Origin of the sequence: Gaetbulibacter sp. M240 (assembly GCF_043876815.1) — a bacterium.
In the GTDB taxonomy this organism is placed as follows: domain Bacteria; phylum Bacteroidota; class Bacteroidia; order Flavobacteriales; family Flavobacteriaceae; genus Gaetbulibacter_A.
In genome coordinates this window covers 230687-346029 of the sequence record NZ_JBAWKA010000002.1, presented here as the reverse complement: position 1 = coordinate 346029, position 115343 = coordinate 230687, and the positions used below count along the sequence as shown (strand labels likewise).

Sequence of the window (115343 nt, the reverse complement as noted above, 5' to 3'; positions counted from 1 at the left end):
TTTCTAGAAGAAAATTTAGAGAGCTTAAATGAGGTAACTGTTGTTGCCGAAGTTTCTACTATTCAACAAAAGGTAGACCGAAAAGTAATAACTGTAGGTAAAGATTTAGCAGCACTGGGAACAGCTTCTGATTTAATGACTGCTGTACCCTCAATTTCTGTAGACGCTCAAACCGGAGATATCACTTTGCGAGGTAACCAGAACGTTCGGGTGATGGTAGATGGTAAGTTTACCAATATACCAACAGCTCAACTGCTAAGACAATTACCTTCAACATCTATTAAATCGATCGAACTTATCACAAACCCCTCGGCTAAGTACAATCCTGAAGGCATGAGTGGTATCATCAATATTGTACTGCATAAAAATACCCAAATAGGCTTTAATGGTAATTTGAATGTTGGCCTGCGTTACATGCGCGAAGCAAAGTTTAACAGTGCTCTAAGCACAAATTATCGCAATGGCAAAGTCAATGTTTACGGTAATTATAGCAACAATATAGCCAAGAACAGAAATTTCGGAAACATTTCCCAGATTGAACAGAATTCCTTTCAAAACCTGAACATGCTAGACAATAATAAATCCTATGTTTATAAGTTTGGAGTTGATTATTATCTAAATGAAAAAAACACGATCTCTGCTTTCACCAACTACAACACCTTTAATGGAAATAGCTTGGTAAATTCGGATTATATTTTTACGAACAACATGAGTCTGAATCAATACCAGTTTAATGATGTTTATAATGAGAATAATTCCAGACAATATAATTTTGACTATAAATTAAAATTTGATAAAGAGGGTCATAATATCGAATTAGAGGTAGATCATAACAATTTTGATGAATTCATAGAAACAAGTAATGACGTGACCGGTGCTTCAACCCGCCCTGACTTCGATGAATTTACACGTACCGACAGAAACCGCACCACCATAAATCTGGATTATGTTAACCCACTATCTGAAAGTTCTAGACTAGAATTAGGATTACAGGCCAGACTTTTTGAAAATAATATTGATTATAACTCTGATGCCAGAATTCGAAATGAAAGCGGAGATTATATTCCAACTCAAAACGAATTTGATTATACCCGAGATATTTATTCTGCGTATTTAAGTTATTCTAAAAAATTTGAAAAATGGACCTATCAAGTAGGTTTACGTGCTGAAAATGTAATGGTAGATGTTAACGCATTTCAAATCGATCTTTCAACAGATGAAACTACGCCATTTCCTTTTGAAAATGACTATTTCCAAGTATACCCTTCCTTATTCCTAACCTATAATCCTTCTGAGAAAAACGGCTATCAATTAAGCTACAGTCGACGTGTTGATCGTCCCGGTATTGGGCAGGTAAATCCACTTCCACGCTGGAACACACCCTTGATTTCAGATTTAGGAAACCAGGAATTAGTGCCTCAGTTCACCAATTCATTAGAAGCCAATTACACCCGAAATTTAAAAAAAGGAAGTATTACTGGTGGTGTATTTTACAGAATTATAGAAGATGAGATCAATAGAGCAGTATTAGTGGACCGCTCAAATCTTGATTCGAACAGAATATTGTTAACCTTTGAAAACTTTGGAAATACCACAGCTTACGGGTTTGAATTATCAAGCAATTATCGCCCTACTAAATGGTGGAGTTTAAATGCCAGTTTCGATATGTACTCTAGAATCCAAAAAGGTATTTCTGAACGTCTCGATCCAAATATCGTTAACCCGACTGAAGCCGATATTGTTTTAGAAACTGTAAAAATTGATAATTTAATTTGGAACTTCAGAGTATTCAATAATTTTAAGGCAAGTCAAAAACTAACTTTTACTGCTTTTGCTATGTATCGCGGAAAGGATACCGGCTTAAACTTTACAATGGATCCGATGTATTTTGTAAACCTTGGAGCACGTTATTCTTTTCTTGAAAATAATAAAGCAACATTCAGCTTGAATTTTAATAATGTCTTCGAAACTCAAAAAATTTCTATTGTTAGTGAACGTCCATTTTTACAAACTGCCAACTTTTATCCAGAGTTTACAACAGTTTCAGGTACTTTATCCTATCGTTTCGGCGACAGTAAGTACCGAGCTAAGTCCAGAAAACGACGGGATGATTTTATTAAAGAAGCTCAAGGCGGACTATAATGAAAAATATATTTAGTAACCTACAACATATTAGTTGATGGTTAGTGCTATGCTAGGTTATTAAATAAAAAGCCCAAAGAGTTCATCTTTGGGCTTTTGGTTATTTATTTTTTTTAAAATCAGACAATAAAGTTTTATAAATTACGTTTAGTATTAAAGTTCAATCTAACCAAACACGAAAAATAATTATTTTAAAGAGTTAGTCGTCTTCAAAAAATTCGTAAATAACGATTGTTACTTTAAAAACTCGAAATAGTATTTCGAGTTTTTTTCTTACACAACTGTTAAAGTTCGTTAAATATTCATAATCAATGCAATAATATGATGTTTTGTACGTCTATATATATAGATTCTTCACATCAATAAGTGTTAGTTGAAGTTGATTAATAGCTGGAAAAACCCGATCCTTTTGGACTCGGGTTTTTTCTATAATAGGAAATTTAAGACGATTACCATCTGATTATGGCACTTGCCCATGTAAAACCGCTACCAAAAGCGGCTAGGACCACGATATCATCAGAATTAATTTTACCTTCTTCCCAAGCTTCAGTCAAGGCAATTATTACAGATGCAGCCGTTGTATTACCGTAACGCATGATGTTGTTATAGACCTTATCATCGGACATACCGAACTTTTTCTGTATGAACTGTGCAATCCTAAGGTTCGCTTGATGCGGAATAAGCATATCTATATCATCCTTTTCCAAATTATTAGCTTTTAGGCCTTCCATAATAACTTCACTAAATCGCACGACAGCATTTTTAAAAACAAATTGCCCATCCATATATGGAAAATATGATACATCACCTTCATTTTCCATAATTTCAGGAACCCAATGTGCAATACTTGGAGATTTTACAATGAGTTTATCAGCATATTTTCCCTCACTGTGAAGGTGAGTTGATAAGATGCCTTTTTCATTATCTTCGGATCTACTTAGCACACAAGCCCCTGCGCCATCTCCAAAAATTACAGTAACACCGCGTCCGCGTGTTGTTTTATCTAAACCATTACTGTGATATTCAGCACCAATAACCAATATGTTCTTGTACATACCGGTCTTAATAAATTGATCGGCCACCGAAATAGCGTAAACAAAACCAGAACATTGATTTCGAACATCCAGAGCTCCAACCGTTGGCATATCCAACATATCCTGAATTTGCACACCACAACCAGGAAAATAATAATCCGGACTTAAAGTGGCAAACACAATAAAATCGATATCATCATTAGTTAAGCCGGAACGTTCTATAGCAATTCGTGCGGCCTTGGCCCCCATAACGGCCGATGTGTCTTCGCTTCCTTCTTCAATCCACCGCCGCTCTTTAATACCCGTGCGTTCCTGGATCCATTCATCATTAGTATCCATGATTTTTGCTAAATCATCATTGGTAACAACATGGTCCGGAAGATATTTACCTAAACCAATTATTTTGGAATTATACATAGTTGGTGTTATTCTTTTTTTAAATCTTAGTACAATATAAACATAATTAGCAGTTAAATTGCTATTCATTTCAAAACTACCAAAGATTCCTAAATCAACTTTTAATGAAATCAATACATTACAAACTTTTAACTTTATTTTAATAATAGTAAGAAAATAGATTACCTAATTTTAACAGAAACTAAAAAAACCAACAAAATGAAAAAATTCTTTCTTATTTCTTTACTTTTAATAGGAACTTATCTTTATTCACAAGAAAACTCAACCTATCAAAAACCATCTAAAGAAATTTTAGATTTAGCTGATGTATCATTGGCTCCAGGTGTTCAAATTGACAGCAAAGGAGAAAACATGGTACTTGTTTACAGAGACCAATATAAATCTATTGCCGAATTATCTGAGGAAGAACTTCGTTTAGCAGGCTTGCGTATAAATCCTCTAACTAATATTGGAAGTCGAACAACATATTATACCAATTTAAAAGTTAAAAAAACTTCAGATAAGGACGCTAAACAAGTTACTGGTCTTCCACAAAATGCAAGACTATCGGGTTTTCGTTGGTCTCCAGACGAAAGCAAAATTGCTTGTTTAAATACAACTGATAATGGTGTTGAAGTTTGGATTCTAAATTTAGTAGAAGGCTCAGTTAATAAAATAACTGATGCTAATATTAATGCAAATATGGGTAGTGCTTTAAGTTGGTTTAATGACAATGAACATCTTTTAGTTAAAACATTAGCAAAAAATAGAAAACCTTTAATCAATACTAAAGTTGCTGTCCCAACTGGACCAACAGTATCTGTTAGTGATGGTTCAAAAGCACAAAATAGAACCTACCAAGATTTATTAAAAACACCTAATGACGAATTTAATTTTGAACAATTAGCCCTTTCAGAATTAAAAAAAGTATCTATTAATGGTAAAAGCGAATCATATTTACCAGCTGATATGTATGACGATATAGATTTTTCTCCAGATGGTAATTTTATAATGATAAGTAAAATAAAACGTCCGTTTTCATATTTAGTTACGTACTCACGTTTTCCAAGTGAAAGCAGTATTTATGATTTAAATGGAAAACTTGTACAAACAGTAAATGATGTACCTTTAGATGAAGTTCGTCCTAAAGGATTTATGGCAACGCGCATAGGAAAAAGAAATATGTCTTGGAGAGGCGATAAACCTGCTACGTTAGTTTGGGCTGAAGCTTTAGATAATGGTGATCCTGAGATTGAAGTTGAAAACAGAGATGCCGTCTACCAATTAGAAGCTCCTTTTGATGGTAAATCAAAATTAATATTAAAAACGAAACAGCGTTTTGCAGGTATTAGTTGGGGAGATGACAATACTGCCGTTGCTTATGACCGTTGGTGGAATACCAGAAATACCAAAACCTACATTTTCAACCCTTCAAATGGTAATAAATCACCAAAAATAATTTCAGATAGAAATTATCAGGATGTTTACAGTGACCCTGGAAACTTTGTAAGAAGTAAAAATGAATTTGGTCGCTATACCTTAACTATGAATGGAGATAAACTTTATTTAATGGGTGATGGTTACTCCAAAGAAGGTCAATTTCCTTTCATAGATGAATACGATATAAAAACAAATAAAACAAAACGTATTTATAAATCTGGATACAAGGATAAATTGGAAAGTCTTAACTCAGCTATTGATATGAAAAAGGGTGATATCTTAGTTAGGATAGAGTCTCAAACAGAATATCCGAATTATTATATTAGAAATATAAAAAAGAATACACTTAAACCAATAACTACTTTTGAAAACCCATTTAAAACGTTAGAGTCTATTAATAAAAGAGTAATTAGTTACAAACGTGATGATGGACTTGATTTGGAAGGTACTTTATATTTACCATTAAATTATAAAGACGGCAAAAAATATCCTATGATTTTATGGGCATATCCTAGAGAATTTAAAGATAAATCTAGTGCATCACAAAGTACTTCCAATCCAAATGAATTTGTTTATCCAAATTGGGGTTCGCCAATTTATTGGGTAACTAAAGGGTATGTAGTTTTAGATGATGCCGCTTTTCCAATTGTTGGAGAAGGTGATGAAGAACCAAATGATACATTCATAACCCAGTTAGTTGGTAATGGAAAAGCTGCAATTGATGCCGTTGACGATTTAGGTTATATAGATAGAGAAAAAGTTGCAGTTGGCGGTCATAGTTACGGTGCTTTTATGACGGCCAACTTATTATCGCATTCTAATTTATTTGCTGCTGGTATTGCAAGAAGTGGGGCATATAATAGAACGCTTACACCATTTGGTTTCCAAAGTGAAGAACGTAGCTATTGGGAAGCTCCTGAAATTTATTATAACATGTCGCCATTTATGCATGCTGATAAAATGAAAACACCTTTACTTTTAATTCATGGTGTTGCTGATAATAACTCAGGTACTTATCCGCTTCAAAGTGAACGTTATTTTAACGCACTTAAAGGTTTAGGAGCAACCGCTCGTTTAGTGATGCTTCCAAAAGAGAGCCATGGTTATAGGGCTAAAGAATCTATCATGCATATGCTTTGGGAGCAAGACCAATGGTTAAATAAATACTTAAAACCTTCTGAAGACATAGTAACACCTAAAGAAACTATTAAAGATTAATAATATATTTAAGGTATAATATTCAAAGGTCATTCTTGTTCAGAATGGCCTTTTTTAATGTCAGTTTGTCACCTAATAGCAATTGGCATTTTTGTTGCCTATTGTTTTAACGTAATTAAGCAATAACAAAACATTATATATTATGACAAAAGGAAACATTAATGTATCGGTAGAAAATATCTTCCCACTCATTAAAAAATTCTTATACAGTGATCACGAGATTTTTCTGCGTGAACTTATTAGTAATGCCACTGATGCCACCCTTAAACTAAAACATCTTACAAATGTAGGTGAAGCTAAAGTTGAATACGGAAACCCGCTTATAGAGGTGAAAGTTGATAAAAAAACTAAGAAACTACATATTATTGATCAGGGTATCGGTATGACCGCTGAAGAAGTTAAGAAATATATTAATGAAGTTGCTTTTTCCGGTGCGGAAGAATTTTTAGATAAGTATAAGGATGCTGCTAAAGATTCTGGAATCATAGGACATTTCGGATTAGGTTTTTACTCCGCTTTTATGGTCGCTGAAAAGGTAGAGATCATCACAAAATCATATAAAGATGAACCTGCTGCACACTGGACCTGCGACGGTTCTCCTGAGTTTTCATTAGAAGAGTCAGATAAAAAAGAACGTGGTACGGAGATCATTCTTCATATCGATAAAGATTCTTCGGAGTTTCTGGAAGAGTCACGTATTCGAGAGTTATTATTGAAGTACAACAAGTTCATGCCCATCCCAATTAAATTTGGAACAAAAGAAATAAATGATCCGGAGCATGAACCTAAAACCATCACGGATAAAGACGGTAAGGAAACTAAGGAACCTCAAAGAAAAATAACGGTAAATAACATTTTAAACAATCCTAATCCGGCCTGGACAAAACAACCAACGGATCTTAAAGATGAGGATTACAAGAATTTTTACCGGGAATTATATCCCATGCAATTTGAGGAACCCTTATTCCACATCCATCTCAATGTAGATTACCCTTTCAACCTCACCGGAATTTTGTATTTCCCAAGGTTATCGAACGATATGCAAATTCAAAAGGATAAAATTCAATTATATCAAAATCAGGTGTATGTAACCGATAATGTGGAAGGTATTGTACCTGAGTTTTTAACCATGTTACGCGGTGTAATTGATTCTCCAGATATCCCCTTAAACGTTTCACGATCTTATTTGCAAGCGGATGGTGCTGTTAAAAAGATCTCATCCTACATTACTAGAAAAGTAGCGGACAAACTAAAATCGTTATTCAAAGATGATCGTGAAGATTTTGAGAAAAAATGGGACGATATAAAAATTGTGATCGAATACGGTATGCTATCAGAGGAGAAATTCTTTGAAAAATCAGAGGCCTTCGCTTTATACCCAACAGTAGACGGCTCCTACTTCACCTACGAGGAGCTTTACAATAAAATTAAAGCAAAACAAACGGATAAGGATGATAAACTCGTCATTCTATACGCCTCTAACAAAGATGCGCAACACAGTTATATAGAAGCAGCTAAAGCCAAGAATTATGAAGTTTTGCTCCTGGACTCACCCATTGTTTCGCATTTGATCCAGAAATTAGAAACCTCAAAAGATAATATATCTTTTGTACGTGTAGACAGTGATCATATTGATAACTTGATCAAGAAAGATGACAATACGCTTTCTAAGTTGGATGACGATCAGAAAAAATCTTTAGACGAATTACTGAAAGAAGTTATACCATCTGAAAAATTCACAGTACAACTGGAGGCCATGGATAGCCATGCAGCGCCATTTATTATTACCCAACCAGAGTTCATGCGACGTATGAAAGAAATGCAACAAACCGGAGGTGGCGGAATGTTTGGAATGGGAAATATGCCTGAAATGTACAATCTGGTAGTGAATACAAATCACGAGTTGGTATCTCAGATTTTGAATGCCAAAACCAGAAAAAAACAAGAGCGCTTAATTAATCAAAGTTTAGATTTGGCGAGATTATCGCAAGGTTTATTGAAAGGTGAAGAACTTACAAATTTTGTAAAACGCAGTTACGATATGATCAAGTAAGCTCATCCGCCAAAACAAACTAATAAATAAGGAGCCACTATGTATCGCATAGTGGCTTTTTTTATGGCCTAATTGAGATATTTTTTAGATATTACAGCATCCATAAAAATAAATTTATTTTGAAAATTATTTCAACCAACATTGCAACACCAAAACAAATAATCTTCCGAGGGAAAACAGAAACAACGGGTATTTTTAAAAGCCCATCTGAAAGCGGTATTTTTTTAGGTTTAGAAGATGTAAAAAATGATGAAGTAACAGATAGAAAACACCATGGGGGTACTTATAAAGCGTGTTACTTATTTTCGGAGAATCATTACGTTTATTGGAAGAGCCTTTATCCTGACCTTGACTGGCAATATGGAATGTTTGGTGAAAATTTAACAGTGGTTGACATGGATGATTCCCAACTTTATATTGGTAGTATTTACGCGGTAGGCGACGCCCAAATACAAATAACCACACCTCGAGAACCTTGCTACAAACTAGGCGTGAAGTTTGGTAATCAAAATGTTATAGAACAATTTGTAACGCATGGTAATCCCGGAACTTATGCTCGCGTTTTACAAGAAGGAAAAATAGCACCTGGTGATGTATTCCATTTGATTGAACAGGCTGAAAATAGTATCACGACAACCCAATTTTTCAGCCTACTGTACGATAAATCTAAAAATATAGAACATTTAAAAAAAGCTATTAAAAACGAGGCCGTACCTCCGCAAAAAAGAATGAGCCTTAAGAAATTTTTAAAATGATTGATTTGGACGAGAAAAGCAGTTACTTTTATCTTATTGGGAAATCGAAGTAATCATTTGGAAAAGGTTCGTTTTTTAAGGTGAAATGCCACCACTCTTTGGGGTAATTCCGAAAGCCATGTTTCATCATTATTACTTGTAATAAGCGCCGATTAGCCTTTTGCTCATTTGAAATATTATTGTAGTTAACCCAAGACTTTTTTCCAAAAAAGTCATATTTACTACCCATATCCAGTGGAACCTTCGTTTTAGCATTTATTATTGTTAAGTCTACTGTACTACCACGGCTGTGGCCAGAGCGTGTAGCAATATACCCTTCTTTAAACAAATTTTTTTTCCGAACTTCGGGATAAAATATACCCTTATTAATTGTGTCATTAAAGTTATTTGCCCATCTAACAAAATGATTTACGGCACGTTGTGGACGATAACCATCATATACCTTAAGTAACAAGCCTTTATTTTGAAGTTCTTTTTGAACTGCTTTTAAGGCACGGGTAGCTTCTTCAGTTAATACCAATTTATTTTCGTAATACCCATCAACGTGCCTTCCTACGAAATTATAATTGCCATAATAACGCAGTTCAACCACCAGATCAGGAATCTGTTCTTTAACATAAACAAAACCAATTGGTAACTGTGCAAATGACCTGGAACCAAGTAAAAGAAATAAAAATATAATGTAGTACTTCATTATAAATGTTAATTGCACTAATTTAGAAAATAAAAAGTTATGAGCTTACCGGAATGGCAAGAATTAAAAATGCCTGATGCCGAGGTTATCTATTACCCACAGTTTTTTAGTCCCAGTCAGTCCGACCTTTTATTTCAAGATTTACTGAACATGACACCTTGGCAACAAGATACGATCACCGTTTTTGGTAAAACACATCTACAACCCAGATTAACTGCCTTTTTTGCAGATAACGATAAGGTTTATAAGTATAGCAATATTACGATGTCTCCACATCCCTTTAAAGGTAATTTAAAACAAATTAAAGAAAGACTTGAAAGTATTTTGGGCATAGAATTTACGAGCTGTTTAGCCAATTTATATCGGGATGGACAAGATAGTAACGGTTGGCATGCTGATGACGAAAAAAGTTTAGGTGAAAACCCTGTAATAGCTTCTGTAAGCTTCGGTGACGAAAGGAAATTTAATTTTAAACATCGAAATAATAGCAGTTTAAAAGAAACTCTGATCTTGGAACACGGTAGTTTGTTAGTTATGAAAGGAAAAACGCAACACTTCTGGTTACATCAGATTCCCAAGACAAGGAAACCTGTTGGAAAACGGATTAATTTAACCTTCAGAATTATACAATAAAAAAACCGGGTTCCCTCAAACCCGGTTTTCTTTCAATTTGCTTTTTATATTATGAAGCTAGATTTGGGGTTTCCATATCAACAACATAATGCAAATATTAATTAATTAATCCATTGAACTAAAAAGTATGTTATTTAGTACACATCAAATATATAATTATTACTAACACTAAAACGATTAAAAGCATTATAAATCGACGAAATACGCATAATTTTAACAATTTCCGACAAAAATATGCATTTCATCGATAAAAAGCATAACGGTTGAAGAGTAAAAATAAAAAAGCATCCGTTTTAGGGATGCTTTTTTCTAACTAACCAACCAAAATATGAATAACTATTTTAAACATTAATGTAAAACAGGTTTACTGAAATAAAATAGTACTAATTATAAAACAACTAACGTGCCAAATCTCAAAATAATATAATATTAAGTTTTATTTAACATCTATAAAATTATATGAATCCCATTAGTATTTATTTGATATTAATATGATATTTGTACCATTAATAAATATGATATGATAAATAAAACCCTAATAGTTTTATGTGCCCTTCTAATGATGGCATGTGGTAAAAAAGAACAGGATTTAATTGTTAAAGGCCACGTGGAAGGTTTGAGAAAGGGGACCATCTATTTAAAAAAAATGAACGATTCCGCCTTGGTTAGTGTGGATTCTGCTGCTATTAATGGGAACTCAAATTTCGAATTGGGTAGCGCTTTAGAGTCACCACAAATATTCTATCTATACTTAGACAAAAATAGTAAGGAAGATGATCGAATTGCTTTTTTTGCAGATAAGGGTATTACCGAGATACATACCTCCTTGAAGAATTTTGTATTTGGGGCTAAAATTAAAGGATCGGTACAGCAAGACACTTACGCCGAATATCAAGAGGTAATCTTGAAACTAAATAATGAAAATTTAACTTTGATCGAAGCGCAGCTAAACGCTCAAAGAGAAGGAAATTCACAGCTTTTGGATTCTTTGTCCGCTAGGCGCGACAATTTAATAAAGCGTCGTTATCTATATGCTGTAAACTTTGCCATAAACCATAACGATAGTGAGGTCGCGCCTTACATTGCTCTTGCCGATATTTATGATGCCCGCTATAAGTTATTGGATACCATAAATAAATCGTTAACCCCAAAGGTTAAAGCTTCTAAATATGGGAAAGCGCTAGACAAGTTTTTAGAAGATATTCGCAAAAACGAACAACCAAGCGATGGGGATTAAGTAAAATACTTAAAATAAAAAATCCCAAAACATAATTCTTAAAGGTATTTATTCGTTTTTAATATAAAATTCATTTATAATGAATAGCCAAAAACATATTAATTACCTTGTGAATTCATGAAAATTAAATCACGGATAAAAAAAAACTGGAAAACATACCTTTTAAAAGGGGCGGGATTATTTGCAGGGATTCTAATACTTTTTTACCTCAGTATTTATTTTGGTATATGGGGGAAAATTCCATCGCTGAATGCGTTAAAAGATCTTAAGCAAAGCCAAGCGACCAGCATTTTAGATGTTAATAATCAATTGATTGGAAAATATTATATTTATGATCGTCAATCGATATCTCACGAGAATTTTCCGAAACACCTTATTGATGCCTTAATAGCCACAGAAGACGTTCGATTTTATGAGCACAACGGCATCGATTATAAAAGTCTTTTTCGCGTATTTTTCAAAACTATTTTAACCGGTGATGAATCTTCAGGTGGTGGAAGCACCATAACCTTGCAGTTGGCTAAAAATTTATATGGCCGTCATAATTATGGTCCACTAACCTTGCCTGTAAATAAAATTAAAGAAAGTATTGTAGCTAGGAGGATTGAATCTCTTTACTCAAAAAAGGAGATCCTGACCTTTTATTTGAACACCGTCCCGTTTTCTGATAACACATTTGGTATCGAAAGTGCTGCGCTTAAATTTTTTAATGTAAATACAAAACAGTTAAGTATTCCTCAAGCTACAACTCTTATTGGAACTTTAAAAGCGAACCATAGCTTTAATCCCAGAATATACCCTGAAAAATCGAGGTCGAGAAGAAATGTTGTCATACAACAAATGGTAAAATACGGGTATTTGGAGCCTGACATGGCCTCAAGATCTATGGATGAACCCATCGTCCTGAACTATCAACATTTTGCTCCTAACCAGGGATTAGCCCCTTATTTCAGAGAAGAAGTAAAAAAACAACTCGATCGTATACTTCGTCAAAATAAATACAAAAAAGAGAATGGCGAGCACTATAATCTTTACCAAGACGGTTTAAAGGTATACACTACTCTAGACAATACCCTGCAACAATATGCGGAAAAAGCTATGAAAGACCGAATGGCCAAGTTGCAAAAAGAGTATGAAAATGCCTATGGTAAAAATAAACCATGGTTAAAAAATAAATCTGGTTTTCAATCGGTACTGAAACGATTAGAAATTTATAAACGACTAAAAGCACTAAAATTTTCCGAAGAAGAAATTCTAGATTCTTTAAGTAAACCTGTCGAACAAGAACTATTCTCCTGGAATGGAAGCATTAAAAAATCAATTTCTACACTTGATAGTTTATCCTATTATTTGAAATTTTTAAATACCGGCTTAATTTCTATAGAACCTTCTACCGGTGCTGTTAGGGCTTACGTTGGCGGTATTGATTATCGCTATTTTCAATATGATCACGTATCGCAAAGCAAGCGGCAGGTAGGTTCAACCTTCAAGCCCTTTGTGTATACCGCCGCTCTGGAATCAGGGATGAAGCCTTGTAGCTATTTCTCGCCAAAAGCAATAACTTATACAGATTACGAGAATTGGAAACCCACCAATGCTTCTGATGCCGATTCTTTGAACAATCTAAATTATTCTTTAAAATACGCTTTAAGCCATTCTATCAATACGGTAGCTGTGAAAGTATTACATGAAACAGGAATTAACAAGGTCATCGATCAAGCTCATGCCATGGGGGTTCAAAGTAATATAGAGGAAGTACCATCCATAGCTCTTGGGTCTTCTAATTTAAGGGTGATCGAGTTAGGTGAGGCTTATACCTCTTTCGTTAATGACAGTAAACCTTCACAGCCTATTTTCATTCGAAAAATTGAAACAAAAGACGGAAAACTTCTTGCGTCCTACGAGGACCTAAATCCGGAACGTACTGTCGAGAAAGTTTACAGCGATTACACCAGACAGGTTATGCTTGAGTTTTTAAAGGCTACGGTGAATGAGGGTACGGCCCAACGATTACGATCAACATATCAATTCAATAATGACATTGCAGGAAAAACAGGGACAACGCAAGATAACAAAGATGGTTGGTTTGTTGGTATTTTACCCCAATTAGTCACCGTAATTTGGGTGGGTAACGATCATCAACAAATTGGTTTTAGCAACACGGCTATTGGTCAGGGTGCCAATTCAGCCCTACCTATTTTCGCCAATTATTTAAGAGCCTTAAACAAAGATGCGAAATACGATAAGATCACAAAGAGCACATTTGAAACGCCATCAGATCAGGTAATTGCAGATTTAAGCTGTCCGCTAATAAAAAAAGAAAACTTTTTACAACGCCTTTTCGAACCTTCACCAGATAAGACTGAATTCAAAAAGAAAAAGAAAAAAGGTATTTTTTCATGGCTTTTTGGCAATGAGAAAAAAGAATAAGAATATTGATTTTCAGCTTTGAAATAAAAAGTATAAAAAAAGGTTTGCCACTGCAAACCTTCGAAAGGAGCCGATAGAGGGACTCGAACCCACGACCTGCTGATTACAAATCAGCTGCTCTAGCCAGCTGAGCTATATCGGCTTATTTAACGGATGCAAATATAATCGCAAAAATTAATTTCACAATAGTCCCGTTAAAAAATTTATCCTAATTTTTTGAGTTTATCCAAAAGTGCATTTCCCTTATCCTCCAGCTCTTTTTTAATCGCTTTATAATGAGCTTTCGGATTATCAGTTTTAGCATTAACTTTTGCTATCAGTTCATCAAAAGTGGTAATTGCTTCATCAATAATAGCTTCACTTTTTTTTGTGTCTTTATCTGTGTTCTCGTATTCCCATACATAAACTTCCTCAATAATATCGCCTAATACATAATTGATATCTTTTTTCAAGTCTCTTACGTTTGCCATGTGTGTGTTTTTAAATTTTAAACAAAATTAATGATATAGAATGATATATTTCACTTTTTTAAAGTGAATAAATTTTAGAAGAAGAAATTATATAATTTCGGAAAAACGTTAGATAAAACTTTAACTTCCTGAGTATTTTACAAAATTACGAGGGGTTTCGTAAAGTATTATTTCAAGATCTAAATCCGGATCTAATTTAACTTTCATCTTATTATAGATCACCACAGCAATATTTTCAGCGGTAGGGTTTAAATCCTTAAACTCTGGAACCTCAATATTCAAATTCTTGTGATCAAAAGCATCCTCAACTTCATTTTTAATAATGTCCTTTAATACTTTCATATCAATAACAAAACCAGTTTCTGGGTCAATAGAACCGGTTACACTCGCTACCAATTCATAATTATGACCGTGGAAATTAGGATTATTACATTTGCCAAAAACGGCATCATTTTTATCAGCATCCCAATCTTTACGATACAAGCGGTGTGCCGCATTAAAGTGGGCTTTTCTACTAACCGTTACTTTCATGAGCTTATATTAATATGTTCGTAAAATTTATCAAAAATAACTTTAAACCAGGCCGTGTATATTTCCGGGTGTCGTTCGATATCTTTTTTAACAACTTCCAATGGCATCCATTTCCAGCTGGCAACTTCCTCCCTATTAATTTCAGGAATACCATTGTATTTTCCAATTAGAATATGATCGTATTCATGCTCTGTTAAACCATTGTCGAAAGGGGCTTTATAAATAAATGAAATTGATTCTTCTAAAGGCACAGAAAAGCCCATTTCCTCTTGCAAACGTCGCATTCCGGCTTCAATATTCGTTTCACCTTCACGCTGATGACTGCAACACGTATTAGTCCAAAGCCCTGGAGAATGGTATTTACCCAAAGCGCGCTGTTGCAGCATTAATTCATTTTTATCATTAAATACAAAAACAGAAAAGGCCCGATGTAATAAGGCTTTTTCATGTGCTTCCATTTTTGGCATGAGCCCGATTGGCTCATCTTTTTCATTAACCAAAATAACTTTTTCTTCTTTCATAGTTTAACAAAAATACCAACTTAAAGTGGAACTTGAATTATTTTATGATAAAATTAAAAAGAGGATCAATCAATAATTTTTATTGTGCTCTGATATCGTATATTTGCATCCCATTTGGACAAATTTTATGAGTTTTTTAAAAGAAATACAACGCCGCAGAACCTTTGGAATTATTTCCCATCCGGATGCAGGTAAAACTACCTTAACCGAAAAATTATTACTATTTGGTGGTGCAATACAAGAAGCTGGTGCCGTTAAAAGTAATAAAATAAAAAAAGGAGCTACCAGTGACTTTATGGAAATTGAGCGTCAACGTGGCATTTCGGTAGCAACTTCAGTTCTGGCTTTTGAATACGAGGGAACCAAAATTAATATTTTAGATACGCCCGGGCATAAAGATTTTGCTGAAGATACTTTTAGAACCCTTACGGCTGTTGACAGCGTAATTGTTGTGATAGATGTCGCTAAAGGCGTTGAAGAGCAAACGGAAAAACTCGTTGAAGTATGCCGTATGCGTAACATCCCCATGATCGTTTTCATTAATAAAATGGACCGTGAAGGAAAAGATGCATTTGATTTATTGGATGAAATAGAACAAAAACTAGGACTAACGGTAACACCACTCAGTTTTCCTATTGGAATGGGTTACGATTTTAAAGGCATTTATAACCTCTGGGAAAACAATATCAATTTATTTACCGGAGATAGCCGTAAGGATATTGAAGACACCATCGAAATATCAGATCTTGCAGATAAAGAATTAGATACTTTAGTAGGTGAAAAAGCTGCAAACACACTAAGAGAAGAAGTCGAATTGGTAGAAGGAATTTATCCTGATTTTGATAAGCAATCTTATCTTGATGGTAAATTACAGCCCGTATTTTTTGGATCGGCGTTGAATAATTTTGGTGTCCGTGAACTTTTGGATTGTTTTGTGGAAATCGCGCCTAAACCTCGCCCAAAACAAAGTGAAGAGCGTGAGGTAAAACCTGACGAAAGAGCTTTTACGGGATTTGTGTTTAAAATTCATGCTAACATGGATCCAAATCACCGGGATCGTTTGGCCTTCATAAAAATAGTTTCAGGTACATTTGAAAGGAACAAACCCTATTTACATGTTCGACACAACAAAAAATTAAAATTTTCGAGTCCGAATGCTTTCTTTGCTGAGAAAAAAGAAATTGTAGATGTGTCCTATCCCGGCGATATTGTAGGCTTACATGATACAGGAAACTTTAAGATTGGTGATACACTCACGGAAGGAGAAGCGTTGAATTATCGTGGAATACCAAGCTTTTCACCAGAACATTTTAGATATATTAATAATTCGGACCCCTTGAAATCCAAACAACTTTTTAAAGGTATAGACCAGTTAATGGATGAAGGTGTTGCCCAATTATTTACTTTGGAACTAAACGGCCGAAAAGTGATTGGAACGGTTGGAGCACTTCAATACGAAGTAATACAATACCGGCTAGAACATGAGTACGGAGCAAAATGCAGTTATGAAAACTTGAATGTGCACAAGGCTTGTTGGGTGGAAGCAGCAGACGAGAAAAGCGACGAGTTTAAAGAATTTATTCGAGTGAAGCAGCGGTATTTGGCTAAAGATAAACAGGGGCAATTAGTGTTTTTGGCAGATTCGCCATTTTCGTTACAAATGACGCAACAAAAATATCCAAATATCAAATTCCATTTTACATCTGAATTTATTTAAATGTAATATTTATCCTTCAGTATAATTTTTTATCGTGTTTTTTATACATTTTATCGATTTTTTTATTATTTTAGTAATGCTAAACCCTCAAATTTATTTCACCTATGTCTACCTTAAAGAACGAATTCAGTAATAACGACTTAACTGTAAGTTATGATCCATCAACCTGCATGCAATCCGGCAGATGTGCCAAAGAATTATCCGATGTTTTCAGTAATAATATCATACCTTGGATAAATCTTGATAACGCCAATAAAGAGGCTGTTATTAAACAAATAAAACGCTGTCCTTCAGGAGCACTTCAATACCGATTAAATATTAAGACCCAAGCGAGTTAAAAATAAAAAAGCCCCGTTTTTCACGTGGCTTTTTTATTTTCTTAAGATTGTCCAGTTGGGCCAAAATTCAATGGAATCGGAGGTTGTTCGTAAAATTCATTTCGAAAACCTCTTTCCAAAATTCATAGAAAAATTTATTTCTTAGGCCTGTCCGGTTGGACCAAAATTCAATGGAATCGGAGGTTGTTCGTAATCCTTAATTTCACCATGGGAATTTTCAAAACGCGCCACATTATCACCTAATGCTTTTAGCAACCGCTTGGCATGTTGAGGCGTTAATATAATTCTTGATTTGACCTTGCTTTTTGGAACGCCCGGCATAATATTTACAAAATCTACTACAAACTCAGAAACCGAATGGTTAATGATCGCCAAGTTTGCATAGGTTCCTTCAGCCACATTTTCATCCAATTCAATATTGATCTGTCCTTGTTTTGGTTTGTTATTTTCGTCTGCCATAACACTAGCTTTTATAAATAAATAGTCCCACACGAGGCGGGACTATTTTTTTTATTAATTATAATTTAATTCTTGCTTCACCTGCATCATTTCGTCAAATTCTTCTTTAGAACCAACAATGATGTCTCTATAGCTTCGCATACCTGTACCTGCAGGAATTCTATGTCCAACAATTACATTTTCCTTCAAGCCTTCTAAAGTATCTACTTTACCAGCCACAGCTGCTTCGTTAAGTACTTTTGTAGTTTCCTGGAACGATGCCGCCGAGATAAACGATTTTGTTTGTAACGACGCTCTTGTAATACCTTGTAAGATTGGCGTCGCCGTTGCCGGTTTCGCTTCTCTCGCTACCACAAGCTCTTTATCTTCACGACGTAAAATCGAATTTTCATCTCGCAATTCACGAGCGGTGATAATCTGACCGTTTTTAAGATTCTCTGAATCCCCTGAATCTTCAACAACTTTCATTCCGTAGATTTCGTCATTTTCTTTAATAAAATCATCTTTGTGAGCTAATTGATCTTCCAAGAAAATGGTATCACCAGAATCAATAATTCTAACTTTACGCATCATTTGTCTTACAACAACTTCGAAATGCTTATCGTTTATTTTCACACCTTGCAAACGGTATACTTCCTGTACTTCATTTACTAAATATTGCTGTACCGCAGATGGGCCCTTAATATTCAGAATGTCGTTCGGTGTAATAGAACCATCAGAAAGAGGCATTCCCGCTTTTACAAAATCATTTTCCTGTACAAGGATTTGATTTGATAATTTAACAAGATATTTTTTAATTTCACCTAACTTGGACTCCACGATAATTTCGCGATTACCACGTTTAATTTTACCGAAAGAAACCACACCATCAATCTCACTAACTACAGCAGGATTCGATGGGTTACGTGCTTCGAACAACTCGGTTACACGCGGTAAACCACCTGTAATATCTCCGGCTTTTGCCGATTTCCGAGGAATCTTAACTAAAATCTTACCAACATTAATTTTCTCTCCGTCATTGATCATTAAGTGCGATCCTACCGGTAGATTATACGATCGAATCGTGTTTCCTTTTCCGTCTTCAATATGAAGTGTTGGAATTAATTTTTTGTTTCTAGATTCTGAAATAACTTTTTCTTGGAAACCGGTTTGTTCATCGATCTCTACCTGATAAGTTACGCCTTGCTCGATATTTTCATATTTGATCTTACCTGCAAACTCAGAAATAATCACACCGTTATATGGATCCCAGGTACATACAACATCACCTTTCTTAAGGTCATCACCACTTTTAATTAAAAGGGTTGAACCATAAGGAATGTTATTCGTACTTAAGGTTATTCCTGTTTTCTTATCCACTAATTTAAGTTCACTAGTTCTCGAGATAACAATATCCGCATCATTGCCTTCATTATCTTTACCTTTTACGGTTTTAAGATCTTCAATTTCAGCAATACCATCAAACTTCACAACCAATTTGTTATCCTCAGAAATGTTACCTGCAATACCACCAACGTGGAATGTACGCAAGGTTAACTGGGTACCAGGCTCACCAATAGACTGCGCTGCTACAACACCTACAGCCTCACCGCGCTGTACCATTTTACCGGTAGCAAGGTTTCGACCGTAACATTTTGAACAGATACCCTGTAAAGCCTCACATGTTAACGGAGACCTAACCTCTACACTATCAATTGGAGAATCTTCGATAGCTTTGGCGATGTCATCTTCAATTAATTGTCCTGAAGCTACTAACAATTCGTCTGTTTGTGGATCGTAAACATCATTTAAAGAAACACGTCCAACGATACGTTCTTCTAGTGTTTCAACCACTTCATCATTTTTCTTCAATGGTTCTACTTCAACACCACGTAACGTACCACAATCTACAGAATTAACAATAACATCCTGAGACACATCTACCAAACGACGTGTTAAGTAACCCGCATCGGCTGTTTTAAGAGCAGTATCCGCAAGACCCTTACGAGCACCGTGAGTTGAGATAAAGTATTCTAAAATTGAAAGTCCTTCTTTAAAGTTAGAAAGAATCGGGTTTTCAATAATCTCACCACCTCCAGCATTCGATTTTTTAGGTTTTGCCATCAAGCCACGCATACCGGTTAACTGTCGGATTTGTTCTTTTGAACCACGCGCTCCGGAATCAAGCATCATATATACAGAGTTAAATCCTTGCTGATCTTCACGGATACGTTTCATAGACAATTCTGTCAATTCAGCATTCGTAGAGGTCCAGATATCAATAACCTGATTATAACGCTCGTTGTTTGTGATAAGACCCATGTTATAGTTAGCGGTAATAACGTCTACCTGACCATTGGCTTTATCAATCATACTTTGTTTTTCCGGTGGAATAATAATATCACCTAAACTGAACGATAATCCACCCTGAAATGCAAACTGGAATCCTAGAGTTCTAATAGCATCTAAGAAGTCAGCGGTTTCAGGCACAGAAGTTACCTTCAATATATTTCCGATAATATCTCGAAGGGTTTTCTTAGTCAATACCTCATTGATGAAACCTGCAGCTTGTGGTACGTGTTGATTAAATAACACACGACCTACCGTTGTTTCAACAATCATTTTGTCTAATTTACCATCTTCGTTGATATCAATAGTTCTTACTTTAATTATAGCATTAAGTTCAACACGTCTTTCGTTGAAAGCAATTTCCACTTCTTCAGGAGAGTAGAATATTAAGCCTTCTCCTTTGATAGGGTTATCAGGTGTTGATTTACGCTCCTTGGTCATGTAATACAAACCAAGCACCATATCCTGTGAAGGTACAGTTACCGGTGAACCATTAGCTGGATTCAGGATATTATGAGATGCCAACATTAACAACTGACATTCCAAAATAGCCTCAGGACCCAATGGCAAGTGAACCGCCATTTGGTCACCATCGAAATCCGCGTTAAAAGCGGTACATACTAATGGGTGCAATTGTATCGCTTTACCTTCAATTAATTTAGGTTGGAAAGCTTGAATACCCAAACGGTGTAATGTAGGAGCACGGTTCAGTAATACCGGATGGCCTTTCAGCACATTTTCCAAAATATCCCAAACCACTGGTTCTCTTTTATCTATAATTTTCTTTGCAGACTTTACTGTTTTCACAATACCACGCTCGATCAATTTTCTGATCACGAAAGGCTTGTAAAGCTCAGCTGCCATGTTCTTAGGCAATCCGCATTCGAATAATTTTAATTCTGGTCCAACAACAATTACCGAACGTGCAGAATAATCAACACGTTTACCTAGTAAGTTTTGACGGAAACGTCCTTGCTTACCTTTTAAGGAATCAGATAACGATTTTAAAGGTCTATTAGAATCTGTTTTTACAGCAGAAGATTTACGTGTGTTATCAAATAACGAATCTACAGATTCTTGTAACATACGCTTTTCATTTCGTAAAATCACTTCTGGCGCTTTGATCTCAACCAAACGCTTCAAACGGTTATTTCTAATAATAACACGACGGTACAGATCATTTAAATCAGAAGTTGCAAAACGACCACCATCAAGAGGTACCAACGGACGTAATTCCGGCGGAATTACAGGAATCACTTTCATAATCATCCATTCTGGACGGTTTTCTCTGTTCTGATTTGCTTCTCTCAACGATTCTACAACCTGAAGACGCTTTAATGCTTCAGTTTTACGTTGTTTAGAGGTTTCAGTATTGGCTTTATGACGTAATTCATAAGACAATGATTCCAGATCGATACGTGCTAATAATTCAATTAAACACTCAGCTCCCATTTTAGCCAAGAACTTATTAGGATCTGAATCATCTAAATATTGATTTTCCTGCGGAAGTGAATCTAATACATTCAAATATTCTTCTTCCGTAAGGAAATCCATTTTTTCTAAAGGCTCACCTTCTTCATTTTTAGCATTACCCGGTTGAATGACCACGTAACGTTCGTAATAAATGATCATATCTAATTTCTTAGACGGTAACCCAAGTAAATAACCAATTTTATTTGGAAGTGAACGGAAATACCAGATATGTGCTACGGGTACCACAAGATTGATATGACCTACACGATCACGACGTACCTTCTTCTCAGTAACTTCAACACCACAACGGTCGCATACGATACCTTTATAACGAATTCTTTTGTATTTACCACAAGCACATTCGTAGTCTTTTACAGGACCAAAAATTCGCTCACAGAACAAGCCATCACGTTCCGGCTTGTGCGTTCGATAATTGATAGTTTCAGGTTTTAAAACCTCACCACGAGATTCCGCTAAAATAGATTCCGGCGACGCTAAACCAATGGAGATTTTGTTAAATCTCTTTACTGTATTCTTATCTTGTTTTCTTGCCATAATAAATGGTTGAAATAAATTTTATATTAATTACTCCTCTAATCTGATGTCTAATCCTAGACCTTTCAATTCATGCATTAATACATTGAATGATTCTGGTAATCCCGGATCTGGCATTGGTTCACCTTTTACAATACTTTCGTAAGTTTTGGCTCTACCAATTACGTCATCAGATTTTACAGTCAATATCTCTCTTAGGGTACTTGAAGCACCATATGCCTCAAGAGCCCAAACTTCCATCTCACCAAAACGCTGACCACCGAACTGGGCTTTACCACCAAGAGGTTGCTGTGTAATTAATGAGTAAGGTCCGATTGAACGGGCGTGCATTTTATCATCTACCATGTGTCCTAATTTCAACATGTAGATCACACCAACCGTTGCAGGCTGATCGAAACGCTGACCTGTTCCTCCGTCATATAAATAGGTGTGTCCGTAACGTGGAATACCGGCTTCATCAGTGAATTCATTAATCTGATCAATCGATGCGCCATCAAAAATAGGCGTCGCATAATTGCGTCCTAATTTTTGACCAGCCCAACCAAGAACAGTTTCATAAATCTGACCAATGTTCATACGAGAAGGTACCCCTAGTGGATTCAATACGATATCTACTGGTGTTCCGTCTTCCAAGAATGGCATATCCTCCTGACGAACGATACGCGCCACAATACCTTTGTTACCATGACGACCTGCCATCTTATCACCTACTTTAAGTTTACGTTTCTTAGCAATGTAAACTTTAGCTAGTTTGATAATTCCTGCAGGTAATTCGTCACCCACGGAAATGGTGAATTTCTCACGACGAAGTGACCCTTGTAAATCGTTTTCTTTAATTTTATAGTTGTGGATTAAGTCGGCTACCAATTGGTTGGTATAGTCGTCTGTTGTCCATTTTCCTGAAACTAAATGTGCGTAATCATCAACGGCATTTAACATTTTTAGAGTGAACTTCTTACCTTTTGGTAATACCTCTTCACCTAAATCATTATAAATACCCTGAGCTGTTTTTCCGTTAACTATAGCGAATAATTTTTCAACCAGAACAGCTTTCAACTCATCAAATTTTACATCGTATTCAGCTTCTAACTGTGCGATATCATCTTTATCTTGAGCACGCTTACGCTTATCTTTTACGGCTCTTGAGAATAGTTTTTTCTCAATTACAACACCGTTTAATGATGGTGATGCTTTCAAAGAGGCGTCTTTAACATCTCCAGCTTTATCACCGAAAATGGCACGTAATAATTTTTCTTCAGGTGTTGGATCAGATTCCCCTTTTGGTGTGATCTTACCAATAAGAATATCACCAGGTTTAACTTCGGCACCTACACGGATCATACCGTTTTCATCAAGGTCTTTAGTCGCCTCTTCAGAAACGTTAGGAATATCGTTTGTAAGCTCCTCGTTACCTAATTTTGTATCACGAACCTCTAACGAGTATTCATCGATATGTATTGAGGTAAATATATCTTCACGAACCACTTTCTCTGAGATCACGATCGCATCCTCAAAGTTGTAACCTTTCCAAGGCATGAAGGCCACTTTCATGTTTCTACCAAGTGCCAACTCTCCTTTTTGAGTCGCATAACCTTCGCATAACACCTGACCTTTAGTTACTTTATCACCTTTAACCACAATAGGTTTCAAGTTGATCGAAGTACCCTGATTCGTTTTTCTGAATTTTACTAATTCATAAGTTTTAATATCGCTATCAAAACTTACCTTAGCCTCATCCTCGGTACGCTCGTATCGGATTTGAATCTGTTTTGCATCCACATACAATACTTCTCCGTTTCCTTCAGCATTAATTAAAACACGAGAATCAGAAGCCACTTGGCGCTCTAATCCGGTTCCAACAATTGGTGCCTGAGGTAATAATAATGGTACTGCCTGACGCATCATGTTCGAGCCCATTAATGCACGGTTCGCATCATCATGCTCCAAGAATGGAATTAAGGATGCAGAAATAGATGAGATCTGGTTTGGAGCTACATCTGTATAATGTAAATCTCCTGGTTCAATAACCGGGAAATCACCTTCCATTCGAGCAATAACCTTATCATGTAAAATTTTGCCCTTATCATCGACTTTTACAGTAGCCTGGGCAATCATTTTCTCTTCTTCTTCTTCGGCACTCAAATAAACTGGCTCTCCTTTAATATCAACTACACCATCTTTAACAGTTCTGTAAGGTGTTTCAATGAATCCCATAGAATTCACTTTTGCAAATACAGAAAGCGATGATATCAATCCAATGTTCGGACCTTCAGGAGTTTCAATCGGACATAAACGACCGTAATGTGTATAGTGTACGTCACGCACCTCAAAACCTGCACGCTCACGAGATAAACCACCTGGTCCTAATGCAGATAAACGACGCTTATGCGTAATTTCCGCAAGAGGGTTAGTTTGATCCATGAATTGTGATAACTGGTTGGTACCAAAGAACGAGTTGATCACAGAGGATAAAGTTTTCGCGTTGATCAAATCGATTGGCGTAAACACCTCATTATCACGAACGTTCATACGCTCACGAATTGTTCGGGCCATACGGGCTAAACCAACACCAAACTGCTGTGATAATTGCTCACCAACTGTACGTACACGACGGTTAGATAAGTGGTCAATATCATCAATCTCAGCTTTGGAGTTAATAAGCTCGATTAAATATTTAATGATGGTAATGATATCTTCTTTGGTAAGCACCTGCTTATCCATGCCGATATCAAGACCTAATTTTTTGTTCATTCTGTAACGACCAACTTCACCTAAAGAGTAACGTTGATCTGAGAAGAATAATTTATCGATAATACCACGCGCTGTTTCTTCATCTGGCGGTTCAGCATTACGTAATTGACGGTAAATATGTTCTACCGCTTCTTTTTCAGAGTTGGTAGGGTCTTTTTGAAGGGTATTATGTATGATGGCATAATCTCCCTGCTCAGTAGATTCTTTGTGAAGTAGAATGGTTTTAACTTCGGCTTCAAGAATTTCTTCGATATTATCTTTATCTAATTCAGTATCTCGATCAAGCACAATTTCGTTACGCTCAATAGATACTACTTCTCCTGTATCCTCGTCAACAAAATCTTCATGCCATGTATTAAGTACACGAGCAGCTAATTTTCTACCTAAATATTTTTTCAATCCGGATTTAGACACTTTTACTTCTTCCGCAAGGTCGAAAATTTCAAGGATGTCTTTGTCACGTTCAAAACCGATAGCACGGAATAACGTCGTAACCGGTAATTTTTTCTTTCTATCAATGTAGGCATACATCACCTGATTGATATCTGTGGCAAATTCTATCCATGACCCTTTGAATGGGATGACACGGGCAGAATATAATTTTGTTCCGTTCGCATGGAATGATTGTCCGAAGAATACGCCCGGAGAACGGTGTAACTGCGATACCACAACACGCTCGGCACCATTGATAACAAACGTACCACTTGGTGTCATATAAGGAATTGTTCCTAAATACACATCTTGAACAATAGTCTCGAAATCCTCATGTTCAGGATCTGTACAGTACAATTTTAAACGCGCTTTTAGCGGCACACTGTATGTTAGTCCTCTTTCAATACACTCCTCAATAGTATATCTTGGTGGATCGACGAAGTAATCCAAAAATTCTAAAACGAATTGATTACGGGAGTCGGTAATAGGAAAGTTTTCCATGAAGGTATTATATAGCCCTTCATCTCCTCTTTCTTCTGATTTGGTCTCTAGTTGGAAAAAATCCTGGAAGGATTTAATTTGAATATCCAGGAAGTCGGGATATTCTGTTCTATTAACAATAGACGAGAAATTTAATCTTTCAGCTTGTGTTGACAACATCAATGGACGGAGTTTTGATTAAAAAAAATATAAAAAAGCGTATCTCAGTTCTATATACGCAAAATGGTCTAGGTCTCGGAGCCTCTGCTCCGGACCTAAACCTTTAAGTTCTTAGTAAGTTAAGCCTACTTAAGCTCAACCTCAGCTCCAGCTTCTTCTAATTGAGCTTTTAGAGCTTCAGCTTCATCTTTAGCAATACCTTCTTTGATTGGGCTTGGAGCCTCATCAACTAGACCTTTTGCTTCTTTAAGTCCTAAACCAGTTAATTCTTTAACTAATTTAACAACTGCTAACTTAGAAGCACCAGCGGCCTTAAGGATTACGTCAAACTCAGTTTGAGCTTCCTCAGCATCACCACCACCTGCAGCTGGACCAGCTACAGCAACTGCCGCAGCTGCAGCAGGTTCGATACCATATTCATCTTTTAATATAGTAGCTAATTCATTAACTTCTTTTACTGTTAAGTTAACTAATTGTTCTGCGAAATCTTTTAAATCTGCCATTTTTCTATCGTTTTAATAAATTTTAAATTTTAATATAATTGTAATAAAAGTGCGTACTTGCTTGATACTATCCTTCTCTTTCAGATAGTGTTTTAATAATTCCAGCTAATTTACCACCTCCAGATTGAAGCGCTGAAACAACATTTTTAGCAGGAGATTGTAATATTGTAATAATCTCTCCTATCAATTCTTCTTTAGATTTGATATCCACTAACATGTCTAACTGGTCGTCACCAATATAGATCGCTTCATCAATAAAAGCTCCTTTCAATAAAGGCTTCTCTGATTTTTTACGGAAGTTTTTAATTAATTTTGCCGGTGCATTACCTGCCTCGGCATACATCACAGATGTATTACCTTTAAGTACTGTAGGAAGGTCTCCGAATTCTTTATCAGAGGCTTCCATAGCTTTGCTAAGTAATGTGTTTTTAACAACAGCCATCTTTACGTTCGCTTTAAATGCAGCGCGACGTAAATCTGAGGTACTACCTGCGTTTAATCCAGAAATATCAGCTAAATAGATATTTACATTATTGGTTAATTCGGCAGTTAACTCCTCAATTACTCGTGATTTTTCTTCTCTTGTCATAATAAAAGTTTAACTTATTAACCAATCTTAGGATTAACTGCTACACTAGGACTCATGGTACTAGACATGTGAATACTTTTCACATATACCCCTTTTGCAGCCGTTGGTTTTAATTTAATTAATGTTTGTATTAATTCATTTGCGTTACCCGCAATTTTATCAGCACTAAAAGATGCTTTACCAATTGCCGCGTGAACGATACCGAATTTATCAACTTTAAAGTCGATTTTACCAGCTTTTACTTCACTTACAGCTTTAGCGACATCCATAGTTACAGTACCAGTTTTTGGGTTTGGCATTAAGCCACGAGGACCTAATACACGTCCTAAAGGACCTAATTTACCCATCACACTTGGCATGGTTATGATAACGTCTACGTCAGTCCAACCACCTTTAATTTTATCAAGGTATTCGTCTAACCCAACGTAATCTGCTCCGGCTTCTTTAGCCTCGGCTTCTTTATCAGGTGTTACTAATGCTAATACTTTCATGTCTTTACCAGTACCGTGAGGAAGCGATACAACGCCTCGTACCATTTGATTAGCTTTACGTGGATCTACACCCAAACGCACTGCTAAATCAACTGATGCATCAAACTTGGTATTGGTAATTTCTTTGATTAATGCAGATGCTTCATCAATAGAATATAATTTACCTTTTTCTATTTTCGCTAAAGCCTCTTTTTGCTTTTTTGTTAATCTTGCCATTTTATAATGTCTTTAATCGATTAAGATGGGAATTTCCCAGTTACGGTTATACCCATGGATCTTGCTGTTCCAGCAACCATTCGCATTGCAGATTCCACAGTAAATGCATTTAAATCTACCATTTTGTCTTCAGCGATGGCTTTAATCTGGTCCCAAGACACTTTAGCTACTTTTTTTCGGTTTGGTTCTCCTGAACCCTTCTTCAACTTGGCCGCTTCTAATAATTGTACTGCAGCTGGAGGCGTTTTAATAACGAAGTCGAAAGACTTGTCCTTGTAAACAGAGATAACCACCGGTAATACTTTACCAGGTTTATCCTGAGTTCTAGCATTAAATTGCTTACAGAACTCCATGATGTTTACTCCAGCAGCACCTAAAGCGGGTCCAACCGGTGGCGACGGATTCGCAGCACCTCCCCGAACTTGTAACTTAACTACTTTACCTAATTCTTTTGCCATGTTTAAAAATTTACTTCGATACAATACTTTAATTGGAAGCTAAAGATCGTATCTATCTATTTAGTGTAACAATTATTATACTTTTTCAACCTGCATATAACTGAGCTCTAATGGTGTTTTTCTTCCGAAAATCTTCACCATCACTTCCAGCTTACGCTTTTCTTCATTAATTTTTTCAATCGTACCATCAAATCCGTTGAATGGTCCATCTATAACTTTTACCGTTTCTCCTTTTGTAAAAGGAATCGCCACATTAACACTTTCATCAACAGCTAACTCATCTACTTTACCCAACATCCTATTAACTTCAGACTGTCTTAATGGCACTGGGTCACCGCCTTTTGTTTCACCTAAAAAACCAATCACATTAGTAACCGATCTTATAATATGAGGCACCTCACCTGTTAAATTGGCCTGGATCATGATATAACCCGGAAAATAAACTTTTTCTTTGTTGATTTTTTTTCCGTTACGTATTTGGATCACTTTTTCTGTTGGAACTAATACCTGATCAACATAATCTTGAAGACCTAAACGAGCAATTTCGTTTTCGATATAGGTCTTAATTTTGTTTTCCTGACCACTTACAGCTCTAACAACATACCATTTTTTTTCACTTACTTCAGACATAAATCTTCGTTTTAACCATTAATCCATTGAAAGTAATAGGCAATAACTTCGCTAAACACTGAATCTATACCCCAGATTAGTAACGAGAAAATAATAGAAAATAAAGCAACAAGAATTGTTAAATTCTGAGCTTCAGGCCATGTGGGCCATGATACATTATTTTTTAGTTCGCCAAATGATTCCTTTACGTAATTTACAACTCCAGCCATTTTATGTCGTTTTTGCATCAACTACTGTTCAAATCCTCTTCAGATTCGATGTGTCAATAAATTTTAAAAGACGCTACTATAATTATAGGGCATCTTAGTTATTTTTTGTGTGGTTTGGGAGACTTCTAACCTGATTTTCGTTAAACTTGTTCTCACCATCCTCAACTTAGCACGGGTTGAGAGACTCGAACTCCCGACACCTGGTTTTGGAGACCAGTGCTCTACCAACTGAGCTAAACCCGTAAATACAAGTGAAGGTATTCCGTATTCGGAATACCTTAACTTATACTATGTTTAACTGTTTAGTCTAAAATCTCAGTTACCTGACCAGCACCTACAGTTCTACCACCTTCACGGATTGCGAAACGTAAACCTACGTTCATTGCAATTGGTTGAATTAATTCAACAGTGATAGTTAAGTTATCTCCAGGCATAACCATTTCTACGCCATCAGGAAGTGCAATGTTTCCTGTTACGTCAGTTGTACGTACGTAGAACTGAGGACGATAGTTATTGTGGAAAGGTGTGTGACGCCCACCTTCTTCTTTTTTCAAGATATAAACCTCTGCCTTAAATTTAGCGTGAGGTGTTACAGAACCTGGTTTAGTGATTACCATACCTCTTGAGATTTGGCTTTTCTCGATACCTCTTAATAAGATACCGGCGTTATCACCAGCTTCACCTCTATCTAATATTTGACGGAACATTTCGATTCCTGTAATAGTTGAAGTTAATTTCTCTGCTCCCATTCCAATGATCTCTACAGGGTCACCAGTTTTAGCAATACCAGTTTCAATACGACCAGTTGCTACAGTACCACGACCAGTAATCGAGAATACATCTTCGATAGGCATTAAGAATGGCTTATCCATATCACGAACAGGCTCTTCAATCCAAGTGTCACAAGCTTCCATTAATTCCATTACTGTATCAACCCACTTTTGCTCACCGTTTAAGGCACCTAAAGCGGAACCTGCAATTACAGGACCATTATCACCATCATATTCATAGAATGATAATAGATCTCTGATTTCCATTTCTACCAATTCTAATAATTCTTCATCATCAACCATATCCACTTTGTTCATGAATACAACGATACGAGGAATACCTACCTGACGTCCTAAAAGGATGTGCTCACGAGTTTGTGGCATTGGCCCATCAGTTGCAGCTACCACTAAGATAGCACCATCCATTTGAGCAGCACCAGTAACCATGTTCTTTACGTAATCCGCGTGACCTGGACAGTCAACGTGTGCGTAGTGACGATTTGCTGTTGCATATTCTACGTGAGAAGTATTAATTGTGATACCTCTTTCTTTTTCTTCTGGTGCGTTATCAATTTGATCAAATGATCTCGCTTCTGATAAACCTGCATCAGCTAATACTTTAGTAATAGCAGCAGTTAAAGTTGTTTTACCGTGATCTACGTGTCCAATAGTACCAATGTTTAAGTGTGGTTTTGAACGATCGAAAGTTGCCTTTGCCATGTTTTTTAAAAAATTTAATCTTAGTTATATAATATATTAGTGTACTTTATGTCATTCTTTAAAAATATAGAGCCAATGACGGGATTTGAACCCGTGACCTCTTCCTTACCAAGGAAACGCTCTACCCCTGAGCTACACCGGCTTAAATATTAGAGCGGGAGACCGGGTTCGAACCGGCGACATTCAGCTTGGAAGGCTGACGCTCTACCAACTGAGCTACTCCCGCAATTATTTAATGCCCAAAATTAAAGCCTTTAAAACACAATCATTATTATGATTATGTTAAAAAAGTGGGGAGAGCAGGATTCGAACCTGCGAAGTTAAAAAACAACAGATTTACAGTCTGTCCTCGTTGGCCGCTTGAGTATCTCCCCAATCTTAATTTTATGCACTCTTTTTAAAGAACTTGAGCCGATGGAGGGACTCGAACCCACGACCTGCTGATTACAAATCAGCTGCTCTAGCCAGCTGAGCTACATCGGCTTTTTTTCATGCTTTTTCACACAAAAAAAGCCCGTTATTTCTAACGGACTGCAAATGTATATATTTTTATTTTGATTCAAAACATTTTTTAAGAATTTTTATTCAGGAATGAGCTCTTAATTTTTCTTTACGCTTTTTTATTTGGCGTTCTAGTGATGAAGCCGCCATATCGGCTCCTTCCTCAAAAGTTTTACACTGTTTTTTTACTATAAAACTATCTCCGGGAACACTTAATTTAGCCTCAAAAATTTTATTTTCTTTCGAGCTGGTATTCTCAACCTTCAGAAAAACATCAGATTTGATAATCTTGTCGTAGAATAATTCTAACTTGTCCATACGTTTTTGAATGAAATCGATAAGTTTTTGATCGGCATTGAAATTCACCGATTGCGTGTTTACTTTCATACTACATCTCTGTTTTAGGTTAGACAATTTTAAATGCTTTATTTTTTACTCCTCGGATGAGCTTTAACATGCACTTGTTTTAATTTGTCTATACTATTATGAGTATAAACCTGAGTGGCCGCTAAGCTGGAATGTCCAAGCAATTCCTTTACCGCATTTAAATCTGCACCCTGATTAAGCATATGTGTTGCAAAAGAATGACGCAGGATATGCGGACTCTTTTTTACTTTCGAGGATGCCTTACTAAAGTAATCATTTATAATTCTGTAGACAAGCGTTTCATAAATTTTAACGCCCTTTTTAGTTAAAAAAAACGCGTCTTTATCGCTTAAATGATCTAGAGCAGATCGCTGTTCTAAATAGTCGGAAATACTTTTTTTAATGGATGGTAGTAATGGAATGATGCGTTCCTTATTGCGCTTCCCTAAAACCTTAAGCGTTTTAAAATCGGAATCAAAACTATTCAGTTCCAGATTGATCAATTCTATACGTCGCATGCCGGTGGTATAAAACAATTCAATCATGAGCTTATTCCTAGTACCTTCGAAATCAGGTTTAAAATGAAGTGCGCCTAGTGCTTGACTAACTTCTTTTTCTGAAAATGGCACTTGTACTTTTTTTTTGGTTTTTAAAGCGCGATGCTTCTGCAAGGGGTTGATTTGAATAGCCCCCGATTTCTGTAGAAATTTGTAGTAACTGTTTAAGGCTGATATCTTTCGGTTGATACTTCTGTTGGTTAGCCCCTCTTCTACCAAAGAAACGATCCACTGCCTAACATGCGAATATTGAACGGATTCCAGTCCTACTTCATCATCTTCTATTTTTAAGAATTCTGAAAAGGCTTCTAGGTCCGTTCTGTACGCATTGGCTGTTAAGGTCGCGTAATTTTTTTCCAGAAGAAGGTAATCAATGAAAGATTGTATTGCCATAACAATTTAAAAGTACAAAGATTTCTAAACATTAGAACAAAAAAAATCCCGCAAATTGCGGGATCCTTAATTATATATGATATTAAATATCTTCTGCGTCTCGTAATGACTGAATATATTGCGCTTTTTGAACTTGCGCTCTACGCTTTACGGAAGGTTTTGTAAACTGCTTTCGCGTTTGTAATTGACGTTTTGTTCCCGTTCTATCGAACTTTCTTTTGAAACGCTTCAACGCTCTGTCTATATTTTCTCCTTCTTTTATAGGTATAATTAACATAGGCCCTAACCTCCTCTCTTTTAGAATTTGTGGGTGCAAAGATAGAAACTATTTTGAATATTAAAACAGTTAATTTTATTTATTTTTTGTTGCGGGTTTATACTCTTTCTTATCAATGATGATTTTAGCCAAAATCTCTCTCAAGATTTCTGAAGTTCCCCCTCCAATAGGCCCTAACCTACTGTCACGAAGTAATCTAGCCATCGGATAATCTTCCATATAACCGTAACCACCTAAAAACTGTAGACACTCATAAATCACTTCATCAGCTACTTTAGTCGTTTTTAATTTCGACATCGTGGCCTCCTTCACAACGTATTCTCCTCTATTCAAACGATGCGTTACCGAGTAATTGAATTCCTTACATATCTCTACATCCGTATACAAATCTGCTATTTTATGACGCAAGGCCTGAAACTGGTCAATAGATTTTCCGAAAGCCTGTCGTTCGCTCATGTATTGTAAGGCGTACTCTAAAGCATACTCTGCACGAGCATGGGCGTTCACACCCATAATTAAACGCTCCAAAGCAAAATGCTGCATAATGTAACTAAAACCTTTGTTCTCATCACCCAACAAATTCTTTACAGGAACTTTTACATTATCAAAGGCGATTTCTCCGGTATCAGATGCACGCCAACCTAATTTATTGAGTTTTGTTGCTGAAACACCTGTAGTTTCCCGGTCCACTACAAAAATACTAACCCCTTTATTTCCAAGTTCGGGAGTTGTTTTGGCAGCTACAATTAAATAGTCGCTATACACCCCATTGGTAATAAATGTTTTTGAACCATTCAAAACGTAGTGATCATCTTTTTTCACTGCTGTGGAACGCATGCCTGCCACATCACTCCCACCAAAAGGCTCAGTGATACACAAACAACCTATTTTTTCTCCGGTGATACTTGGTGCTAAATAACGTTCTTTTATATCATCGTTCCCTTCGGCATTTAAATGGGTCATCGCTAAATAGGCATGAGCCCAAATTGCTGCTGCGAAACCTCCAGAATTAATTTTTTGAAGTTCCTCCAACAAAATAATGGTATAAAATAAATCTAAATTTAAACCACCATAGGCTTCAGGATAGGCAATTCCAAAAAAGCCCATTTCTCCAAATTTAGTCCAGATATCACGATCGATCGTTCCTGTGTTTTCCCAAGTCTCAATATGCGGAACCACTTCTTTTTTTAAAAAATCCTGCAGACTTTTTCTAAAAAGATGATGTTCTTCAGTGAAGTACATACTATTCATTAATTTTCTTTTTCTAGTGTTCTTTTTTTATTCGATTTGCAAATATAATTGAATTATCTCGATTTTATCTGCAGGAAATCCTTTAACTTTTTTTATCTCTTCCCAGGTTTTGAATCCTTCCCTAAGTATACGTTGCTCAATAATACGGTGAGCCAAATCATAATCAATATGTTGTGCGGTTACCAACTGTTCGAGACTTGCCGTATTGATATTCAGTTTTGTAACAGCCCTTGGCGTTTTTACGGTAAACATTTTATTGATATTACTAATGGATTCCGGCGTAAGTCCGTAAACATCTGTAAGCTGAATATCAGCTATAAAACCACCTACAAAACTATTTCTATATTTTATGATGCGCTCTGAGAATACGGGTCCAATACCATTGACACGTTGTAAGGCTTCAGCCGTAGCCGTATTAAGATCGGCCTTTTGAGCATAGGTTTTATTTTTTTCTGGTGAAGAGAATACCGTTTTTTTATTCTTGGTCCACTCTGGAAATTTTAAATAAGGTTTTATGGTTTCTAAAAGTGAATCTGAGACTTTTGTAACGACCTGAAACTCGGCCACTGAATTGATCCATTTTCCTGTTTTCCTGAATGCTAAAAGGCGGTCAATTTCTTCGTTGCTCATACCAAATAACGCGCCTCGATAATCGTCTATATAATTGGGGTTTACAGGATAACGTTTAGGAATTCGGCTGGCCATTTCAATCTGTTTTAAAGAATCCATCTCCCTTTCAAGAGCTACCAAAACTTCAGAATCAACAGGAATTTCCGGTTCAGAAAAACGCAGATAAAAATACACCGCCTGCAATACCACTATAATTGTTATTAATAAAAAAATCCCATGCCGTTGTTGTTTTGAGAACGTAACATGAGATTTCATTTTTATTATCGTGTATTAATTACATATGTTTTGTTAGGTCTTCTGCACCTTCATCAAGGGCTTCTTCCTTAACATTAATGGCTTTCATGTATTTATTTAATTCCTTTTTAATAACTGGTGAAAGTAAAATAACACCAATAATATTAGGAACTACCATGGCGAAAATCATCGCATCTGAAAAATTAATTACAGCACCCAAACTGATAGAAGCTCCAACTACTACAAAGAATAGGAATAAAATTTTATAAGCCAGATCAGATATTTTGCCTTTACCAAAAAGGAATACCCATCCTTGCATACCATAGTACGACCAAGAAATCATTGTTGAGAATGCAAACAAGATTACTGCTATTGTTAAAATCACGGAGAAGTGTGGAATCACAGTATCAAATGCTTGAGCAGTAATTTCTACACCTTCTTTTATTTCAACACCATATTGCATAAAAGACCCATCAAAATTGGTTATTACGATTACAAGCGCCGTCATGGTACAAATGACTACCGTATCTACAAAAGGTTCTAAAAGTGCTACAATTCCTTCACTAGCAGGATATTTTGTTCTTACAGCAGAGTGAGCGATAGCGGCACTACCTACACCAGCCTCATTAGAGAAAGCTCCTCTTCGGATACCTTGGATCATAACACCAACGAGACCTCCGGCAATTCCTAAGCCCGAAAATGCACCCTCATAAATCAATGCGAAAGCATCATCAATCAGCGTGAAATTTGCACCCAAAATAATAAGTGCTGCTAACACGTAAATACCAGCCATGAAAGGAACTACCTTTTCAGTAACCTTGGCAATTCTTTTAATTCCACCAATAATAACAATGGCCACAAGAAACGCCATTACTATACCAAAATAAAGTCCGGCGTTACCACCTTCTAATCCAAATAGTTTTACAAATTGCGCTGCTGCCTGATTGGCCTGGAACATATTTCCGCCACCAAAAGAACCTCCAATAACGAATATGGAAAAAAGGATAGCAAGTACCTTACCAAAACCTTTCAAACCTTTTTCTTTTAAACCCTTTGTTAAATAGTACATTGGACCACCATAAATGGTTCCATCTTCTCCTACATCTCTATATTTTACACCAAGGGTACATTCAGCAAATTTTGAGGCCATACCTAAAAGTCCGGCTAAGATCATCCAGAATGTTGCACCTGGACCCCCAATGGATAAAGCTACAGCTACACCTGCAATATTTCCCAGACCTACTGTTGCTGACAAGGCTGCTGTTAAAGCCTGAAAATGCGATACCTCACCATGAGCGCTATCGTCTCTTAAAGTTTCAATAACATTCTCATCTTCATTTGGGGTAACATCACCATACAATGTATTGGCGCCGTGCTTCTCAATATCCTCATACTTTCCTTGAACAACGCGGATAGCCGTTCTAAAGCCTGTTATATTAATAAATCTAAAATAAATAGTAAAGAATAAAGCACCTCCTATAAGGACAATTAATACCCAAGGAATTTGATAATACTCCGAAAATGGTATTTCATAAAAAATACCATCCACAAACCACCCTGTATAATCTTTAAAGGTCTCGTCGATCTTTTCAGAGGTTGTTTTTTGAGCAAAAATTAGAAATGGTGTTATTAAGGTTATCAGTGAAAGATAATACTTCTTCATACTAGTTTTTTTAGTTGTTTTTCTTAGGTTTTAAAATTAAAAGCAGCAAGATGATAAAAAAAAATGGTTAAATAAAAAAATGCCTGTTAAAATGAATTGCAGTTAATTGATATCGAACTCGGAGTTCAGAGCCTCGATTTGTTCCGGACGTCCTAAAACAATAATTTTTGATTTAGGGTGTAATTTTTGGTCGGCTTCAGGGTTTACAATGTATTCTCCGTTTTCATTCTTATAACCAATAACATTACAACCTGTTCTGCGTCTAAGATCTAAATCCTTGATCGTTCGAACAACTTCCGAATCATATAATTTTACAACATCAACCTCTTCAATGTTGATATTAGATTTCCCAACAATGGATAAATTATCAACAAATTCCATGAGGCCGGGTATAACCACCAATGAGGCCATGTGATCGCCTCCTATTTTATCTGGTAAGATCACATTATTAGCTCCGGCAAATTTTAACTTGTCATATGAGGATTCGTTGGAAGCCCGACTGATAATATTAATCCGACTATTAATCTGCCGGGTTGAAAGAACCACAAACAAATTATCTGCATCATTTGGCAAGGCTGAAATAAAATTAGATGCACGGTCGATTCCTGCCTGCAGTAAAATTTCATCTTCATTCGCATTTCCAATAACATAGGGAACATTATCCGCTTGCAACCGCGATTCCATTTCCTTGTTTTTTTCAATAACCACAAAAGCTTTTTTATAGGCCAACAGTTTTTTTACTGCTTGTTTACCATTTCGACCGTAACCACAGATTACAACGTGATTTTTTAATTTATCAATCTGTTTTTGCATCTTTTTATATTTTAAATCTTCTATGTTGTTCTTACTCAAAATATACTCTGTAATTATCGATAAGGCATAACCAACAATTACGACACTTCCAATAATTAAAAATACGGTGAAAATTTTAGAGGCTGGATCTAAAGGCTTTACTTCTCCAAAACCAACGGTGGTCATCGTAATAACCGTCATATACAAGGCATCGACCCAATTGTAATCAGAAATCATTTTGTATCCTAAAACACCTACACATAAAATAAACCCTAATAAAAATAAGGCTACATATATTTTAGTTCTGAAGAAACGAATAATCTGGTTTGTCATAGTTATAAATCAAATACCGAGGAGCGTTTGGTATAAACTAAATCTTTAATACGCATCCAAAAGGCTAAAAATAAGTAAAGTGCAAATCCAAACCCCAAAGTTACAAATGTAAGATACATAAACGAAGTTCGCACTACCTTGGCCCTTATCCCAAGTCTGTCGGCAATCCGCTGACAAACATAGTAGCCATGCTTTTGGAAAAAAAGTAGTAATTTATAAAATAGATTCATAGCCGCAAGTTACTATTAAGTTTTAAATTTTTAAAAATTTAGCGACTTAAAAGTGAATTCCCAATAGCACAATGTAAACAGCGATTTTTGTTACAATATTGGGTGTTTAATTGTATAAGTGCTTGTGACTCTAATGCCGATTGCGCTTTGTAATTAAGATGTTTATAGCCCGATATAATGCTGTTCGATTCAGACCCTATAGTTTTTGCAAGCTCCAAAATAAAAGCTTCACCTTGTCGGCCTTGTTTTTGTTGAAAACAAAACACCATAGGAATGATAGTGTTTATAAGTAATAAATCGATAAAAGGCTTAGAAGTGGTTTTCTTTGAATGCCTGGAACTGGCATCAAAAGTATAATGTGTATCCCAAAATTCTGAGGCTGAAACATGAAACAAATCGTAAAAGTCTTCTTTGGATTTTAAATCTAAGATTTTTGAGAATAGATTCGAGTGCTGATGGTATAATGACGCTAATTGTACTAAACGAATCGAGGGAAAATTTAAAGGTCGTAATCTGAAAAACTGAATCGGAAGGACCTGATCTCGATTTAAATTAAATTTTTGCTTTAAAAAATGATACCCTTGTTTTAATCCTTGATGGTAGGCCGTTTGAGAATCGTTTTCTAAAAGTCCGGCCTGTCCCATAAATAAAGCCTCTAATTCCAGTAAATTAGATTGTGTTTTTCGAATGACAGAAAAATTGATGCTGTTTGCTAAACTAAAAAAAGCATCCCCATTAATTTTCGAACCAAAACTCCTGCACAGCATTTTAAATAATACGGCTTCCCAATCATTTTTACTTTGATCCAATAACAATAAAATAGGTTTTGCCTTGTCCTCCAGGCGCTCAAAATAAAGCCGTTCCATCCAGTGGCTCATTTTAAAATTATCGACATAAGGAAAATCATTCTCACAATTGATCCAGGTATTTCTACCTTGAAATAGATTATGGAAGTTCAATAACAGCTCATTTTTCACATAATTTTTAAGTACCAATGTTGGAATTGCTGTATTGCTTTTTCGAAACACAAGCGTGTCGTGCTCCCAAACCACATGTAAAATGACATTATCATAAGCTTTATCTGTTTCATGTCCATGTAAAAACCAATCAGAGGATTTTATATGAAGCTCAACGTTTCCTGCCCAAAGCTGATCCCCAATTTTAATTCGGGCATTAAAAAAATCGGGACCGGCGTTGTGGTTGTGTTCCCCAAGTGCCAAAATTTGAATATTATCCCCGCTATCTGTTCTTATGTTGGTGGCTTGAAATTTTTTAAATTTCCATAAATAATGTAAAAAATCTTCTCGCATAAATTAAAGATAGCCGGCACAAAAGCTAGCACCAAACAATGGAATGATATTCTGCAATAAATCAATACCTTTGAATAAATTTAATCGTTAAATGGAACAATTAACTTTAACAACACCCGCCCTCTTATTTTCTGCTATCTCTTTAATAATGCTAGCTTATACCAATCGCTTTCTTGCCTATGCCAATGTGATTCGGGATTTGCACGATAAATATATGAAGCAAAAAGATTCTGTTTTAATTGCGCAAATAAAAAATATAAAGCAGCGACTTTACCTTACGCGAGCCATGCAAATATTTGGAATTTCCAGCTTACTACTTTGTGTTTTAACAATGTTTTTAATTTATATTCAGCAGCAAACTGTAGCCGTTTGGATTTTTGGTCTGGCCCTACTCCTTTTGATCATATCTCTTGGCCTTTTGATCGTTGAAATACAGATTTCTGTTAAAGCTTTAGAACATCACATTAGCGATATCGAAAAAAATTGAATTTGTATTGTTTTTCTGGTATATTACGCCTTAACTAACATTAAACCTACCTACAAACTAGAATTTTCGGCTATCTAAAAAACCAAATAGCTCCTTGTGAACGTATCTTAATGAAAAAAGCCCCATGATCATTTTACCAACTATGAACCTATATCAATTTAAATCTGAAAATTCGCTAAATGACTGGCTAGTAGTTGACGACATCGTAATGGGTGGATCGTCCTGCGGTAACTTGAAATTAAGCGAAGCTGAAATCGCTGTTTTTGAAGGTGATATCTCACTGGAGAATAATGGTGGATTTTCTATGATCCAACACTTTTTCCCAAAGATCGAAGTCAAGGATTACTCCAAAGTTCTAATCCGACTAAAGGGTGATGGTAAAAGCTATCAATTTCGTGTCAAATCAAGTAGTAAGGATTACTTCTCTTATGTTAAACCATTTGAAACCAATGGAAGCTGGCAAACTATTGAAATTCTTTTTGAAGAAATGTATCCGGTATTTCGCGGGCGAAAATTGAGAAAACCGAATTTTGCCGGTTTGAGTATGGAAATGATCGCCTTTCTTATTGGAAATAAAAAAGCAGAGTCATTCCGGTTAGAAATTTCGAGTATCGATCTCGAGTAAAATTCTAAAGCGAGCTGATGATGTCAGATTTCGTTACGATCTGATGTTTTCCATTGCCTAAGGCTACTAGAACCGCATTATTTTCTCTGGTAAATAGTTTTGAAATCGCATCGATGGTTGTATGCTTCGGCACTACAGGGAAGGGTTTGTTCATGACCTCCTTTATAGGTAGGTCTGAAATATTTTTATCCTCCAGAAATTTTCGTAACAGATCGGCCTCATCAATAGCCCCCACAAAACCCGTGTTATCTTCCACCGGAATTTGTGAAATGTTATAAGTTTTCATGCGTTCAATCGCATGCCAAACTAATTCTTCAGTTTTTACCGTTACTAAAGGTCTGTCTTCGGACGGACGCACAAGATCGGCTGCAGATTTCATAGAATCTTCAATAAAGCCTCTTTCGCGCATCCATTCGTCATTATACATTTTACCCACATAACGACTACCATGATCATGAAACAGCACCACCACAACATCGTTTTCAGTGAATTTATCTTTTAATTGCAATAAGCCTTTTATGGCCGCTCCTGCGGAATTACCCAAGAACATACCTTCTTCTTTTGCTAATTTTTGAGTGTAAATCGCAGCATCTTTATCTGTTACTTTGGTAAAGCCATCGATGATATCAAAATTTACGTTTTTCGGTAAAATATCTTCTCCAATACCTTCGGTGATATAGGGATAAATCTCATTCTCATCGAAAACACCTGTTTCGTGATATTTTTTAAATACCGAACCATAGGTATCAATACCCCAAACCTTTACATTCGGGTTTTGTTCTTTTAGGTATTTCCCTACGCCTGAAATGGTACCACCGGTGCCAACTCCTACTACAAAATGGGTAACCTTACCATCGGTTTGTTTCCAGATCTCGGGACCAGTACTTTCGTAGTGTGCCACAGTATTACTCAAATTATCGTACTGATTGACATACCAGGAATTCGGTGTTTCTTCAGCCAAACGCTTTGAGGTAGAATAATAGGATCTGGGATCATCAGGTTCTACGTTGGTGGGACACACAACGACTTTACTTCCCACGGCTCGCAGAATATCCATTTTTTCCTTGGATTGTTTATCACTGATCACGCAGATCATTTTATAGCCTTTTACAATTGCTGCTAAAGCGAGTCCCATTCCGGTATTTCCTGAAGTACCCTCAATAATAGTTCCTCCGGGCTTTAAACGACCATCGGCCTCCGCATCTTCGATCATTTTAACAGCCATACGATCTTTCACTGAGTTTCCCGGATTAAAAGTTTCGTATTTGGCAAGGACCAAACAGGGTAAGTCTTTAGTTAAAACATTAAGCTTTACCAAAGGGGTGTTTCCTATTGTTCCTAATATATTTTCTGCGTATTCCATGATTTTATTTTCATTACAAATTTAGCATAATTATAGCAGATTAAAGGTTAAATATTGGTGAAGCTTTCGCGTTAAGGATTGAGGCATTTGTTGAAGCGCCTCGCAGAGCGCGACTGCCGAAAGCCTGCCCTTTTGCCCTTTATGGGGAAAAGGAACGCCCAAAAAAATTAATCGAAACGGATGGCCTTGACCGGAGAGATCTTGGTAATGAGATATGATGGAATAAGAAGCATGAGCAAACAGAGGATTAGGGTACCAATGTTTAATGCGGCAATATAGCCAAAGCTGATATAAACCGGGGCTTTACTAACATAGTACACGCTGGGATCGAGCGGGAATAATTCGAATATTTTCTGTGCGTAAAGCAGCGCGAGACCTATGATATTACCCCAAAACAGCCCACGTATAATGAGGTAGGACGCGTTGTACAAAAAGAGTTTCCGGATACTCCAGTTGGTACTTCCCAAGGCTTTAAGGATCCCGATCATTTGGGTGCGTTCCAGGATTAGTACCAGCAGTGCAGTGATCATATTGATGCCTGCAACGAGTATCATGATGCCGATAATTCCGTAAATATTGGTATCGAAAATACCGATCCACTCAAAAATAGAAGCGTACTTTTCGGTCACTGTTTGTGTGTTAAAAGTGCTTGGCGTATTTCTATAAACCTCTACTCCCAGGCGATCGAGTTCAGAATAATCGTTTACAAACACTTCAAAATGCCCAATTTCGTAATCTTCCCAACGATTGATCCGCTGGATATGCCGGATGTTACCCAAAAGGAATTGTTTATCGAGATCTTGGAAGCCGGAATTATAAATACCAACCACCTGAAATTTTATGATATTTGGTAATTTCTCAGGATCGTTCTTGGCGAAAATCATTTGAAAATCATCGCCTACCTTGAATTGCAATCTGTCAGCCAGATACTGTGAGATCAGTGCTTCGGTACTCCATTTTTTATCGAAATTTGGTGTGCGACCATCAACCAGAAAACTTTTAAAGTAGGACCAGTTGTAGTCTTGACCAACACCCTTGAGAATGGCACCCTCAAAATCGGTTTCGGTGCGAATGACTCCAAATTTATTGGCTACCGCCTGAATATGACTTACCTCGGGAACAGCTTTGAATTCCGGGTAAAAATCCTGTTCGGTTGAAATGGGAAATAAGCTTTCTTCGGAATTATTACTATTAAAATTGGAAATTGAAATATCGCCGTTAAAAGCCACTACCTTATCACGAATTTTTTGCTGCAATCCGACTCCTGTAGCAATAGTAATCATCATGACCACAATACCGATAGCGATGGCTGCGATGCCTATTTTTATTATTGGTGCCGATATACTACTTTTATACCCTTTACTACCAATAATGCGTTTTGCTAAAAAATACTCGTAATTCAATTTATTTAATGGGCTTTAAGATTTTCAAAAATACTGTTTTATTATGTCTTTTAGTATTAATTTCCTGTGCAAACTCGAAGCACTCTAAAACTGATGATGTTTTAGAACCCCAGCCTAAAGAGGAACCTGTGGTGGTTGGCGCCAACAGGCTGGACCTTTATCTCCCCTTACTGCAAGGAAAGCGGGTTGCTGTGGTGGCTAATCAAGGTACGGTGATTTTTAAGGATGAAAACGTAACCACCTACACCCATTTAATAGATTCACTTCGGGACTTAAACATTGCGATAAAAAAAGTGTTTGCGCCGGAACACGGTTTTAGGGGAATTGGTGATGCCGGAGAACTCATCGATAACAGTACCGATAAAAAAACGGGCTTACCAATTATATCACTTCATGGTAAACATCGAAAGCCAACTCAGGAAGACCTGAGAGATATTGATATAGTGATTTTTGATATTCAGGATGTTGGGGTACGTTTCTACACCTATCTTTCCACCATGCATTATGTGATGGAAGCCTGTGCAGAAGCGGGTATTCCAACCATTGTTTTAGACCGTCCTAACCCTAACGGGCATTATATTGACGGACCAGTTTTAGAACTGGAACACAAAAGTTTTTTGGGATTGCATCCTGTGCCCTTAGTTTACGGTATGACCATAGGTGAATATGCGAAAATGATTAACGGCGAGCGTTGGTTGGCGGATTCTTTGGTTTGTGATCTCATCGTAATTCCTCTGAAAAATTACACCCATCAAACGCCCTATAGTTTAACTGTAAAACCCTCACCTAATTTACCGAATGGCAAAGCGATAAATCTGTATCCAAGTCTGGATATTTTTCGCGGTACCGTTATTAATGTTGGGCGAGGTACGGATTTACAGATGCAGATCTATGGTGCGCCCTTCTTCCCGAAAAGTGATTTTAGTTTTACACCCGTTTCAAACGAAGGCGCAAAATATCCTCGCTTTGAAAATCAATTGTGTTATGGGGTCGATCTTCGGAATGAACCACGCTTGCATAAATTCAATCTCAAATATTTAATGGATGCCTATTCTAAAACGCCTAAAGAGGTGACCTTTTTTGGGCCCACTTTTACGGCTCACGCCGGAAATACTAAACTGCAAGAACAAATTGAATCAGGAATTCCAGAAGATTCTATTCGAGCCAGCTGGCAAAAGGATATCGAGGCATTTAAAGTAATTCGGGAAAAATATTTGCTTTACGATTGATCTGTCATCGTAGGTCGTTTATATTTTTGAAAGGGTTGTTTTAATAGCTCGCCAATATTACTATTTGCCTTCTCATCAGGAAATACATCCACACCGTAAATAATCTTTTCGGTATCTAAATACTTATAGGTTCCGAGCAATCGATCCCAAACCGAAAAAATATTCCCATAATTAGAATCGGTATAAGGCAAACGGTAGTGATGATGTACCTTATGCATATCTGGAGATACGATCACATAGCTCAGGGCCTTATCCAGTTTTTTAGGTAATTTAATATTAGCGTGGTTGAACTGAGTGAAAACGACTGATAAGGATTGATATAGGATGACCAAAGCAATTGGAGTTCCGATAATAAAAATCCCCATAAGCGTAAATATATAGCGTATAATACTTTCTAAAGGGTGATGTCGATTCGCGGTGGTTGTATCCACCTTATGATCAGAATGATGCACCAAATGGATCATCCATAAGGGCTTTACTTTATGTTCTATTAAATGCGGTAAATAAGCACCGATAAAATCAATCAGAAAAACTCCTATTAAGGTATACAACCAAAGTGGCATAGTTGGTAACCAATTTAAAATTCCGAAATTATTGGCCATTACCCAATCCGAAGATTTTAAAAATAAAAAGGCTAGAGGCAGATTAACCAAGATAGTGGTCAGGGTAAAAAATATATTGGGAACAGCGTGTTTCCATTTATGGTATTTAAAGCCGAATAAAGGAACGATCCCCTCAATGATCCAAAATATTGTTAAACCACCAACAATAATAAGCGCACGATGCAGTGATGGAATGTGTTCGAAATAGTTTAGTATAGCTTCCACAGTTTTTTTGCTTAAATATAATTATTTTATGGCTTGTTTCATAGTCTCAACAATATTGAAAGCTGCCGGGCAAATGGCTACATTTTTCATAGTTAAATTTGAGATCTGCTGAAATTTTTTCCTGTCGGTGTGCGGAAACTCCCGACATGCTTTAGGGCGAACCTCATAGATCGAACAATAATTATCGGCTCCTAAAAACGTACATGGAACGGATTGAAGAACATAATCATTATCCTCATCAATACGTAAATAGGTGTCAACAAATTGCTGGGGTTTCATTTTGAAGTGTTTCGAAATCCGTTCAATATCCTTATCCGTAAACAAGGGGCCGGTCGTTTTACAGCAATTAGCGCATTCCAGGCAATCCGTTCGTTCAAATTCCTGATCATGAAGCTCTTGCATGATGTAGTCCAAATTTTTAGGCGGCTTCTTTTTTAATTTGGAAAAGAATTTTTTGTTTTCGTTATGCTTATCTTTGGCCAGTTCAGGCAGCTTATCTATGAATTCCTGCATGCTGTAAAAATACTATATTTGACTGTAAAAAGCATGATGTTAAGAGCTAGCATAAAAACCTGATTTAGAAGGTACCTAAAATATATAATACAATGAAAGACCTTTTTGGAAAAGCTTTGTTAGATTATCAGAACGGAAATTACACGGAGGACATTATAACCTCAACGAGTATTTCTGATGACGATGTTTTACCATTACCTTATTTATTTCGTGACTATTCAGACATGCCTAAAATTGAGCAAACCGCTTTACAACGAAGTCGTGGCAGTGTTTTGGACGTTGGGTGCGGTGCCGGAAGTCATAGTTTGTATTTACAAAAAAAAGTTTTAAAGGTGAAAGCTATTGACATTTCAGAAGGATCCGTTACAGTTGCCAAACAACGGGGTGTTATCCATGTTGAAAAACGTTCTGTTCTGGACGAAACCGACACTTTTGATACTATTTTGCTATTGATGAATGGAACCGGAATTTTTCAGGAAATCATTCAGGTCTCCAAATACCTGAAGCATTTAAAAAGTTTATTGAAACCCAATGGTCAAATTCTTATTGATTCTACAGATATAAAATACATGTACGAAGATGATGATGGAGGCATTTGGATTGACACGAATGCTGGTTATTACGGTGAACTCGATTATTACGTGAGCTATAAAGGTGAATCAGAAGAACCTATGACCTGGTTGTATCTGGACTTCGACACCTTGAACATGGCCTGCGAAACCCTGGGACTGCAATGCGATTTATTACAAACCGGAGAGGCGTTTGATTATCTGGCTCGCATCACAGTGAGACAACCTTAACGTTTGTCTCTGATAAAAATATGTTCCGATTTACCGGTACCATACACCAGGCTATTTTCGGTTAATACCCTGATTCGTTCGGTCACACTTCCAAAAGTATAAACTAACTCGATATAATAACCATCCTTTTTAGCACTGATATTCACAATGGATTCGGAGATATCATAGGCATCTTCTACAGCGGTGTGTTCCGCCTTTGGCGGTAAATTTAATTCTTCCAGAACTTCAATTTTTCCTGCACTGTCCTGAAAATGAATACGATACACTCTATTTCTGGAGTCTTTTTTTAAAAGCCAATCCCCTTCTAATACTTTTTTTACTTCCGAGATACTATGACAGCACTCTAAATTTTGAGCACCACAAAGAAGTGTAATTACTGAGGCAATAACTGTTGAAATTAAGGTTTTCATTGGTTTTTAATTCGAATTGAATTATCGTGCAATGCCATCAATAAAAGTTTGGAGAACTTTGATGTTTGGAACTTCATCAATATCAACGGTCATAATATCCTGGTCCAGAACAATAAAATCAGCAAGTTTACCAGGCTCAATACTGCCTTTTTCGTTCTCCTCAAAATTTGAATAGGCCGCCCAAATGGTCATACCTTTTAAGGTTTCTTCACGGGTTAATGCATTTTCCGTTTGAAAGCCTCCTTCAGGATAACCCATTGTATCCTGACGTGCTACTGCGGCGTAGAAGGTTAAAAACGGACTCACCTGCTCCACAGGAAAATCAGTACCTAAAGCAACCTGGCCGTAGGTATTTAATAGTTCTTTATAAGCGTAAGCATTTTTGATTCGTTCTGTTCCAACACGGTCACCTGCCCAATACATATCACTGGTCGCATGTGTAGGTTGTACAGACGGTATAATATCATCGAACAATTTAAAATCTTCAGGAGATAGAATTTGGGCATGTTCCACCCGCCAGCGTCTACCCTTTTCTCCATTTAAAACACGTTTATAGGTATTCAATACGATGTGATTCGCCGAATCGCCTATGGCATGAGAATTCATCTGAAATTCCGATGCAGCAATACGCTTAGCTACTTTTTGTAAACGCGCATAACTATCTTTCAAAATACCATAATGCCCCTCACGATCACTATACGGTTCACGCAGGGTAGCACCACGCGATCCCAGGGCACCATCAGCTACATATTTAAATCCTTTAATATGCAAACGATCTGTTTTTGTAGGTCCTTGTTTTAAATAAAAATCTAAATTTTCATCGGTGGTATAAGGCATGGCATAAATACGGATATGCATTTCTCCAGCTTGTTGTAAACTATCAATTATCTCGATATCCGGAATATACAATCCGGCTTCATCTACTGTAGTTAATCCGTAATCTAAACAAATACGTTCCGCATCTTTTAAGGCTTGCGCCGAAGTGGCTTTAGATGGTTTAGGGATAATCGCCTTGATCAAGTCCATGGCTCTATCTAATAAAACACCTGTTAAGTTTCCATTTTCTTTGATGATCTCTCCTCCTTCAACCTTTGTGGTATGATCAACAGAACCTAGATCAAGAGCTACCTGATTTACCAACATGGCATGATTGTCAATACGCGTTATGGCTACTGGAATATCCGGGAATACCGAATCTAATTTATCTTTTGTAGGGAATTCTTTTTCCGGCCAGTCGTTTTGGTCCCAGCCTCTACCCGTAATAAAATCAGGATGTTTCTCATTGTTGAAAGCAACGATCCTTGCAATCACCTCATCATAACTTTTCGTCCCTTCCAGTTTTACTTGCTGTTCTCCAAGTCCCATACGATAAAAATGGCAATGCGCATCGATAAACCCGGGCACAATGGTTTTTCCGTTAACGTCAATCATAGAATCAGTCTCATAAGTATTGCTGATTTCTTCGGTTGTCCCAATACCAATAAATTTTCCATCTTTAACAGCAAAGGCCTCGGCTTTTTCAAATTGTGAGTTTACGGTATAAATATTTGCATTGACAACAATTAGGTCTGCAGGTTTTTTAGTGCTACAGGATACTATTAAAAATAATATAGATAATTGGAATATGGTCTTCATAAAGATGCTTTTAGTTCTTGTAAAAATAAAAAAAGTGCCTCTAAAAGACACTTTTTTGAATGAGTATATGATAACTATTTAAAAATCAAACTTAAAGGTTGCTCCCGCCAGTAATTGCAGACCCTGAACCGGATAATTTACCCAACGTTGGTAGGCGTTATTCGCTAAATTATTGCCTTTTGCAAAAACAGATATCTTTTCATTAATGTGATACCCAACATGAGCATTAGCATCAAAATAACTATCTAAAAGTACCGTTTCAGGCGGTGTTGCCGTAAATCCGTCGTTATAGACTATTTGATCCTTGCGCTGACCGGTATAATACAAATTAGCTCCGGCAAACCAGTGTTCATCGATCTGATAATCTAAAAATAAGTTTCCTGTAATATCAGGTAAATTCCAGGGTTCCTCCTGATTGGTCATGTCGTAGGTATAATAATTCGCCTGAATGCTCAACGTAAAATTCCGATTCACATCTACATCTATTTCGCCACCTAAAATCACGGTATCCATGTCGTCGTAAACGATTCCGAAGGAATTTCCATAAGTATAGGATGCCCCGGATCGGCTAATTTCATTGCTTTTAAATAAGGCTTTATTATTATCAGCCAAATAACTTCCTTTGATATTGTAGCTCATATTACTGGATAATTTACCCTTTAAACCAACGTGGGCATTATATTGTTGATCCGTAGGAAGTATAAAAAGTGTTGGAGAAACGAACGGATTATCAGAAGCAAAATCGAAATACGTATTTTGTATCAAACTACCTTTGATACTACCGTAAGCGATTAAAACATCGTTCACCAAACGATACGTGGCAGACACATTTGGGTAAATATGAATATCACCATCGCCAGTCTCTATATCACTAATGTACGCTATTGAGGCTCCTAAACTAACCGTAAGATCGTCTTGTCTTAATTCAAACGACGGCGAAGCGGAAACTATAAAATTTCCATAGTTAATTTCTGAACCGGTATTTTGATAATCATTTTTAAAGCTTCCTTTCAAATAATCAAAATTTATTTCTGTTGAGACCAATTCGCTATTCACCGGAATATCTATGAGTGTTCCGGCAGAAAAATGATTTTCTCCCGAGCTTTGGTTATCACCGAAACGTCTGAATTTAAATTTAGCCGAATTAATATAAGTGTCCTCAAAGGCAATGTCGGCTCCAAATTCACCACTATAAAAAGAATGATCAATGGCTATATTATCAGTTAGCGCCAAGGCCACCTGAGATTCAGGAAAACCATACCAATTATAGGTTTGATGTTGAAAAGCAGCTTCCAGATTCCATGCCAGATCTTTTAATCGGCTTGAGTAATTGGCACTTAATTTCGAGTCTGAAAAATTGTTATCGAAGAGCACATCCTCAATACCTCCGGCTGAAGAATGATGACTAAAATAACCTCCAACACTCTCATTCCTACTCAAAGCATGATTCAGATAAACTTCACCTAAAAATGTTGTATACGAACCCACGCCAACAGTCGCATAATTGTCGAATAGTTTTAATGGCTCCGCCTTTTCAACAACGGCTGCTTTTCCTTTAGCCGGTGTAAAAGTTGACGCTACCGGAAACGAAAAAATATTGTATTTGATCGTTTTCTTTGCGTTAGTAGTTGTATCATTTATGGTAGGGTTCTCCTTGACTTTAAAAGCATCTGATATTGATGGTGTATAGGGTTTTATAATATCAATAACACCCGTATTAATGGTATCGCTTTTCTTTTCCTGAGCAAAACTGTTAAGCGTTAACAGGGTAAATAAAAATATGCTAGTGTGATTAATGTGCTTCCGCATAGGGTGATTTTTAAACGCGATTATTAAGATTGATGTATTTTTTATGAGAACGAATTTTTCCATGAACAGCTTTTTAATTTTCGGTTTGTATAGAAGCATTCGTCTTCGCTTCTTCGGTTTTTATTTTGGCTAACTCGGTTTTAGCTTCTTTAAGAACATCTTCAAAATTTTTGAAATTCTCAATGACACTTTCCAAAATATAAGTCGCCTGAAAAGCATCTTTAAGGGCATAATAATTCTTAGCCATCAATACCAAGCCTTTCGCACTATAATATTTATAGCCTGAAAAATCCTTAGCCAATTTTTGAACCGAGGCGTTAGATGTTTTATAGTTCCCTTCTTTATTTTCAAAATAAGCTCTGTAATAAAGAGCCTCAGCAGCTGTTTCTCCGGTGGCTACTTTTTCCACTTCGGCATAGGCTGCTTTCGCTTTGCCTTCATTATTTGTTTGTATCGCCGAGCGGGCAATGATCACCTGAGCATCACTTTTAATTTTGTTATCAATTTTTGAACTTCTCAACACCTTGTCAGCATAGGCTTCAGCCTGAACAAAATCCTCTAATTGATAATACGCCTTCATCAAATTCGATTGAGCAAAAATCACGTGATTCGGGAAGTTTGCCTCCGCCTCTAATCGTTTTAGCATCGGAATCGCAAGATCCCAGTTTTTAACTCCTAAATAATATTCCGACAGTTGCGTTAAGGCTTCTTCAGTGAACTCGCTTTGAGGCTTTTCTGTAACGTATTTATAGTGCGGTGCAGCATTTTCCATCAGACCCTTTTTATCATACATCTGAGCCAGATAGAAATGCGCATTTAAAGCATGAATACCATTTGGAAAACTATTTAAATATCCATTAAACTGGGTGATTGCTTTATCTGTGTTATTATCCAGATATTGCTTTTCTGCAGATTCGTAAGTTGTATTATCCAGATCGGCATCAGTAACTTCAACATAATCCAATTGCCTTACCCATCGTGCATATTCGTCCACCTGACCAAGGTCAATGTAAATCAATCGTGCTGTGGCTACCGCTTGAACGGCTTCCGGTGTTCCTGGATAATTCCTCGCTACTTCCTTAAATTTATTTAAAGCTTTAATGTTATCACTGCTATTATAATAAACCAAACCTTCACGAAGCATGGCTTTAGGAACAAAGGAACTCATGCTATATTCCTGAGAAAGTTGCTTGTAGGTTCTTACTGCTTTATTATTCTCTCCTGCTTTTACATAAGAATTACCTAATTCATAAAGCGCATCATCCCTTAATTTAGATTTTGGATATTTGGTTATAAACTGCTCCAAATCTTTGATCTTGGCGGATATCTGGGAAACATAACCGGTACTTATAGCCTTTTGGAAAAAAGCATAATCCGATTCGATCTCATTTATCGCAATGGCTTTATCGTAAGCCTTAATTGCATCGGTATATTGACTCAATACAAAATAGCCATCTCCCAAACGTAAATAGGCATCGTTAAGACGTAATCGATCATTTGAACCCTTAGCTATAAAAGATTTGAAAAAATCAGTCGCCTGAGCATAATTCTTTTGTTTGAAATACGCATAGGCGATATTGTAATCGATATTGTTCATTTCGGGCGTCACATTCGCTCCGGGGAGTTGTTTAAATTGCTTAAATCCAATCAAGGCAGCTTCAAAATTAGACAAGCTATAATCGGTCTCTGCTTTCCAAAATGTTGCTCTGGCCGTAAAACTTGGGTCAAGCCCTTCACTTAGGGAGGCGTCAAAAAGTGTTTTAGCTTCATTAAAAACGTTTTCATTATAAAGTTCTATACCCCTGTAAAAAGCTACTTTTTGATAGGCCTCTTTGTTATCGTAACGTTTTCGATTACCCTGCAACAACTCCAAAGCATCCTTATAATTTTTTGAAGTAATATATGAATCGATCAATAACGATTCTATTTCCTCCTGATAGGCACTTTTCGGGTAAGCTTCCAAATACCCCAACAACACTTGCGGTGTCGATTGATACGGATTTCCAATATCATAACTTATTTTGGCATAATTCAACCAGGCATCTTCCTGAATTTTCAGATCGAAGGTCATTTGGGAAGCATTTCGAAAGGCATTTAAAGCCTCCTGTTTTTTATCCAGCTTGATATAACTCTCTCCAAGGTGGTAATAGGCATTTTGCGCTACCGTATTTTTACCACCCACAATTTTATTGAACTCTGAAATAGCATTTTCATAATCGCCTTGTTTATAGTAAGCATAGCCTAATTGATAATAATCGGTGTTGTTCCATTTCGCCTGCCGATCGCGATCTCCTTTTTTACCCTTATAATCTTTAAGGTAAGGAATGGCTGCCTTGTATTGTTCTAAATTAAAATAGCTTTCCCCAATAATCTTCGATAATTCTGAAATTTCATTTGGGTCTTCTGTTTGAGCTAACCGCTCTTGAGCCAAGGCAATAGCCTTTTCAAATTTCCCAAGTTTAAAATGAAGATCAGCTTGATAATATGCTAATTTTTCCTTGTAACGATCCTGATCATTTACTTGTTCAAAATAGGTGTTGGCCTCATCATAATCGTCTCCTTCATAAGCCATAAAACCAATGTAATATTTGGCTTGAGAACCGTATTCTTTAGAGTTTTCAACTTTTGTTAAATATTTTTTTGCATCGCGGAATTTCTTGGCCGAGAAGGCTGTGTAACCATAATGAAAATAGTAGGCCTCCTTTTCATTTCTGCTTAAAGCATCCTCATCCACCTTATTGTACCATTTAAGAGCATGAGAATATTTAGAATTTTCAAAATAATAATCGGCTACATCTAAAAAAGCTGTGTTGCGCTTGGTGCTTGTTGGGTAGTCTTCCACAAAATCTTCAATTAATCCATCTGCATTTTGCTGATTCAAACGCACCGCACAATTAGCAATGTAATAGGCACAATCCGAATTTAAAACAGGTTCATCTGTTTCTTCCTTAACATGCCTGAACATGGATTGAGCAGCTAAATATTGTTGATTATTATATAGCGCCAAAGCCTTTTGATAATCAACTAAATCACTGGTGTAGGCCGCAGTTTCCTGAGCGGTAATGTGAAGTGTAAATAAGAGACCCAGGACAAATAAAAACGTGTGGTTTTTAATCATTAATTGTTTTTTTGAAGTTTAAAATCAAAGATAATTAAAGCAATTGGCATATTTAAAAACCTTAAGCTTAATTAAAAATATAACGCAAGAATCGGACCTTAATTATGCCGGGCGATTTAAAATGTTTAATTTTTAAAAAATAAAGTATAAACTGAGACGTTATTTTTTCGATATCACATTTTAATAATACATTTACACATACAAAACCGATGCCTAGTTTATGTCGAAACCCATACTAAAACTTAAAGACGCTTCTATATTTCAAGGTGAAAGCCTGATCCTTAAGAATATTAATATCGAAATCAACAAAGGTGAATTTGTTTACCTTATTGGAAAAACGGGAACCGGTAAGAGTAGTTTTATGAAAACACTTTATGCCGATCTTCCCTTGAAGGAAGGCGAGGGTCATATTGTGGATTTTGATCTTAAAACCCTTAAAGAAAAAGACATCCCTTTTCTGAGACGGAAACTTGGTGTGGTTTTTCAGGATTTTAAACTACTGATAGATAGAACCATTAATGATAATTTATTATTCGTTCTAAAAGCAACAGGCTGGAAAGACAGATCCGAAATGGACCAACGTATTGAAGCGGTTTTAGCCAAGGTCGATATGAAAACCAAGGGTTTTAAATTTCCACATGAGCTTTCGGGAGGCGAACAACAACGAGTCGCCATTGCCAGAGCCTTGTTAAATAACCCTGAACTTATTTTAGCTGATGAGCCTACCGGTAATTTAGATCCGCAAACCAGTATCGAGGTTATGGAAGTGCTTCAGGATATTAATAAAAATGGAAATACCATTTTGATGGCCACACATGATTATGCCTTACTTCTTAAATACCCCAGTAAAACGCTGAAGTGCGACGACAATGAGGTTTATGAAGTGGTACAACGGAAAGGGTAAGCATGTATCAGCATCTTAAAACCATATTAAGATCAGTAATTCCTAAGCATTTATTGTTTAAAAACGAACTGTTCTTCAGACGATTTTATGCCTTGTTATATTCGGGAAACAACCACCAGTGTAATATTTGCAATAAAAACCTAAAAAGGTTTGTTTCTTTAAATAAAAATGATCTATTGTGTCCGGCTTGCGGTAGTGTTTCGCGACATAGAAGACTTTGGGAATTTTTAAATAAAAAGGACGCGCTTACAGGTCGAATTCTGCATTTCTCACCCTCAAGAAGTTTGTATAGAAAACTATCAAAAATGTCGTCAATTGTGTATTATAGTTCCGATTTTGCTGATGAATTTATCGCGGATTACACCTTCGATATCACCAATATAAACCAAGACGACAACACTTTTGACACCATTATAGCCTACCATATTTTAGAACATATATCTGATGATAAAAAAGCCATGACAGAGTTATTCCGAGTTTTAAAACCTAATGGAAGAGTCTTTATTCAGACACCATTTAAACCTGGTGAGATCTATGAGGACTCTGCCATAAAAACGTCTTTGGAAAGGCTTAAACACTTTGGTCAAGAGGATCACGTGAGAATATATTCTATTAGCGGATTAAAAAAGCGCCTGGAAGCGGTTGGATTTAAAGTAGATGTAACTATATTTAAGTATGATGAATCCGATGATTACAAAGGCTTTTTATCACCTGAAACCATCTTAATAGGAATTAAATCATGAGGTTAATAACATTAGACGACATAATTGATATCTACGTTAAATTAAATCAGAGAGGCCTTAATTTCATCAAGTCAAAATTTCATTTTAATCCTATAAAAAGATCAAAATCTGCCTTTGAGTCAAAAAATATACAGCTAGGAAATTGGTGGAATATACCAACGATTAAAGAGCGATGGAATCTTAAAGTTACCGGAGAAAAGACTCTGGATTTTGTTGCCTTTACAATGAATAACTATCTGAAAAATCGTAAAAATTTAAAAATGTTATCACTAGGGAGTGGAAATTGTGCCACGGAGTTAAAATACGCGGAATATGACAATTTTCAAGATATCTTATGTTGCGATATTTCTGATATTTCATTAGAGAAGGCTAAAGCTCGTGCCCAAGAAAAAAATTTAAATAATATTAACTTCAAAGTCCAAGATGTAAATAAATATTCCTTTGCCCCAAACACTTATGACATTATTTTTTTCAGAGCTTCACTGCATCACTTTAAAAACATTGAACAACTCATCGGTGAATCGATAAAAAAAGCACTTAAAGAGAATGGCATCTTAATTATTGATGAGTACATAGGTCCGAACAGACTTCAATTCCCAAATCATCAAATAAAGGCGATCAATAAATCATTAAAAATAGTTCCTAAAAAATTCAGAAAACGTTATAAAGTGAACCTTTACAAGAATAAAGTTTACGGTTCGGGAATAATTAGGATGATAATTGCAGATCCTTCCGAATGCATTGAATCTCAGAAAATACTACCCACCATTAATAAATATTTTAAAACCATTTACCAGGCCACTTATGGAGGAAATATTCTGGCTATTACCCTTAAAGATATTTCTCATCATTTTATTGATTTAGATGAGGAAAAGAAAAAAATATTGAATACACTATTTGAATTTGAAGACGACTATTTAAAAAATAATCCGAGTGATTTTATTTATGGTATTTATCAAAAATAAAAGGCTACATTAGCCTTTACTCAAAAATATTGCAGTGCTCTCTATTTTAATACCAACATATAATTTTGACGCCTTTCCTCTTGCAAGCGAGCTGCATCAACAAGCGCTTAATACTAAGGTACCGTTTGAAATTTTAGTTTATAACGATGCATCTACCGTGAACTTTAAAACGAATAGCGATATTAACGACCTTAAGTTCGCAAAATACAAAGTACTTAAAAAAAATATTGGCCGCAGTGCCATTAGAAATTTATTAGGAATAGAAGCCAAATACAATAGCTTACTTTTTGTGGACACCGGGACCTTTCCATCTACTTCATCGTTCATCAAGAACTATGTCGATCAATTATCAGCAGAAGTTGTTTCAGGAGGTATGATAGCCTCATTAAAAAAGCCTGAAAAGCCATTTAAATTGCGCTGGCTGTATACAAAAAAAAGAGAATCAAACAAGCTATGTTCTTCCAACTTTCTAATTCATAAAAAACTATTCTTGGCGAACCCTTTTGAAGAATCAATCACGACTTATGGCTATGAAGACGTTCTGTTTTTTTCAAATCTAAAAAGAAAAAACATTTCTGTAACTTGTACCGATAACCCGGTAATCCATGCATCTGATGATGATACAGACACGTTTCTGAATAAAACAGAATCAGCTTTACAAAATTTGAAGGCATTAGCTACGCGCCATATTCTTGACGCAAAAGATTCTCAAATACTCAAATATTTTAAATGGTTGAATACATTTGGATTAAAACCAATCATAGCATTTAAATTTAAGCTTTTTAAAAATATTTTATTGAAGAACCTCCAATCTAACAGCCCTTTCCTATTTGCCTACGACCTTTACAGAATAGGTTATTTTTGTACATTAAAATAATTTGACTCATGCCCTATTTTTCAGTCGTCATCCCACTTTTCAATAAAGAAAAATATATTACTGAAACCCTAAATTCCGTTTTGAATCAGAGTTTTCAGGATTTTGAAGTCATTATTGTTAATGACGGTAGTACTGATAATAGTCTGGTAATGATAAAAAAATTTTCAGATAAACGACTGCGGATAATTAATCAAAAAAAACAAGGCGTTTCCGTTGCAAGGAACCGTGGTATTACAGAGGCTAAATCAGACTTTATTGCCCTATTGGATGCTGACGATTTATGGTATTTAAATCATTTAAAAGAATTCAGGAAACAAATCGAACTTTTTCCACAAGCAGGGTTGTATTGCAATAATTATGAAATATTTTATAATGAAAATGTAAAACGCCCCGCCCATTTGAATTTTTCCTTTGGTAAGGATTGTTTATTAATACCAGATTTTTTTAAAGCTAGCATTGCTAACCCTGTTGCATGGACGTCTGGTGTGGCCTTTCCGAAAACCGTATTCAATACCATTGGAAAATTTAATACTGAATTAATAACCGCACAGGATTTAGATCTTTGGATCAGGATCGCTTTAGAATACAAAGTTTCTTTTAATCCGGAAATTACAATGTCATACAGACTCCATGTAGATGACAGTCTCTCTAAACGTGAACTAAATACAATCAGACACCAATTTATTTCAAAATTTAAGAATGAAGAACTTCAAAACGATTCTTTGAAATTATACCTAGACATCAATCGTTATGCAGTGGCACTTCGAAGTAAATTAAATGGAGAAAAAGAAATATACAGGATTTTAAAATCAGAAATCGATAGCCAAAACCTAAATTTAAAGCAACGTTTCCTTCTTAACTCACCTCCTTTTTTAATTAGGAAATTGAAAACATTACAAAAATTTCTTATCACGAAAAATATTTATATCACAGCCTTTAAGTAAGCTATAAACCCTGACTGTCTAAATAATTTTTCCATGAATTTCGAACCGTTTCCAATGAGAATTGGGAGACGCTTTGTTTTGCCTTTTGGCTGCAAACCCTTCTAAAATTTTTATTTAATGTCATTTTATTCATCGCCTCAGCCAAGGCCTTAACACTATAATTATCAACTAAAATACCATTGATGTTGGGTGTAATTAACTCCTTAGGACCAGCTTCACAATCCACCGAAACTACCGGTACGCCCAAACTTAAAGATTCTGGAATTACCAAACCAAAACCTTCCGAGCGACTTGTTAATACCGTAAAAAGAGCCTTTTTAAGATAAGGAAATGGATTGGTTTTAAATCCTGTAAATAGAACATTATTTGAAATTTTAAGTTCTTCACAATACGCTTTCAATTGAGCTAAATCTTCGCCATCTCCAATAACAATTAATTTAATTTGATGCTCTATTAATTTTGACGCCATATAGGCCTCCAACAATAATGTTAGATTTTTTGACGAATTTTGTATTCTCCCATAAAACATGATATAGGAGCCTTCAAACGGAAGATCTAAAGGCATTTCAGACTGCTCCTTAATAGCTTCAAAATCTAAAGCATTATATATGGTGTTTACATTTTGCAAATCAAATAATTTCTTGAACTTTTTAGCCCCCAATTTTGAAACAGCTACCATCATTTTATTCTTGTAAAGCCAAGTATTTAGCCAGGAATACTTTGTAAAGGCTAATGAAACTTCATAGGAATGAAGCATATAAATTACCGGAACCTTGTAGATAAACTTAGTAATAATAAATTCTCGATATGCCTGATTCCTAGGTCTATTGTCTATAATAAGATCAAAATTTTGTGCTTTTAGAAAAGAACGGAATTTTAAGAGTCTTGACAATCTGTCTAAATGAGAATCCGAAGTTGATTTAAATTGGCCAAGATCATAAACCTGACCCTTACAGTGGTAAGAAATTCCAGAAGATACTGTAACAATGTGCACCTCATATCCTAAATCAAAAAATATCAACGATTGATTTGCAGCAGCTTTTTCAGCCCCACCATGCGTTAACGAACTGGCCACTATGCATACCTTTTTCATCAATATTGAAGTGTATTAATTATTGAGTCGTATTCAATGTTATCATTGATCAGGCGCTTTTTTTCATTGAAACCCTTGTTGAAAATACTTCGTGTTGTATCAACTTCATCACTTTCTACCAGACATAAATCAGCAATGCTGTGAAATAGATCATCAATCACATATTTATAAGGCAAACTTTGAGGTAAAGGTTTTAGAGCTTTGTGCTGTTTTGATTGCCAGAGAAGCATGGGAATTTCGAATAAACTTTTAGTAATCATACCATCAACATGACCAAAAAACTTTGAGTCATCAAAAACCTCCTCACCATGATCGGATGTATAAAGCACAAAGCTTTCAAGATTTTCATCATTTACTGTATCAATAATTTGACGAATGATAAAATCATTGTAGCGAATGGCATCATCGTATTGATTAATAATGTGTTCATTGTTTTTTTCAACAAACCTTCCTTGGGGTCTGTCCTTAAAATATTTGAATTCTTTAGGAAACCTGTTCTTGTATTTAATATGTGTTCCTATCATATGTAAGAACACCACTTTACTATTTCCGTCCGAAGCAACAATTTCTTTTAAAGCCTTCACCAATACCTGATCATATGGCGTAATTTCATCGGTATGCTTTGTATTTAAAAATGATGTTTTTGAAGCCCCCAGAGCTATTTTAGTGACTTGTGTTTCAGAAATGCCCAAAGGCCTTTGATTAGACACCCAATACGTATCAAAACCAGCTTGATTTAAAAGCTGAATAATAGATCCTGATGAAATTTTTTCAGGTTTCTCTGTATTTCCCAAAGTAAGCGCCTTGGTTAAAGTTGCAATGGTATATGAATGGGGACTTATAACATCCTCACAAATAGTTAGCTGATCTGAAATAGCTCTTAATTGAGGTGACGTTTCCCGATAATAATCATACAAACCAAAATGTGTTTTGGAGGTGGATTCACCAATAACAATAACGTATAGCTTTTTATTGGGATTCGGATTTTTAAGGGAAACATTAGAAAAATTCCCTACAGCGTGGGTCTTACCATAGTATTCAAAGGATTTCATATCCTGAAAATAGTTTATTGGCGCCTTCACCAATAAATAAGGAACATTGTAAATGATGAGGGTGGAGAATTTCAAAAAAGCAAATATAAGTAGAAGGCTAAGGAGCACGTAAAGTTTTTGTATCCGATAAGTTTCAATTAAATTTTCAAACTTAGGCAAACGCTTTAAACCATAAAAAAGAGTAGTTGCTAAAAAAATTAAGGCCACGTACGTGGTTAAATTCATATGAGACGCCAAAAACTCTTCAATCTCCGGTAGATTTGTTTCAATAAATATATAAATAGCGGAAGAACTTAAAATAGTTCCAAAATATAAATAATACAATGTTTCTAGAAAAAGTGAAAATACAAGAATACAAAAGGCTACTTTGCAATATAAATATCTGAATTTTTGGGGCCATACAAACATCAGTATGGTAAGTGAAAACGCAAATAATAGGTTCTCAAAAAGATTAAGCAGCCTTGGCAATCCTCCGAACCTTATCAACGATTCAAAACAGAAATACACGCCCACAGGAACCAAAAACTCCATAAATAATTTGAGGTGACCTCTATTATGTTTGTATTTAATCATCAATGCTATTATCCACAGGTGTTAAAAATAAAGATTTATAGAACACAAAAAGTAATACAATGAAATAGGCTGCATAACTTATAAGATAGGCAAAACCACCGCCATCCAAACCATAGTACTTTATAAGTGCTATCGTTGAAAAATACATAATGGCCGCCAGAAACATATCCGTTAAAATATATCCTAAAATATTTCGTTTTGCAAAAAAATTAGCTGCCAAAACTACGCCAAGGATCCTAAAAATGTCACCCAATAAATACCATTTAAATAAGGTTAACATCGGTAAAAATTCATCCGAAAAAAATAATAAGACAATAAATTTTTTAAAACTAAAAATGATGATCAGGAATAAAATAAAAAATGGCAAAACAGACTTGTAGAAATCCCAAACCACCTTTTTTAATAAGGCATTCTTTTCTGAAAGTTTTGGCAAAACAGTAAGTAAAACCAGTGAGCTTGCAAAAAGAAGATAATTTTCCGAAATGCGCTTCATAGCCTCCCAATATCCGGCAGATTCTTGATCCAAAACGTTAATGATGGTTTCCCGAATTAAAATTGAAATAAAAGGAAATAGGATTAACGAAATCAAGGTCATGACAGAATATCCAAATATCTTTTTTGTATAAATTTTTGATATTTTAAAGGCTTTTAAAATATTCCAGTCAAAAGTCTTCGGCTTGAAGACAATAATAGAAATCAATTGAAATACGTACACTAATGAAATCCCAATCAAAGCGCCTTTGACTCCATACAAATAGGCCAAAATCACTAATGAAAACATATTTAAAATATAAACTAGAATATTCATTTTAATGACTTTCCTGTCATATCCTAATCCGGTTAATAAAGCCAATAAAAAAATACTTAAAACACTAAATGGCATTGCAAATCCCAGTATTTTGAATACCAATACAAAGGTATCTGAGCTAAATAAATAATAGTTTAATTCTTTTGCGAAAGCAAATATCAAAATACCGAATATCGAGCTAAAAATTAGACCCAATAACCCAAGGGTATTCGAAAAACTTGTAAAGGACTTTTTGTCATTTTTAAGAGCTGAAGCATATGAAATAATGCCTTTGGTAAATCCCATAGAACCTACATTAACGCTCATATTGAAAAACTCTTTGAAAATTCCTAACAGTCCCATTCCTGAAGGCCCAAGTAGATGCGCCAGAACTTTGGATGACAAAATACTTGCAACTATTTTCACCCCTACAGAGGCCGAATTAAAAAATCCGGTTTTAATTATGTGATTGGATAAAATATGCCTAATGGATATTTTCAAAATAGTTGGATGGTTAATTAAAAATTAAAAACCTATTTACTCTTCAACATCATAAACTTTAAAAAACGGACTGTAAAATACCATAACGACGATGGTAAAATATAATAGGTGACTCACAAAATGACCCACAACAGCGCCTTTAATGCCATGAAAATAATCAATAAAATAAATACTGGATAAATACAGGGTAATCGCCAAAAAAGCCTCTGTAATAATGAAATGCCAAAACATTTTTTTGGCTAAGAACTGATAGGCGATTACTATAGATAGTATTTTAACAAAGTCTCCTAAAAGCTGCCACCCAAATAGTTCCTCCACCGGTGCAAATTCATCGGAAAAAATAAAAGAAACAATATATTGTTTAAAAATAAATATGAGAATGAATCCAACCGTAAGCACTGGAATAAGGGTCTTATATATAGACAGGGCTTCCTTCCTTAAAAAATCCAATGAGGTGATTTTTGAAAAACGCGGCAAAATATAGAGGGCCAATAAGGAAGTGATATACATTAAATAATACTTTGATATCCTATTCATAGCCTCCCAGAAACCGGCATACTTATAGCCAATATTCTCGATAATATAGGAGCGAATAACCAATGCAATTAATGGCAGTATAATAGCTGTAGATAATGCCATTAATGAGTACGGTAACATTTGCTTTAAAAACCGAAAACTCACTGCTGAAGCTTGAATATGACTCATTAAACTTTTTCGGTTTGTAATACCAACAAGAGTGATCAAGAAAATAAGGGATTCTGCGATAACTACAGAGATTAACGCCCCATCAATTTTGTTTTGATAAATTAAAAGTAAAGCAATTGAGACGCTTAAGACCTGCCCAATAATATTAATAACAATAAGGATCTTATATTTTGAAAAGCCATTCATAATCCCAAATGAGAACATATTTAGGGCGTAAAACGGTAAGACAATGGCAAAAACACGAATTACATAAGCATAATCATTATACTCCGGAAATATAGATTTATTGATACTCTCGGCATTATAATAACAAAAAAGGGATGTGATAATAGTAGCGAAAAAACCAAAATAAAAAACGGTAGAAATGGTTTTGGTTAACCCCTTAACATCATTCTTAAATCGGGCCACGTATTTTACAAAACCGTCATAAAAACCTAAAATGGAAATACTTTGAAAAGCACTCACAAAATTTCTTAGGTTTCCTACTAATGCCAATCCCACAGGTCCAACAAAAATAGCAAGAGCTTTCGAGGTTAAAATACCGGCAATAATTTTAGTGAGTACTGAAGCTGTTTGCAGCGAAGTAATTTTAACTAATACCTGTTTATTTATATAATCTATTAATTTTTTCAAGTATAAATGGACTTGTATTTAGAGATATCTCAATACTTCGTTACGAGGGATTACTTTACCTTCATCACATTAAATGCAATGTAAAGCATCCAAAGATACAAAATCATTTAATCTATGCTACTTATTTACAAACGTCCTGACTAAAAAAATATTTTATTCCTCTTGAGTAGGTAATACACGTTTATGAGTAAAATTGCAACATTGGTAATGATGATAGGATTTGAAACCGGAGAAAGTAACGCCCCGTATGCCACGAAGAGCAGACACCCAAAAGCATTCACAAATCGCAATTTTTGTTCGGAAGGCATTAAGAATGAAATGAGTACTGTAGCCATTGCGGCATAGCCGAGCCAGTCTACTGGAGAAATACCCATCACATCCATTTCTAAATTGTTTTATTCCGTTTGCGCTCCACCTCAGTTAAGAATATTTTACGAATTCTCAAATGGTTCGGAGTAACCTCAACATATTCGTCCTTTTGAATATATTCCAAAGCCTCTTCCAAAGAAAACTTTATGGCCGGTACAATTTTGGCTTTATCATCGGCTCCTGAAGAACGCACGTTACTCAATTTTTTGGTTTTAGTCACGTTCACAGTCATATCATCTCCTCTCGAGTTTTCACCAATCACCTGACCTTCGTAAATATCTTCACCCGGATCGATAAAGAACTTACCTCGATCCTGTAATTTATCAATAGAATATGGAATCGCCTGACCTTTTTCCATAGATACCAAACTTCCATTCTGGCGTTCCGGTATGCCCCCTTTTAAGGGTTGATATTCCTTGTAACGGTGCGCCATAATAGCTTCACCAGCCGTGGCAGTAAGTAATTGATTTCGTAACCCTATAATCCCACGTGATGGAATAATGAATTCACATACCATACGATCCCCTTTGGCTTCCATACTGAGCATCTCCCCTTTTCGCATCGTCACCATTTCAATAGCTTTTCCGGAAACTGTTTCCGGCAAATCAATGGTCATTTCTTCAACCGGTTCGCATTTAACACCATCGATTTCTTTAATGATCACCTGTGGTTGGCCAATTTGTAATTCGTAACCTTCACGACGCATGGTTTCTATGAGGACAGATAAGTGTAATACACCACGACCAAATACCATAAATTTATCAGCACTATTGGTCTCTTCAACACGAAGGGCCAAGTTTTTCTCTAATTCTCTTGTAAGACGGTCTTTAATATGGCGCGAGGTTACATATTTACCATCTTTACCAAAGAAAGGTGAATCATTGATGGTAAACAACATACTCATCGTAGGCTCATCAATAGCTATGGTTTTTAAAGCTTCAGGATTTTCAAAATCCGCCACAGTATCACCAATTTCAAAGCCCTCCAAACCTACAATGGCACAAATATCACCTACCTGAACACCATCTACTTTTTTACGACCTAAACCTTCAAATACATGCAATTCTTTGATTCGCGATTTAACAATACTTCCGTCACGTTTTACTAATGAAATATTTTGATTTGCTTTTAACGAACCACGAGTTAAACGTCCAATAGCTATACGTCCCGTGAACGATGAAAAATCTAGAGAAGTGATGAGCATTTGTGTATTTCCCTCCGGAATTTTAGCTTCAGGAATGTGTTCTATAACCATATCAAGCAAGGGCTCAATATTATTTGTTTCATTTTGCCAATCGTCACTCATCCAATTGTTCTTGGCAGAACCATAAACCGTAGGGAAATCTAATTGCCATTCTTCGGCACCCAATTCAAACATCAGGTCGAATACCTTTTCATGTACCTCATCTGGTGTGCAATTTTCTTTATCAACCTTATTGATAACCACACAAGGTTTCAAACCAAGATCGATCGCTTTTTGAAGTACAAATCGGGTTTGCGGCATAGGTCCTTCAAAGGCATCAACCAACAATAAAACGCCATCGGCCATGTTTAAAACACGCTCAACTTCACCACCAAAATCGGCGTGACCCGGGGTATCAATGATATTAATTTTAGTGCCTTTATAAACTACTGAAACGTTTTTCGAAGTAATTGTAATACCGCGTTCACGTTCTAAATCATTATTATCCAAAATGAGATCACCAGTATTTTCATTATCACGAAACAACTGACAGTGGTACATAATTTTATCTACCAAAGTTGTTTTACCGTGGTCTACGTGGGCGATAATCGCAATGTTTTTTATTGAAGCCATAATTGCTGCCTTATTTTAAGCGTGCAAAGGTAGTTATAAATAACGGATAATTAATACAAATTATTTATTTCATTTTTTATTGAAAGCCAGGATTACTTAAGCCTTTAAGTTAATGATTAACAATGTGTTAATTAAAAATAAAATAAACATACTAACCTTGTTAAATCAGTACCACATTGATTATAATCATCCTAAGACTCAAGCAAAAAGTTGCTAATTACATTATTAGAAATAGTATCTTTGTGGTCTAAATTAACATAACACAGTAATGACGCTTAAAGACGTACCGAAGTTAAAACACACCGAAAGCAATAATTTCTTTTTATTATGTGGTCCCTGCGCCATCGAAGGCGAAGATATGGCCCTTCGTATTGCCGAAAAAGTAGTTTCAATTACAAATAACCTAAAAATCCCTTATGTATTTAAAGGAAGTTTTAAAAAGGCAAATCGCAGTCGGATCGATAGTTTTACGGGGATTGGTGATGAAAAAGCTTTGAAAATTTTAAACAAAGTTTCCGAAACTTTCGATATCCCAACGGTTACAGACATCCATGAAATTTCTGATGCTGCCATGGCCGCTGAATATGTTGATGTATTGCAAATCCCTGCCTTTCTTGTACGTCAAACAGATTTGGTAGTTGCAGCAGCTGAAACCGGAAAAGTGGTGAATCTCAAAAAAGGACAGTTTATGAGTCCGGAGGCGATGAAACACGCCGTTCAAAAAGTAAAAGATTCTGGTAACGATAAAGTTTGGATTACTGATCGCGGAACAATGTTTGGTTATCAGGATATGATTGTGGATTTCAGAGGTATCCCAACGATGAAACAATACGCCCCAGTAGTTCTGGACGTAACACACTCTTTACAACAACCTAATCAAAAAGCTGGCGTTACCGGTGGTCGCCCGGACATGATCGAGACAATAGCGCGTGCCGGAGTGGTAAATAATGTGGACGGTTTATTTATTGAAACCCATTTTGATCCTGCCAATGCCAAAAGTGATGGAGCCAATATGCTGCATTTGGATAATTTGGAAGCACTTTTAACCCACTTAACGGCTATTAGAAATACAATAAATACTTTCTAATACTGAAAAATATTTCAATAAAAAAAACCCATCAAATATTTGATGGGTTTTTTTATTTTTAGTGTTGAGTTTAGTTACTCAGGTACATCATTAAACCCGAAAAATCACCATAGCCCTGTTGGTAAATAATTTTACCATCTTCATTAAAATCATAGGACTCGTAAATTTTAAGAATTCCTGATTTGGCTTCGGTCGAGTCGGTAGCCGGTAAAGTTACCTTCCAGGCCCCATAGTAACGCACAGATCCATCCGGTTTTTTGGTATCCGGATTAACCCCTGGTAAAAAAGAAGGCGGGCTGTTTAATAGTTCAAAGTCATACATCTCCATCATCATCTTATCATTGCTTTTAGACTCCTCACTTAAAATCATGATCATATCCTCTTGAGCACCAAAGGAGGTATTAACCGCCATCGCCGAATCGGCATAAAGAGAATAGTCTGGTTTTTCATCCTGCCAGTTTTGAATTGATTTCATTACGGTCTCCGCATTTTTTTTAAACAAGTCGTCTGCAGAAGTGTCGGGTTTAGGCTGGCAGGCTATCAATAATAGCCCCAGCATAAGGGTGGAATAAAAAATTTTCATATTGGTTTAGTTTGATTTGTTAATAACACCCTAAGGTACTATATTTTATTGAAAATAAAACAGTTACAACCAATTATTATTAATTCAAAATACTTTTTTAATTCCTTGAATCTTACCTTATTCCGGTCTATTTTTTTCTTGAATATTCCGTACGATATTAGCAGCTGCACCACGAGTCACAAACCGATGAAGAGAGGCTAAAAACTTATTTAAAATTCCCGGAATCGCAACAGTTTTACCTTTTTTCATGGCATTGTAACCATAGGCGGCTACTTCTGCAGATGAAGCCATGTTAAATTCAATTTTATTTTTTGAATCATCATTTGAGGCTTGCTCTGACACAACTTGCTGAAATGAAGTTTTTGTTGGCCCCGGACAAAGCACAGTGACAGTAATACCGGTTCCTTTAAGTTCGTTGGAAATAGCCTCTGAAAATGATAATAAATAAGATTTTGAAGCGTAGTAAATGGCCATTAAAGGTCCTGGCTGAAACGCTGCTAAAGAAGATATATTTAAAATTTTTCCTGAATTACGACAAACCATATCGTCCAGGATCAATTTTGTAAGATGTGTTGAGGTGATAATATGTAAATGAAGCATATCGAGTTCACGTTTCCAATCAGTATTGTGGAACGATCCAAAGAGTCCAAAACCGGCGTTATTTATTAGAACATCAATAACCTCACCTTCCAATGCCTCCTTGACCTCAGCAGCAATGTTTGGCTGACTCAGATCTTTCACCAATAGCTTCACCAGAATATTAAAGGATTTTTCCAGGTCCGATTTAACCTTTTTCAGGTTAGCTTCATCAATATCGATCAAGATCAAATTATGCCCATCACTGGCAAGTAATTTTGAAAATTCATACCCCAAGCCTGAGGCTGCTCCGGTTATTAATGCGGTTTTTGTCATGAGGTGTTTTAGTAATATGCTACTAAACTATTCTTTTAAGGTTGGAATACCCAAAAATGTATGATTGTTTTTAAAAATTTCCCCTCTTTCGGTAACTTGGTCGTATCCTCGAATACTACTCCTTCCCATCTACATAATCCTGTAAATAGGTGAATCGTGGTGTGAGCATCCCGTTTTCAGTGACTTTGGCGCGCTGTAAAATACCATCCTTGTCATTATTGAAAAAAGCCGGTAACACATGTTCTAAAAACTGCTCACCGAAACCTTCGCTGGCATCTTGTGGTAATTCGCAGGGTAAATTATCAACCGCCATCACAGCTATCGCATTCTCATTGGTAAAATCGGTTTCAGATTCAGTTTGTGGGTCGTAACCGTAAATGGGATCGGCAATGGTTGACGGGCGTATGGTTGTGGCTACCGGACCGTCGATATCGCAACTGATATCAGCAACAACTTTAATATTAAAATCGGGTGATTTCACATCATCGCGGGTATATAAATAGGGCGCTCCATCGCCATAAAAATGACCGGCAATATAGAAATCAGCAACCTTGGCAAAGCGCATGAAATCGGATACATAGGCCTCTGGATGCACAAAGAAATCTTTATTATCCAGTTCCTGATGATCGATACGTTTGTTATAATCAAGAACATCGGCATTGCAATACACCGGCTCGTTAAAGGATTTATTAAGATACTCGTCTACACTTACTTTTTTAATGTTCATGGCGTCGAGCATTTCCATGGCACCCTTGGCTACTTTACCGCTTCCGGTGAGTAAGATCTTGATATTAGGAACATCGAGTTTGTGGAGTTGTGCCATAAGTTCTGCCTGATTTGCTAGTGTTCCTGCTTTTGGTAAATCCCAGGATTTGTAGCGTAAACCCCAGGCACGAAAACCATTATAAGCCCCAACGATTCCGGCATAGCGCCCAAAACCAATAAGGCGATAGCCTTTATAATCGGTGATGGTTTCGTGATCGTAAAGCACGATATTCTTGTTTAAAACAGCTCGAAGAAGATCGCGGTTATAGGGTTGTTTTTTTATGGTATGCGAAAAGAAAAAATACTGTTTATTTGGAATGAGCGCATCCATAGGAACTTCTTTCACTCCGAGCAACACATCGCAATCGGACATATCGGTGGTAACTTCAAAGCCTTGTTCGCGGTATTCGGAATCAGAAAACACACGGATATCAGAAGACTCTACTTTAAACCGGGCTTCAGGAAACTGCTTTTGGGCTTCGACCAGTTTTTCGGGTGAGAAAACCACACGGCGATCTGGTGGATTTTTGCGTTCTCTGATGATACCAAAAGTGATGCTCATTCTATATACCTTTAAATTTTTAAGATTGATTTTGGCAAAGATACGTACTTAAAGATATTCTAAAGTGATGAATTTTGGTTGATATGTGAAAGTATTTTAATTTCTTACTGACATACTGACAAGCGGTATGCTTTTTGCTCTTTAATAGCCGTTGGTGAAGATGAAAATCGAGATATTTTTGATACCTTTGCTGCCCGCGTTAGGGATAGTAGTGAAAAGCCCACAGCGCTTTGCGCGAGGACTTGTAGCGGATAGCCCGACGGCCGCGCCTAAAAGCGCGGACGTAACGCCCTTATCATAGAAATAATTTTGGGGTCGACTGGTTTTGACAGCGAGATTAATGAAATGGTAAGCACGCCGTGTAATGGTTTTGAGACACGTAAAAGGCTAGACCAAACTTTTAAACGGCGAGAATAACTACGCTTTAGCTGCCTAATCCGAATTATAGTAGGATTGGCCTAGTTCCGTAAGACGGAAAAGCTAAATGTCTCCGGAAAGCCCTGGTTAGTGGCGTTCCCTTTAGAGGCATCGTAAAAATTAACCAAGGTGTTGTGGCGCTTCGACGCAGCATCGAGATTTAGAAGCTACGTTGTAAGTAGGTTGTTTTCCGCCAGCTTGCAGCCGACAACCTAAGCGAAAACTAAGCGTGTAGAAAGCTCTTTTGTTACTTGTTTGGACGAGGGTTCGAATCCCTCCGACTCCACGAATGCATAGTTGAAGACAAAAAAATGCCAATCTTGATTGAGCATTTTTTTGTTGAGACTATGTTCAAAGCGGGACGCTTTGGGATGTGCGCTAGCAAATCCCTCCGACTCCACGAATGCATAGTGCAATAAGGAAAAGCGCCAAGTTTATTTGAGCGCTTTTTTGTTTGGTGGATGTTTGTCATGCTGAACTTGTTTCAGCATCTGGTATACAATAGCAAAAGACCCTGAAACCAGTTCAGGGTTACAATCATGAGATTCAGGGTGACAGGTTGGAGTTCAGGGTGACCAATCCCGTTTGTTTCTGTCATGCTGAACTTGTTTCAGCATCTAACCTCCTATTCCAGAGACCCTGAAATGAATTCAGGGTGACAAATCAAACTATCTGCTTTTATGTTAAGTTTGTTTCAGCATCACCAAAATTCACTATTTTTAATCTAAGATCTACCCTAAAAATGCCAAAAAGAGCCTATCATAACTATTGGGTTTATATATTGACAAACAAACCAAACGGAACCTTATATATCGGAGTCACAGGTGGTATAGACGATAGAATGGAAAGACATACTCAAGGCAAAGGCAGTTATTTTACATCTAAGTACAAGCTGAAAATTTTGGTTTATTTCGAGGAATTTCAATTTATAGAGGATGCCATAAAGCGGGAAAAGCAGTTAAAGAATTGGCATAGACAATGGAAAATTAATTTAATTGAAAGTTGTAATCCAAATTGGGAAAGTTTATGGAGGCCTTTGGGTTTAGACCCAGAAACGAGTTCAGGGTGACAAATCATTGTTGTTGTCATGTCGAACTTGTTTCAGCATCTCCTTGGTTCTCTTGTTAGACCCTGAAACACGTTCTGGATGACAACCATAAACTGAGAGTGAAAAACATCAAGTTTCCCTAAGCTCTTTTAATTTTCAACACTTCCCAATCCTATATTTTCGACTTTTATTCCAAACATTTACTATATTAGTCATTAGTATTATATCCCTAAGACCTGATAATTAGTTTACATATTTATTCAATCCCTGATTGTCTGAATAAGTAAAAAGCAAAAACTAACCAATCAACAACCACTATGACTCAGGTAGGAAATCCCTTTGCCCCTTTAAAAGCTTCAGACCGTATTCAATCCCTCGATGTAATGCGCGGCATTGTGCTTTTCGGTATTTTAATTATGAATATTAATGGTATGGGACTGGCAGGTGCCTACATGGACCCCACGGTTGCCGGCGGCGCAACTGGCTGGGACCTCACCACCTGGATCACCTCCAGCCTATTATTTGAGGGCACCATGCGCGCCTTGTTTTCCCTGCTTTTCGGCGTTGGCGTCTTTATACTTTTGGATCGTCTTGAAAAGAAAGGTGCTGGCATGGAAGGTGCTAATATTTATTTTAGGAGAATTATTTGGCTCTTAATATTTGGTCTTATTCATGGCTACCTCATATTGTGGAGTGGTGATATCCTTTTTGATTATGCGCTTTTCGGGTTTCTCGTTTTTCCGTTTCGATCGTTGTCACCTAAAAAACTCATAGGATTATTTATATTTTTAATAGCCGCAGGAGCCCTCTGGGATTACAGTGATTACCGTAAGGATGTGACCTTTATGGAGCAGATTGAGCTGGCACGAACAAACAAAAACGCTGGTAAAGATTTAACAAAAGAGCAAACAGCTGCCCTGAGAAAATGGGATGACATGCAAGAAGAAAGATCACCCGAAGCTATAAACGATTATAATGAAAATATGCGTCAGAGTTACTTTAAGGTAGTAGCCTTTAACGCCCCGCATTTCACCAGTGATAATGAACATTTCCCGTATCGCTACGATCTTTGGGACGTTCTTAGTATGATGCTATTGGGTATTGCATTATTTAAATTAAATATTCTTTCTGCGGAAAAATCATATAAGTTCTATGGTCTTATAGCTCTTATAGGTTATGCCATTGGAATTTCTATTAATTATTATGAGATAAAAACAATTTTAGACAGCCAGTTTTCATTTATGGGCTTCTCGCAATCGTTTGCCACCTATCAATTAGGACGTGTTCCAGTGGCCATAGGTCATATTGGATTAATCATGCTTTTCTGCAAATTACCACTTCTAAATTGGCTTAAAAAGAGTCTGGCTGCGGTAGGCAAGATGGCCCTAACCAATTACATCATGCATTCGGTAATTGCCTTATTTATTTTTACGGGAGCCGGTTTTGCCATGTTTGGAAAATTGCAGCGACATGAACTTATGTACGTGGTTTTCAGTATTTGGATCTTCCAATTGATCGTAAGTCCGATCTGGTTAAAATATTACCGTTTTGGACCTTTGGAATGGCTTTGGAGAAACTTGAGTTATTTAAAGGTGCATGCTTTAAAAAAGGACAACACAGATTCATAGAAATATTGTTTGAGTTGTTATATGGCAAGATTACTAGTCTAAAACACCAAACATTTGCTATATTGTTTGAGTTAACCAGACGAATCTCAACCATTAAAACCACCCATTAATGCATGCTTAAATTTTTTCGTAACATTCGTAAACGCTTACTTTCTGAAAGTAAATTCAGGAATTATTTCCTATACGCTATAGGCGAAATCATTCTGGTAGTGATCGGTATCTTGATCGCTTTAAGTATAAACAATTGGAATCAGAACAGGCAGAATGAAGCTTCTGAGTATGCTTATTTAAGTGATCTGTTAAAGGATTTTGAATTTAATTTAGAGCGATCTGATCGAAATATTACTAAAATCCAGCAAATTATACCAAATCTCACCAGTCTTTTGGAACAATCGGCTTTGGAGTCTCCAACCATGTCAGTCGATTCCTTAAATTCTTCATTTACATTGATTAATGATATGCCTTCGTACAATAGTACGGATAGAGTTTATAACAATTTGATTGGGTCGGGTGACTTCAAATTAATTTCCAATACCGGATTAAAAAATGAAATCGGGAATTATTACAAAGCTGTGGATCTCATAAAATTGGTTCAAAATACGCATGAATTAGAACTTGTAAATTCCTTTCAACCCTATATCATTGACAATTTAGATTTCCAGGCGGTTACCCTTTTGCGTGTTGATGATTATAATATACCACCTGCTATTGAAGAAGACAAGATATTGCAGGTTTTGAAAGATCGAAAATTCAGAAATATCATTACCCTAAAATTAACTATTTTAACCGATCTGTTGCAACAAAATAGAAACCTCGAAAAAATAAATTCAAGAATTATAAATCTCATCAATGAACAAATAAAGTCTTGAATTTTGTAAAATAAAAACAAGTGAGGTACATGATTTCAATAAAAAAATTTCTTAACAAGATCTTACCCAATAAACCGAATAGTCTTCTCTACTTCAAAACCAACCAATAAATTATGCTTAAATTTTTTCGTAATATTCGTAAACGCTTACTTTCTGAAAGTAAATTCAGAAATTATTTCCTGTACGCCATTGGCGAAATTATTCTAGTTGTGATCGGGATCTTGATCGCCTTACAAATAAACAACTGGAATGAGGCTCGAGCTGTTTCAAGAATTACGTGGTTTAATTTAAATGGAAATTAATTATGAAACGATTGCAACAAGGTTTTCTTTTACTTCTTCTATTCACGTTATTAACCCACTGCCAAGACCCTAAGAAAGTTTCCATTTTAGGTGACTCCTACTCCACTTTTGAAGGCCATGTGTTTCCTGAATCCAACGCGCTGTGGTATTTTAAGATTCCCAGATATGGCACCGATGTATCCTCGGTTAACCAATTATGGTGGCACCAATTAATGGAGGATAAGCGCTATCAATTGGAGGTGAATAATTCTTTTTCAGGATCTACAATTTGCAATACCGGGTACAATAATATGGATGCTTCGTGTTGCTCATTCCTAGCGCGCATGAATAACCTGGGCAACCCCGATATCATTTTTATTTTTGGTGCTACAAATGATGTTTGGGCTCAAGCACCTCTTGGCGATTTTCAATATTCTGATTGGACCAAAATCTCCTTATACCAATTTAGACCTGCCATGGCTTTTATGCTCGATTATATGCTTAAACAATACCCAAAAGCTAAACTGTATTTTATTCTGAACACTGATCTTAACGAGGCTATTAATGAGTCGGTAAAGACCATATGCAAATATTATCAAGTGGATTGCATTGTTTTAAAGGAAATCGATAAAATAGCAGGGCATCCTTCCATAAAAGGCATGAGACAAATTAAAGATCAAGTTAACAGTCACTTGAATAATGAATAACACCGCTTTATCAAGTCCGCTTCAAAATAATGATCCTTAGGGAGAAAAACATAATTTATATATTTACGCTTATCGATCCTGTTATTTTTTTTAAACTGAACCTTATTAAAAACTTTAAGTTGACCTATTTTGAAATGTGTAAAACAATCAGCAATTAATGAAACGCATTCAAGAAATTGATGCATTGCGAGGCTTCGCCTTATTTGGCATCATCCTGACGCACATGTATCAAGGCTATCTGGCCAGTCCCGTCCCTCCCGAATATTACGGTTATAACCTCGTCTATCCTATTGATGATACGACCAGATGGATAGTTCGTAATTTATTTTCTGGTAAATTTTATGCTATTTTTTCCATGTTGTTCGGTTTAAGCTTTTATTTGATCCTGGATCGAAAACAAAATTCCAGTCCAAGTAAATTCGCCTGGCGCTTGGTTCTCCTTTTTCTCATTGGTTGCATTAATCACATTTTTTATCGTGGTGACTTTTTAACCGTGTATGCTGTATTCGGGTTTGTATTACTTCTTGCCAGACACTTGCCTTCAAAGTATATTTTGGTTTTAGGTTTGTTCCTAACGATAAATGGTCCCACTATGATACTAAAATTATTGTCATTATTCGGATATACGCCACCATTCGATCCCTACATTCCTATGGGGCCTAGCCCGGCTGAGGCTACAAACACCTATGTTGATCTTATTCTTCACGGTGACCTTAAAAGTGTCCTGGATTCTAATAGTACCATTGGTTTCATTAATAAGTACAATTTCATGTTTCAAAGTGGACGCGTTTGGGTGCTTCCCGGATTATTTTTATTAGGCCTTTGGATTGGAAGACAACAATATCATGAACAGTTGGAACGATTACCCCTAAAAAAGCTTATGGCAATTTCCGCGTTAATTGGAGTGCCTTTGGTTTTAATTCATTATAATTTTTACACGGCAGATCATTCCCAATTTGTACAATTTATAGCCTTTGTTGCTAAGGAAACCTCTAATATTTTCATACCCCTCTTTTATATTGGTCTGGTCTTTTGGCTTTACAATAGGAAACCAACTCAGGGTCTTGTAAAAAAATTAGTGCCTGTAGGCAGAATGGGGCTTAGCACCTATGTGATGCAGTCAGGTTTTGGTATTATTATTTTTTACGGTTATGGTCTAGGAATGTTCTTAAAGCTATCTGCTACGCTTGCCATAGGTTTAGGCATCCTTATTTTCATCATACAAACAGCTTTTAGTGTTTGGTGGTTCAAACGGTTTAAATACGGGCCACTGGAATGGCTTTGGCGAAGCGGCACTCATTTGAAATGGCAACCTATGAGGCTTCATACATCTACAACACTAAAAAAGCCCACAGCATAAGTATAAATCACTACTGAAACTCGAACTTTGTCTCTGATTTCCATCAAGTTAGATGGTCTGAATATTTTTTCTTGAAAAAAACAAACCTATTTAAAAAATAACTACTTTCGCATGCCTTGTAATGATGTGATTTACAAAGGCCTAAGTTGTGTTCGAAACATACGAAACTTTGATTCATGGCCTTTTGGAAAAAGGCTTTGGCTCCGTAGACCATTGGCTGAGTTCTGAAGAGTTGGTAGGTCTCCGAAAATCGTTACTTCTGCGTTATAATGATGATCTTTTTCACTCTGCAGGTATTGGTAACAAGGATAATCTTCAGATGATCAAAAAAATAAGAAATGACCACATCTATTGGTTAGATGCTGCCATAGCAAATCCGTGTGAAAAAGAGTTTCTTCAAAAAGTTCAGGGTTTTGTGAATCATTTGAACCAAACTTGTTTTGCCGGTATTCACAACTTTGAATTTCAATATGCCGTTTATGAAAAAGGATCTTTTTACAAAAAGCATGTAGATCGATTTATGAATGATAATAAGCGACAGTTTTCATTAGTGTTTTATCTATCTGAAGCATGGAACCCCGGTGATGGCGGCGAATTATTGTTATATTCCGATGATATGACAACCACAATTCAACCCATTCCAGGACGTATGGTGTTTTTCCGGAGCGACCTTCCACATGAGGTAGTAACCAGTAATATCCAGCGCTTAAGTTTAACAGGATGGATGAAATCAATCTAATCGCCTGAAAGTCCATTTACAGTAATTCAAGCTCTACTTTTAATTCCCTTCCTTAAGGGCCTTTTTTGCTGACTCGAATTCGTCTTTGCCTATTTCCCCTCTGGCATAGCGCCGTTTTAAAATCTCCAATGGCGTTTCTTTATTTGGTTTCATAAAGTAAACAACTACAAAAAATATAATAAACCCAATAATTACAATCGCCCCAATGAGCCACCACCAAAAATGCATACCTCCGAAATGATGATTATACTGATACATTACAATGTGTTTTAAATGGTATTAATTATTTCGAATTTTTCATACTTCCCGAATGCATCATGTTCATCGTTGACTGCATACAATCCTGGCTTATCATATGATTATCATGCATCATTTGCATCATTCTGGACATCGTATTCTCATCGTTCAACATATTCATCATCACCGAATCCATCATATCCCTATTATTCATCATGTTTTGCATTTGCGTATTCATCATATGTCTCATCATCATAGGATGCCCTTGCATCATGTTCATAGCGTGATCATTGGTTTGCACACTTTCCATAAAATCCATCATATAATCATGATTGTTTCCTATGGTATTAAAGATTTCCTCCCTTGTTTTCTCATTTTCGAGAAGCCTGTTTGCATTAGTATTTTGATTGCAACTAACAAAAAGAAATAAGCCTATCATTGATAAAATTGTTAGAAATGTTTTCATAATATTCTAGTTTTATACATTAGACATCAATTTGTTGACCTTTGAAGCTAAGGGTTATCAAACTCATACAAAATGATATTGATCAGTTAGAGCCATGGCAATAAGCTTTTAAACGAAACTTTCTTACTGTTTTAATAATATGTATTTGTTTTATAGAAAATTTAAAGGCTTTTTTTACAAAATATATTGACTTTTAGTATCTTAGAGACATTAAGTTCAGATTGAAACTGCTATTTTTTCATTATCTACTTAGAAATTATATAGTGTTTTTTAACTGGACCCGGATTAAAAAATCATTTATGAACAAACTAAAGTCGGCTACAAAACACTTATATCTATTGGGTCTTTTACTTTTAATGGTATTCCTGCAATATTGTAAATCCAAACAAACAGCCTCTACGACGTTTGAGGCGAAAACCTTCGAAAATCCTGTAACCTATAACAAGGATATTTCTCCAATAATGGAACAAAAGTGTACACCCTGTCATTATCCCGAGCGCGGGAAAAAAAAGTTGCTAGACACTTACAGGGCAACAAAAAATAATATTGATGATATTATACATCGGGTACAACTTGCGGCAACTGAAGAAGATTTTATGCCATTTAAAAGTAAAAAAGAACCACTAACCGTAGCGGAAATTCAATTAATGAAAGATTGGGTATCGCAGGGTATGCCAGAATAATTTTTTTATGGAAAACAAAACTACCAATAACTGGCATTTACCAGAAGCCCTAAACACTTTTAAATCGTCTTGGCAACATCATAATTTGTTACTTGAAAATTTATTCTCATAATATATTTACTTGATTAATATTGAAATAAAAAACCAGAAATTATGTACCATAAAAATATCCCGTTTATAGCCCTTGTTCTAATTGTTTTATTTTCCTGTAAAGAAGAAAAACAAGACTATGTTTTTTCACTTAGTGGCCAATTATTAAATCCTTCACCGGATGGTGTTGTTCTATTACAAGCTACAAACCTATCACAAAAGCAGTTTGATGCCGTAGATACACTCAAATTAAACCCTGATGGAAGTTTTTACGAGACCTATAATCTACAACCGCATTATTATAATTTACGGATCAATGACTCAACAAATGTGGCTTTTTTAGCTGACTCACTCCAAGACATCAAAATTTTGCCTAGAGAGACGAAAGGCTATGATATCGCCGGTTCGCCTGACACAAGATTATTTGAAGAATATGAAGCATTTCGATCTCAGGTTCTTCAAACCAAAGTTTACCCTTTGCGTGGACAATTATATCAATTACTAGGGAAAAAGAACCCTGAAGATGCGGAAAAGATCGCCGAGATCGGCAAACGTGTTGAGCAGGCTGAAGCTGCCTATCGAGACACCTTAATTAATGCCGTGAAGCCTCTTGGAACTTCCTTAGCTATTTATCCTACCACCGTGCGTTGGAATGGTGATACCAACCTAAAATTCTACGATTCATTAGCTACACAGTTTTCTAAAGTGCATTCTGGATTGGAAATAACGCAGCGTATTCTGGAAAAAGTTAAAGTCATGAAACAAATAAGCCTTGGGGGCAAAGTGCCTAATATTGTGGCTCCGGATACTTCAGGTGTTGAAAATTCATTATATCAAAATCTGGGCAAGTATACCTTGATCGATTTCTGGGGAAGCTGGTGTGGTCCGTGTCGCTCTGAAGCCGGGCAATTGGTGTCTCTTTTTGACCAATACAAACCGGAGGGATTCAATATTTTTGCATTTGCTGTGGAACGTGATAAGACCCGTTGGGAAAATGCCATTAAACAAGATCAACGTACCTGGATAAATGTTTCTACTCAGGATTGGTATTCAAATGATATTTGTGCTAATTATGATATCACCGCCTTACCCAAAAACTTTTTAGTAGATGCCAATGGTATCATCATTGCCAAAGATCTTCATGGCAAGGAACTGGCTGAAAAACTTGCTGAGTTGTTTTCATCACCATAAAATTAACCTGTAGTTCTTTTTAAAAAGTACCTGAAATACTCTGGTAATTGCTCTGATTTTATTATCTTAGAGAGTGACTAACGCCATTTGACATACGCCTGTAATTTGATTAAATACAGCTGTAAATATGGGGCTTTACAATACATATATATTACCCAAGGTTATTGACTGGGCTTGTAAACAAAAACCCAATAAACGTCAAAGGGAAAAAGTAGTGCCTTTAGCCTTTGGAAATGTCTTGGAAATTGGTATTGGATCCGGTTTAAATTTACCCTTTTATGATACTGGCAAAGTCAAGCATCTTCTGGGGATAGACACATCCCAAGAAATCTGGGATATTCATAGAAGTGATACTAAGACTTTAAATTTCAGTTTCGATTTTATTAAGGCTTCCGCCGAAAATATTCCGGAAGATAATGATACTTTCGATTCTGTTGTCATTACTTACACTTTATGTTCTATTTCAGATCTTAGCAAAACGTTTGAGGAGATCCGGCGTGTTTTAAAACCCGGTGGCACTTTGATTTTTTGCGAACATGGTAAAGCACCCGACGCCAATATTGCTAAATGGCAAAATAGATTAGATCCTGTTTGGAGTCGCCTGGGAGGTGGGTGTCATTTGAATAGAGAAATACCAAAAATCATTAGCGAGAATGGTTTTAAACTTGATATTCTAAACGAAATGTACATTCCGGGTTGGAAGCCGGCAAGCTATAATTATTGGGGCACAGGCAAACAAATTTAAGAATTGAATAAATAATGACACACACCTATAAAATACAAGGAATGACCTGCTACGGTTGTCGAAATCATGTTGAAAATGTGCTTTCTAAAATTGACGGCGTAACCGAAGTAAACGTTGACTTGGTGCGGGCTGAGGCCGAGATAAGCATGGTAAATCATATTCCGCTGGAAACTTTTCAGGAAGAATTAAAAAAAGACGGCGGTACCTATGGTATCTATAGTCAGGAAGATATGCACGCCAAACATGAAACTAAAAAACCTAAAAAAGGAAAGGGCAAAGGTGTCTTTTATTGCCCCATGCATTGTGAGGGTGACAAAACATATGATCAGCCAGGAGAATGTCCGATTTGCGGCATGGCACTTGTCGAAGAACAAACTGTAAATTTACAGTCATCCCAAGAATGGACCTGCCCCATGCATCCTGAAATAATAAAAGATGCGCCCGGAGACTGTCCAATTTGTGGTATGGATCTGGTACCAAAAGAGGCAGATATTTCTGCCGAGGAGAAAAACTACAAAATACTGCTCAAAAAATTTGAAATTGCTGCCGCTTTCACCTTGCCGATTTTCCTTATAGCTATGAGCGATATGCTAGACCCAAATCCTTTGATGAACATAATGAAGCAAGGCCATTGGAATTGGGTTCAGTTTGGATTATCTCTGCCCGTAGTTTTTTATGCAACCTGGATGTTTTTCGAGAGAGCCTATAAAAGTATCGTAACCTGGAACCTCAATATGTTCACTCTTATTGGTATTGGTTCGGGAGTAGCCTGGCTTTTAAGTGTGTTTGGGTTGATTTTTCCCGATATTTTCCCTGTTCAATTCAAAACATCTTCAGGAGCAGTACATGTTTATTTTGAGGCAGCTACAGTTATATTAACTTTAGTATTGCTTGGGCAATTACTCGAAGCCAAAGCTCATAGCAAAACAAATTCAGCAGTAAAAGCCTTATTGCAATTAGCACCAAATAAGGCTATTAAGGTTGAAAATGGGGAAGATATCGAAGTTCCCATAAGTAGTATTGAAATTAATGACATTCTAAAAGTTAAACCCGGGGAAAGAATTCCTGTGGATGGTGTGGTAACCAATGGGAATACCTCTGTAGATGAATCTATGATTACCGGTGAACCAATGCCTGTGAGTAAATCTGAGGGTGATAAGGTCAGTAGCGGTACAATTAACGGCAATCAGACCTTTTTAATGAAAGCAAAAAAGGTTGGCCAGGACACCCTCCTCTCTCAAATTATCCAAATGGTTAACGCCGCCAGCCGAAGTCGCGCCCCGATTCAAAAATTAGCCGATAAAGTTTCCAGTTATTTTGTTCCGATAGTTGTCATCATTGCAGTCATTACATTCATCATTTGGGCGATCTGGGGTCCTGAACCTGTTTATGTTTTCGCTTTTGTTAATGCCATTGCTGTATTAATCATTGCTTGCCCTTGTGCCTTAGGTCTTGCGACCCCTATGTCTGTTATGGTTGGTGTTGGCAAGGGCGCACAAAACGGTGTATTAATCAAGAATGCTGATGCCCTTGAAAAAATGAAAAAGGTTGATACACTAATTATTGATAAAACAGGTACCATTACAGAGGGAAATCCAACGGTAGAAAAAATAGATAAATTTGACGTGAGTACAAACGATTCTGAGATTCTTCAATATATGGCCTCGGTAAGTAGTAGCAGTGAGCATTCTCTGGCCGAAGCGATTCTAAATCATACAAAAGAGAAGGGTGTAACCATTTTAAAATGTGAGGCTTTTAGTGCCATTGCCGGAAAAGGTGTTACCGCTATAATTCAAAATAAAAAAGTGGCTTTCGGAAATTCAAAAATGATGCAATATGCTGAGGCGAAAATCACACCCGACATGGAACAAATCACGCAAACCTATCAAAAGCAAGGTAAAACAATTTCTTATTTAGCGGTTGATAAAAAAGTTGTAGGATTCGCCGTTATTACCGATAAAATCAAACCCACCAGTGCTAAAGCCATTAAAGCACTTCAAGATCATGGAATTGCCGTGATCATGCTTACAGGTGATAATCAAGAAACTGCAAAAGCCGTCGCTTCAGAATTAAATCTCTCTGATTTTAAAGCACAAATGCTACCTGAAAATAAATTACACGAAGTTGAAAGCCTACAGAAGTTAGGAAAGGTAGTTGCCATGGCTGGTGATGGTATTAATGATGCTCCGGCATTAGCAAAAAGCGATGTGGGAATAGCAATGGGAACAGGTACTGATGTCGCTATCGAGAGTGCCATGATTACTTTGGTCAAGGGGGATTTACAGGGTATTGTAAAAGCGCGTAACCTAAGTGAAGCGGTGATGAGAAACATTAAACAGAATTTATTTTTCGCGCTTATTTATAATACCACCGGAGTTCCTATTGCTGCGGGACTTTTATTTCCATTTTTCGGTATTTTATTATCACCAATGATCGCTGCTTTAGCCATGAGCTTTAGTTCGGTATCGGTTATTGCCAATGCTTTACGACTGAAACGAATAAAGATTTAATTTTCATTTCAGGTTTGTTTTACCGCGACTGGGAATTTGCAGCTATCGTGAGTCAGGATAATATCAGCGGTGGCACTTCATCTATTGCCCTGGCAGAAGCCTTCAAGCAAAAGGACCACATGCTACCAACAATTCTGGTTAATAGTTTATGACACGCTGTAGGATCATATCCGGAATTTTTTGTAATTTATTGGCTATGAATGATTTTTTTCGTTGTCTAAATTTTAATTTTGATGAAATCCCTTTTAATAATTATAGTATTATTGCTCATGAGTAAAAACACGTTCTCCCAAATCCGTTGTAACCTCGAAATATTTGATTTAGAAAGCCTATCGCGTGACATTATTTTTTCAGATACCACTCATTTTGAAGCACCCAATTGGAGTCCTGATGGCAAATTTTTAATTTTTAATAGTGACGGCCGTTTATTTCGGTTCGACCTTATATCAAAAACAAAAGAGCATATTCCTACCGGACATTTGAAAACTTTAAATAACGATCACGGATTTTCACCCGATGGTACGCAAATCGCAATAAGTGCCTATGACCCTCCTGAAGACGCAGAGCTCCCTAAAGAAAACTGGCTTACCTCAAAAATATACACTATTCCCGTCACTGGGGGTGAACCTAAACTGATCACGAAAAAAGCCCCATCTTTTTGGCACGGTTGGTCACCTGATGGAAACACTTTAGTATTTACAGGGAGAAGGAATAATGATTTCAATATATACGCCATTGATGTTCAGGGTAATAAGGAAACCGAACTTACTAATGCTTCCGGTTTGGATGATGGCCCTGAATATTCTCCCAATGGAAAGTATATTTATTATAATTCTATGAAATCAGGTAAAATGGAATTATGGCGTATGAAAGCTGATGGTTCAACTAAAGAACAATTAACGAATGATACGTATTCGAATTGGTTTCCACATCCTTCTCCCGACGGGATATATTTGATTTATATTGCCTATCTCGAGGATCAGGGTGCTGATCATCCGGCAATGAAAAATGTCGCTTTAAGGCTTTTCAATTTAAATAATCAAACTGTAAAAACAATTTGTGAGTTTATAGGTGGGCAAGGTACAATCAATGTGTCCTCATGGTCTCCAGATGGCAAAAGGTTTGCATTTGTGTCTTATGAATATTTGTAAACCTAAAATATTAGACAAAAAAAAACTGCCTTTAAAAGGCAGTTTTAAATTATATTTTTGAGTTTAGTTAGCTACTTTTACGCTTTCTTGGCTCTTCATTTTTTCCAATAGTTCAAGCTCTTTTTGGATCTCAGCGCTGCGCTTACTATATCTATTAACTTTTTCATCAATAATACGTTGCCGTTCAGCACGTTGCTCCATGCGTAACGCTTCCTCTTTTTGACGCTTTTTACCTTCTTTTCGCTGATTTAACTTTTCTAATAGTACAGAGCCATAAGCATAACCATACATGCTTAAAAAAAGTAGCGCTATAATTCCTAAGATAACAAAACCATTTTCCATAGTTAAAGGGGGATTTAATTCGTTAATTTTTTCAGATTATAAATATTTAATCATTAAAATTTGGATAAAAATAATGAAAGTCTACTTTCATTAAGAATAAAAAAGGTGAATTACTTAAAAAAAAGTTATAACGTAAAAAGCTCCCATTTTTTTAACAAATGGAAGCTTTCAATTATAATTTAGGTCGTTATACTAAATCATTACTTGCCACTCAGGTATTTGTTGTACTCCCAAATTTCATCCCATGAGTTTTTCAACATATTTTGTTCTGTTCTCAGAAAACGTTGCCATTCATTTTCGCCAATGGTTTCGTTGAATGTTTTTCTAAATGTTCCTGGTTCATCCATTTCCGACCAATTTTTTAAAAAACCAACTGAAGCGATATGTCTCCCCAAATCTCCCTGACGAAATTCGTTATAATACAATCCCCAAGGATTATCACCTTCCATCGCTTTTATGGTCTTACTCACCATAGTAAAGAATGGTTTGATCAGAAAATCCATTTCATCATTTACCTCAGCATAACGAACCATTACTATAGGATAGACATTGATATCTACATCATCCATATTAGATAATTCAGCGTCTAATCGCCAATATTCTATCGTATGAAACTTTTTAATATACGGCATTACATTGTCGCGCCAGTCTTTATCATGGGCATCGCCGGAAGGTCTGGAATCTAAATCTTTAAAAGTAAGCGGTCCCATCATCCAGATCATATTTCCTGCATTTGGTCCTGTAGAAATAGTAAATACTGAGGCATTAAAAGCGCCTTCATTATGAAATTTAATATTGTGCTTACGCAAATTCTCACCAAGCAACGCAAGTTTTGTGTTATCCGGTGTAACCATCAGAGATTCATGCATGACATAACTCGTTGAATCGTCCTGAGCATTTAAATTAGTACTCAAAATAGCGAGTACAAAAAAAGCCTGAAAAAAAATTGAATTTTTGATCATAATTAAAAAGTTTGGTTAGTAATCGCGTTGTATAACCATTACACAACGTAACGCTAAAAGAAGTATAAAGGGAGTTTTTAATTACAAACCGACATCATGAGGACTGTGTCAGTTGAAAGATCAAAATTTGAAGCTATTAAATATACAAATTTCTTCCTAATAGCTTCTAATTCAGTAATTAAAATTTATAACTTTAGTAGTTTTAAGGCGAAGTAGTTTGTAGGTTTTTAGACTGCCAATTTAAAATACCACCTTCTAGATTGTAAATTTTGGTAAAACCTGCATTCTTAAAATCAGCTACACTTTTGCCACTACGGTTACCTGAGCGACAATAAATAAAAACAGGCTGTAGGGTGTCTAATATTTTTAAAGAAGTCTGAAAATTATCATTAAAATAATCGATGTTCTTTGCGTTAGGAATATGACCTGAATCGTATTCATCAGGCGTTCTGACATCAATCAGCTGAACGTTTTTTCCAGTTATGGCTTCAGAGAAGGCTTCAGGACTAAGATCTTTGACTTCCTCCTGCGCCGTTCCATTATTACAACTGAATAGGGTTACGGTTAGTAGTAATGAAAGAATAATGTTGAAAAAATGCCTCATTCTTAGTTTACTTGTAGCTTACAAGATCACCAGACCATTGCAAGATACCACCATCCAGATTATAGGTTTTTTTGAAACCTAATTCTTCCATAATGGAACAAGCTTGTCCACTTCTGTTTCCAGAACGGCAATACACGTAATAACTTTTACTTTTATCTAATTGTTCCAAAGCGCTGATAAATTCCTGACCCTTGTAAATGTCTAAATGAATAGCATTTTCAATAACGCCATCTTCTACTTCATCCATCGTTCTTACGTCCAAAACCACGGCGTTCTTATCTTTTTTTAACTGTTCAACCCACTCGTCTTGAGATAAATCTTTCATAACATTAAAATTTGTAACTAAACAAAATTAGTTAATATAACGGTGAAAAGCGAAAAAAAATTCTAAAGTTTTCAACCGACAATTGCGATATTAACTTTTAGATTTAATTGTACATCCTATGGCCTTGGTTTCAGTTAAAGTAACCGTTTTCTGATTTAAAAGCGCATCTACCGCATCTTCAGCATATTTGGTGGTCACTAGGTCGGCTGACTTGTAGTTGTCGTCGATTGCCCCAATATAACGTACAATATTTCCTTCAGAAGTTTTCTCTAGAATAAATACATGTGGTGTTTTTGTTGCACCATACTTTGGGTAAACCGTTTGGGATTTATCAATTAAATAAGGAAATGTAAAGCCTTTTTCTTTAGCGCGCTGTTTCATCGCCTCTAAATTGTCTCCCGGTTTTATATCCGTATCATTCGGTTGTATAGCAATTACAGGATATCCTTTTGAAGCGTATTTTTTATTTAGCGCTTCTATGCGGTCTTCATAAAGTTGCGCGTAAGGACACGTATTACAGGTAAAAATAACAATGAACCCTTTGGCAGATTTGAAATCGGCCAGAGAAACCATTTCTCCATCAATGTTTTTAAGGGAAAAATCGGCAGCTTTATCGCCGATGCTATACCCATCCGAGGGTGGAGTTATAAATGTAAAAGCACTAGCACATAAAAAAAGAAGCGTTAACAAACTCGTTTGCATAAAAGTTTTCATATCATTTATTTTTTAGTTTAAGAACAATTTTAATTGATTTTCCAAAGATTCATAGGTAAACGATTGCTCATAAAAAGCACGCTTATCATTATTGTAAATAAGGGTTGCCGGCAACGAACCGGACCATTCTGGACTCACTTCAGGAATCCATGAATTCATATCTGGATCATCCAAAGCGACTACTTCCGATTTTAAATTATGTTCAACAATAAATGGTTTCAGTTTTTTGTCGTACAAATGCGGGAAATCCAAGCTAACCAATAATACCTTCACCTTTTTATCCTTATAGTTACTGGTCAAGGTCTCAAAATGCGGTAATTCTTTCACACAAGGTGCACACCAAGTAGCCCAAAAATTCACAACATAAGTGGTATCATTCTGCTTTTTCAACAACGGCTTTAAGCCTTCAAAATTGAATACATTTAAAGCAATATCGACTGTTTCCGACTCAGCTGCAGTAATTTTAGTTTCTGAAACATTAGGATTCTTCGCTTCATTATTTTGGTCTTTACAACTCGATATGACCAAACTTAAAATAAATAGTAACTTTAACTTCATAGCTTTAAAAATAAGCATAGTGTTTCAGCTTTGTTAGAGGTTTAACAAAGTTTTAAATAAAAATTGAATTATTCTTTTGTGTAATTGTTATTTCATTTCTATATTTGGCTTCAGAAATTAAGAAAATGAAAAAATCTTTAAATACAGCCTGGTGGTGGTGCTTTACTAACTAAAGTTCGTGAAGGAAACCCTGGTATATTTAAAAAATGAAATATAGAAAAAGGCTTGTCATTCACGACAAGCCTTTTTTATTTATTTTGAATTGTGATCAATTAAAATATAAAATGAAAACATTTAAACTTTACACCCATCACAAAAAAATACTAACCGATACCATCACGCCGGTAACGGTATATTACAAAATTCGGGATAAATACCCTAACAGTATTCTTTTGGAAAGCGGTGATTATCATAGAAATCATAAAAACTACTCGTACATCTGTTGCAATCCTATTGCATCCATAAAAGTAGAAAATGAGGTGATTACTGAAACCTTTCCCGATGGAAGCTCCGCTTCTTTGAATATTACAGAAGATGTTAATGTTGTTGATGAGATCTATAAATTCACGCAACGCTTTGAAACGGCTACGGAAGATAATTTTAAGTTTATTCACAATGGCATTTTTGGGTATACGGCTTATGATGCTGTACGTTATTTCGAGGATATAGAAATTGGTTCAAAACCAAATTCCGTGAAAATTCCCGACATCTATTACGCCGTTTACAAGAATATTATTGCTATCAATCATTTTAAGAACGAAGCGTATATTTTCGCCCATTGCTACGAAGATCAGGAGAACAATATCGATGCGATAGACACCCTGATTAACGTTCAGAATTTTGCGGAATATCCATTCAATGCCAAGGATGATATTGAATCCAATCTTAGTGATGACGAATTTAAAGACCAAGTAGAACTAGCTCGTAAGCACTGTCACCGTGGTGATGTATTTCAGCTGGTATTATCCCGCCGTTTCTCCCAAAAGTTCACCGGTGATGATTTCAACGTGTATCGTGCTTTGCGAAGTATCAACCCCTCGCCTTACCTTTTTTATTTTGATTATGGCGACTTTAAAATTTTTGGTAGCTCGCCGGAGGCACAGCTTATCGTAAGCGATGGTATGGCAGAGATTCACCCCATTGCCGGAACCTTTAAACGTACCGGAGATGACCATCAGGATGCTATTTTAGCTGAAAAATTAATGAAGGATGATAAAGAAAATGCCGAACATGTGATGCTTGTTGATCTGGCGCGAAACGATCTGAGCAGGCACGGAAATGGCGTAAGTGTTGAAACATACCGAGAAGTTCAATTCTTCTCACACGTGATCCACTTGGTGAGCAAAGTAATTGGCAAAAAACACGAGAGCACCTCAACCATGCAAGTAGTTGCCGACACCTTCCCCGCCGGAACCTTAAGTGGCGCTCCAAAACACCGGGCTATGCAGCTCATCGAAGCCTATGAAAAAACGAGTCGCGGCTATTATGGTGGCGCTATTGGTTTTATGGATTTCGACGGTAATTTTAATCATGCTATTATGATCAGAACTTTTTTAAGTAAAGATCATAAGCTTAATTGGCAAGCAGGAGCCGGTATGGTTTCTAAATCTGATGCGGAAAGCGAATTACAAGAAGTATATAACAAATTAGGTGCGCTAACAAAAGCGATAACCTTAGCTGAAGATATTTAAAATGAAAAAAGTTTTAGTAATTGATAATTACGACAGTTTTACCTACAATTTGGTACACTATCTTGAAGACCTTGATTGTGATGTAACCGTAATGCGAAACGACAAATTAACCTTGGACGACGTAAAACCCTTTGATAAAATTTTACTGTCTCCAGGTCCGGGAATTCCTGATGAAGCGGGATTATTAAAAGCCATCATTAAAACCTATGCTCCTTCCAAAAGTATTTTAGGCGTGTGCCTGGGACAACAGGCTATTGGAGAGGTCTTCGGTGGTTCTATTACGAATCTGGACAACGTGTATCACGGCGTTGCTACCAAAGTGACTATTGCGGTTGATGACGAACCTATTTTTAAGGGCTTGAATAAAACCATTGAAGTAGGACGCTACCATTCATGGGTGGTTGATCCGAATTTACCTGAGAGTTTGGAAGCTACCTCATTTGACGAGAATGGTCAGGTTATGTCGCTACGCCATAAAACCTACGACGTGAAAGGTGTGCAATACCACCCGGAATCGGTTTTAACACCCCAGGGAAAACAGATCCTTGAAAACTGGATAAAGAATTAAAAAAGCCATTATTTAAAACTATGAAAGACGTTTTAAACAGACTAATAAATCACGAGACTATATCTTCGGATGAAGCCAAAGAGATCCTCATGAATATTTCGAAAGGCGAATACAACCAGAGTCAGATTGTTTGTTTCCTATCCGTATTTATGATGCGAAGTATTACCATCGACGAATTGCGCGGCTTTCGAGATGCGCTTCTGGACCTTTGTATTGCCGTAGATCTAAAAGATTATAATCCCATCGATCTTTGCGGAACCGGAGGCGACGGCAAAGACACCTTTAATATTTCAACCTTAGCATCCTTTATCACAGCAGGTGCCGGTGTTCATGTGGCTAAGCATGGAAATTACGGCGTATCGTCCTCCTGCGGATCTTCCAACGTTATGGAGCATTTAGGTATTAAATTCTCAAACGAAATAGACTTCCTAAAAAGATCAATAGAAGACGCCGGTATTTGTGTTTTACATGCGCCGCTTTTTCACCCCGCCATGAAAGAGGTAGGTCCTATCCGAAGAGAATTAGGCGTCAAAACCTTTTTCAATATGTTGGGTCCGATGGTTAATCCGGCCTTTCCACAAAATCAAATGGTAGGCGTTTTTAATTTAGAATTACAGCGCCTTTACGGCTATCTCTATCAAAAAACTAATAAAAATTATAGCATCATTCATGCTTTAGATGGTTATGATGAAATTTCATTGACAGGAAAAGCGAAGATTATTTCCAACCGAGCTGAAACCTTGTTCAAACCGGAAGATCTAAATTTGAACTATATTAAACCAGAAACTATTACCGGAGGTGATTCCGTAGGTTCTTCAGCTCAAATTTTCATGAACATCATAAATGGTCAGGGCACCGAAGCACAAAACAATGTGGTGTGCGCTAATGCCGGTTTAGCAATAGCCACCACCAAACAAATTTCACATGAAGAAGGCTATGAAATGGCTAAAGAATCCTTATTTTCAGGGAAGGCTAAAGGAAGTTTAGATAAACTGATTGCATTAAGTAAATGATGAATATTTTAGATAAAATAACGGCAGATAAACGCAGGGAAGTCCAGCTCAGAAAAGGCTTGATCCCTGTCTCACAATTAGAAAAATCGGTTTTATTCGAGCGCAAAACGGTTTCTTTAACCCAGCGTTTAAAAGAAAGTAAATCCGGTATCATTGCGGAACACAAACGCCGATCACCTTCAAAATCCATCATTAATAATAGTTTGAATGTTCAAGATGTGGCTCTCGGTTATGAGAATGCAGGTGTTTGCGGCATGTCTGTGCTCACCGACGGAAAATACTTTGGAGGTTCTCTGGACGATCTTTTAACGGCTCGAGCCTGTTGCCATTTGCCATTATTACGTAAAGAATTTATTATTGATGATTATCAAATTTTAGAAGCTAAAGCTTATGGTTCCGACGTGATTTTACTCATTGCAGCCATACTTTCAAGAGAAGAAATAAAACAGTTTTCAGAACTTGCTCAAAGTTTGGACCTGGAGGTCTTACTGGAAGTACATAATGCAGAAGAGTTACATAAATCCATCATGCCTAGTTTAGATATGTTGGGTGTGAACAACCGTAATTTAAAAACCTTTGATGTAAGCCTTGAAACGAGTAAAAACCTAAGTCAACTGATCCCAGACGACTTCGTAAAAGTCTCTGAAAGCGGCATAAGTGCTGTTGAATCCATTCAGGTATTACGACCTTACGGCTATCAAGGTTTTTTAATTGGTGAGAATTTTATGAAAACGGATAACCCTGGCGAAAATGCCAGTCAGTTCATTAAAAATTTGGAGTCATGAAACTAAAGGTTTGCGGCATGAAATACGAGGATAACATCAAGGCAGTTGCAGCTTTACAACCAGATTATCTGGGTTTTATTTCCTTTGAGAAATCAGCTCGAAACTTCACCAAAAATGATATTCCGGAGATTTCAGAAAACATCATAAAAACAGGGGTTTTTGTAGATGATACTGTCAATAACATTTTAGAACATATTTCAAAATTCGGGTTTGGCGCCGTTCAATTACATGGCCAGGAATCTCCCGAATTTTGCCGCGAATTAAAACAAAAACATCAATCACAATACCCCGATATATCCCTCGAGATCATAAAAGTATTTTCCATAAAAACCGACTTCAATTTTGAGCTTCTAAAACCTTACGAGGCGGTATGCGATTACTTTTTATTCGATACGAAAGGACCGCTACCCGGAGGTAACGGCTACACATTTAACTGGAATATTTTAAACCAATATCCTTCAACAAAACCCTTTTTCTTAAGTGGTGGTATTGGATTGGAAGAGGTTGAAAAACTAAATGCTTTTGCACAAAGTGAGGCCTCCAAATATTGCTACGCAATCGATGTGAATAGCAAGTTTGAAGATGCCCCGGGATTAAAGAATACAGATAAATTAAAAGAGTTTAAAACACATAAATTTTTGTCCGCTCAGGACGTTTGAACATCATGAAATATAATGTAAACGAAAAAGGTTACTACGGCGAATTTGGCGGGGCATATATCCCCGAAATGCTTTATCCTAATGTCGAAGAACTACGCCAAAATTATTTAAAGATCATGGCTGAACCGGACTTTCAAAAGGAATTTAAACAACTTTTGAAAGATTATGTAGGGCGCCCTTCGCCCTTGTATTTTGCAAAACGCCTTTCAGAAAAATACAATACAAAAATTTATCTCAAACGCGAAGATCTTAACCATACCGGAGCTCATAAGATCAATAATACCATCGGTCAGATCCTTATGGCGAAACGTCTTGGAAAAACCCGTATTATCGCTGAAACGGGTGCCGGCCAACACGGCGTGGCAACAGCTACGGTTTGTGCCTTGATGGGGATGGAATGTATTGTATACATGGGTGAGATCGACATTGCACGTCAGGCACCAAATGTGGCCCGCATGAAAATGCTAGGTGCTAAAGTGGTTCCTGCATTATCAGGAAGTCGCACCTTAAAAGATGCCACCAACGAGGCCATTCGCGACTGGATCAACAATCCTGTAGACACGCATTACATCATTGGTTCAGCTATTGGGCCACACCCATATCCAGACATGGTCACCCGTTTTCAAGCTGTGATATCAGAAGAGATCAAATGGCAACTCAAGGAACATGAAGGTCGTGAAAACCCCGATTACGTTGTAGCATGTATCGGTGGTGGCAGTAATGCTGCCGGCACTTATTATCATTATTTACACAACGAAGATGTGGGTATTATTGCCGTTGAAGCAGCCGGAAAAGGTATCGATTCCGGGGAGAGTGCTGCAACCTCCGTGCTGGGAAAAGAAGGCATCATTCATGGTTGCAAAACATTGCTGATGCAAACTCAGGACGGGCAGATCACCGAGCCCTACTCCATCTCGGCGGGTCTCGACTATCCCGGTGTGGGCCCTATGCACGCCCATTTATCCCAGACAGGACGTGCTGAATTTATGTCCATAACCGACGCCGATGCCATGGAAGCCGGCCTAGAATTATCAAAGCTCGAAGGTATCATTCCGGCCATCGAAACCTCACACGCCCTGGCCATTTTTAAGTACAAAACCTTTAAACCTACCGATGTGGTGGTCATGAGTTTGTCTGGTCGTGGCGACAAGGATTTACAAAATTATATCGATTATTTTAATATTTAAATTATGGGCGTTCCCTTGCAGGTCGGGCTTTCCGCTAAATCTTTTTTGATAAAAAAATCAAAAAAGGATACCGCTGCAATCCCTAACGCAACTTCAGTAAAAACAACATGCATAACAACGGAATCATGAATAGAATACAACAAAAACTTCAAGAGGATAAAAAACTCCTTTCTATATATTTCACAGCAGGCTATCCGGAATTGAACGATACGGTTAGCGTCATTCAAAACCTCGAGAAAAGTGGTGTCGATATGATCGAAATCGGACTCCCGTTCAGCGATCCGCTCGCTGATGGACCTACCATTCAGAACAGTTCTACCGCCGCTTTGAAAAACGGAATGACCACCGAAACCCTATTCAACCAAATAAAAGATATTCGAAAAACGGTAAATATCCCTTTGATCATTATGGGATATTTTAATCCCATGTTGCAATATGGTGTGGAAGCCTTTTGTAAAAAGTGTGAGGAGATTGGTATCGACGGACTTATAATCCCTGATCTTCCCGTTGATGTTTATCACGAGCAATACAAGGCCATTTTTGATGCCCATGGTTTGATCAATGTGTTTTTAATTACCCCACAAACCAGCAACGAACGTATTCAATTTATCGATTCGGTTTCCAACGGATTTATATATATGGTTAGCTCAGCGAGTGTTACGGGAAATACTTCCGGTTTTGGTGACGACCAAAAAGCCTATTTTACCCGTATCTCTAATATGGGTTTAAACAATCCTCAAATTGTTGGTTTTGGAATCTCAGATAACCAAACATTTACGGAGGCTACACAACATGCCAAAGGTGCCATCATTGGTAGTGCGTTTATAAAATTCCTGACCAAAAATGGTGTCGACCGCATTGAAGATTTTGTTAGATCCATACGATAACAAAACGTCTCACTAAAAACATTTACTTCAATGAAAAAACAATTGACTGCCGTGGTATTCGCCATGGCCATCGTCGTGGCATCCATTATTTTAGGTTATGCCGTGATCAACAGAAACAACAAACCCGGAAACATCGCCGTAACCGGACTAGGAGAAACAAATTTCACCTCTGACCTCATCGTTTGGGAAGCTCGATTTTCGCAGGTCAATAAAGATCTTAAACAGGCTTATTCCGACCTAAAAAACGATAAAGAAACGATTTCAAAATATCTAAAATCAAAAGGACTGCCCGATAGTGTTCTGGTATTTTCAGCAGTAACCTCTTCAAAAAAATCAAAAAATAAATATTCCACTGATGGGAAATATATTGGTGAAGATTTTATTGGTTACGACCTCAATCAAACGGTTCAAATTAAATCTCCTGAGGTTGAAAAAATTGAAAAGATTTCACGAGAAATTACGGAATTACTCAATAAAGGCATTCAATTATACTCGTCGTCGCCACGCTACTATTACACCAAATTGGAAGACCTGAAAATTGAAATGGTATCCCGCGCAACTGAAAATGCACACCTAAGAGCTAAAAGCATCGCAGAAAATTCCGGAGCAACGTTGGGTGAGTTATCTAAAGCTCAAATGGGTGTATTTCAGATTACCGGCCAATATTCCAACGAGGATTACTCCTGGGGAGGTGCTTACAACACATCATCAAAAGAAAAAACAGCCTCCATTACAATGAAACTAACCTACCAAGTTCGGTAATTTAACAATACAACCTCAGGTTTTAAGATAGCTTTAATAGAATTTTAGTCTTATTTCTGTATCTTCTTTATGAACCCAAAAAAAGAAAGATTATGGAACGAAAATTTGAAAGAACAAAAGAACAAAAACATCCTTTAAACCCAGAAGGAAATACAAATCAGAAGACAAATGATTTTGACATTGATGAAAAAACAATTAAAGATCAACAGAATAAAAAATAAACCTTCTGAGAATATAATTTAAAAAAGAGCCTGTTCAATTTTTTGAGCAGGTTCTTTTATATTTGGGCTATAAATTCTAAAAACACCATGGCCTTAAACATTGTTTTAATTGAACCCGAAATCCCTAATAATACCGGAAATATTGGGCGCTTAGCTCTCGCAGCGGGCGCAGAACTTCATTTGGTAAAACCTTTCGGATTTGAAATTAACGACACCCGTTTAAAGCGGGCAGGTTTGGATTACTGGGATCACCTCAAGGTTCATTATTACGAGAACCTGGAAGCTTTTTTTGAGGAACATAGCGACAAATCTAAGGCGTTTTTTTCCAGTCATGGTAATAAAGACTATTGGGACATTCCTTTCGAAGACAATTTATTTTTAATATTTGGAAAAGAATCTGTTGGTTTGTCTAAAAGTCTCCTTAAAAAGCATCATAAAAATACCTATAAAATTCCTATTTTTAGTCCACATGTAAGAAGCCTTAACCTTGCTAACGCTGTTAGCATTGTGGTATATGAGGGGCTAAACCAACTAAACCACCACTAAAATGAGATATATCCTCAGTTTTTTATTCATTTTTATGCTAGCAACTTCCTGTAAACAAAATAACTCGAGCTTAAATACACAACTTGCAGTTGATGTTGATTTATGGCTAGATTATTCAGAAGAGGCCACCACGTTTAAATTATGGTCTCCTACGGCAGAAAAGATCCGATTAAACCTGTACAATAACGGAACAGATGGAACCGCCTACCAAACAGAAGCGCTTGAACAAGGGGCAGATTATGTGTGGTCTAAAACTCTGGAGGGTGATCTGGCAGGTGTTTATTATACCTTTCAAATAAATGTTGAAGGCCAATGGCTGGAAGAAACCCCGGGTGTTTACGCACAGGCTGTAGGCGTAAATGGAAAACGGGCGATGGTTGCATACTTAAAACCCACCGATCCTCAGGGTTGGTCTGAGGATCAGGGACCTAAATTATCTTATCCAAATGAAGCTATTATTTATGAATTACAAGTTCGCGATATGACCATACAACCCGAATCGGGATCGAGCTATCCGGGGAAATTCCTTGGTTTGGTAGAACCGGGCACAAAAGGCCCACAAGATGTTGCTACAGGTATCGATCATATTATAGAACTTGGCGTAACACATGTTCATATTCTTCCCGCTTTTGACAATTACTCCATAGACGAAAGCCAATTAGACAAACCACAATACAACTGGGGTTATGATCCGCAAAACTATAATGTTCCTGAAGGTTCTTTTTCTACTGACCCGTTTCATGCCGACGTACGGATCAAAGAATTTAAAGCAATGGTGAAAGCCTTTCATGATAATGGAATTGGTGTTATTCTGGATGTGGTATACAACCATACCGGACGAACCAAGAATTCTAATTTTAATTTAGAAGCTCCTGATTATTATTACCGTTTAAATGAAGATGGCTCCTACTCGGATGCCTCCGCATGTGGAAATGAAACCGCCTCGGAAAAACCTATGATGCGCAAATTTATTTTGGAATCGGTAAAATATTGGACTAAAGAATACCACTTGGATGGCTTTCGTTTCGATCTTATGGGAATCCATGATATTGAAACCATGAATGGGGTTGCCGAGGCCGTTAAAGCGATAAACCCCAACGCAATAATTTACGGTGAAGGCTGGACAGCTGGAGGTTCGCCATTGCCGAAATCGGAGCAGGCATTGAAAAAGAATACCTACAAAATGCCACAGATCTCAGCTTTTAGTGATGATCTTCGTGATGGTTTGAAGGGTTCTGTTTTTGAGGATGAAGGAAAAGGCTTTGTTAGTGGTGAAAAAGATATGGAAGAATCTGTTAAATTCGGTATTGTTGGAGCTATAAAGCACCCTGATATTAATTACAAAAAAGTTAATTATTCCGATAAAGCCTGGTCTCTTCACCCTTGGCAGTCGGTGAGCTACGTTTCGTGTCATGATAATCACACTTTATACGATAAATTAAAAATATCTACAGAAAATCAAACCGTAGGCAGTATAGAGGCTATGGATAAACTGACCAACGCCATAGTGTTAACCTCTCAAGGTATGGCATTTTTACATGCCGGATCTGAAATGCTGCGAACGAAACAAGGCGTAGAAAATTCTTTTGAATCACCGGATAGTATTAATAAGATCAATTGGAACTGGAAAGTCGACCACGCTGATGTGGTAAGCTATTATAAAAACCTGATAAGGTTACGAAAGGCCCATCCGGCATTTCGGATGACAACTGCCTCGGAAGTTCAAAACAACCTGAAATTTAAAACCGTTAAAAGTGGTTTGATCAGTTACCAGATAAGCAACAATGCTAATGGCGACGACTGGAAAAATATAATGGTTGTTTATAATGCCAACAAGAACCCTTATATGTTAAAATTAGATGGCACATGGCAGCAGGCTGTTCATGGTGATGATTTTACTTTAGAGGATGGCAAAACACTTGAAAAAGCAGTCATGGTTCCTCCGCAATCCATGTTTATAGCGTATCAAAAATAACCATTCAGGACGCCAAAAAATACTGATCAAACTAATAGTGATTGAGCGTTTTTTCGAATTAAAAATTCGTCACTAATTGCGTTTGGAACGTCTGTGAAAAGATTTGTTACTCGGTTTTCTTGAATTTCCGGATCGTTTATTCCCGCTATTCCGAGAACGATTACCCCCACCCTGCTTTATTGGGGCTGTTGATGCATTTGGATCCGGCTCAAAGCCTTCAACAATAGTTACGGGAATAGTCATCTCTATTAATTTTTCAATGTCATTTAAAAAGGTGGTTTCATCGGCACTTACCAGTGATAATGCTTCACCTGAAGCTCCTGCCCGACCTGTTCTTCCAATACGGTGCACATAATCTTCAGGGACATTAGGTAACTCAAAATTAATAACATGCGGTAATAACGGAATGTCCAAACCACGGGCTGCAATATCCGTAGCCACTAAAACGCGTACCTTCGATTGTTTAAATCCAGCCAATGCTTTAGTTCGAGCACCCTGACTTTTATTTCCATGAATAGCTGCTGCGGAAATACCTGCTTTGTCCATTTTTTGACATAATTTGTTGGCACCATGTTTTGTCCGGGTAAAAACCAGAACTTGCTTCCAGTCGCCATCAGAAATCAGTTTAATAATTAAATCGGTTTTCGAGGCTTTCGCGACACGATAGACTTTTTGATTTATTATGTCGACGGTTGTGTTTTCCGGAGTGGCCTCAACCTGAACAGGATGTTTTAAAATACCCTGAGCAAGTTTTCTTATATCCTTTGAAAAAGTAGCTGAGAACATCAAATTTTGACGTTTTTCCGGCATAAGCTTCATAACGCGTTCAATATCTCTTAAAAAACCCATATCCAGCATTCTGTCTGCTTCATCCAGAACAAAAATTTCAACCCGTTTTAAGGAAATGATATTTTGGTTAACAAGGTCTAACAAGCGACCAGGTGTAGCTACAAGCACATCAACCCCTTGTCGGATAGCTGCTGCCTGCGGTTTTTGATTTACGCCACCAAAAATAACGGCGGCTCTCAAATTTAAAAAAGCTCCGTATTCTTTAACGTTACTAAAAACCTGCGCAGCAAGTTCTCTTGTTGGAGTTAAAATTAAAGCCCTTATGGGTCTGAACTTGCCTTTCGGATTCTCTGAAAGTACATGTAATAATGGCAACGTAAAACCTGCTGTTTTTCCCGTTCCGGTTTGAGCCGATGCTAAAACATCTTTTCCTTCTAAAATAGGTGGAATGGCTTTTTGTTGTATGGGAGATGGGATTGTGTATCCTTTTTCGCTAACGGCTTGTAGCAAGGCTTCGGATAAGCCTAAAGATTGAAATGACATATATTGTGTTTATGGAAGGTCTATTAAAGACATTTGAGATAATAAACTACAATACAATTTCTATCTCCTTCAAATTAAAGCGCAAAGGTATGGTTAATTTATCATTTTAATTGAAATACTTCATTTTAAGCGAAAAAAACACGAAATTCGTTTTCCACTAAAAAAAAATCTATGAAACATTTATTCTTGGCCCTGCTATGCCTTTATTTATTTTCGACCAACAGTTTCGGTCAGAAAAAAACAAGTTTAAAATTATTGGACATCTTCGACATGGAATATGTCTCAGATCCGCAGATCTCACCTGATGGTACCCGAATAATTTACGTGAGGAATTTTAAGGATATCATGACTGATAAAAATTTATCCAACCTATGGATTATCAATTTTGATGGTACTGAAAATCGGCCTTTAACAACTGGAAACCAAAATGACAATTCTCCAAGATGGTCCCATGATGGTAAAAAGATCATCTATAAATCGAATAAAGCAGATGAAAAGACCAAGGTGTATTTATATTGGTTAGACAGTAAAGCTGAAACCGCGCTAACCCATGGAGAACATGTACCTAATAATATTAGTTGGTCTTATAATGACCAAACATTAGCATTTGACATGTTTGTTCCCGAAAAAGATCCATTGATTATAAACATGCCTGAAAAACCTAAGGATGCGAAATGGCAAAATCCACCTATTTATATTGATGACATCAAATATCGCAGTGATGGTGAAGGCTACCTGAAGCCTGGACACAAACAATTATTTACTTTGCCAATTCAAGGAGGAACACCAAAACAGCTCACCTTTGAATCCTACGACCATACCAGTCCTGTTTGGTCTGCCAACAATACCCATTTATACTTTACAGCTAATACACATAAAGCCGAAGATCTTGAACCCCAAGATTCAGAAATATACAGTTTTTCATTAGTGAATGGTAGTATAAAAGCGCTAACGAATCGCTATGGACCAGATAATAATCCAACTGTCTCTCCTGATGGAAAAAAAATTGCCTATTTGGGTTATGACGATCAATTGTTAGGGTATCAGCAATCCAGCTTGTACGTCATGAATACTGACGGAAGTAACAGTACGTTGATCTCAAAAAACTTTGATAGAAGTGTTGAAAATATCAGCTGGAGGTCGAGCGGCAAAGAACTCTTTTTTCTATATAAAGAAAAAGGAAAAACAAAACTAGCCGCAATAAATCTGAATGGTAAAGTAAAAGATATTACAGAAGATGTAGGTGGCCTGTCATTTGGACGGCCTTATAATTCTGGTGCGTTCTCAGTGTCAAACAACGATCATTTTGCTTACACCCTGGGTGGTACAGAACATCCGTCTGATCTTGGTGTTACCGATTTAAAGAACACCAAACGCTTAACCGATCTGAATGCTGATTTATTTGCTTTCAGGAATATCGGGAATGTTGAGGAATTATGGTGGGAATCCTCATATGATAATCTAAAAATACAGGGGTGGCTAGTGACTCCTCCCGATTTCGATCCATCAAAAAAATACCCTTTGATTCTAGAGATTCACGGAGGACCTTTTCTAAGTTACGGATTCGAGTTTTCATCTGAAATACAAGAATTTGCTGCAGCGGGTTATGTCGTACTTTACTGTAACCCCAGAGGAAGCACGAGTTATGGAAATGCATTTGCTAACGAAATACATCATGATTATCCAAATCATGATTATGAAGATTTAATGTCTGGAGTAGATACCGTTCTTAAAAAAGGTTTTATAGATGAAGATAATTTGTTTGTTACCGGTGGCAGTGGCGGCGGTGTTCTAACAGCCTGGATCATAGGAAAAACTAATCGTTTTAGAGCTGCTGTAGTAGCAAAACCTGTTATAAACTGGACCAGTTTTGTATTGTATGCTGATAATATTGCGTCCTACTCAAAATATTGGTTTGCGAAGAAACCCTGGGAAGATCCTGAAAGTTACCTGAAGCGTTCTCCCCTGAGTTATGTAGAAAATATAAGCACGCCAACCATGTTGTTAACCGGCGAAAATGATTTTAGAACACCAATTCCGGAATCGGAACAATTTTATGGTGCATTGAAATTACAAAATGTAGAAACGGCTATGGTTCGTATTCCTGGAGCCTCTCATGGCATTGCTTCAAAACCAAGTAATCTGGTGGCAAAAATGGCGAGTATATTATCATGGTTCGAAAAATACCGAACACGATAAATAATTATAATTAGAAAAATTCTCTGTATTGCATAACCCTGAAATCAAACGTATTGAATTCAGGGTTTTTTGCTTTTAAATGTTTGTATAGCGGCATACTTCCTATAGTGCGATTAGCGGAACCCGATGCTGAAGTTAGCGATACCGTTTTGATTATCCTTCCTGATAATTCAAATTGATGAATCCTGGGGATCTCGTTCGAAATGAGGTGTAGTTTTAATTGATAGTCCTTGAGATGCTTCCTGAAAAAATATTCCGGTCCGTTTTTACTATTTCCGCCAGTAAACAGTAATGTATGCACTTTCGGATAGGCTTTTAAATAACCTATGAGATCTCGAAGCTCCACGTTTTCTATTCCCAGATCAGAAGCATCAATTTTTTTTCGTTCACATGAACCTACCATATCGCAAACCCCTATTTTATACTTAATAAGAAATGCCTTCCGCTGTGCCACCGCCTCCTCCGAATTATCGTAACGAAAATTTAAGTTGTGAATTTTATCAATGTAAAGCCATAATGAATTGTAGTAACTGCCATAACAAAAATCGACATCCTGCTCTAAAAGATCTCCCGTTGAAAATCGAGGCGGCGGTAAAGTACCCACGATAAGTTTTTCGGTAGTTTCCTGAATGAATGGTTCGTAAGGATGTTTATGATGAAACACGATAAAGCTTGATATTTAGGTGGAAATTCGCTATATTCTAGTGCAACAAATTAATTAAATAATTATGGGAAAAGGAGATAAAAAAACAAAACGTGGTAAAATTTACAGAGGGACCTTTGGTGTACGTCGTCCGCGTATAAAAAAGAAACGTTCTGCAGAAAGCAAAATCAACATTAACGATAAAGCTAAAGTGAAATAAATCACCTGATAAACACTAGATCGTTTGGCTTCGACAAGTCTTCACTGTAGCTATACCCACCATAATTAAATCCTTTAAGATCGTCCACGGTTTTAGCATCATGATCTACAACATATCGCGCCATTAAGCCACGAGCTTCTTTAGCGAAAAAGGATATAATTTTATATTTTCCGTTCTTAAAATCTTTAAACGTAATATCCACGACAGGTACTTTGAGCGCTTTTTTATCTATGGCCTTGAAATATTCATTACTAGCGAGATTCAAAAATACCTCATCATTTTCCAATTCTTCATTCAGGGCTTTTGTAATATCCTTTTTCCAAAACTCGTATAAATTTTTCTTGGTACCAATAGCCATTTTAGTACCCATTTCCAAGCGGTAAGGTTGGATTAAATCGCTAGGTCTTAGCACACCATACAAACCGGACAAGATCCGAACCGTATTATTTAAAGTGTTTATTTTATCCCCTGGGATGGTGTAAGCATCTAACCCCTTGTACACATCGCCGTTAAAGGCATAGACTGCAGGACGCGAATTAGCTTGGGTAAATGGTAATTCCCATTCCTGATTACGTTCATAGTTCAATTGTCCAAGAGCATCAGAAATATTCATCAGTTTGGATAATCCTTTAGCTGATTTCTTTTTAAGAATTTTATTCAAGCGTTCAGATTGTTCTAAAAATTGCGGTTCTGTGAATTGATTGGTAGGTAATTCACTTTCGTAATCTAAAGATTTAGCTGGTGATAAAACTAATTTCATAACAATGTCTTTTTCTAAAACAAAAATACAATACATGACCCATTATAAAAACAGAGCATGAGAATAATTTATAATACAATTATAAATGTAATTTATTCTATTTCCTGATGTTTAGCGTAGTTACGCCATTTTTCTATGCAGGCTTCCAAATCTTCCGGTAAAGGTGTTTCAAAACGCATAAATTTTCCAGAAACAGGATGTTCAAATCCCAAGGTTTTAGCATGTAAAGCCTGGCGTGGTAATACCTTAAAACAGTTCTCAACGAACTGTTTGTATTTGGTAAACGTGGTACCTTTTAGAATTTTATCACCACCATAGCGCTCGTCATTAAATAGAGTATGACCAATATGCTTCATATGGACGCGGATCTGATGGGTTCGTCCGGTTTCCAAAATACAGGATACCAAGGTTACATAACCAAATCGTTCCAAAACTTTATAGTGAGTCACAGCCGGTTTACCTTTGTCTGCATCGTCTCCTAAATAAACGGTGTTCTGTAATCTGTTTTTAGGATGCCTTCCAATTGCGCCTTCAATGGTCCCCTCCTCTTGTTCAATATTACCCCATACCAAAGCGACATACTCACGTTCACTGGTTTTTTCAGCAAATTGCATTGACAAATAAGCCATAGCGTGTTCTGTTTTAGCCACTACCAAAAGACCGCTGGTATCTTTATCAATACGATGCACGAGTCCTGGTCGCTCACTGGAATTGTTAGGCAGGTTTTCAAAACGGTAAATCAAGCCATTGATCAAAGTTCCTGAATAATTTCCATGTCCCGGATGCACAACCATACCAGCCGGTTTATTCACCACTAGCAAAGCATTATCTTCATAAACAATATCCAAATCAATAGGTTCACCTACCAAAAGGTTTCCGTGTGGCGGATGTTTGAACAACACCCTAATTTTATCATAGGGTTTTACTTTGTAGTTGGGCTTAACCGGTATGCCATTTACAAATACACTCCCCTCTTTGGCAGCCGTTTGAATTTTATTCCGCGTAGCATTTTCAACAAAATTCATTAAATATTTGTCGATCCGCAATGGTTTCTGACCCTTTTCTACATCAAAAGCATAATGTTCGTAAAGGTCTTCATCATCATCAGAAAATTGTGGTGTATAATCCTCCATATTAGGGTTGGTTTCCATTTCCTAAAACCAAATCAATAACGGCAGTTTTTGGTAATTTATCCCCTTCTTCAATGGTCTTGCCATCATGCATCATTTGCAACACCATATCTCTAGCAATGTTATCTTTATAAATGAGTCTACCCACTTTAAAACCAAGTGCTTCTAATGTAGGTTGCGCTTGTCTTAATGTTTTTTCAGTTAAATCGGGTACGCGAATCTTACGGTAACCGGAAGGATTTATTGTGAGATAGATTTTTCGATTATCCTTTACTTTAGACCCGGCCGGTGGTTCTTGCTCAATAACGGAAAACTTGGGATAATCCGGATTGTAATTAGCAGAATCCTGAACCTGCATATTTAAGTGGTTTTCTTTCAAGGTCATTTGAGCCACATTAAGGGATTTCCCAGTGAGGTCAGGCACGGTCTCAAATTCACCATGGTTGGTGTAAACACTTAACCATTTCAATAAAATAAAACTTAAAACCAGAACAGCAACTCCTGCCAATAAAACCTGTTTTAAAAAAAGTTTACTTTTTAAGAATTTGAGGATGCGCATGTGAAGAATTTTATATTTAGCAAATATATAAAAACCCAAGTGTTTTTTCTTTTCCAATTTATATGATATTTTAGCTTAACTAACAATAGATACGTTTTATTGCTAGGTTTTAGACTAATTTACTTAATAATTTAAATGCCCTCTATTCTAGAGATTAACACGAGGACCTAAATGAAAAAAACAATAGCCATTATTATGGGTGGATATTCCAGCGAATATCAAATATCTTTGAAAAGTGGGCAAGTGGTTTTTGATACCTTAACCGCCATAAATTATGATTGTTACCGCATTCATATTTTTAAGGAAAAATGGGTTTATGTCGATCAAAATAACGCTGAATTTCCAGTAGATAAAAACGATTTTTCAATTACATTAAAGGGATCTAAAATCACTTTTGATTGTGTATTCAATGCAATTCATGGCGCTCCCGGAGAGGACGGATTTATGCAGGCCTATTTCAATTTACTTCAAATTCCTCAAACAAGTTGTGGCATGTATCAAGCCGCTTTAACCTTTAATAAAAGGGATTGCTTGAGTGTTTTAAAACCTTATGGTATAAAAATGGCAACCTCCTACTATTTAAATTTCGGAGATCCTATTGATGAAGAAGCCATTGTTAAAACAGTAGGATTACCTTGTTTTGTTAAGGCTAATAAGGCTGGAAGCAGTTTTGGCATTACTAAGGTTCACAACCAGAGTAAATTACAAGAAGCGATCAATATGGCATTTAAAGAGGATGATGAAATAATCATTGAATCGTTTTTAGAGGGAACTGAAGTTTCTGTTGGGGTCATATCTTATAAAGGAGAAATCACAGTTTTACCCATCACGGAAATTGTTTCAGAAAATGAGTTTTTCGATTATGAAGCTAAATATCTGGGCAAATCACAGGAAATAACCCCAGCAAGAATTTCAGAAGATTATGAGATGAAAGTTCGCGAGGTTGCTAAGAAAATTTACACGACCTTAAAACTTTCAGGGTTTAGCCGTAGTGAATTTATTTTTAAGAATGATGAACCCCATTTGTTAGAGATCAACACAGTGCCGGGTTTAACGCGAGAAAGTATTTTACCCCAACAGGCCGCCGCCGCCGGGATTAGTTTAAGCGATTTATTTGAAAATGCCATTAATGAGGCCTTGGCCTAAGACTATACATAAAACTTTTCTTCAGTAAATATTAGTATCTTTGATTGACAGCAACGAACTCAATATATCTTATATGAAACGAGCTTTATTTCCAGGATCTTTTGATCCCCTCACCTTAGGGCATTGCGACATCATTTCTCGCGGTGTGACGCTTTTCGATGAAATTATTGTTGCTATTGGTGTCAACGCAGAAAAGAAATACATGTTTTCACTTGAGGACCGTAAGGGGTTTATTGAAGAAACCTTTGCGGATGAACCCAAGGTAAAAGTCATGACCTATGAAGGTTTAACAGTTGATTTTTGTCAGGAACTTGGTGTTGAGTTTATATTGCGTGGTTTACGAAACCCTGCCGATTTTGAGTTTGAAAAAGCTATCGCTCATACTAATCGTTGTTTATCTGAAATAGAGACGGTGTTTTTACTCACCTCATCAAAAACCTCATTCATCGCATCTTCTATTGTGCGTGATGTGATTAGAAACCATGGTGACTATACTAAATTGGTCCCTGATACTGTACGAGTAAAATAACTAAAGATTGTACTCTGCCAGACCTTTGGTGAACCGCTCAGGGTCTTCAGCTAAATGATAGCGAGGATCGTCAATAGCTTCTACAATAACCTCTTTAAACTTCGGACTTGATTTGTAAAGTAATACTTTACAATCTTCACTTAGGTGTTTAAGTTTGATCTTTTTCCCGGCCTCTTCATATTTCAAAACCAAATTATAAATAGCTTCAATTGCAGAATGATCGGAAACGCGGGATTCTACAAAATCGATTTCCACCTGTTCCGGATCATTCTTTACGTCAAATTTTTCATTGAATGCTATGATCGATCCAAAAAATAAGGGTCCCCAAATTTCATAAATTTTCGTGCCATCATCTTTCATGCGTTTTCTGGCGCGAATACGTTTAGCATTCTCCCAAGAAAATACCAGGGCGCTAATAATGACTCCCGCAATGACAGCAATGGCCAAATCGAATACCACAGTTAGCGCCGAAACCGCTACTAATACGATCACATCACTTAACGGGATTTTATTTAATATTCTAAAACTACTCCAGGCAAACGTTCCAATAACCACCATAAACATTACGCCTACCAATGCGGCAATCGGAACCTGTTCTATAAGACCCGCAGCGAACAAAATAAAAACAAGTAACAAGGAAGCTGCAACGATACCGGATAAACGTTTACGGCCACCCGATTTGATATTGATCAGTGATTGCCCGATCATGGCACAGCCACCCATACCACCAAAAAAGCCGGTTAGAATATTAGCACCACCTTGCGCCATACACTCCCGGTTCGCATTTCCGCGTGTTTCGGTCAATTCATCAACAAGGTTTAAGGTCATTAAGGATTCAATTAATCCTACTGCTGCTAAAATAATAGCGTAAGGCCCGATGAATTCTAAAGTTTTCCAAGTAAAAGGCACTTTTGAAAATATATCCCATTGAAAGGTAGGCAAGCCTCCTTCCAACCCAGTACCACCACCATCACGAATAAAACTTCCTACGGTAGCCACATCGAGGTTACCGAGAATCACAATAGCGGAAACTGCTCCAATAGCTATTAAAGCTTCAGGAAGTTTCTTTGTGAGTTTGGGAAGGAAGAACATAATCCCCATAGTGAGCAACACCAAACCTAACATGGTAACTAAACGCGGCCCTGTAAACCAATCGCCGGAAGCATCTTTGAACATATTTAGTTGAGATAAAAATATCACTATAGCAAGACCATTAACGAAACCCATCATCACAGGGTGCGGAATCAGTCTTACAAATTTCCCAAGTTTAAAAATACCGGCCAACATTTGAATACTACCCATTAAAATAACCGTAGCGAATAAATAATAAAGCCCAAGATTTTCACCCTCAGCCCCCATGGCATTCCCTTCAGCTACCAAGCTTACCATTACCACAGCCAGTGCGCCGGTAGCACCACTGATCATACCGGGACGACCTCCAAAAATTGAAGTTACCAAGCCAACCATAAAAGCCGCATACAGTCCGACAAGAGGGTCTACTCCTGCCACAAAGGCGAATGCGACCGCTTCCGGAACTAGCGCTAAAGCTACTGTAATTCCACTTAAAATATCATCTTTGGCATTGGCCGCTTTTTTTCTGAAAAATGCTGTCATTACTCGATTTTTAGAGGTTGCAAATTTACAGTTTCAATGCGCTGTGGCAAGGACATCAGAAATTATTGTATTAAAATGATACTAAAACGTTTGAATTTTGCCCCCTTCAAAAGGAATAAATTTTTATAAATCGAAAAACAAATAATAGATTTACAAAATTTTAAAGATGAAATACACACTTGCGCTTCTTTTTGCTGTTTTAATATCTTGCCAATCAAATAAAAAATCCTCCAATGAATTTAAAACGTCTTTTGAAAAATCTGGAGGAAAGGAAACAGCTACCTATGACGAGGCCATCGCTTTTTACAAGCAATTAGCTGACACCTATCCGGAAATTAAAATCCAGTCTATTGGAGAAACAGATTCTGGGAGGCCATTGCATTTGGTAATCTATAACCCCGATACCCAATTTAATTATGATATCATCAGAGAAACCAAACGTATTTTATTGATCAACAACGGTATACATCCTGGTGAACCGGACGGCATCGATGCAACCATGTTGTTATTTCGTGATCTGGCCAAAGGAACTTTAAAAGCACCTCAACAAACCGTTCTGGTAACCATACCAATATACAATGTAGGCGGAAGTTTAAATAGAAATTCCTATTCAAGAACCAACCAGAATGGCCCGGAATCTTATGGGTTTCGCGGAAATGCACGCAATTTTGACCTGAATCGAGATTTCATAAAAAGTGATACCAAAAATGCACGGAGTTTCGCAAAGATATTTCACTTGGTAAAACCAGATGTTTTTATTGACAATCACGTGAGTAATGGTGCTGACTATCAGTATACATTAACCCACCTTTTTACCCAACATAATAAATTAGGTGGCGATCTAGGGCATTATTTACACAATAAAATGATGCCGCAACTTATTGATAAACTAGAGACAAAAAAATGGATTATCACACCTTATGTCAATGTATTTAATGAGGTTCCGGAAAAAGGATTTTCTCAATTTTTAGACAGCCCTAGATATTCAACAGGATACACCACTTTGTTCAATTCTCTTGGAATGATGGTAGAAACCCATATGCTCAAACCCTACAAACAGAGGGTTGAAGGTACTTATGAGCTGATGAAAAGCATGTTAGAGATTACGGAATCTGATGGAAAACAAATCACCGTATTAAGAAAAAAATCAACCTCAAATTATTCCGTTGGTTCATCTTACCCTGTACAGTGGGAAGTTGACACAACAAAAGCGAGTAATCTTCAGTTTAAAGGCTATGAAGGTGCTCTGGAAAAAAGTGAAGTAACAGGGTTTGATCGCCTGAAATACGACAGATCAAAACCATTTACTAAAACTGTAACATACCAGGATTACTTCAAACCGTCAACTTCCATTACTATACCCAAAGCCTACGTTATTCCGCAGGGTTGGTTCAATGTTATTGAATTATTAAAACTAAACAAGATAAATTTACATACCATAAAACAGGACACGGTCATTCAAATAGAATCATATCGCATTACAGATTATGAAACCGGAAACAATCCTTATGAAGGACATTATTTACACAAAAACACAAAAGTTCAAAAAAGTATGCGAATTCAACATTTTAAAGCAGGAGACTTTATTGCAGAATCCCAACAAGATGGTATTCGTTACCTTCTTGAAACCTTAGAGCCCGAGGCCGTAGATTCATTTTTTAATTGGAATTTCTTCGACACTATTTTACAACAAAAAGAAGGGTTCTCCCCATATGTTTGGGAAGATAAAGCTGCACAAATACTAACTGAAAATGATAGTTTGAGAGAGGCTTTCGAAACCTTAAAATCCAAGGATTCTACTTTTGCGAAAAGTTGGCACGCACAATTAGACTGGATACACAAACACAGCAAATATTATGAAAAATCGCATTTACAATATCCAATTTATAGAATTTTGTAAAGCCTTTAAATCAGGGTTTTAATATTGGCATAAGAGTTTTTCAAGGCTTTTTTCATCTTTTTTTTATTTAACCATTTTACCTTGGTAATTCCCTCTTTGGTTTGCGGTTTCAATTTCCCATCGTAATCCGTGGTCATTTCGAACCAATGGGTAATTTTTATTTTGTAGCGATTATTTCGTTTTAGTATGTGATATGTCGTATCTAGCGGTTTGGTAATTTTTAAATTTTTAACTCCTGTTTCCTCCTCTACCTCCCGGATAGCTGTTTCTTCAATGGATTCTTTTCGTTCCGCCTTGCCTTTTGGCAAATCCCATCGATCATTTCTAAAAATAAACAAAATCTCTCCATGTTGATTGTACACTTTTCCGCCACCGGCGATAATATTAGGTAGTTTTTTTAAAAATTTATCTAGAAGTTTTGATTCGTTCTTGTGTGTTAAATAAACGGCATTAAGATCAGTTTTATTAAGTTTTTTGATTACCCGATTGATCAACACAGTTTTTAGTTTATAACTTTTAGCACCTTTAGGTTTTTTGTCTTTAGTAGTAAGAATAATAGGTTTATCGTTGACAAAAATTTGATACATGCTTTGCTAAATTTTGACGAAAAATACTGTTTTTTATGAGAAAAATAGAATTGTGAAAAAAAATAATTTTATTAGCCCTTGATTTCGGGGAAAAATTAAATTTATGTTTATTTTAGCCATATGATAATTGATAAACAAACCGCAAAAAAAACGGCTGAAGTTCTACTTCAGATAAATGCTATAAAATTGCAGCCTTCCGAACCCTTTACTTGGGCATCCGGTTGGAAATCACCTATTTATTGCGATAATAGAATTATTTTATCCTATCCGACCATTCGAAATTATGTTCGTGAAACCATGGGCAGACATATCGAAAATTATTATGGAAAACCCGATGCCATTGCGGGCGTAGCCACTGGTGCCATTGGCATAGGTATGTTGGTAGCAGAGTATTTAAATTTACCCTTTATTTACGTGCGCCCGGAAGCGAAAGGTCATGGAAGACAAAATCAAATTGAAGGTCAGATCGAGTCGGGACAAAATGTAGTAGTCGTTGAAGACCTCATTAGCACAGGGAAAAGCAGCTTGAATGCGGTTAAGGCTTTAAAAGATGCCCGTGTTAATGTAAAAGGCATGGTCGCTATTTTCACCTACGGTTTTAATGTGGCGACTGAAAATTTTAAGAAGAACAATGTAACTCTACATACTTTGAGCAATTACGAATGCCTTCTGGACCAGGCTTTAGATACTCGTTATATTTCAGAAAAGGAACTTAAAACTTTGGCGGTTTGGAATAGTAATCCCGGTAAGTGGAATAGCAAATCTTAGTTAGGAAAACTAATTAATTTTTTTGCTTATTTAGCCCCATTAATATCTTAAGAAAAATACCAATGAATTTAGAATCACCGAAAGTAGAAGTTCAAAAAACACCTCAGGACGTTTTTGATTTTTTATCGAACATTAAAAATTTTGAATCATTAATGCCTGATAACATCAGCAAATTTGAAGTTCTTGAAGATGACACCTTTTTATTTGCCTTAAAAGGTATGCCGGAAATAGTTTTAAAAAAGAAATCTGTTGAGGCACCAAATAAAATTGTTTTGGGTGCAGGTGGCGGAAAAATCGATTTTACACTTACAGGTAATATTTCGGCAAAAGAGGAAAACTCTAGTGAGGTACAATTGCTATTTGATGGTGATTTTAACCCTATGATGGCGATGATGATTAAAGGTCCAATTACAAAATTTATTGAAACACTAGTGAACAGTATTCCTAAGGCCATTTAATACATTAACGTTAGTTCTTTTAGGTCAAAGGCCCTTACAATTCCATCTTCCAGCAATACTTGAAGTGCTCCGGACTCAGAAACATTTTTAATATATCCCGAAAAAAAATGACCCTCTGCATCTTTAAAAGTAGACGGTTTATTTTTTCTGAACAAATAATCATCATATGCGTCTTTCAAGACCTCAATCTCTCCTTTTTCTAATTGTTTAAAAGATTTTTTTAATTCTTTCAAAATAGCCTTCATAACTTCTTCAGAGTTAAAAACGCGTCCAGTTATAATTTTTAGAGAACTGGCTTGGGGTAAATTATCAAATCCGTTTTGGTTAATATTAACACCAATACCGATTATTGAAGCTTTGTATTGTTTGTTTTTAATGACATTTTCAATTAGAATTCCACATATTTTTTTATTCTCTGCCAAAATGTCGTTAGGCCATTTAATACTTAATTTTGGAATAGCTAAGGTATTTAGAGCCCGTAAAACGGCAAGCGAAGTGACTATGCTAATTAAGAAAGGTTGTTTTAAGTTTACTGCTGAAACATCCTTGAACACACTAAAGGTAAGGTTTTTGCCGGGTTCTGAAACCCAGGAAGTACCACGTTGCCCTCTGCCCGCGGTCTGATTTTCCGTTATAACAACCGTATAATCCTTAAGCCGATTTTCATTACTTAGCAATCTTAAGTAGCTATTCGTAGATGGGATGGCATCAAGTTTGATTAATGACATGTAGTTGTTATTTTTACGATTACAAATGTTAAGGTTTTTTAGACTATAAAGAACCAAAAAAATAATAACTTTGCACAAATTTAAATCAAATTAATGGCGAAAGAAAATAGAAGCACTGACCAGTTGATAGCGGTTATAATTAATGGAATTGAAGATGTTAAAGGTAAAGAGATTACAATACTAGATTTAAGAGACATCGAAAACACAGTTTGTGATTACTTTATCATTTGTGAAGGAACTTCAAATACGCAGGTAAGCGCCATTGTAAATTCAATTCAAAAAAGAGTAAGTAAAGAATTAAAGGATAACCCATGGCACACCGAAGGTTTGGACAATGCCGAATGGGTCCTCATAGATTATGTAAATGTTGTTGTGCATGTATTTCAAAAACACGTACGAGAGTATTACGACATAGAAAGCCTTTGGGGTGATGCAAAAACAACAGTTATAGAAACCAGTTATTAAAAAAATGGCAAACGAAAAGAAAAATATAAAAGACAAAAAACCTAAATTCAATCCGTATTGGATTTATGGTATTTTAATCGCCCTATTTCTGGGCTTTCAATTATTTGGCGGTGGCGGCTATGGTGAAACCACCTCTACTACACCAGCCGAATTTTTCAACTATTTGGAAGACGGTGATGTTCAAAAAGTAGACATCATCAAAAATACCAGAGTTGCTAAAGTTTATCTCACCAAAGAGGCTCAGGAAAAAGAGGTTCATAAAAAATCAAAACCACAATCGTTTTTACCATCGGCGACTCCACTACCAAATTACACATTTGAGTTTGGTGATCTTCAAAACTTTGAGAATAAACTTAATACCATAACAGAAAACCTAAATACGAAACCGGTAGTAAAGTACGATACGGAAACGAATGATTGGGGAAATTTGCTTATGAGTATTTTACCTTTCATTCTATTAATAGCCGTATGGATATTTATTATGAGACGGATGTCTGGCGGAGCAGGCGGCGGAGCAGGTGGACAAATTTTTAATATCGGAAAATCCAAGGCTAAACTTTTTGACCAGAATACCGAGGTAAAAACCACCTTTAAAGACGTGGCAGGTTTAGAGGGTGCTAAAGAGGAAGTTCAAGAGATTGTAGATTTTTTGAAATTTCCTGAAAAGTACACCACTTTAGGAGGTAAAATTCCAAAAGGCGCTTTACTTGTAGGACCTCCGGGAACCGGTAAAACCCTATTAGCACGTGCTGTAGCAGGTGAAGCAAAGGTACCGTTCTTCTCACTTTCAGGGTCTGATTTCGTTGAAATGTTTGTTGGTGTTGGTGCTTCTCGAGTACGAGATCTATTCAAGCAAGCCAAAGAAAAATCGCCTTCAATCATATTTATAGATGAAATAGACGCTATAGGTCGGGCTCGTGGTAAAAATGCGATGTCAGGAAGTAATGATGAACGTGAAAACACCCTAAACCAACTCTTAACAGAGATGGATGGTTTTGGTACGAATGCTAATGTTATTGTAATAGCTGCGACAAACCGAGCTGATATTTTGGATAAAGCCCTTATGCGTGCCGGCCGTTTTGACCGACAAATTTTTGTTGACCTACCTGATGTTAGAGAACGAAAAGAAATTTTTGAAGTTCATCTTAGACCTTTAAAAAGAAGTAAGGACCTTGATACTGAATTCTTATCAAAACAAACGCCCGGATTCTCAGGTGCTGATATTGCAAACGTATGTAATGAAGCGGCATTAATTGCTGCTAGAAATGGTAATAAAGAAGTTGGAAAACAAGCCTTTTTAGATGCAGTAGACCGTATTATTGGAGGTTTAGAAAAGAAAAATAAAATCGTTACCCCAAGTGAGAAAAAAGCGGTAGCCTATCACGAAGCAGGGCATGCAACAATAAGCTGGATGCTGGAACACGCCGCGCCACTTGTAAAAGTAACCATTGTACCTCGTGGTCGTTCTCTTGGAGCGGCCTGGTATTTGCCTGAAGAACGCCTCATTGTGCGTCCGGAGCAAATGTTAGACGAAATGTGTGCCGCTATGGGTGGTCGTGCTGCCGAAAAGGTGATTTTTAATAAGATTTCTACTGGTGCCCTAAGTGACCTAGAAAAAGTAACCAAACAAGCCCGTGCCATGGTTACGATTTACGGATTAAGTGAGAAAATCGGAAATATAACCTATTACGATTCCAGTGGACAGAATGATTATGGTTTTACAAAACCTTACAGTGAGCAAACTGCTGAACTTATCGATAAGGAAATTTCAAATATTATCGAAACGCAATACCAGCGTGCCATAAAAATATTAGAAGAAAATAAGGATAAACTAACAGAACTCGCTGAGGTATTACTCGAGAAAGAAGTAATTTTCAAAGATAATTTAGAGAAGATTTTTGGGAAACGAGCTTTTGAAAAAGAAGAACCTTTAAAAAAAGCCTCGGAAACGGTTGAAGCCCTGGAAAATAGCGACAATATAGAAAAGGATAAAACAACTGAGGAAGAGGAATAGGTCGCTCACCTCAACATAAAATTTTAATTTAACAAAATCTTAAATTAACCTCATGGTTAGTTTAAGATTTTTTATATTTGGACTAGACCTAAAGGAATGAGTTAATAGCACCATACTAAATGAGTCTTTTTAGAAAAATTTTTGGTTCAAAATCTGGTGACTCAAGCAAGGAAATAAAATCATCAGAGAGGGGCAAATATATGCCGGAAATAAAACTACCAATAGATGAACGTTTTACAATAAACTTCAAAGCTAATGGTGGTAAGTTTTTGTATTGCGACAACCTAAATGAAATTTATGAAAATCTGCAACATATCATTGATGAAAATCAATGGGAGCCAAAAAAGGTGCTTTTATTAGATGAAAATTTGAAATCAAAATTTAAAGATTCTAACTTAAATGCCACGAGAACTATCAGCGAAGCGACCTTTTTTTTAACAACATGTGAAAATTTAATTGCTAGCGATGGTTCACTTTTAATCTCTTCCAAACAAATTTTTGAAAAGAAACTGCAAGAATTACCGGCAAATTTTATTGTATTTGCCACGACAAGTCAAATTGTAGAAACCATTGGAGAAGGCCTTCGCGGAATTAAAACAAAAAATCAAAAAAGAATCCCTACTAACATAACAACTATCAAACATTTTAAATCTGACACAGACAAAGACTTTTTAAGCTATGGTAGTAGTTCCAAAAATTTATACCTTCTTTTATTAGAAGATTTATAGGATGAAAGAAATGCTCGTCAGATCACTTTCCGGATTGCTTTACGTGATTTTATTGCTTTTATGTATAAAATACGACATTGCCCTTTCGATCCTCATGGCTATCTTTGGAATAATTTGTTTGGCTGAATTCAAAAAGCTTATTCAATTAAAAAGTGTTATACC

At 36.6% G+C, this 115343-nt stretch carries 110 protein-coding genes, 6 tRNA genes, 1 other RNA gene and 1 pseudogene (2 of these 118 running past the window's edge); 56 read left to right on the top strand and 62 right to left on the bottom strand.

Annotation, left to right across the window (positions count from 1 at the left end):
• Window positions 1–2142: the 3' portion of a TonB-dependent receptor domain-containing protein gene (locus V8G61_RS07070; protein WP_394874814.1), read on the top strand. The gene continues 351 nt to the left of window position 1, outside the view; the window shows 2142 of its 2493 coding nt (coding positions 352–2493); its start codon lies off the left edge, out of view; the stop codon is at window positions 2140–2142.
• Window positions 2143–2591: 449 nt separating this feature from the next.
• On the opposite strand, the gene V8G61_RS07065 is transcribed toward V8G61_RS07070, so the two are convergent.
• Window positions 2592–3593 carry a 3-oxoacyl-ACP synthase III family protein gene (locus tag V8G61_RS07065; RefSeq protein ID WP_394874813.1) on the bottom strand — a complete coding sequence of 334 codons (1002 nt, stop codon included), beginning with the start codon at window positions 3591–3593 and terminating at the stop codon, window positions 2592–2594.
• A gap of 198 nt (window positions 3594–3791) precedes the next feature.
• On the opposite strand from V8G61_RS07065, the gene V8G61_RS07060 reads away from it, so the two are divergent.
• From V8G61_RS07060 to V8G61_RS07050, 3 genes are all read left to right on the top strand, one after another.
• On the top strand, window positions 3792–6230 hold the full coding sequence (locus V8G61_RS07060) for a prolyl oligopeptidase family serine peptidase (RefSeq protein ID WP_394874812.1): 2439 nt from the start codon (window positions 3792–3794) through the stop codon (window positions 6228–6230).
• Window positions 6231–6372: 142 nt separating this feature from the next.
• Window positions 6373–8283 (top strand): molecular chaperone HtpG, encoded by a 1911-nt coding sequence (gene htpG / locus V8G61_RS07055; protein ID WP_394874811.1) that lies wholly within the window; start codon window positions 6373–6375, stop codon window positions 8281–8283.
• Window positions 8284–8402: 119 nt separating this feature from the next.
• Window positions 8403–9038, top strand: a complete 636-nt coding sequence (locus tag V8G61_RS07050; protein WP_394874809.1) for an MOSC domain-containing protein — start codon at window positions 8403–8405, stop codon at window positions 9036–9038.
• 28 nt (window positions 9039–9066) lie between these two features.
• Here V8G61_RS07050 and V8G61_RS07045 read toward each other — a convergent pair whose 3' ends face one another.
• Window positions 9067–9732, bottom strand: a complete 666-nt coding sequence (locus tag V8G61_RS07045; RefSeq protein WP_394874808.1) for a M15 family metallopeptidase — start codon at window positions 9730–9732, stop codon at window positions 9067–9069.
• A 39-nt stretch (window positions 9733–9771) separates the two neighbouring features.
• On the opposite strand from V8G61_RS07045, the gene V8G61_RS07040 reads away from it, so the two are divergent.
• The 3 genes from V8G61_RS07040 (at window position 9772) to V8G61_RS07030 (ending at window position 14032) form a co-directional block, all read left to right on the top strand.
• Window positions 9772–10365 carry an alpha-ketoglutarate-dependent dioxygenase AlkB family protein gene (locus V8G61_RS07040; protein WP_394874807.1) on the top strand — a complete coding sequence of 198 codons (594 nt, stop codon included), beginning with the start codon at window positions 9772–9774 and terminating at the stop codon, window positions 10363–10365.
• Window positions 10366–10885: 520 nt separating this feature from the next.
• Window positions 10886–11602 carry a DUF4369 domain-containing protein gene (locus tag V8G61_RS07035; protein WP_394874806.1) on the top strand — a complete coding sequence of 239 codons (717 nt, stop codon included), beginning with the start codon at window positions 10886–10888 and terminating at the stop codon, window positions 11600–11602.
• Between the two features lie 117 nt (window positions 11603–11719).
• On the top strand, window positions 11720–14032 hold the full coding sequence (locus V8G61_RS07030) for a transglycosylase domain-containing protein (protein WP_394874805.1): 2313 nt from the start codon (window positions 11720–11722) through the stop codon (window positions 14030–14032).
• Window positions 14033–14100: 68 nt separating this feature from the next.
• Here V8G61_RS07030 and V8G61_RS07025 read toward each other — a convergent pair.
• The 4 genes from V8G61_RS07025 to idi all read right to left on the bottom strand — a co-directional run bounded on the left by V8G61_RS07025 (window position 14101) and on the right by idi (window position 15554).
• Window positions 14101–14174 (bottom strand) — tRNA-Thr (locus V8G61_RS07025).
• Between the two features lie 61 nt (window positions 14175–14235).
• The gene (locus V8G61_RS07020; RefSeq protein WP_394874804.1) at window positions 14236–14502 is read right to left on the bottom strand and encodes a hypothetical protein; all 267 of its coding nucleotides are present in this window, start codon (window positions 14500–14502) and stop codon (window positions 14236–14238) included.
• Window positions 14503–14622: 120 nt separating this feature from the next.
• Complete coding sequence (locus V8G61_RS07015) at window positions 14623–15033, bottom strand: 6-pyruvoyl trahydropterin synthase family protein (RefSeq protein ID WP_394874803.1); 411 nt, start codon at window positions 15031–15033, stop codon at window positions 14623–14625.
• Window positions 15030–15554, bottom strand: a complete 525-nt coding sequence (gene idi, locus V8G61_RS07010) for an isopentenyl-diphosphate Delta-isomerase (RefSeq protein ID WP_394874801.1) — start codon at window positions 15552–15554, stop codon at window positions 15030–15032. The genes V8G61_RS07015 and idi overlap by 4 nt, the downstream gene beginning before the upstream one ends.
• Before the next feature lie 127 nt (window positions 15555–15681).
• Between idi and V8G61_RS07005 the strand changes: the two genes are divergently transcribed.
• Both V8G61_RS07005 and V8G61_RS07000 read left to right on the top strand, forming a co-directional pair.
• Entirely contained in the window at window positions 15682–17271 is a 1590-nt protein-coding gene (locus V8G61_RS07005) for a peptide chain release factor 3 (protein ID WP_394874800.1), read from the top strand.
• Between the two features lie 104 nt (window positions 17272–17375).
• Window positions 17376–17609: a (4Fe-4S)-binding protein gene (locus V8G61_RS07000; protein ID WP_394874799.1), complete on the top strand. Its 234-nt coding sequence runs from the start codon at window positions 17376–17378 to the stop codon at window positions 17607–17609.
• A 141-nt stretch (window positions 17610–17750) separates the two neighbouring features.
• Here V8G61_RS07000 and V8G61_RS06995 read toward each other — a convergent pair whose 3' ends face one another.
• From V8G61_RS06995 to V8G61_RS06880, 24 genes are all read right to left on the bottom strand, one after another.
• A complete protein-coding gene (locus V8G61_RS06995) occupies window positions 17751–18068 on the bottom strand; it encodes a DUF3467 domain-containing protein (RefSeq protein WP_394874798.1) in 318 nt (105 codons plus the stop codon).
• Between the two features lie 54 nt (window positions 18069–18122).
• Window positions 18123–22424, bottom strand: coding sequence for a DNA-directed RNA polymerase subunit beta' (gene rpoC, locus V8G61_RS06990; RefSeq protein ID WP_394874797.1), 4302 nt, complete (start codon window positions 22422–22424; stop codon window positions 18123–18125).
• A 30-nt stretch (window positions 22425–22454) separates the two neighbouring features.
• Window positions 22455–26267 (bottom strand): DNA-directed RNA polymerase subunit beta, encoded by a 3813-nt coding sequence (gene rpoB / locus V8G61_RS06985; RefSeq protein ID WP_394874796.1) that lies wholly within the window; start codon window positions 26265–26267, stop codon window positions 22455–22457.
• A gap of 125 nt (window positions 26268–26392) precedes the next feature.
• Window positions 26393–26770 carry a 50S ribosomal protein L7/L12 gene (gene rplL, locus V8G61_RS06980; RefSeq protein WP_344741122.1) on the bottom strand — a complete coding sequence of 126 codons (378 nt, stop codon included), beginning with the start codon at window positions 26768–26770 and terminating at the stop codon, window positions 26393–26395.
• Between the two features lie 67 nt (window positions 26771–26837).
• Complete coding sequence (gene rplJ / locus V8G61_RS06975) at window positions 26838–27359, bottom strand: 50S ribosomal protein L10 (RefSeq protein ID WP_394874795.1); 522 nt, start codon at window positions 27357–27359, stop codon at window positions 26838–26840.
• 17 nt (window positions 27360–27376) lie between these two features.
• On the bottom strand, window positions 27377–28066 hold the full coding sequence (rplA, locus tag V8G61_RS06970) for a 50S ribosomal protein L1 (protein WP_394874794.1): 690 nt from the start codon (window positions 28064–28066) through the stop codon (window positions 27377–27379).
• 20 nt (window positions 28067–28086) lie between these two features.
• Window positions 28087–28524, bottom strand: coding sequence for a 50S ribosomal protein L11 (rplK, locus tag V8G61_RS06965; protein WP_394874793.1), 438 nt, complete (start codon window positions 28522–28524; stop codon window positions 28087–28089).
• A gap of 75 nt (window positions 28525–28599) precedes the next feature.
• Entirely contained in the window at window positions 28600–29154 is a 555-nt protein-coding gene (gene nusG, locus V8G61_RS06960) for a transcription termination/antitermination protein NusG (RefSeq protein WP_394874792.1), read from the bottom strand.
• Between the two features lie 11 nt (window positions 29155–29165).
• A complete protein-coding gene (secE, locus tag V8G61_RS06955; RefSeq protein WP_394874791.1) occupies window positions 29166–29363 on the bottom strand; it encodes a preprotein translocase subunit SecE in 198 nt (65 codons plus the stop codon).
• A 170-nt stretch (window positions 29364–29533) separates the two neighbouring features.
• Window positions 29534–29606 (bottom strand) — tRNA-Trp (locus tag V8G61_RS06950).
• A gap of 59 nt (window positions 29607–29665) precedes the next feature.
• Window positions 29666–30853: an elongation factor Tu gene (tuf, locus tag V8G61_RS06945; RefSeq protein WP_394874790.1), complete on the bottom strand. Its 1188-nt coding sequence runs from the start codon at window positions 30851–30853 to the stop codon at window positions 29666–29668.
• 70 nt (window positions 30854–30923) lie between these two features.
• Window positions 30924–30995 (bottom strand) — tRNA-Thr (locus V8G61_RS06940).
• Window positions 30996–31006: 11 nt separating this feature from the next.
• A tRNA-Gly gene (locus V8G61_RS06935) sits at window positions 31007–31079 on the bottom strand.
• A 65-nt stretch (window positions 31080–31144) separates the two neighbouring features.
• Window positions 31145–31227: transfer RNA gene (locus V8G61_RS06930), tRNA-Tyr, on the bottom strand.
• 35 nt (window positions 31228–31262) lie between these two features.
• Window positions 31263–31336, bottom strand: a tRNA-Thr gene (locus V8G61_RS06925).
• A 102-nt stretch (window positions 31337–31438) separates the two neighbouring features.
• Window positions 31439–31741: a ribosome hibernation-promoting factor, HPF/YfiA family gene (gene hpf, locus V8G61_RS06920; protein WP_394874789.1), complete on the bottom strand. Its 303-nt coding sequence runs from the start codon at window positions 31739–31741 to the stop codon at window positions 31439–31441.
• 38 nt (window positions 31742–31779) lie between these two features.
• Window positions 31780–32670, bottom strand: coding sequence for a tyrosine-type recombinase/integrase (locus tag V8G61_RS06915; RefSeq protein WP_394874788.1), 891 nt, complete (start codon window positions 32668–32670; stop codon window positions 31780–31782).
• Between the two features lie 82 nt (window positions 32671–32752).
• Entirely contained in the window at window positions 32753–32947 is a 195-nt protein-coding gene (gene rpsU / locus V8G61_RS06910) for a 30S ribosomal protein S21 (protein ID WP_394874787.1), read from the bottom strand.
• A gap of 75 nt (window positions 32948–33022) precedes the next feature.
• Window positions 33023–34198: an acyl-CoA dehydrogenase family protein gene (locus V8G61_RS06905; protein ID WP_394874786.1), complete on the bottom strand. Its 1176-nt coding sequence runs from the start codon at window positions 34196–34198 to the stop codon at window positions 33023–33025.
• Window positions 34199–34225: 27 nt separating this feature from the next.
• Window positions 34226–35083, bottom strand: coding sequence for a ComEA family DNA-binding protein (locus tag V8G61_RS06900; protein WP_394874784.1), 858 nt, complete (start codon window positions 35081–35083; stop codon window positions 34226–34228).
• A 19-nt stretch (window positions 35084–35102) separates the two neighbouring features.
• The gene (locus V8G61_RS06895) at window positions 35103–36725 is read right to left on the bottom strand and encodes an alanine/glycine:cation symporter family protein (RefSeq protein ID WP_394874782.1); all 1623 of its coding nucleotides are present in this window, start codon (window positions 36723–36725) and stop codon (window positions 35103–35105) included.
• A gap of 102 nt (window positions 36726–36827) precedes the next feature.
• A complete protein-coding gene (locus V8G61_RS06890) occupies window positions 36828–37850 on the bottom strand; it encodes a potassium channel family protein (protein ID WP_394874780.1) in 1023 nt (340 codons plus the stop codon).
• 2 nt (window positions 37851–37852) lie between these two features.
• Window positions 37853–38080, bottom strand: coding sequence for a PspC domain-containing protein (locus tag V8G61_RS06885; RefSeq protein ID WP_394874778.1), 228 nt, complete (start codon window positions 38078–38080; stop codon window positions 37853–37855).
• A gap of 38 nt (window positions 38081–38118) precedes the next feature.
• Window positions 38119–39390, bottom strand: a complete 1272-nt coding sequence (locus tag V8G61_RS06880; protein WP_394874777.1) for a DUF2851 family protein — start codon at window positions 39388–39390, stop codon at window positions 38119–38121.
• Between the two features lie 91 nt (window positions 39391–39481).
• On the opposite strand from V8G61_RS06880, the gene V8G61_RS06875 reads away from it, so the two are divergent.
• On the top strand, window positions 39482–39877 hold the full coding sequence (locus tag V8G61_RS06875; protein WP_394874776.1) for a DUF2721 domain-containing protein: 396 nt from the start codon (window positions 39482–39484) through the stop codon (window positions 39875–39877).
• A 124-nt stretch (window positions 39878–40001) separates the two neighbouring features.
• Window positions 40002–40502: a CIA30 family protein gene (locus tag V8G61_RS06870; RefSeq protein ID WP_394874774.1), complete on the top strand. Its 501-nt coding sequence runs from the start codon at window positions 40002–40004 to the stop codon at window positions 40500–40502.
• Window positions 40503–40506: 4 nt separating this feature from the next.
• Here the strand turns inward: V8G61_RS06870 and V8G61_RS06865 are convergent, their stop codons facing one another.
• Both V8G61_RS06865 and V8G61_RS06860 read right to left on the bottom strand, forming a co-directional pair.
• Window positions 40507–41865: a pyridoxal-phosphate dependent enzyme gene (locus tag V8G61_RS06865; RefSeq protein ID WP_394874773.1), complete on the bottom strand. Its 1359-nt coding sequence runs from the start codon at window positions 41863–41865 to the stop codon at window positions 40507–40509.
• Between the two features lie 167 nt (window positions 41866–42032).
• A complete protein-coding gene (locus V8G61_RS06860; RefSeq protein WP_394874772.1) occupies window positions 42033–43268 on the bottom strand; it encodes an ABC transporter permease in 1236 nt (411 codons plus the stop codon).
• 8 nt (window positions 43269–43276) lie between these two features.
• Between V8G61_RS06860 and V8G61_RS06855 the strand changes: the two genes are divergently transcribed.
• Entirely contained in the window at window positions 43277–44497 is a 1221-nt protein-coding gene (locus V8G61_RS06855; protein ID WP_394874770.1) for an exo-beta-N-acetylmuramidase NamZ domain-containing protein, read from the top strand.
• Here the strand turns inward: V8G61_RS06855 and V8G61_RS06850 are convergent.
• Both V8G61_RS06850 and V8G61_RS06845 read right to left on the bottom strand, forming a co-directional pair.
• Entirely contained in the window at window positions 44488–45324 is an 837-nt protein-coding gene (locus tag V8G61_RS06850) for a sterol desaturase family protein (RefSeq protein WP_394874769.1), read from the bottom strand. The two genes, V8G61_RS06855 and V8G61_RS06850, sit on opposite strands and share 10 nt — an antisense overlap.
• A gap of 21 nt (window positions 45325–45345) precedes the next feature.
• A complete protein-coding gene (locus V8G61_RS06845; RefSeq protein WP_394874768.1) occupies window positions 45346–45837 on the bottom strand; it encodes a YkgJ family cysteine cluster protein in 492 nt (163 codons plus the stop codon).
• A gap of 92 nt (window positions 45838–45929) precedes the next feature.
• Here V8G61_RS06845 and V8G61_RS06840 point away from each other — a divergent pair, with 92 nt between their 5' ends.
• Complete coding sequence (locus V8G61_RS06840) at window positions 45930–46637, top strand: class I SAM-dependent methyltransferase (RefSeq protein WP_394874767.1); 708 nt, start codon at window positions 45930–45932, stop codon at window positions 46635–46637.
• On the opposite strand, the gene V8G61_RS06835 is transcribed toward V8G61_RS06840, so the two are convergent.
• From V8G61_RS06835 to V8G61_RS06820, 4 genes are all read right to left on the bottom strand, one after another.
• Complete coding sequence (locus tag V8G61_RS06835) at window positions 46634–47047, bottom strand: hypothetical protein (protein ID WP_394874766.1); 414 nt, start codon at window positions 47045–47047, stop codon at window positions 46634–46636. The genes V8G61_RS06840 and V8G61_RS06835 overlap by 4 nt on opposite strands.
• A 21-nt stretch (window positions 47048–47068) precedes the next feature.
• Window positions 47069–48682, bottom strand: coding sequence for an amidohydrolase (locus tag V8G61_RS06830; RefSeq protein WP_394874765.1), 1614 nt, complete (start codon window positions 48680–48682; stop codon window positions 47069–47071).
• Between the two features lie 78 nt (window positions 48683–48760).
• The gene (locus V8G61_RS06825; protein ID WP_394874764.1) at window positions 48761–50491 is read right to left on the bottom strand and encodes a TonB-dependent receptor; all 1731 of its coding nucleotides are present in this window, start codon (window positions 50489–50491) and stop codon (window positions 48761–48763) included.
• A 73-nt stretch (window positions 50492–50564) separates the two neighbouring features.
• Entirely contained in the window at window positions 50565–53609 is a 3045-nt protein-coding gene (locus tag V8G61_RS06820) for a tetratricopeptide repeat protein (RefSeq protein WP_394874763.1), read from the bottom strand.
• A 220-nt stretch (window positions 53610–53829) separates the two neighbouring features.
• Here V8G61_RS06820 and V8G61_RS06815 point away from each other — a divergent pair, with 220 nt between their 5' ends.
• The 5 genes from V8G61_RS06815 to V8G61_RS06795 all read left to right on the top strand — a co-directional run bounded on the left by V8G61_RS06815 (window position 53830) and on the right by V8G61_RS06795 (window position 58042).
• Window positions 53830–54513 carry a cell division ATP-binding protein FtsE gene (locus V8G61_RS06815; RefSeq protein WP_394874762.1) on the top strand — a complete coding sequence of 228 codons (684 nt, stop codon included), beginning with the start codon at window positions 53830–53832 and terminating at the stop codon, window positions 54511–54513.
• Window positions 54514–54818: 305 nt separating this feature from the next.
• Window positions 54819–55256, top strand: coding sequence for a class I SAM-dependent methyltransferase (locus V8G61_RS06810; protein WP_394874761.1), 438 nt, complete (start codon window positions 54819–54821; stop codon window positions 55254–55256).
• Window positions 55253–56221, top strand: coding sequence for a class I SAM-dependent methyltransferase (locus V8G61_RS06805; protein WP_394874760.1), 969 nt, complete (start codon window positions 55253–55255; stop codon window positions 56219–56221). The genes V8G61_RS06810 and V8G61_RS06805 overlap by 4 nt, the downstream gene beginning before the upstream one ends.
• A gap of 34 nt (window positions 56222–56255) precedes the next feature.
• Complete coding sequence (locus tag V8G61_RS06800) at window positions 56256–57098, top strand: glycosyltransferase family 2 protein (protein WP_394874759.1); 843 nt, start codon at window positions 56256–56258, stop codon at window positions 57096–57098.
• Between the two features lie 8 nt (window positions 57099–57106).
• A complete protein-coding gene (locus V8G61_RS06795; protein ID WP_394874758.1) occupies window positions 57107–58042 on the top strand; it encodes a glycosyltransferase in 936 nt (311 codons plus the stop codon).
• 1 nt (window position 58043) lies between these two features.
• Here V8G61_RS06795 and V8G61_RS06790 read toward each other — a convergent pair whose 3' ends face one another.
• From V8G61_RS06790 to V8G61_RS06775, 4 genes are all read right to left on the bottom strand, one after another.
• Window positions 58044–59135, bottom strand: a complete 1092-nt coding sequence (locus V8G61_RS06790) for a glycosyltransferase (protein ID WP_394874757.1) — start codon at window positions 59133–59135, stop codon at window positions 58044–58046.
• On the bottom strand, window positions 59135–60262 hold the full coding sequence (locus V8G61_RS06785; RefSeq protein WP_394874756.1) for a sulfatase-like hydrolase/transferase: 1128 nt from the start codon (window positions 60260–60262) through the stop codon (window positions 59135–59137). The genes V8G61_RS06790 and V8G61_RS06785 overlap by 1 nt, the downstream gene beginning before the upstream one ends.
• 490 nt (window positions 60263–60752) lie before the next feature.
• The gene (locus tag V8G61_RS06780; RefSeq protein WP_394874755.1) at window positions 60753–62048 is read right to left on the bottom strand and encodes an oligosaccharide flippase family protein; all 1296 of its coding nucleotides are present in this window, start codon (window positions 62046–62048) and stop codon (window positions 60753–60755) included.
• A 36-nt stretch (window positions 62049–62084) separates the two neighbouring features.
• On the bottom strand, window positions 62085–63386 hold the full coding sequence (locus V8G61_RS06775) for an O-antigen translocase (RefSeq protein ID WP_394874754.1): 1302 nt from the start codon (window positions 63384–63386) through the stop codon (window positions 62085–62087).
• A gap of 183 nt (window positions 63387–63569) precedes the next feature.
• Here V8G61_RS06775 and V8G61_RS06770 point away from each other — a divergent pair, with 183 nt between their 5' ends.
• Window positions 63570–63731, top strand: a complete 162-nt coding sequence (locus tag V8G61_RS06770; protein WP_394874753.1) for a hypothetical protein — start codon at window positions 63570–63572, stop codon at window positions 63729–63731.
• 40 nt (window positions 63732–63771) lie between these two features.
• Here the strand turns inward: V8G61_RS06770 and typA are convergent, their stop codons facing one another.
• Window positions 63772–65571 (bottom strand): translational GTPase TypA, encoded by a 1800-nt coding sequence (typA, locus tag V8G61_RS06765; RefSeq protein ID WP_394874752.1) that lies wholly within the window; start codon window positions 65569–65571, stop codon window positions 63772–63774.
• Window positions 65572–65839: 268 nt separating this feature from the next.
• Here typA and kdsA point away from each other — a divergent pair, with 268 nt between their 5' ends.
• Complete coding sequence (gene kdsA / locus V8G61_RS06760; RefSeq protein ID WP_394874751.1) at window positions 65840–66658, top strand: 3-deoxy-8-phosphooctulonate synthase; 819 nt, start codon at window positions 65840–65842, stop codon at window positions 66656–66658.
• Window positions 66659–66728: 70 nt separating this feature from the next.
• Here the strand turns inward: kdsA and V8G61_RS06755 are convergent, their stop codons facing one another.
• The 3 genes from V8G61_RS06755 to V8G61_RS06745 form a co-directional block, all read right to left on the bottom strand.
• The gene (locus V8G61_RS06755; protein WP_394874750.1) at window positions 66729–67241 is read right to left on the bottom strand and encodes a hypothetical protein; all 513 of its coding nucleotides are present in this window, start codon (window positions 67239–67241) and stop codon (window positions 66729–66731) included.
• 117 nt (window positions 67242–67358) lie between these two features.
• The gene (locus V8G61_RS06750) at window positions 67359–68153 is read right to left on the bottom strand and encodes an SDR family NAD(P)-dependent oxidoreductase (protein WP_394874749.1); all 795 of its coding nucleotides are present in this window, start codon (window positions 68151–68153) and stop codon (window positions 67359–67361) included.
• Window positions 68154–68268: 115 nt separating this feature from the next.
• Window positions 68269–69474, bottom strand: a complete 1206-nt coding sequence (locus V8G61_RS06745; RefSeq protein ID WP_394875297.1) for an NAD(P)-dependent oxidoreductase — start codon at window positions 69472–69474, stop codon at window positions 68269–68271.
• Window positions 69475–69791: 317 nt separating this feature from the next.
• Between V8G61_RS06745 and ssrA the strand changes: the two genes are divergently transcribed.
• The 8 genes and pseudogenes from ssrA (at window position 69792) to V8G61_RS06705 (ending at window position 76529) form a co-directional block, all read left to right on the top strand.
• Window positions 69792–70186, top strand: a transfer-messenger RNA (tmRNA) gene (ssrA, locus tag V8G61_RS06740).
• 453 nt (window positions 70187–70639) lie between these two features.
• Window positions 70640–70966, top strand: a complete 327-nt coding sequence (locus V8G61_RS06735; protein ID WP_394874748.1) for a GIY-YIG nuclease family protein — start codon at window positions 70640–70642, stop codon at window positions 70964–70966.
• 296 nt (window positions 70967–71262) lie between these two features.
• A complete protein-coding gene (locus V8G61_RS06730) occupies window positions 71263–72573 on the top strand; it encodes a DUF418 domain-containing protein (protein ID WP_394874747.1) in 1311 nt (436 codons plus the stop codon).
• 113 nt (window positions 72574–72686) lie between these two features.
• Entirely contained in the window at window positions 72687–73442 is a 756-nt protein-coding gene (locus tag V8G61_RS06725) for a DUF6090 family protein (protein WP_394874746.1), read from the top strand.
• A gap of 113 nt (window positions 73443–73555) precedes the next feature.
• A pseudogene (locus V8G61_RS06720) lies at window positions 73556–73708 on the top strand (DUF6090 family protein); the annotation flags it as partial.
• 38 nt (window positions 73709–73746) lie between these two features.
• A complete protein-coding gene (locus V8G61_RS06715; protein ID WP_394874745.1) occupies window positions 73747–74430 on the top strand; it encodes an SGNH/GDSL hydrolase family protein in 684 nt (227 codons plus the stop codon).
• Window positions 74431–74587: 157 nt separating this feature from the next.
• Window positions 74588–75790: a DUF418 domain-containing protein gene (locus tag V8G61_RS06710; protein ID WP_394874744.1), complete on the top strand. Its 1203-nt coding sequence runs from the start codon at window positions 74588–74590 to the stop codon at window positions 75788–75790.
• A 148-nt stretch (window positions 75791–75938) separates the two neighbouring features.
• Window positions 75939–76529, top strand: a complete 591-nt coding sequence (locus V8G61_RS06705) for a 2OG-Fe(II) oxygenase (RefSeq protein WP_394874743.1) — start codon at window positions 75939–75941, stop codon at window positions 76527–76529.
• 39 nt (window positions 76530–76568) lie between these two features.
• Here V8G61_RS06705 and V8G61_RS06700 read toward each other — a convergent pair whose 3' ends face one another.
• Together V8G61_RS06700 and V8G61_RS06695 are read right to left on the bottom strand one after the other, a co-directional pair.
• Complete coding sequence (locus V8G61_RS06700) at window positions 76569–76787, bottom strand: SHOCT domain-containing protein (protein ID WP_394874742.1); 219 nt, start codon at window positions 76785–76787, stop codon at window positions 76569–76571.
• Between the two features lie 25 nt (window positions 76788–76812).
• Entirely contained in the window at window positions 76813–77232 is a 420-nt protein-coding gene (locus V8G61_RS06695) for a hypothetical protein (RefSeq protein WP_394874741.1), read from the bottom strand.
• 299 nt (window positions 77233–77531) lie between these two features.
• Between V8G61_RS06695 and V8G61_RS06690 the strand changes: the two genes are divergently transcribed.
• The 6 genes from V8G61_RS06690 to V8G61_RS06665 all read left to right on the top strand — a co-directional run bounded on the left by V8G61_RS06690 (window position 77532) and on the right by V8G61_RS06665 (window position 83602).
• The gene (locus tag V8G61_RS06690) at window positions 77532–77915 is read left to right on the top strand and encodes a hypothetical protein (RefSeq protein WP_394874740.1); all 384 of its coding nucleotides are present in this window, start codon (window positions 77532–77534) and stop codon (window positions 77913–77915) included.
• 153 nt (window positions 77916–78068) lie between these two features.
• Window positions 78069–79196 (top strand): TlpA family protein disulfide reductase, encoded by a 1128-nt coding sequence (locus tag V8G61_RS06685; protein WP_394874739.1) that lies wholly within the window; start codon window positions 78069–78071, stop codon window positions 79194–79196.
• A 127-nt stretch (window positions 79197–79323) separates the two neighbouring features.
• Window positions 79324–79941, top strand: a complete 618-nt coding sequence (locus tag V8G61_RS06680; protein WP_394874738.1) for a class I SAM-dependent methyltransferase — start codon at window positions 79324–79326, stop codon at window positions 79939–79941.
• A 14-nt stretch (window positions 79942–79955) separates the two neighbouring features.
• Window positions 79956–82451, top strand: a complete 2496-nt coding sequence (locus V8G61_RS06675; RefSeq protein WP_394874736.1) for a heavy metal translocating P-type ATPase — start codon at window positions 79956–79958, stop codon at window positions 82449–82451.
• 14 nt (window positions 82452–82465) lie between these two features.
• Complete coding sequence (locus tag V8G61_RS06670; protein ID WP_394874735.1) at window positions 82466–82603, top strand: hypothetical protein; 138 nt, start codon at window positions 82466–82468, stop codon at window positions 82601–82603.
• 81 nt (window positions 82604–82684) lie between these two features.
• Window positions 82685–83602 carry a DUF5050 domain-containing protein gene (locus tag V8G61_RS06665; protein WP_394874733.1) on the top strand — a complete coding sequence of 306 codons (918 nt, stop codon included), beginning with the start codon at window positions 82685–82687 and terminating at the stop codon, window positions 83600–83602.
• A 63-nt stretch (window positions 83603–83665) separates the two neighbouring features.
• Here the strand turns inward: V8G61_RS06665 and V8G61_RS06660 are convergent, their stop codons facing one another.
• The 6 genes from V8G61_RS06660 to V8G61_RS06635 form a co-directional block, all read right to left on the bottom strand.
• Window positions 83666–83944: a hypothetical protein gene (locus tag V8G61_RS06660; protein ID WP_394874732.1), complete on the bottom strand. Its 279-nt coding sequence runs from the start codon at window positions 83942–83944 to the stop codon at window positions 83666–83668.
• Window positions 83945–84144: 200 nt separating this feature from the next.
• A complete protein-coding gene (locus V8G61_RS06655) occupies window positions 84145–84906 on the bottom strand; it encodes a hypothetical protein (protein ID WP_394874731.1) in 762 nt (253 codons plus the stop codon).
• Between the two features lie 202 nt (window positions 84907–85108).
• Window positions 85109–85510 carry a rhodanese-like domain-containing protein gene (locus V8G61_RS06650; RefSeq protein ID WP_394874730.1) on the bottom strand — a complete coding sequence of 134 codons (402 nt, stop codon included), beginning with the start codon at window positions 85508–85510 and terminating at the stop codon, window positions 85109–85111.
• A gap of 7 nt (window positions 85511–85517) precedes the next feature.
• Window positions 85518–85835: a rhodanese-like domain-containing protein gene (locus V8G61_RS06645; RefSeq protein ID WP_394874729.1), complete on the bottom strand. Its 318-nt coding sequence runs from the start codon at window positions 85833–85835 to the stop codon at window positions 85518–85520.
• 90 nt (window positions 85836–85925) lie between these two features.
• Window positions 85926–86549 carry a thioredoxin family protein gene (locus tag V8G61_RS06640; RefSeq protein WP_394874728.1) on the bottom strand — a complete coding sequence of 208 codons (624 nt, stop codon included), beginning with the start codon at window positions 86547–86549 and terminating at the stop codon, window positions 85926–85928.
• A 12-nt stretch (window positions 86550–86561) separates the two neighbouring features.
• A complete protein-coding gene (locus V8G61_RS06635; protein ID WP_394874727.1) occupies window positions 86562–87107 on the bottom strand; it encodes a redoxin domain-containing protein in 546 nt (181 codons plus the stop codon).
• Between the two features lie 284 nt (window positions 87108–87391).
• Between V8G61_RS06635 and V8G61_RS06630 the strand changes: the two genes are divergently transcribed.
• From V8G61_RS06630 to pulA, 11 genes are all read left to right on the top strand, one after another.
• A complete protein-coding gene (locus tag V8G61_RS06630; protein ID WP_394874726.1) occupies window positions 87392–88798 on the top strand; it encodes an anthranilate synthase component I family protein in 1407 nt (468 codons plus the stop codon).
• Window position 88799: 1 nt separating this feature from the next.
• Window positions 88800–89366, top strand: coding sequence for an anthranilate synthase component II (locus tag V8G61_RS06625; protein ID WP_394874725.1), 567 nt, complete (start codon window positions 88800–88802; stop codon window positions 89364–89366).
• Window positions 89367–89386: 20 nt separating this feature from the next.
• Window positions 89387–90379 carry an anthranilate phosphoribosyltransferase gene (gene trpD / locus V8G61_RS06620; protein WP_394874724.1) on the top strand — a complete coding sequence of 331 codons (993 nt, stop codon included), beginning with the start codon at window positions 89387–89389 and terminating at the stop codon, window positions 90377–90379.
• Window positions 90379–91164: an indole-3-glycerol phosphate synthase TrpC gene (trpC, locus tag V8G61_RS06615; protein WP_394875296.1), complete on the top strand. Its 786-nt coding sequence runs from the start codon at window positions 90379–90381 to the stop codon at window positions 91162–91164. Before trpD ends, trpC begins: the two co-directional genes overlap by 1 nt.
• Window positions 91161–91823, top strand: a complete 663-nt coding sequence (locus V8G61_RS06610; RefSeq protein ID WP_394874723.1) for a phosphoribosylanthranilate isomerase — start codon at window positions 91161–91163, stop codon at window positions 91821–91823. The genes trpC and V8G61_RS06610 overlap by 4 nt, the downstream gene beginning before the upstream one ends.
• Before the next feature lie 5 nt (window positions 91824–91828).
• Window positions 91829–93010, top strand: a complete 1182-nt coding sequence (gene trpB / locus V8G61_RS06605) for a tryptophan synthase subunit beta (RefSeq protein WP_394874722.1) — start codon at window positions 91829–91831, stop codon at window positions 93008–93010.
• Between the two features lie 125 nt (window positions 93011–93135).
• Window positions 93136–93897 carry a tryptophan synthase subunit alpha gene (gene trpA, locus V8G61_RS06600; protein WP_394874721.1) on the top strand — a complete coding sequence of 254 codons (762 nt, stop codon included), beginning with the start codon at window positions 93136–93138 and terminating at the stop codon, window positions 93895–93897.
• A gap of 30 nt (window positions 93898–93927) precedes the next feature.
• The gene (locus V8G61_RS06595) at window positions 93928–94659 is read left to right on the top strand and encodes an SIMPL domain-containing protein (RefSeq protein ID WP_394874720.1); all 732 of its coding nucleotides are present in this window, start codon (window positions 93928–93930) and stop codon (window positions 94657–94659) included.
• A 92-nt stretch (window positions 94660–94751) separates the two neighbouring features.
• Window positions 94752–94880: a hypothetical protein gene (locus V8G61_RS06590; RefSeq protein ID WP_394874719.1), complete on the top strand. Its 129-nt coding sequence runs from the start codon at window positions 94752–94754 to the stop codon at window positions 94878–94880.
• A gap of 87 nt (window positions 94881–94967) precedes the next feature.
• The gene (locus tag V8G61_RS06585) at window positions 94968–95426 is read left to right on the top strand and encodes a tRNA (cytidine(34)-2'-O)-methyltransferase (RefSeq protein ID WP_394874718.1); all 459 of its coding nucleotides are present in this window, start codon (window positions 94968–94970) and stop codon (window positions 95424–95426) included.
• 1 nt (window position 95427) lies between these two features.
• On the top strand, window positions 95428–97401 hold the full coding sequence (pulA, locus tag V8G61_RS06580; protein WP_394874717.1) for a type I pullulanase: 1974 nt from the start codon (window positions 95428–95430) through the stop codon (window positions 97399–97401).
• 72 nt (window positions 97402–97473) lie between these two features.
• On the opposite strand, the gene V8G61_RS06575 is transcribed toward pulA, so the two are convergent.
• Window positions 97474–98733 carry a DEAD/DEAH box helicase gene (locus V8G61_RS06575; protein ID WP_394874716.1) on the bottom strand — a complete coding sequence of 420 codons (1260 nt, stop codon included), beginning with the start codon at window positions 98731–98733 and terminating at the stop codon, window positions 97474–97476.
• 171 nt (window positions 98734–98904) lie between these two features.
• On the opposite strand from V8G61_RS06575, the gene V8G61_RS06570 reads away from it, so the two are divergent.
• The gene (locus tag V8G61_RS06570) at window positions 98905–100932 is read left to right on the top strand and encodes a S9 family peptidase (protein WP_394874715.1); all 2028 of its coding nucleotides are present in this window, start codon (window positions 98905–98907) and stop codon (window positions 100930–100932) included.
• Between the two features lie 10 nt (window positions 100933–100942).
• Here the strand turns inward: V8G61_RS06570 and V8G61_RS06565 are convergent, their stop codons facing one another.
• Window positions 100943–101596 carry a uracil-DNA glycosylase family protein gene (locus V8G61_RS06565; RefSeq protein ID WP_394874714.1) on the bottom strand — a complete coding sequence of 218 codons (654 nt, stop codon included), beginning with the start codon at window positions 101594–101596 and terminating at the stop codon, window positions 100943–100945.
• A 64-nt stretch (window positions 101597–101660) separates the two neighbouring features.
• Here V8G61_RS06565 and V8G61_RS06560 point away from each other — a divergent pair, with 64 nt between their 5' ends.
• Window positions 101661–101795, top strand: coding sequence for a 30S ribosomal protein THX (locus V8G61_RS06560; protein ID WP_394874713.1), 135 nt, complete (start codon window positions 101661–101663; stop codon window positions 101793–101795).
• A gap of 1 nt (window position 101796) precedes the next feature.
• On the opposite strand, the gene yaaA is transcribed toward V8G61_RS06560, so the two are convergent.
• From yaaA to V8G61_RS06545, 3 genes are all read right to left on the bottom strand, one after another.
• Complete coding sequence (yaaA, locus tag V8G61_RS06555; RefSeq protein WP_394874712.1) at window positions 101797–102555, bottom strand: peroxide stress protein YaaA; 759 nt, start codon at window positions 102553–102555, stop codon at window positions 101797–101799.
• A 92-nt stretch (window positions 102556–102647) separates the two neighbouring features.
• Window positions 102648–103688, bottom strand: a complete 1041-nt coding sequence (locus V8G61_RS06550) for an RluA family pseudouridine synthase (RefSeq protein ID WP_394875295.1) — start codon at window positions 103686–103688, stop codon at window positions 102648–102650.
• Window position 103689: 1 nt separating this feature from the next.
• Window positions 103690–104244, bottom strand: coding sequence for a PASTA domain-containing protein (locus tag V8G61_RS06545; RefSeq protein WP_394874711.1), 555 nt, complete (start codon window positions 104242–104244; stop codon window positions 103690–103692).
• Between the two features lie 171 nt (window positions 104245–104415).
• Between V8G61_RS06545 and V8G61_RS06540 the strand changes: the two genes are divergently transcribed.
• Together V8G61_RS06540 and coaD are read left to right on the top strand one after the other, a co-directional pair.
• Window positions 104416–105390 carry a D-alanine--D-alanine ligase gene (locus V8G61_RS06540; protein WP_394874710.1) on the top strand — a complete coding sequence of 325 codons (975 nt, stop codon included), beginning with the start codon at window positions 104416–104418 and terminating at the stop codon, window positions 105388–105390.
• A gap of 73 nt (window positions 105391–105463) precedes the next feature.
• Window positions 105464–105919: a pantetheine-phosphate adenylyltransferase gene (gene coaD, locus V8G61_RS06535; RefSeq protein WP_394874709.1), complete on the top strand. Its 456-nt coding sequence runs from the start codon at window positions 105464–105466 to the stop codon at window positions 105917–105919.
• On the opposite strand, the gene V8G61_RS06530 is transcribed toward coaD, so the two are convergent.
• Window positions 105920–107533: a SulP family inorganic anion transporter gene (locus tag V8G61_RS06530; RefSeq protein WP_394874708.1), complete on the bottom strand. Its 1614-nt coding sequence runs from the start codon at window positions 107531–107533 to the stop codon at window positions 105920–105922.
• A 166-nt stretch (window positions 107534–107699) separates the two neighbouring features.
• Here V8G61_RS06530 and V8G61_RS06525 point away from each other — a divergent pair, with 166 nt between their 5' ends.
• A complete protein-coding gene (locus V8G61_RS06525) occupies window positions 107700–109433 on the top strand; it encodes a M14 family metallopeptidase (RefSeq protein ID WP_394874707.1) in 1734 nt (577 codons plus the stop codon).
• A 5-nt stretch (window positions 109434–109438) separates the two neighbouring features.
• Here the strand turns inward: V8G61_RS06525 and V8G61_RS06520 are convergent, their stop codons facing one another.
• The gene (locus V8G61_RS06520) at window positions 109439–110020 is read right to left on the bottom strand and encodes an NUDIX hydrolase (protein WP_394874706.1); all 582 of its coding nucleotides are present in this window, start codon (window positions 110018–110020) and stop codon (window positions 109439–109441) included.
• Window positions 110021–110140: 120 nt separating this feature from the next.
• On the opposite strand from V8G61_RS06520, the gene pyrE reads away from it, so the two are divergent.
• Window positions 110141–110788 carry an orotate phosphoribosyltransferase gene (gene pyrE / locus V8G61_RS06515; RefSeq protein ID WP_394874705.1) on the top strand — a complete coding sequence of 216 codons (648 nt, stop codon included), beginning with the start codon at window positions 110141–110143 and terminating at the stop codon, window positions 110786–110788.
• A gap of 62 nt (window positions 110789–110850) precedes the next feature.
• Entirely contained in the window at window positions 110851–111246 is a 396-nt protein-coding gene (locus V8G61_RS06510) for an SRPBCC domain-containing protein (RefSeq protein WP_394874704.1), read from the top strand.
• Here the strand turns inward: V8G61_RS06510 and V8G61_RS06505 are convergent.
• Complete coding sequence (locus tag V8G61_RS06505; protein WP_394874703.1) at window positions 111243–111974, bottom strand: biotin--[acetyl-CoA-carboxylase] ligase; 732 nt, start codon at window positions 111972–111974, stop codon at window positions 111243–111245. The genes V8G61_RS06510 and V8G61_RS06505 overlap by 4 nt on opposite strands.
• Window positions 111975–112067: 93 nt before the next feature.
• On the opposite strand from V8G61_RS06505, the gene rsfS reads away from it, so the two are divergent.
• The 4 genes from rsfS to V8G61_RS06485 form a co-directional block, all read left to right on the top strand.
• Window positions 112068–112439 carry a ribosome silencing factor gene (gene rsfS / locus V8G61_RS06500; protein ID WP_394874702.1) on the top strand — a complete coding sequence of 124 codons (372 nt, stop codon included), beginning with the start codon at window positions 112068–112070 and terminating at the stop codon, window positions 112437–112439.
• 4 nt (window positions 112440–112443) lie between these two features.
• On the top strand, window positions 112444–114453 hold the full coding sequence (gene ftsH / locus V8G61_RS06495; RefSeq protein ID WP_394874701.1) for an ATP-dependent zinc metalloprotease FtsH: 2010 nt from the start codon (window positions 112444–112446) through the stop codon (window positions 114451–114453).
• Window positions 114454–114572: 119 nt separating this feature from the next.
• Window positions 114573–115181: an LUD domain-containing protein gene (locus V8G61_RS06490; protein WP_394874700.1), complete on the top strand. Its 609-nt coding sequence runs from the start codon at window positions 114573–114575 to the stop codon at window positions 115179–115181.
• 1 nt (window position 115182) lies between these two features.
• A protein-coding gene (locus tag V8G61_RS06485; protein WP_394874699.1) for a phosphatidate cytidylyltransferase crosses the window boundary here: on the top strand, window positions 115183–115343 show its start. Its footprint extends 661 nt past the window's final position; 161 of the gene's 822 nt are visible here — the first part of the coding sequence; the start codon lies at window positions 115183–115185; its stop codon lies off the right edge, out of view.

Bases quoted from the DNA above. Each gene is read 5' to 3' on its own strand.
- V8G61_RS07065 (WP_394874813.1), bottom strand. From the start codon at position 3,593: ATGTATAATTCCAAAATAATTGGTTTAGGTAAATATCTTCCGGACCAT.
- V8G61_RS07060 (WP_394874812.1), top strand. From the start codon at position 3,792: ATGAAAAAATTCTTTCTTATTTCTTTACTTTTAATAGGAACTTATCTT.
- htpG (WP_394874811.1), top strand. From the start codon at position 6,373: ATGACAAAAGGAAACATTAATGTATCGGTAGAAAATATCTTCCCACTC.
- V8G61_RS07045 (WP_394874808.1), bottom strand. From the start codon at position 9,732: ATGAAGTACTACATTATATTTTTATTTCTTTTACTTGGTTCCAGGTCA.
- V8G61_RS07040 (WP_394874807.1), top strand. From the start codon at position 9,772: ATGAGCTTACCGGAATGGCAAGAATTAAAAATGCCTGATGCCGAGGTT.
- V8G61_RS07035 (WP_394874806.1), top strand. From the start codon at position 10,886: ATGATAAATAAAACCCTAATAGTTTTATGTGCCCTTCTAATGATGGCA.
- V8G61_RS07030 (WP_394874805.1), top strand. From the start codon at position 11,720: ATGAAAATTAAATCACGGATAAAAAAAAACTGGAAAACATACCTTTTA.
- V8G61_RS07020 (WP_394874804.1), bottom strand. From the start codon at position 14,502: ATGGCAAACGTAAGAGACTTGAAAAAAGATATCAATTATGTATTAGGC.
- V8G61_RS07015 (WP_394874803.1), bottom strand. From the start codon at position 15,033: ATGAAAGTAACGGTTAGTAGAAAAGCCCACTTTAATGCGGCACACCGC.
- idi (WP_394874801.1), bottom strand. From the start codon at position 15,554: ATGAAAGAAGAAAAAGTTATTTTGGTTAATGAAAAAGATGAGCCAATC.
- V8G61_RS07005 (WP_394874800.1), top strand. From the start codon at position 15,682: ATGAGTTTTTTAAAAGAAATACAACGCCGCAGAACCTTTGGAATTATT.
- V8G61_RS07000 (WP_394874799.1), top strand. From the start codon at position 17,376: ATGTCTACCTTAAAGAACGAATTCAGTAATAACGACTTAACTGTAAGT.
- V8G61_RS06995 (WP_394874798.1), bottom strand. From the start codon at position 18,068: ATGGCAGACGAAAATAACAAACCAAAACAAGGACAGATCAATATTGAA.
- rpoC (WP_394874797.1), bottom strand. From the start codon at position 22,424: ATGGCAAGAAAACAAGATAAGAATACAGTAAAGAGATTTAACAAAATC.
- rpoB (WP_394874796.1), bottom strand. From the start codon at position 26,267: ATGTTGTCAACACAAGCTGAAAGATTAAATTTCTCGTCTATTGTTAAT.
- rplL (WP_344741122.1), bottom strand. From the start codon at position 26,770: ATGGCAGATTTAAAAGATTTCGCAGAACAATTAGTTAACTTAACAGTA.
- rplJ (WP_394874795.1), bottom strand. From the start codon at position 27,359: ATGACAAGAGAAGAAAAATCACGAGTAATTGAGGAGTTAACTGCCGAA.
- rplA (WP_394874794.1), bottom strand. From the start codon at position 28,066: ATGGCAAGATTAACAAAAAAGCAAAAAGAGGCTTTAGCGAAAATAGAA.
- rplK (WP_394874793.1), bottom strand. From the start codon at position 28,524: ATGGCAAAAGAATTAGGTAAAGTAGTTAAGTTACAAGTTCGGGGAGGT.
- nusG (WP_394874792.1), bottom strand. From the start codon at position 29,154: ATGTCTGAAGTAAGTGAAAAAAAATGGTATGTTGTTAGAGCTGTAAGT.
- secE (WP_394874791.1), bottom strand. From the start codon at position 29,363: ATGGCTGGAGTTGTAAATTACGTAAAGGAATCATTTGGCGAACTAAAA.
- tuf (WP_394874790.1), bottom strand. From the start codon at position 30,853: ATGGCAAAGGCAACTTTCGATCGTTCAAAACCACACTTAAACATTGGT.
- hpf (WP_394874789.1), bottom strand. From the start codon at position 31,741: ATGAAAGTAAACACGCAATCGGTGAATTTCAATGCCGATCAAAAACTT.
- V8G61_RS06915 (WP_394874788.1), bottom strand. From the start codon at position 32,670: ATGGCAATACAATCTTTCATTGATTACCTTCTTCTGGAAAAAAATTAC.
- rpsU (WP_394874787.1), bottom strand. From the start codon at position 32,947: ATGTTAATTATACCTATAAAAGAAGGAGAAAATATAGACAGAGCGTTG.
- V8G61_RS06905 (WP_394874786.1), bottom strand. From the start codon at position 34,198: ATGAATAGTATGTACTTCACTGAAGAACATCATCTTTTTAGAAAAAGT.
- V8G61_RS06900 (WP_394874784.1), bottom strand. From the start codon at position 35,083: ATGAAATCTCATGTTACGTTCTCAAAACAACAACGGCATGGGATTTTT.
- V8G61_RS06895 (WP_394874782.1), bottom strand. From the start codon at position 36,725: ATGAAGAAGTATTATCTTTCACTGATAACCTTAATAACACCATTTCTA.
- V8G61_RS06890 (WP_394874780.1), bottom strand. From the start codon at position 37,850: ATGACAAACCAGATTATTCGTTTCTTCAGAACTAAAATATATGTAGCC.
- V8G61_RS06885 (WP_394874778.1), bottom strand. From the start codon at position 38,080: ATGAATCTATTTTATAAATTACTACTTTTTTTCCAAAAGCATGGCTAC.
- V8G61_RS06880 (WP_394874777.1), bottom strand. From the start codon at position 39,390: ATGCGAGAAGATTTTTTACATTATTTATGGAAATTTAAAAAATTTCAA.
- V8G61_RS06875 (WP_394874776.1), top strand. From the start codon at position 39,482: ATGGAACAATTAACTTTAACAACACCCGCCCTCTTATTTTCTGCTATC.
- V8G61_RS06870 (WP_394874774.1), top strand. From the start codon at position 40,002: ATGATCATTTTACCAACTATGAACCTATATCAATTTAAATCTGAAAAT.
- V8G61_RS06865 (WP_394874773.1), bottom strand. From the start codon at position 41,865: ATGGAATACGCAGAAAATATATTAGGAACAATAGGAAACACCCCTTTG.
- V8G61_RS06855 (WP_394874770.1), top strand. From the start codon at position 43,277: ATGGGCTTTAAGATTTTCAAAAATACTGTTTTATTATGTCTTTTAGTA.
- V8G61_RS06845 (WP_394874768.1), bottom strand. From the start codon at position 45,837: ATGCAGGAATTCATAGATAAGCTGCCTGAACTGGCCAAAGATAAGCAT.
- V8G61_RS06840 (WP_394874767.1), top strand. From the start codon at position 45,930: ATGAAAGACCTTTTTGGAAAAGCTTTGTTAGATTATCAGAACGGAAAT.
- V8G61_RS06835 (WP_394874766.1), bottom strand. From the start codon at position 47,047: ATGAAAACCTTAATTTCAACAGTTATTGCCTCAGTAATTACACTTCTT.
- V8G61_RS06830 (WP_394874765.1), bottom strand. From the start codon at position 48,682: ATGAAGACCATATTCCAATTATCTATATTATTTTTAATAGTATCCTGT.
- V8G61_RS06825 (WP_394874764.1), bottom strand. From the start codon at position 50,491: ATGCGGAAGCACATTAATCACACTAGCATATTTTTATTTACCCTGTTA.
- V8G61_RS06820 (WP_394874763.1), bottom strand. From the start codon at position 53,609: ATGATTAAAAACCACACGTTTTTATTTGTCCTGGGTCTCTTATTTACA.
- V8G61_RS06815 (WP_394874762.1), top strand. From the start codon at position 53,830: ATGTCGAAACCCATACTAAAACTTAAAGACGCTTCTATATTTCAAGGT.
- V8G61_RS06810 (WP_394874761.1), top strand. From the start codon at position 54,819: ATGTCGTCAATTGTGTATTATAGTTCCGATTTTGCTGATGAATTTATC.
- V8G61_RS06805 (WP_394874760.1), top strand. From the start codon at position 55,253: ATGAGGTTAATAACATTAGACGACATAATTGATATCTACGTTAAATTA.
- V8G61_RS06795 (WP_394874758.1), top strand. From the start codon at position 57,107: ATGCCCTATTTTTCAGTCGTCATCCCACTTTTCAATAAAGAAAAATAT.
- V8G61_RS06790 (WP_394874757.1), bottom strand. From the start codon at position 59,135: ATGAAAAAGGTATGCATAGTGGCCAGTTCGTTAACGCATGGTGGGGCT.
- V8G61_RS06770 (WP_394874753.1), top strand. From the start codon at position 63,570: ATGAGTAAAATTGCAACATTGGTAATGATGATAGGATTTGAAACCGGA.
- typA (WP_394874752.1), bottom strand. From the start codon at position 65,571: ATGGCTTCAATAAAAAACATTGCGATTATCGCCCACGTAGACCACGGT.
- kdsA (WP_394874751.1), top strand. From the start codon at position 65,840: ATGACGCTTAAAGACGTACCGAAGTTAAAACACACCGAAAGCAATAAT.
- V8G61_RS06755 (WP_394874750.1), bottom strand. From the start codon at position 67,241: ATGAAAATTTTTTATTCCACCCTTATGCTGGGGCTATTATTGATAGCC.
- V8G61_RS06750 (WP_394874749.1), bottom strand. From the start codon at position 68,153: ATGACAAAAACCGCATTAATAACCGGAGCAGCCTCAGGCTTGGGGTAT.
- V8G61_RS06735 (WP_394874748.1), top strand. From the start codon at position 70,640: ATGCCAAAAAGAGCCTATCATAACTATTGGGTTTATATATTGACAAAC.
- V8G61_RS06730 (WP_394874747.1), top strand. From the start codon at position 71,263: ATGACTCAGGTAGGAAATCCCTTTGCCCCTTTAAAAGCTTCAGACCGT.
- V8G61_RS06725 (WP_394874746.1), top strand. From the start codon at position 72,687: ATGCTTAAATTTTTTCGTAACATTCGTAAACGCTTACTTTCTGAAAGT.
- V8G61_RS06715 (WP_394874745.1), top strand. From the start codon at position 73,747: ATGAAACGATTGCAACAAGGTTTTCTTTTACTTCTTCTATTCACGTTA.
- V8G61_RS06710 (WP_394874744.1), top strand. From the start codon at position 74,588: ATGAAACGCATTCAAGAAATTGATGCATTGCGAGGCTTCGCCTTATTT.
- V8G61_RS06700 (WP_394874742.1), bottom strand. From the start codon at position 76,787: ATGTATCAGTATAATCATCATTTCGGAGGTATGCATTTTTGGTGGTGG.
- V8G61_RS06695 (WP_394874741.1), bottom strand. From the start codon at position 77,232: ATGAAAACATTTCTAACAATTTTATCAATGATAGGCTTATTTCTTTTT.
- V8G61_RS06690 (WP_394874740.1), top strand. From the start codon at position 77,532: ATGAACAAACTAAAGTCGGCTACAAAACACTTATATCTATTGGGTCTT.
- V8G61_RS06685 (WP_394874739.1), top strand. From the start codon at position 78,069: ATGTACCATAAAAATATCCCGTTTATAGCCCTTGTTCTAATTGTTTTA.
- V8G61_RS06680 (WP_394874738.1), top strand. From the start codon at position 79,324: ATGGGGCTTTACAATACATATATATTACCCAAGGTTATTGACTGGGCT.
- V8G61_RS06675 (WP_394874736.1), top strand. From the start codon at position 79,956: ATGACACACACCTATAAAATACAAGGAATGACCTGCTACGGTTGTCGA.
- V8G61_RS06665 (WP_394874733.1), top strand. From the start codon at position 82,685: ATGAAATCCCTTTTAATAATTATAGTATTATTGCTCATGAGTAAAAAC.
- V8G61_RS06660 (WP_394874732.1), bottom strand. From the start codon at position 83,944: ATGGAAAATGGTTTTGTTATCTTAGGAATTATAGCGCTACTTTTTTTA.
- V8G61_RS06655 (WP_394874731.1), bottom strand. From the start codon at position 84,906: ATGATCAAAAATTCAATTTTTTTTCAGGCTTTTTTTGTACTCGCTATT.
- V8G61_RS06650 (WP_394874730.1), bottom strand. From the start codon at position 85,510: ATGAGGCATTTTTTCAACATTATTCTTTCATTACTACTAACCGTAACC.
- V8G61_RS06645 (WP_394874729.1), bottom strand. From the start codon at position 85,835: ATGAAAGATTTATCTCAAGACGAGTGGGTTGAACAGTTAAAAAAAGAT.
- V8G61_RS06640 (WP_394874728.1), bottom strand. From the start codon at position 86,549: ATGAAAACTTTTATGCAAACGAGTTTGTTAACGCTTCTTTTTTTATGT.
- V8G61_RS06635 (WP_394874727.1), bottom strand. From the start codon at position 87,107: ATGAAGTTAAAGTTACTATTTATTTTAAGTTTGGTCATATCGAGTTGT.
- V8G61_RS06630 (WP_394874726.1), top strand. From the start codon at position 87,392: ATGAAAACATTTAAACTTTACACCCATCACAAAAAAATACTAACCGAT.
- V8G61_RS06625 (WP_394874725.1), top strand. From the start codon at position 88,800: ATGAAAAAAGTTTTAGTAATTGATAATTACGACAGTTTTACCTACAAT.
- trpD (WP_394874724.1), top strand. From the start codon at position 89,387: ATGAAAGACGTTTTAAACAGACTAATAAATCACGAGACTATATCTTCG.
- trpC (WP_394875296.1), top strand. From the start codon at position 90,379: ATGAATATTTTAGATAAAATAACGGCAGATAAACGCAGGGAAGTCCAG.
- V8G61_RS06610 (WP_394874723.1), top strand. From the start codon at position 91,161: ATGAAACTAAAGGTTTGCGGCATGAAATACGAGGATAACATCAAGGCA.
- trpB (WP_394874722.1), top strand. From the start codon at position 91,829: ATGAAATATAATGTAAACGAAAAAGGTTACTACGGCGAATTTGGCGGG.
- trpA (WP_394874721.1), top strand. From the start codon at position 93,136: ATGAATAGAATACAACAAAAACTTCAAGAGGATAAAAAACTCCTTTCT.
- V8G61_RS06595 (WP_394874720.1), top strand. From the start codon at position 93,928: ATGAAAAAACAATTGACTGCCGTGGTATTCGCCATGGCCATCGTCGTG.
- V8G61_RS06590 (WP_394874719.1), top strand. From the start codon at position 94,752: ATGGAACGAAAATTTGAAAGAACAAAAGAACAAAAACATCCTTTAAAC.
- V8G61_RS06585 (WP_394874718.1), top strand. From the start codon at position 94,968: ATGGCCTTAAACATTGTTTTAATTGAACCCGAAATCCCTAATAATACC.
- pulA (WP_394874717.1), top strand. From the start codon at position 95,428: ATGAGATATATCCTCAGTTTTTTATTCATTTTTATGCTAGCAACTTCC.
- V8G61_RS06575 (WP_394874716.1), bottom strand. From the start codon at position 98,733: ATGTCATTTCAATCTTTAGGCTTATCCGAAGCCTTGCTACAAGCCGTT.
- V8G61_RS06570 (WP_394874715.1), top strand. From the start codon at position 98,905: ATGAAACATTTATTCTTGGCCCTGCTATGCCTTTATTTATTTTCGACC.
- V8G61_RS06560 (WP_394874713.1), top strand. From the start codon at position 101,661: ATGGGAAAAGGAGATAAAAAAACAAAACGTGGTAAAATTTACAGAGGG.
- yaaA (WP_394874712.1), bottom strand. From the start codon at position 102,555: ATGAAATTAGTTTTATCACCAGCTAAATCTTTAGATTACGAAAGTGAA.
- V8G61_RS06550 (WP_394875295.1), bottom strand. From the start codon at position 103,688: ATGGAGGATTATACACCACAATTTTCTGATGATGATGAAGACCTTTAC.
- V8G61_RS06545 (WP_394874711.1), bottom strand. From the start codon at position 104,244: ATGCGCATCCTCAAATTCTTAAAAAGTAAACTTTTTTTAAAACAGGTT.
- V8G61_RS06540 (WP_394874710.1), top strand. From the start codon at position 104,416: ATGAAAAAAACAATAGCCATTATTATGGGTGGATATTCCAGCGAATAT.
- coaD (WP_394874709.1), top strand. From the start codon at position 105,464: ATGAAACGAGCTTTATTTCCAGGATCTTTTGATCCCCTCACCTTAGGG.
- V8G61_RS06530 (WP_394874708.1), bottom strand. From the start codon at position 107,533: ATGACAGCATTTTTCAGAAAAAAAGCGGCCAATGCCAAAGATGATATT.
- V8G61_RS06525 (WP_394874707.1), top strand. From the start codon at position 107,700: ATGAAATACACACTTGCGCTTCTTTTTGCTGTTTTAATATCTTGCCAA.
- V8G61_RS06520 (WP_394874706.1), bottom strand. From the start codon at position 110,020: ATGTATCAAATTTTTGTCAACGATAAACCTATTATTCTTACTACTAAA.
- pyrE (WP_394874705.1), top strand. From the start codon at position 110,141: ATGATAATTGATAAACAAACCGCAAAAAAAACGGCTGAAGTTCTACTT.
- V8G61_RS06510 (WP_394874704.1), top strand. From the start codon at position 110,851: ATGAATTTAGAATCACCGAAAGTAGAAGTTCAAAAAACACCTCAGGAC.
- V8G61_RS06505 (WP_394874703.1), bottom strand. From the start codon at position 111,974: ATGTCATTAATCAAACTTGATGCCATCCCATCTACGAATAGCTACTTA.
- rsfS (WP_394874702.1), top strand. From the start codon at position 112,068: ATGGCGAAAGAAAATAGAAGCACTGACCAGTTGATAGCGGTTATAATT.
- ftsH (WP_394874701.1), top strand. From the start codon at position 112,444: ATGGCAAACGAAAAGAAAAATATAAAAGACAAAAAACCTAAATTCAAT.
- V8G61_RS06490 (WP_394874700.1), top strand. From the start codon at position 114,573: ATGAGTCTTTTTAGAAAAATTTTTGGTTCAAAATCTGGTGACTCAAGC.